Below are 115343 nucleotides of genomic sequence, written 5' to 3'. Positions count from 1 at the left end.
TGTTTTAAGAAAAAAGCACCTGAAATTAATTGATTGTTTTTATCGTAAATTGTTAGTAATTCTCCTACTTTATTTTGAATACAAACATTCATCAACTTATAAAGTTTCAAATAATCTTGATCTTTAATTTTCTGAACTCTCTTTCCTACATTCGACTGGAAAAGCTCTATTAATACTTTTGGTGAATCATCCCATTTTTCAATTAAATCTGCTTGCTTAGCTTTCTTTAATTCTCTTTTCCTATTTCTATTATAGTCCTTAAAAATTTTAGAATACTCTTTTGTAAAAGGAATTACTTGCAATTCTTTTTGAAGTCCATAATCTTGAAACATATTTAACGAGTTTTGCATATTCATACGAATACTCACATATTTAAACTCAGAAAATAACTCAATTAAAAATTCATTTTCATCTTCAATCTCTTTAGAAAAAATTCCTAATTGAATAGTCCAAAAAGGTTGATAAACATATTTAATAAATAATTTTCTTCGCCAAGGAATTGGCATTACAGCTTCATAGTCATTTAATACTAAAACACTCCATTTTTCAGCAACCTTATCTAAATACCATGAAAAACCAAAAACATTTGACTGTATAGAGTTTTCAATACAATCATTATACTTATCTACTTCTAGATTTTTTCTAGATATCAATTTGATCATGAATTCGCGATAATTTTTAACATCGATTCATAAACTCTTCCCCAGCCTTTCCAACGCATATAACCACTTAAACTTTCATTATGAAATAATGTAATAAAAGTTCCATTTACTTTTTTAACTTGCTTATTTAAATCATTTATTTTCCCCAGAGATTGCTTAGGTGTAAGCTTCATATAATCATTTAAGGTTGTATCCATTAATGCAAAAGGAAATACTCGTAATGGTGTTTGGATTTCAAAATCTAAATCATAAAAATAAAAAGGAGTACATGTACTTGCACGAAATCCGACATGACTTGCATATCCCATAGAATAATCTTCATGAATTTCTAAATCGATTAATTTTTGAAATGTATCTGGTAAAGCAAATCGTAAATAATGTTGTCTCGACCTAAAAATTGGCATATTAGTAATTCCTTCTAAACGCTCTTTTTCAGTTTTTAACTTTTCAAAATTGTTCATGGTATAAAAAGAAGGATGCAATCCAACCCTAGCATAATCTACCATGTCTTTAATTAATAGACGAAATTTATTTTTTGATGCAGAAATATTAGTATCGTATGTAGAATAATCTCCTATTAGAAAAAAGAAAATTGTTCTAACATTGTATTTTTTCTTTAGTGAAATAATTTGCTCGAAAGTATTATATGGATCTTTTCTTAAATTGAACCTAACAGCAATGCGATCGATAGCGTGTAAAAAATTCAGTTTATAAACATCTTTTATAAAACCTCCTATGGCACGAATTGAACTTTTGTATTTGTAAGCATAGGCATGATCAACATCGATAGTAGAAATGAATTGATACTCTCTTTCTTTATATTCGTAATCTGGAAATCGTTCTTTTAACTTGGTTAAAAGTTTATAAGCCCAAATATCGATAACCGGTTTTTCTAAAAAACCATTCTGAAAAGCTAAACTTTGATTTGCAGGAAATCGATCATATTTATCTTTAATATGCGGCAAATACTCTTCATATCTTGTAATGAGAAAAAAACTTGCCGAAAAAATATCGAATGGTATTGTTGATTTCTGACCCTGAAAAAAGAAACATGGCACATCTTCCCATTTAGACACATCAATTTCAACATCACTAACACCTTGTTCAAATAAAAGACTGGTACTTTTTATAAAAAACTCATTCCCTAAAGGTACTTTCGTGTATGAAATTTTTGGTCCAGCAAAAGCCACGAAATCTTCTACTTTAGAAGTAAAATCGATATCTATCTGCAAAATACGCGTAAAAATATGTTTAAATATATAGCGTACTCGTGGAGTAACTTTATGTGTATAAACTAGTATCAAGTTTCTATGTTCAATTATCGATAATCAGTAAACTTTACTCCTTAATAAGTTAATAATAATTTACTGATTACAGCATTCCTTCATCTGCAAAGCTAAAGTAATCTTTTTCAGTTATAATTAAATGATCGAGAACTTTTATATCTAATGCAACTCCAGCTTTTTTTATTTTCTCTGTAAGTTGGATATCTGAGGTACTCGGAGATAATTTTCCAGATGGATGATTATGAATTAAAATAATTCCTACAGCTGCTAGTTCTAACGCTTTTTTATAAATTAATCGAATATCTACTAAAGCACTTACCAATCCTCCTTTACTAATTTGATATTTATCTAACACTGTATTCGAGTTATTTAAATACACAACCCAAAATTCTTCATGTGGTAAATCACCTACAATAGATTGCATTAAATTAAAAACATTATTAGAGGATTTTATTTTAAACACATCTTTACCTTCTTCAAAATGACGTCGTTTACCTAATTCTAAGGCTGTAATAATACTTATAGCTTTTGCTTCTCCAATTCCTTTAAACCTCATCAACTCTTGAATTGAGAGTTTCGCTAAATCATTTAGATTATTATTTACAGAAGATAAAATTCGTTTCGATAATTCTACAGCACTTTCTGTACGATTTCCCGAACCTATGAGAATCGCAATTAACTCGGCATTAGTTACAATAGTTTTTCCATGATTCAACAATTTTTCTCTTGGCCTATCATCTATAGCCCAAGATTTTATACTTAACTTTTTCATTTCTTTTCTTTTTCACAAATATAATTAAAACATAGTGTAGCTAAATTTAATCTCATTTTTTGCTAAATCTTTTCATTTCAAAAATGTATCTTTGTACCCTATTCGTTAATTTTTAATATGAAAATTATAATAGCCGGAGCTGGTGATGTTGGATTTCATCTGGCTAAACTCCTATCATACGAATCTCAAGACACTTATATTGTCGATTTAGATGGCGATAAGCTGAATTATATTAATAATCACTTGGACGTTATTACTAAAAAAGGAGATGCTACTTCAATAAAACTTTTAAAAGAAATAGGAATTGGAAATGCCGATTTACTTTTAGCTGTTACAGAAAATCAAAATACAAATTTTACGATTGCTGTAATTGGAAAGGCTTTAGGAGTGAACAAAACAATTGCTAGAATAAAAAACCCTGAATTTTTAAGTAGTGAAGCAATAGACTTTAAAGATTTTGGTGTTGATTTTATGATTTCTCCTGAAGAATTAGCTGCTGAAGAGATCAAATTATTATTACATCAATCTTCTTTTAATGATACTGTAGCCTTTGAAAATGGTTTATTTAACGTAATGGGAACTACTTTAGGTTATAAATCACCTATTGTAAATCTTTCTGTTAAAGAAGCTAAGGACAAATTTAACATGGTAGATTTTATTACCATCGCTATAAAAAGAGAAGGAATTGCTCAAACAATTATCCCTAGAGGAGATACTGAGTATAAAATGAACGATCAAGTTTATTTCTCTGTTCCAAATTATAGTATTGAAAAATTATATCCAATTATCGGAAAAGAACATTTAGATATAAAAAATGTAATGATACTTGGTGGAAGTAGTATCGGTAAAAAAACTGCCAGAAATCTTTGTAAAGATAATTTCAAAGTAAAACTTATTGAAAAAAATAGAGATAAAGCATTAACTCTTGCTGAAGATTTAAGAACTACTTTAGTTATTAATGGAGATGGTAGAGAATTAGAACTGCTTGAAGAAGAAAACATTAGAGACATGGACGCTTTTATCGCTGTAACTGGTGATTCTGAAACGAACATCATGTCTTGTTTAGTAGCTAAATCTAAAGGCGTAAAAAAAACAGTAGCTTTAGTAGAGAATATGGATTATATCAATATTTCTCAAACTATCGGTATCGACACACTTATTAACAAAAAACTTATTGCTGCAAGTAATATTTTTAGGCATATTCGCAAAGGTGAAATTTTAGCACTTGCAAACTTACACAATATTGATGCTGAAGTTTTTGAATTTGAAGTACAGCATGGTGCTAAAGTAACTGAAAAACCTATTAGAGAGCTTCGTTTTCCTAGAGAAGCTGTATTTGGAGGAATTATTAGAAACGGAAAAGCATTAATGTCATTTGGTGATATGCAAATTCTTGCAGGAGATTATGTAATCGTATTCTGTCTTCCTGAAGCTATTTCAACAGTAGAAGATTTATTCAACTAATGGAAAATTTAAATCTTAAATTAATCTTTCGTTTTTTAGGAATTACTGCAATTCTTAATGGTTTTTTTATGTGGCTTGCTATCCCTTTTAGTTTGTATTATAAAGAAACTGATGTTCTCTTAGGAATTTTAAACTCTGGTATAATTACTATCTCTATAGGACTGCTTTTATTTTTTTTTAACAAACCAACAAATAAAAACCTCTTAAAAAAAGAAGGATATCTTATAGTTACTTTAGGGTGGGTAATTTTAACATTAACAGGAATGTTACCCTATTTATTAACTGGAAGTATACCTTCTATTCCAAATGCACTTTTTGAAACTATTTCAGGATATTCCACTACTGGTTCTTCTATTTTAACAGATATTGAAAGTATGCCTAAAGGAATACTTTTTTGGCGAAGTGCCACACATTGGATTGGCGGAATGGGAATAATTGTACTTACAATTGCTATTTTACCATTATTAGGAATTGGAGGAATGCAGTTATTTTTAGCAGAAGCTCCAGGACCTTCTGCTGATAAATTACATCCTAGAATTACTGACACTGCTAAACGGCTTTGGTTAATTTATGTAGGGTTAACTATTGTTGAGTTTCTTTTATTAAAAGTTGCAGGAATGACTTGGTATGACGCAATAAATCATGCTATGGCCACTGTTAGTACTGGAGGATTCTCTACTAAAAATGCCAGCGTAGCGCATTGGAACGGTATGCCTTTAATACAATATATTATTATTTTTTTCATGTTTGTTGCTGGAACAAATTTTGTATTAACTTATTTTGCTTTAAAAGGTAAACTAAGAAAAGTAATACAAAGTGAAGAGTTTAAATATTATGGATTAGGAATTTTCTTAGTAACTATTTTAGTTACACTCTCTATTGTTTTCTTCCAAGATGATTCTTTAAAAACTACTATAGAACACCCTATGGTTTTAGGCAAAGTTGAAAGTTCTTTTCGTCATTCCTTATTTTCTGTGATTTCTGTAGTTACTACTACAGGTTTTGTATCTGCCGATTTTACTATGTGGAGTCACTTTGTAACTGGTATTTTCTTTGCTTTATTTTTCGTGGGGGGATCTGCTGGATCTACTTCTGGCGGAGTTAAAATTGTACGTCACATTATCATGCTTAAAAATAGCTTTTTAGAATTTAAAAAATCTCTACATCCTAACGCTATTATTCCTGTTCGTTATGACGGAAAAGCTGTAAAACAAACTATTGTATTTAATATTCTTTCATTCTTCATTTTATACATGCTAATTTTTATCGTTGGTGCTGTTGTTTTAGCTTTAATGGGATTAGACATTAAATCTGCTCTTGGTGCTTGTGCTTCATCCTTAGGTAATATTGGCCCAGCAATTGGTAGTGTTAGTCCAGTAGATAATTTTTCACACCTATCGGTTAGCGCAAAGTTATTTTGCTCCTTTCTAATGTTAATAGGTCGCTTAGAGCTTTTCACTGTATTAATTTTATTCACACCTTTTTTCTGGAAAAAGAATTAGAAAATAACTTCACCTTTCTTTTTTCAAAAACCTCATTAAAAACCCTTTAACATTAATTAGTGTTAAAAAAAACATATATTTACAATGGGAAACATATATATCTATTTTAATTACACTTATTACTAAAAACTACACGCTCAATACTTTTTAGAGAATTCTAAGCATCGTTTGATGGTACATTTGTTTTGGATTAAAATAAGAACATATATAAATTTTTACTAACTAAAACTAAAACTATTATGAATTCAACGAAAAAAATTATCGGGTTACTATTTATAGTATTTTCTCTTTCTGGATCAATTAAAGCAGAAGCTCAAGAAGCTTATTTAGGAGAAATTAGAATGTTCGCAGGAAACTTCGCTCCTAGAGGCTGGGCTTTTTGTGACGGTCAGCTATTAGCTATTTCTTCAAATAATGCTTTATTTTCATTATTGGGAACTATGTATGGTGGTGATGGTAGAACAACTTTCGCTTTACCTGATTTACGAGGAAGGGTACCTATGAGTGCTGGATTACACCCTGGGTCTTCTTATAACTACAGAGTAGGACAAAGAGGAGGTATTGAATCTCCTACATTATCAACATTACAAATGCCTCAACATAATCACACAGCAAGTGTAAGCGGTGGCGGTGGAAATATATTATTAAGTACAGATTCTGCTCAAAGAAGTACTCCTCAAGCTGGAGATGTTCCTGCTTCAGCTCAATTCGGAAGTGGATTAAGTGCAACTCAAGTAAAAGCTTATGGACCACCTACAAATACTGTAAACGGACAAACAGTTTCTGGTGGTAATGTAACAATAGGCTTCACAGGAGCTTCTCAACCTTACGAAAATAGACAACCATACACAATTGTACGTTATATTATATGCTTACAAGGTGTTTATCCTTCAAGAAGCTAACAACATTTTTTACAAAAAAACTCTAGTATTAAAATATTAGAGTTTTTTTTCACGAATATAAACCTCTTGTAATCAGCAAACATTTTCCTTATATTTAGATCACTAACTAAAACTTAAAAAATGAAAAAAAACTACCTAAAACAGCCAATGCAAATTTTGTTCTGTTTTACACTATTACTGGGTTTTCAAAATTTATTTTCGCAAGCTCCCTCACCAGGTACAATGGAATTTGGAGGGACTTTAACTGTTTTATCTAATTCTACAAATCCATCAGTAGATTCTTCTTTCGATCCTTTATTAAATAACTTTGATGTTTCAGGTGTATCTAGTAACTCTCGTTTCATCGCTTTCGCTAATACTGGAAATGGAGGTGGTACCAGTGCCATTGGAGATGCTGGAGATCACGTTTTAGTTTGGACTGGTGATTCTTTAGGGACGTTCACATCTGGGACAATGAGTTCTAATGACGGATCTGAATTTGGTATTACAGCAATGGAATTTGCTTATGAATTTTCATCTACTCCTTCTTTATTAGATTTTACTATTCAAGGAAAAAAAGATAATAGTATTGTTGGTACAATTCTTCTATCTTCTCCTGCACATAATACAGAAATCAATATTGATTTTACCAATCCTACTACTGGTTCTTTTGCTGATATAGATGAGATTGTAATTTTACCTGCATCACCAATTGTTGGTGGTTTTTCAGTTGATGAAATGGTAATTGTTGCTGCTGTTTCTAATACAGATCCTACAATTTCTATTGATAACTCAATTTTGAGCTACATAGAAGGAAATACAGCTACACAAATAGACGCTTTAGGTACAATTAATGATGCTGATGGTGATGCAGACTGGAATGGTGGTACCTTAACAGCTCAAATAACAGCTAATGCTGAAGCTACAGATGAAATTAGTATTTCTGATACTGATGGCGACGGAACTGCTATTACAGTTAGCGGTACAAATATCTTAGCCAACGGAACAGATATTGGTGATTTAAGCACTAGTGGAGGAATAGTAACAAACGGGACTATTCTTACTATTACTTTCGACAGTGATGCTACCAATACTAACGTTCAAGAAGTATTACAATCTTTACGATACAGAACGACTTCAACTAGCCCTGGAACATCTAATAGAACAATAACTATTACAGCTAACGACACTAATGCTGGTACAGCTAATGACACAAGAACAGTTAGTGTTAGCACAGTTCCTAACACTACAAGTGTAAACGTTCCTTTTAACGGAACATATATTGCAAGTCAAAACTTAGATTTTACAATAAATTTTGATGAAAATATAATAGTAAACACAACAGGAGGTACTCCACAATTAGCATTAACAATTGGCTCTACTCTTCGTCAAGCTAATTATGTTGGAGGATCTGGTTCTTCAAATTTAGCATTCAGATATACAGTTCAATCTGGTGATGTTGATTCTGATGGTATTACAGTTGGAAGTTTATCAGCCAATGGAGGTACTTTACAAAATGGAATTGGCACAAACGCTAACTTAACATTAAACAGTATCGGCAATACTACAAGTATATTGGTAAATGCTCCTATTCAATTAACCATAACAGGTCTTACAGGAGGTAATAAAGAATATGATAACTCTACTGCTGCTAGTGCATCTGGAACTGCTACTTTGGTCGGTGTAGAAATTGGTGATGATGTGTCTTTAGGTGGTAGTCCAACGTTTACTTTTGCTTCTGTAAATGTGGGAACTGGTATTACAATTAATACTACCGGATATACTATTTCTGGGACTGATAGTGGTAAATATACCTTAACACAACCTACTTTATCTGGAAACATAACAACTAAAGAATTAACTATTACCGGACTTACAGGAGGCAATAAAACATATGATGACTCTACTGCTGCAAGCGCATCTGGAACTGCTACTTTAGTTGGTGTAGAAATTGGTGACGATGTATCTTTAGGTGGTAGTCCAACATTTACTTTTGCATCTGCAAATGCGGGAGCAGCTATCACTATTAACACTACTGGATACACTATTTCTGGAACTGATAGTGGAAATTATACGTTAACACAACCAACATTATCTGGAAATATTAATCAAGCAGAACTAACTGTAGTAGGACTTACTGGTGACAATAAAGTATATGACAACTCTACTGCTGCAAGCGCATCTGGAACTGCAGTACTAGCGGGGATTTTAGGACCTGATGTTGTAAATATTGGAGGTAGTCCTGTATTCACTTTTGCAAGTTCAAATGTAGGAACAGGAATTACAATCAACACTACTGGATATAATATTTCTGGAACTGATAGTGGAAATTATACATTAACACAACCAACCTTGTCTGCTGACATTACTACCAAGGAATTAACTATAACTGGACTTACTGGTGATAATAAAGTTTTTGATGGAACTACCATTGCTTCAGCTACCGGAACAGCAACCTTAGTAGGTGTTGAAACTGGTGACGACGTTACTTTAGGAGGTAGTCCTGTATTCACTTTTGCAAGTTCAAATGTAGGAACTGGAATAACAATTAACACATCTGGATATTCTATTTCGGGAACAGACAGTGGAAATTATTCGTTAACTCAACCTACTTTATCTGCTGACATCACTACTGCTTCAATTACTTGGACAGGAGCTACAAATAACGACTGGAACACTGCTTCCAATTGGAATACTAATAGTATCCCAGTAACTAGCTCTGAAGTAACTATACCTAATAGCTTAACAAATTACCCAACTATAACATCAGCAGTAACTGTAAACTCTATTAATATTGCTTCCGGAGCATCATTAATTGCAAATGCTTCAGTAACCGGTAGCACTACATACACAAGAAACTTACCAACAACAAATTGGTATTTAGTTTCTTCACCTGTTTCAGGTGAAACACAACAAGATGTTATAGCAAATCATACATTTGCTTCCGGATCTGGAAGTAATATTGGTATTGGAGCTTATACGAATAATGGTGCAGCACCATGGACTTATGCAACAACATCAACTACTGGCCCATTAGTTTCTGGAGCTGGGGTTTCAATGAAATTAGCTACAGCTGGTAATGTATCTATTACAGGTACTATTAACTCTTCAAATGTTAGTTTCCCTATTGCTACAGGAACCAGAAATAATTTTAATTTAATTGGTAATCCTTTTACTGCTTTTGTTAACTCTAGTAATTTCACAGCCGATAACACTGGATTATTAAGTGAAGAAACAGTTTGGTTATGGGATGGGTCTCAATATGTAACTTATAATGTTATAAGTCCTATTGAACTTGCTCCATCTCAAGCTTTCTTCGTAGAAGCTAATGGCTCTGGAAATATAACATTTTCAACAACAAATCAAAGTCATCAAACTTCAGACACTTTTATGAGACAAATTTCTCATCCTTCTTTTGAATTATTTGTAGAAAATGCTACAGATAAAAAATCAACTAAAGTATTTTATGTTGACAACAAAACTAAAGGATTTGACAATGGTTACGACTCTAAAATGTTTAGCGGTGTAAACGTAAACTTTGGTGTATTTACTGAATTATTAGAAAACAACCAAGGAAAAAAATTAGCTATTCAAACATTACCAAACTCTAATTATGACACCATGATTGTACCTGTTGGTGTTATTGCAAATGCTAATGAACAAATCACATTCTCTGTTAATGGTAAAAACTTACCAACAGGAATCGAAATTTATTTAGAAGACAAACTAAATAACAGTATTGTAAACCTAACTGAAGGAGATCATACTTTAACTTTAAAATCTTCTTCTAATAGTACTGGTAGATTTTACATTCACACGACAGCTAAAAGATTAAGCAATGAAGAAATCTTAAACAACTTTAGTAACATTAACATATATAAATCTGCTTCACAAGAACTTACAATAAACGGTTTACAAGGTAAAGCTTCTATTAAAGTATTCTCTATCCTAGGTAAAGAAGTGAATAAAACTGTTATTAATTCTAACGGAAATAGCAAAATTAATTTACCAGAATTACCATCAGGTGTGTATATAGTTAAACTAACATCTGATTTAGGTAAACTTACAAAAAAAATAATTTTAGAATAGTTTAATCCTCTAAACGAAGTAATCATGATTAATAAAGATAATAAGAAAGAGATCACTCGAAAAGAGGCTCTTAAGAAAATAGGTCATTATGGAAAATATACTGCTTTAACTGCACTAGGAACTTATTTAATTTTAAACCCTAAAAAAGCACAAGCAGCTTCTCCTGAACCACCAGGAAGTGGATTTTAAAGAATAAAAAAACACCTAAAAACCTCAAGGCAACCTTGAGGTTTTTTCATTCTTCTCGTTACTAAATTGTTATTTTTTAATAAAAAAAACAATTCAAATAGCTTCAAGTTCTGATTTTTAGTAATTTGCACGCCCTAAAAATTATAAAAATGAGAAAAAATTACTTTTTTATTTATCTAATACTTTTTATTACACCACTGATATCTAATAGTCAGACTACGGTAAAGTTCCAAAGTTTCGAAAGTGGATCTGATGACTGGAACTACACAATAACCCCTGCTACTTACAATATTTCCGGTGATGTATGGGCTTTAGTATCTTCTTTAGGAGGATCAGTAAACGGACCACAAGATGGCAGCATATTTTGGGGAATGAGAGATTTAGATAATACTAATGGTGGAGGTAGTTTTAATCACACCATAGCATTTGATAATGTAGACATATCATCTTCTACTGGAGTTAACATCTCTTTTTATTACATTACAGACGGCTTTGATTCAACAGATAATATTAGTGTTGAAATTTTCCATGATGATGTTTCTCAAGGAGTAACAGATTTAAATAAAAATACTGACACTTGGACTGAGTTTACAGCCTCTGTACCTGATACTGTTAATAATGTTAGAGTAACAATTATTGCTAGTCAAAATGGAGGAACTGATTATGCAGGAGTAGATAATTTTAGAATCACTGAAGCCTCAACTAATCCTTCAGTCTCTTTCGATAACAGTACTAGTAATATTAACGAAACTAACAGCACTGTAAACACGTTAATCCCAGTTACGTTTAACAACTACTCTTCTGACGTTACTGTTGGAATTACGGTTGACCCTTCTAGTAGTGCTCAAGCTGGTGATTATACACTTAACACAAATTCTTTATCATTTACTGGAAACGGAACTCAAAATATTTCCTTAGACATAAATAATGATGCAGATTTTATCAACGAAACAGTAATATTAAACTTAACTGTTAGTAGTGGTTCTGCAGACATCATAACATCTCAACATACTGTAACTATAAATGATGATGACATACCTTTAGTGATAAACGAAATACACGCAGATCCTGATGCTACAAATGGTGATGCAAATGGTGATGGAACTGTAAATACTTCTCAAGATGAGTTTATTGAAATTTATAATATTTCCGGTAGTGACTTAGATATTTCTGGGTGGGTTGTCGCAGACGCAGTTAATGACAGACATACTTTCCCATCTAATACTATAATACCGGCTAATGAATCTATTGTTGTATTTGGAGGAGGAACACCAGTAACAGTACCAGGTTTAGTTCAAACTTCAAGCAGTAGCACACTAGGGTTAAACAACGGAGGAGATTCAATAATAATTAAAAATGATACTGGAATCACAATAATTTCCGAATCTTATGGCAGTGAAGGTGGAAATAATCAATCAATTGCCAGAAATGATGACCTTGTAGGAACATTCATTCAACACTCAAATATTGTTAGCAACCCTGTATTATTTTCTCCAGGTAGAGACAATACAGATAACACACCTTTTTCTTCTTCTATTAAGTGGACAGGAGTTACAAACAATGACTGGAATACCGCTACGAATTGGTTAGGAGGAGTTGTTCCTTCTGGTAGCTCTGATGTTATTATACCTGCTGGGTTAACTAATTATCCGACTGCATCTAGTTTTATTTTTGTAAACAGTATTACATTCGAATCTGGAACATCTTTATTATTCAATTCTTTTGTAAATGGACAAATAACTTACAACAGAAATGTAACTTCTAACTGGCACTTAGTTGCTTCACCTATTGATAATGAAACTATTAATAACTTAATTAGTAATAACGATTTTTCAACAGGTACTAGCACCAATATTGGTATAGGTTTATATGATAATAATAACGCAACCACACCATGGCAATATCAAAATAATTCCTCTACAGGGGCATTAACTAGCGGTACAGGAATTTCTGTAAAGTTAAACACCTCTCCAATGGTTTTCAAAGGAAATATGTATACAGGCTCTGATTTAATTCCAATTACTACTGGTAGCAGAACTGATTTTAATTTAATTGGAAATAGATACACTGCCTATTTAGATTCTAATGCTTTTTTAACCAACATAACCAACACACCTGCACTTGCAGAGCAAACTATTTGGTTATGGGATGGAACACAATATGTAACAAAAAACTTGGCAGAGTCTATAAAAATTGCTCCAACTCAAGCTTTTTTTATTAGAGCAGCTATTAACACTAATGTAGCTTTAAATCCAGCTATGCTTTCTCATAACTCAACTGATACTTTTTTACGTCAAACTCCAAAATCTTCTTTTGAGTTATTTGTGAATAATGGTGAAACTGAAGGTTCAACTAAAGTATTTTACATAGATGGAAAAACCAAAGGTTTTGATAACGGTTATGACTCTAGAATATTCGAAGGTGTAAATCAAAAATTTGCAGTATTTACAGAATTACTAAATAATAATGATGGAAGAAAGCTTGCTATTCAAACTTTACCAAACAACAATCATGAAACAATGATTATTCCTGTTGGTTTAACTGCTGAAGCTGGAGAAGAAATTATATTCTCAATCAAAGAAAACAATTTACTTTCTGGTATAAATATTTATTTAGAAGATAGAGTAAATAATACTTTTGTAAATCTTTCAGAAAATAACCACAAAGTAACTTTAAAAGAAGCGTCTAACGGTACAGGACAATATTATATTCATGCTACTTCTTCTAGGTTAAGTAATGAAGAAATTACAAATAATTTCAATAATGTTAGTATTTATAAATCTGCTTCGCAAGAACTTACTGTAACAGGATTACAAGGTAAAGCTTCGGTTAAAGTATTTTCTATCTTAGGGAAAGAAATTAACAATACTATTATTAATTCTAATGGAAAAAGTAAAATTAACTTACCAAAGTTATCTTCAGGAGTTTATATAGTTAGACTTTCTTCTGATTTAGGTAAACTAACTAAGAAAATAATATTAGAATAATTTAATCCTCTAAACGAAGTAATCATGACTAACAACAAAGAAAATAAGCAAGAGATCACTCGAAAAGAGGCTCTTAAAAAAATAGGAAATTATGGTAAGTACACTGCTTTAACAGCATTAGGAACTTATTTAATTTTAAATCCAAAAAAAGCACAAGCTGCTTCTCCTGAAGATCCAGGAACTGGATTTTAAAATAAAATTATTACAAATAAAAAACCTCAAGATAAATCTTGAGGTTTTTTTTGAACTTAGTATTAAATAATTGACTATGCATCTATATTAGCATATTTCGCATTTCTTTCTATAAAATCTCTACGTGGAGGAACTTCATCTCCCATTAACATAGAGAAAATTCTATCAGCTTCTGCCATATTTTCAATTGTAACTTGACGTAATGTTCTGAACTCAGGATTCATTGTTGTATCCCATAATTGTTCAGCATTCATCTCTCCAAGACCTTTATAACGTTGAATAGAAGCTCCTCCTCCCATCTTTTGGTTAATTAAATCTCGTTGATTATCATCCCAAGCATACTCTCTCTTCTGTCCTTTTTTCACTAAATATAAAGGTGGTGTAGCAATATAAATATATCCTTGCTCAACCATTTCTCTCATGTAGCGGAAGAAGAATGTTAAAATTAATGTAGCAATATGCGAACCATCTACATCGGCATCACACATAATTACTACTTTATGATATCTTAATTTTGATAAGTTTAATGCTCTTGGATCTTCTTCAGTTCCAATTGTAATTCCTAAAGCTGTAAACATGTTTTTGATCTCTTCATTCTCAAAAACTTTATGTTGCATTGCTTTTTCTACATTAAGAATCTTACCACGTAATGGTAAAATTGCTTGGAAATTACGGTCACGACCTTGTTTTGCTGTTCCACCTGCCGAATCTCCCTCTACTAAGAATATCTCACAAACTGCTGGGTCAGTTTCAGAACAATCAGATAATTTACCAGGTAAACCTCCAATACTCATAACTGTTTTACGCTGTACCATTTCTCTTGCTTTACGAGCCGCATGGCGAGCTTGAGCTGCAAGGATTACTTTTTGTACAATCGTTTTAGCATCGTTAGGATTTTCTTCTAAATAATCAGTTAACATTTCTGAAACTGCCTGAGATACTGCTGAAGTAACCTCTCTATTTCCTAACTTTGTTTTAGTTTGCCCTTCGAATTGAGGTTCTGCTACTTTTACAGATACAATTGCTGTTAAACCCTCACGGAAATCATCTCCTGAAATTTCAAACTTAACATTCTTCAACAATCCAGAAGTATCTGCATATTTTTTTAAGGTTCCTGTTAAACCTCTTCTAAATCCAGATAAATGCGTTCCTCCTTCATGTGTATTAATATTATTTACATAGGAATGTAGATTTTCTGCATATGAATCGTTATAAATCATTGCTACTTCAACAGGAATTCCATTCTTTTCTCCTTCCATTGAAATTACATGCTGAATAACAGGTGTACGTGTACTATCTAAATACTTTACAAACTCAGATAAACCTTCATTACTATGAAAAGTTTCAACAATATCATTTCCTTCATCATCTTTATTACGCTTATCTGTTAAGGTAATTGTAATTCCTTTATTTAAATACGCTAACTCACGCATACGTGTTGCTAGAGTATCGTAGTTATATTCTGTAGTCTGCTGAAAAATACTTTTATCTGGTGAAAAGGTTACTTCTGTACCAGTTATATCAGTTTCTCCAACTGTTTTAACAGGATATAATGTTTTTCCTCGTTCATATTCTTGTTGCCAAATCTTACCTTCCCTATGAACTGTAGCTTTTAAATGATCAGAAAGTGCATTCACACAAGATACACCAACCCCATGTAAACCTCCAGAAACTTTATAAGAATCTTTATCAAACTTTCCTCCTGCTCCAATTTTAGTCATTACTACTTCTAAAGCAGAAACACCTTCTTTCTTATGTAAACCTACAGGAATACCTCTACCATTATCTCTAACAGTAATAGAATTATCTTCATTTATGTCAACAGAAATCACATCACAATGCCCAGCCAAAGCCTCATCAATAGAGTTATCTACTACTTCATATACTAAGTGATGTAAACCACGAACACCTACATCTCCGATATACATAGAAGGACGCATACGAACATGCTCCATTCCTTCTAGAGCCTGGATACTATCGGCAGAATAATTGTGCTTTTTTTCTTCGCTCATATTTTGAGTTTATTATATTTCTTAATTTTACATTTAGGAACATTAAAAACTTAATTAACTGCTAAAATTCAATTAATTATTAATTTTTATTGATTAGAAAAGTTCCCCTACACCATCGTACTAATTTCAAACGATAGCCTACAAATTTACATTTTTTAAAACTCAAAATCAATTTTTAAAGCATTTTTATCACTAACTTATCAACAATATAAAAAAAAGACAAAACCTCTTAAATCGGCTAAAAAATAGCTTAAAACTAAACCTGAGTTTTTTTTTCAACTTAACCACCAATTAAAACATCTATCTTGCTTTATATCGTCTCTATTTAAACTAAAAATATTTTTTTCAATTATTTAAATCCCTCTATTTTCTTTAAAGCTACATCTTGTTTTTCAATGAAAAATATCCAGCAGAGCATTGAATAACAAATAATCTGTTATTCCCAAACAACAATCTTTGTTTTTTTTCGATATTATCTTTAATTATAGACCAGATAAGTACCTTATGAATTACAATAAACTAAGATACTAGAAATGTGTATTCAGAAAATAATTATCTATTAGACTTTTAATTTAAACTCACACAAACAATCATATTTCTGTTAAAAAATCATAAAACAATGAATTTTATTTATTTTTTTAACAAAAAGAACTAATTTTAATAGTCATTTTATATATTTGAGGAAATTATTATTAACCTCAAAATTAAAAAAACATGAAATTCCCCCGAATTTTAATTAAGGCTGTTATTGCCTCTGCTCTATTAACTAATTGCAACAACTCTAATGATTTAAACCCCGAACCAGACACTTTAGGTTTTGAATCTTCCTCTTTAACAAAAAAAAGAGAAATAACTCTAGAGTTTATTGACTTGATGCAAAATCAAAACTTTAAAAACAAAACAATTAGCTTATTAAAAAATCAAGAACCAAGTGTTCTGCTGTCAAAAATTTTAAACGAAAATTCCGAATTTGTTAGTCAAAAAAAAACTTACAGTAATTTAGTTTCAGAAGCCACCAAATCGGAAACTTTTTCAGAAAACGAAATGCCTGAAAAAATTGAAGTTTTAGAAGTTTGGATGCATAATTCTAATGAAACCTCTGACTTTTCAAATGTTTTATTTTCATTTGCTCCGGATGGTGAAGAAAAAGATTGGTCTGTAATTGAAGCATATACTATAGATAAAAAAATAGTTCATTTAGATGCTAAAACCCCTCCTAACCAACCAGTAATAGTTATTGAAACTAATGGTTTCGAAACTTTAAAAAAAGAAGTTGAATTAATGAACAAACAATTAAGGTTAGAAGGTGTTCAAAATTCTAGATTTGATAAAATTGGAAATAACTTTAACTCATTGGCTAAAATGAGTAGAAATCAAGGATTGGAAACTACCAAGCTGAATAAAATCCGCTTAAACGATGACGAAGAACCATGGATTAGCGGGGCTGCTGAAATTTACGCAATTACTTCTGGTATAAAGGATAGTGATAATTCTCCAGAGATAAAAGTAATACCTATGTATTATCTAGATCATGATGACACCAATTACTACCCTAATCAAATTTTATTATTCTGGGACGATTACAAATATCAAGCTGCAAATATTCAGTTATTTGAAAAAGATGATAATATAAATTATAAAGAGTTAACGTCTACAATTGTCAACGGAGTATTTCAAATCATTGGAACAATCTCTACACAACCGTGGGTTAATGCTCTTGGTCAGGTAGCTGGTGCAATTATTCAGGCGATGCCTGATCAATGGTATACAAATAATGACGATTATGTAGATTCATTTTATACTATAGAAAAAAACAAAAGTTACACAGACTATTATGGTGCAAGAGGAAATGCAAAAGTAAATTTAGCCCCTTTCTTTGTCGCTTCTAATTAGCATAAATTTCATTTACATTGAATCATGTAAAAAATAAGAAGGAGTAATTACTAATAATTTCAGGTAATGGAACAAAAATGTATATTTGAAATTCATTAGTAATTAAGTCTTTTCAACATCATAGTAATTTAATTACTACTACTAAACAAAGGGGCTTTATGCCCCTTTTAAATATTTTAGAAAAATATTTCGAGGTATTTCTCTAGCCCCCAAACTTTCTAAATGACTGTTATGCACCTGACAATCTATAAGTTTATAGCCACATTCTTTAACCAAATAAATAAAAGCAACCTTACTCATATTACTTGCTTTACTAAACATACTTTCTCCACAGAAAATTCCATTTCCTAAATCTATTCCATACAAACCACCAACTAATATTTCGTCTTTCCATACCTCAATAGATTTTGCAAAACCAGCTTGAAAAAGATTCAAATAAGCTCTTTTCATATCATTTGTAATCCAAGTTCCATCTTGATCTTTTCTCGAAATATTTTTACAATTAGAAATAACAGCTTCAAAATTAGTATTTGTAGTAATTTTAAAGTCCTCTTTTCTTAATACTTGTCGCATCGATTTAGACACTTTCAACTCATTAGGAAACAACACCATTCTTTCTAAAGGTGAATACCAAACTATAGGTTCACCTTCATTAAACCAAGGAAAAATTCCATTACTATATGCGAAAATTAAACGCTCTACAGATAAATCTCCTCCTAAAGCCAAAACCCCTTCTTCTGAAGCAAATTCATGTGCAGGAAATTCTAACTCTTCTCCAATCCAATAATACATTATAATATAATTAAGCCTAAAATATAAATAACAGATCCAACCAACATGGCTATTAACGTATATGGTAAAATCTCTTTTGCTTTTAGTTTTGTTATTCCTAATAAAGGTAAAGCCCAAAATGGCTGTAACATATTGGTAATTTGATCACCATAAGCCAATGCCATAATCGCTTTGGGCAAAGGCACACCTAATTCTAAAGCACTTTGTAAAACTATTGGCCCTTGTACAATCCATTGTCCACCTCCACTTGGGACAAAGATATTTACTAATCCTGCGCTAAAAAAAGTAAATATTGGAAGGGTTGTTTCTGTAGATATAGAAACAAAAAAATCTGAAACTAAAGTAACCATCCCTGTACTATTCATAATTCCCATAATTCCAAAATACAAAGGAAACTGAATTAAAATTCCAGATACATCTGAAATAGCAACACCAATAGCTTTTATAAATTGTTTAAAATTACCATGTAGAATAATAGCCAAACCTAACATAAAAAGATTAATAAGATTGGGCGTTATTTTTAAACTCTTAATATCAGAAAAATATCTAAATCCGAAAGCTATTAGAATTATTACTCCAAATACAATACCTAAAAGCTTTGAATTATCTAACTTTTCTGCTTTTGTATTCACTTCGTCTTCCGTTTCTAATTGATAAATTTCTAAATTAAAAGTCGTTGGTTTAACCTTTTTCCCAATAAAATAAAAAACTGAAGCCACACTTAACATGACCACAAAAAACAACAATAAATTCCACCAGCTAAACACAGTTTGATTATAACTAATTACTTCTGGAATTTTAGTTAAGTGTAGATTTTCTGGACTTACCATACTTCTTAAATGTCCTTCTTCATTGATTTTTATTGGTGCTGAACCAGAAATTCCTCCGTGCCAAACCATTAACCCTACATAACCAGCCGCTCCTATTAAAGGGTAATTTAAATCCAAACCTTTTTGTTGAGCATCTTCCGCAACTCTTCTTGCTAATAAAGCACCAAATATTAATCCTAATCCCCAATTAAAAAAAGAAACTAACATTGTTGCAGTACTTACTATAAAAGCACTATTAGCTGTATTTGTACAATATTGTGTTAGTTTAGCTATTAAATTACTCATAGGTTTACTCAAAACCAATACATGCCCAAGTACTAAAATCAACATCATTTGGTAAGCAAATACCAAAAGATTATTACTCCATAATCCTTTTTCCCAAAAACTTAAAACATCAAAAAAATAAGCAACTGTATTTGTAGTTTCTGGTTTAGTAAACAACAATGCTAATATTAAAGTTAAAAAGGTGAGTAATACAGCAATAGTAAAAGGAGAAGGAATATACTTTTTGAAAATATTTTCAATAATTTTAGTAATCTTCATAATAGTTTAAATTGGAAGTTAAAAATAGGAAGATTTAACTTTTCTAGTCTGAAAAAGCTCACTATTTTTGCGCTCTTAAATGTTTGATGGAGACGCAAATGAAAAAAAAAGTCGGTAAAAAGAATAAAGATGCTCATGTAAAACGCTTACACAATTATTATCAGCGTACAGGTTTTTATATGTTTATTTGGGAAAGTTTAAAAAAAGCTTTTATTCCAATTGTTCTTGTTGTTATAGGTTTATTTGTTTTTAACAAATATGTATATAATATCAATGAAGGTTTACAATCCATGACAGAAACATTTTCTAGAACAAGCTTATTAGTTACTTTTTTTGTTTCTGAAACTATTTTAGGTTTAATTCCACCAGAAATCTTTATCGCTTGGTGTAAAAAAACTCCAACACCTGTAGTTAATTTAGCTTTACTAGCAACCCTTTCATATGCTGGAGGAATTGTTGCTTACTATTTAGGTAAAGCTTCTTTAAAAATAAATGCAGTAAAAGAATACTTAGAAGTAAAAATGGCTAAGCATTTAAAAAACACAAAAAAATGGGGAGGTTTTTTAATTCTAGTAGGAGCATTATTACCATTACCATTTGCAATAAGTTGTTTGACTGCTGGTATGATTAAATACCCTATAAAAAATGTAATTATATTTGGTTTATTCCGTTTTTTACGATTTGCAATTTATGGCTGGGCTATTTTTTCAGTAGTAAATTAATTCAACTTTCATTATAAAATTTCAGTTTTAAGAATTTAAAAACATACATTACAATATTATATAACTTAACCCTTTACTAAATGGCATTAACAAATAATGATATTTTTAAAAAATTGAGAGTAGCACACAAACTACGAGATACCGACATTATTGAAATATGTGCCTTAGTGGATTTCAAAGTCTCAAAAGGAGAATTAGGAGCGTTTTTCAGAAAAGAAGACCATCCAAAATATATGGAATGCGGAGATCAAATTCTTAGGAATTTTTTAAATGGATTGATTATACATTTAAGAGGTCCAATGCCTCCGAAAACCAAATAAAAAAGAGAACTAAATAATATTTAGTTCTCTTTTTTATATATACCATATTACTTTTTAAAAGATTAAAAAGGTAAATCGTCTGGCTCATTATCTGTTAAGTCTGGAGCTGGTTGAAACTGATCTACTGGCGGTACATTTTGTCCTGCAGCAGCTTGTTGTAAACTTTCAATTCTCCATCCTTGGATTGAATTAAAATACTTAGCTACACCTTCTGGATTAATCCATTCTCTACCTCTTAAGTTAATTGAAACTTTTACATCCTGTCCAACTTGAAAAGAGTTTAATAAATCACATTTATCTTGGATAAATTCAATAAGTATCATTTGCGGATACTGCTCGTCTGTAGTTACAACAAGTTCTCTCTTTCTGAATCCATTACTTCCAAAAGTTTGAGTCTCGTTAATAATTTTAATTTTACCTATAACTTCCATAATCTTACCTATTTATCAAAAGTACCTTCCAAGCACTTTCTACATCATTTTTGTCTAAATATTGTTGTGCAAATGTATGCTTTTTTTCTTCTGACAACCCCAAATATTCAGGATGTTCTTGAGCAAAGTTATCAACAACCTCAGCATTTGGCAAAGCTTCTACATTAGCTAAAACACCTAAATTATTCCCTGTTAAAACAGTACTATTTCGAATTGGATCAGGAATTTGATCTACACCAACCCCTAAAGTAGATAACGGTTTAGGTATTTCAAAGAAACCATCTCTTGCTCTAGAATAAAAGCTTCCTCCTGCTCTAGATACTAGATCTATTTTATACTGATCTATTAAACCTTCTTCATTTAAAACCTCTTCTTTAATATGAACTTTAACTACTTCACAAACGATTAAGTTTCCAGCGCCACCTTCATTTCCTGTATAAATAATATCGTTTACTTTACATTCAAATTGAACAGGAGACTCTGCAACTCTAAACGGTTTTACTTCTTCTGAAGGCAACATCGTTAATCCTGCTTTTACAAATTCGTTTACTCCTTTAGGATACATTGTACTACTTAACGACATTTGCTGAACAATATCGTAATTAACAATATTGATTACTACTTCTTTTATTTTCTCTACATTGTCTAACGTATGCTTAGTCGTATTATTTCTAACACTTCTTGCTGGAGAAAAAATCATAATTGGAGGATTAGCTCCAAAAACATTAAAAAAACTAAATGGAGAAAGATTTGGATTTCCTTCTTCGTCGATAGTACTAGCAAAAGCTATGGGTCTAGGCGCTACTGCACCTAATAAATATTGATGTAATTTTCCTGTAGATACTTCTTTAGGATTTATCGTTAACATGAATTTTTATTTTGAATACTGTCCTGTAAATATACTACGGATTAAGTTATAAAGTTATACTCTTAGAATAGTTTATATTTGACTAATGGGTTTTCTTAAAAATATCTTCTGGATAAAACGATTTATAATATTCATTTGTTTTGCTATTGTTTCTTTGATTTTATGGAACACATATTCTTTCTTTAAAAAGTTTAAAACAGATGAAAGAGTAAAAATGGAATTGTTCGCCATGTCTATTGAAAGATTTGGAAACACTGCTGATTTAGATGCTGACATGAGTTTAGAACTTAAAGCTTCTGACAACATGAATATTCCATGTATTTTAACAAGCTCTAATGGTACAATTAGAGAGCATCATAATTTAGATCCTAAAAGATCTTCTGATATTCTATATCTAACAGATCAGTTAAGAACTATGAAAAATCAGAATAAACCTATAGAAATTAATTACCTTGGAAGAAGAGAGTACATTTATTACAGAAACTCTGATTTACTTACTAAACTTACCTATTACCCTATTACTCTAATTTTAATTTTAGGCCTTTTTTTAGCTGTAATTTATTTGTTTTTTAACTCTAGTAAAATTGCTGAACAGAATAAATTATGGACAGGAATGGCTAAAGAAACTGCCCATCAAATAGGAACACCTTTGTCTTCTCTTTTAGGTTGGGTGACTATTCTTAGAGAAGAAAATATTGACCAAGATTATGTTGATGAAATTGAAAATGATGTTCAAAGATTAAGCACCATAGCCAATCGTTTTTCTAAAATTGGATCTCTTCCTAAACTTGAAACTGAAAATATAGTTAGTATAACTAAAAAAACTTTCGATTATTTAGAATCAAGAAGTCCGAAACAAACTTCTTTTACTTTTAATACTACTGATGAAAATATTCAAACAAATTTGAATAATGAATTGTATGGTTGGGTTATAGAGAATTTAATTAAAAATGCTATTGATGCAATGGAAGGAAAAGGAAGTATAGATCTAACGATTAAAAACACTGAAGATCATATTAAAATATTAATTTCAGATACTGGAAAAGGAATTCCTAAATCGAAATTTCATGTAGTATTTAAACCTGGTTTCACCTCTAAGAAAAGAGGTTGGGGATTAGGACTTTCTCTCTCGAAACGTATTATTGAAGATTACCACAAAGGGAAAATTTTTGTTCAAAAATCTGAATTAGGAAAAGGCACAACTTTTGAAATTCAACTCAACAAAGTAGCAACCAATTCCTAAATTAGATTTTAATTTTTATTCAAAATTATTAGCAATATTTTCTGCTAGTGAAATAAACTCTTCTTGAGATAACTTTTCTTTCTTTATAAATTGGATATCTTCCATTGCTTGTAAAGGCACTAAATGTACATGTACATGTGGTACTTCTAAACCAATTACACTCATCCCAATTCGCTCACATGATATTGTTTTTTCTAAAGCCTTAGCAACTCTATAACTAAAGTTCATTAAGTCTTTATATTCTTCTGGAGATAAATCAAAGATTTTATTCTCCTCTTTCTTAGGAATTACTAATGTGTGTCCTTTAGCATTGGGATTTATATCTAAAAAAGCAAAATGCTTTTCATCTTCTGCTATTTTATATGAAGGAATTTCTCCTTGAACTATTTTTGTAAATATTGAAGCCATTTTAATTTTAAATTGATCTGTTTGGTAAAAATAAAAAAATCGGATTTAGACCATATCTAAACCCGATAAATATTTTTTGTAGTTAAAAGTGGTTATCGAGAAATATCTAATATTTCAAACTTCATTAATCCGTTTGGAACCTGAATTTCAGCTATATCTCCAACTTTATTACCTAATAATCCTTTACCAATTGGCGAATTAACAGATAATTTACCATTACGAACATCACTTTCACTATCTGCTACTAAAGTATATGTAAACTCCATTCCGTTAGTAATATTTTTTAACTTTACTATAGAATGGATTAGAACTTTAGATGTATCTAATTGACTTTCATCTAAAATCCTTGCATTAGCAACTACATTCTTTAATTTAGCTATTTTAGTTTCTAGTAGCGATTGTTCTTCTTTAGCTGCATGATATTCTGCATTCTCACTTAAATCACCTTTATCACGTGCATCAGCAATTTCTTGAGAAACTCTTGGTCGCTCAACTTGCTCTAAATGCGCTAATTCATCCTTTAGCTTTTTTAAGCCTTCAGGACTATAATATGAAACTTCACTCATAACTCTAAAATTTAAAAAATCCCAGTCCGTTAGGAATGAGATCGTCTAACAAATGTACAAAATATTTGTAAATTAGCCACGTTAGCTTATAAACAAAGATATTCTTATGAAGAAAATTATTATTATCCTATTCGCTGTTCTTTTGTACAACTGTACTGATACTGATGATAATAACAATTGCTTTCTTGGTGTAGTTTTAAACGAAACGATAAATTTATCGAATCCTCAATTCATAAACATTCAAGTTCCGGGTGGCCACACAATTGCTAATATTGGTGGACGAAACTTAATTATTATTAGAAATAATACCAGCAGTTTTAAAGTTTTCGATTTACAATGCCCTGAAAGAGATTGCACTTCTCCAATGACTTTTGACGGTTTAAAATTAATCTGTCCATGTAGTGGTAAAGAATATAATTCTTTAAATGGTTCTCCTATAGACGGTGAAGGTTGTTTTGCTTTAGAGTATAATGTAATTCAAGTAAGTAATACTGCACTGCAAATAAGCAGATAAAAATAATTTTATCACCCAATTTAAGATTAGTATTTTTGTGGCAACAACACAAAAAAATAATCGTGCAAAACTATTTTTCTTCTCACTTTAAATTAGGTGTATTAGGAGGCGGACAGTTAGGTAGAATGTTATTATCTGAAACTCAAAAATTAGATATTCATACTGTTATCTTAGATAAATCTGCAGATGCTCCTTGCGCACAAATATGTAACGAATTTCATCAAGGTGATTTACTAGATTTTGATACTGTTTATAATTTCGGTAAAAAAGTAGACTTACTTACTATAGAAATTGAAAATGTAAATATCGATGCCTTAGATAAATTAGAGAGTGAAGGATTACCTATATATCCTAAACCAAGTAACTTAAGAATTATTCAAAACAAAGCGCAGCAAAAAAAGTTTTATAAGGAAAATCAAATTCCTACTGCTGATTTTAATCATTATGCTTTTGTTGACGAGTTAAAACATTCTTATGAAAATGGATTGGTGAAATTTCCTTTTGTTTGGAAATCTGCCCGATTTGGTTATGATGGAAATGGAGTAAAAGTAGTTAAAAACTATAGTGATTTAGAAACACTACCTGAAGGTGAATGTATCGCTGAACAAATGATTCCTTTTAAAAATGAATTAGCGGTTATAGTTGCCAGAAACCCGAAAGGTGATTTGGTAACCTATCCTGTAGTTGAAATGGAATTTCACCCAGAAGCAAACCAAGTAGAATATGTGATCTGCCCAGCAAGAATTGATGAAACTGTTGCTAAAAAAGCTAGAGAAGTAGCTTTAAAAGTAGCTGATGCTTTTGATTTTGTTGGTTTGTTAGCTGTTGAAATGTTTCAAACACAAGATGATGAAATTTTAGTAAATGAAGTTGCTCCAAGAACTCATAATTCTGGTCATTATAGTATTGAAGCAAGTTATACCAATCAATTTGAACAACATTTGCGTAGTATTCTAGATTTCCCTCTAGGAAATACCGATAGTAAATTAGCTGGAATTATGGTAAACTTAGTTGGAGCTGAAGGTCATACTGGTGAAGTTATTTATGAAAATATTCAAGAAATAATGAATATTGATGGAGTAACCCCTCATATATACGGTAAAAAAACGACAAAACCTTTCCGTAAAATGGGCCATGTTACTATTGTAAATCAAGATGTAAATAAAGCTAGAGAAGTAGCTCAAAAAGTAAAAGAAACTGTACGAGTTATTTCAAAATAAAAATTAGTAAACAAAACTTTAAAAGTTCTAAAAGAACTTGAACAACAACATAAAATTATGGTAGGAATTATAATGGGAAGTGATTCGGATCTTCCAATCATGCAAGATGCAATTGATGTATTAGAAAGTATGGATATTCAAATAGAGGTGGATATTGTTTCAGCTCACAGAACTCCAGAAAAACTATTCGATTACGCTACAAATGCTCACAAAAGAGGAGTACAAGTAATTATTGCTGGTGCTGGTGGAGCAGCTCACTTACCTGGAATGGTAGCAAGTATGAGTCCATTACCTGTTATTGGAGTTCCTGTAAAAAGTAGAAACTCAATTGATGGATGGGATTCTGTTTTGTCAATTTTACAAATGCCTGGAGGTGTTCCTGTTGCAACAGTTGCTTTAGATGGAGCAAAAAATGCAGGAATTTTAGCTGCACAAATTATAGGAGCATCAGATAAATGTGTTTTAGATAAAATAATCGCTTACAAAGAAGGCTTAAAACTAAAAGTTGAAAAGGCTTCTGAACGAGTAAAAAAATAAGTATCTTAGTACTATGAAAACATAAAACCTCACAGATTGTTTATTTGTGAGGTTTTTAAGTTTTAAAAACTAAATTGAAATGACTAAAAATCCATTATTACAAGAATTTGATACTCCTCCTTTTCAATCGATAAAAGAGGAACACTATAAATTAGCTTTAAAAGAAGCTATAGAGATTGCCAAAGAAGAAATTAATGCAATTGCCAATGCAACTTATACCCCAACTTTTGAGAATACTATTGTTGCTTTAGATAATACAGGAGAAAAATTAGATCGTATCACTTCTATATTTTTCAATTTAAACTCTGCTGAAACTAATGAGGAAATTCAACAAATTGCAAAAGAAATTTCTCCTTGGTTAAGTGAATTTAAAAATGACATGATTTTAAACGCCGATTTATTCAAAAGAGTAAAAACTGTTTACGATCAAAAAGACACATTAACACTTAGTCCAGAACAAAGTATGTTATTAGAAAAACAATACAAAGGTTTTTCTAGAAATGGAGCTAATTTAAATGATGAGCAGAAAAATGACTTACGAAAACTAGATACTGAATTATCTAAACTTTCGCTACAATTTGGAGAAAATGTACTAGCAGACACGAATGCTTTCGAAATGCTAATTACAGACGAAAAAGATTTAGCAGGCCTTCCTGATGGAGCCAAAGAAGCTGCTAAATTAATGGCACAACAAAAAGAGAAAGAAGGATGGCTATTTACATTAGATTATCCTAGTTATATTCCTTTTATGACATATGCAGACAATAGAGAACTTAGAAAAAAACTTTCTATTGCTATGGGTAAAAAAGGATTTCAAGACAATAAAAACAATAATGAAAAAATTGTTTTAGAAATTGTTGAACTTCGCCATAAAAGAGCACATTTATTAGGTTATGATTCTCATGCACATTTTGTTTTAGAAGAACGTATGGCTGAATCTCCTGAAAAAGTATTGTCTTTTTTAAATGACTTACTAGAAAAAGCGAAACCTGCTGCTGAACGTGAATTTAAAAACTTAGAGAATTATGCTAAGAAATTAGATAACATTGATCGTTTAGAAAAATGGGATGGTTCTTATTATTCAGAAAAATTAAAGAAAGAACTTTTCGATTTAGATCAAGAAGCTTTAAAACCTTATTTTAAATTAGAAAATGTAATTAACGGTGTTTTTGAAATTTCTAATCGATTATTTGATTTAAATTTTGAAGAAATTAATACTATCGATAAATATCACGAAGATGTAAAAACCTATAAAGTTACCAATTCGAAAGGTGATTTTATTTCTCATTTTTATGCAGATTTCCATCCGAGACCTGGAAAAAGAAATGGAGCTTGGATGACATCTTACAAATCACAGCAAATTAAAAATGATTTAAATGATAGACCTCAAGTTTCTATTGTTTGTAATTTCACAAAACCTACTGAAACCAAACCTTCTTTATTAACTTTTAACGAGGTTACAACTTTATTTCATGAATTTGGTCATGCTTTACATGGAATGTTAGCGAATACTACATATAAAAGCTTATCAGGAACTTCTGTTTCTTGGGATTTTGTAGAATTACCAAGTCAAGTTTTAGAAAACTGGTGTTACGAAAAAGAAGCTTTAGAGTTATTTGCAAAACATTACGAAACTGGAGAAACAATTCCTATGGAATTTGTTCTGAAAATTAAAGAATCTGCTGCTTTTCATGAAGGAATGCAAACTTTACGTCAATTAAGTTTTGGATTATTAGACATGAGCTGGCATTCTGGAAATACCGAAAACATTTCTTCCGTAAAAGATTTTGAATTAAAAGCTTTTGAAAACACCAAACTATACCCTGATGTTAATGAAAATTGTATGAGCACGGCTTTTTCTCATATTTTTCAAGGAGGATATTCTGCTGGATATTATTCGTACAAATGGGCTGAAGTTTTAGATGCAGATGCTTTTGAATACTTTAAAGAAGAAGGTATTTTTAATAAAGAAATCGCTACTAAATTCAAAGATCATGTTCTTTCCAAAGGAGGAACAGAAAAACCAATGGAACTATACAAACGTTTTAGAGGTCAAGAACCAAAACCTGAAGCTTTATTAAAAAGAGCTGGACTTTTAAACTAAAAAATAATACTAAGAACTACGATTTTTCGTAGTTCTTTTATTTGTTAAAAAATGCACGAAAAAATAGTTACTTTTTTTGAAACAGAATATCCTTTAAATCAACATGGAATTGATGAACTTTTATCATTATTCCAATTGAAAACTATAAAAAAGGGAACAGCTATTTTAAAAGCAAATCATTTAGAAAGAGAGTTACGTTTCTTAAATTGTGGAACTGTTCGTGAACTTTACGCAACAGCAGATAAAGAAACTAACATTAACTTTTATACCAAACCTCAGTTCATTTCTGATTTATTCTCTTTCAGCAAAGATTTAAAAACAAATAAAAATCAAGAAGCAATTTCTGATCTTGAGATATTATCTATTGAAAAACAACAATTTCGAGAACTTTTACAAAGATATGAATGTGGTAAATCATTTATTGAACTTTCATTTCAAAAACTTTTAAAACAAAAAGAACTATTAGAATTCAATAGAATTACTAAAACCCCAGAAGAGTTGTACCAAGAGTTGTTTATTTACAAACCTAATTGGTTAGAAAAAATTCCTCAATATCATATTGCTTCCTATTTAAATATTACACCAGAAACACTAAGCAGAATACGAAAACGTATTTCTTGATTTGAATCAATGCAATTCAGTTCCATTGGTTATTCCTTTGTCTAAAAAAGTAATATCAATGAAAATTCAACATTTAAGAAATGCATCTTTAATTATTGAAGCTGACGATAAAGTAATTTTAGTAGATCCAATGCTTGGTAAAGTAGGAACACTACCTCCTTTTTCTTTCTTTAGATTTAAAATGAAGAAAAACCCAACTGTTCCTTTACCTGAAAACTGTAAATCAACACTTAAAAAAGTTACTCATTGTTTGATCACTCACAATCACCCCGATCATATTGATAGCGCAGCTGAAAAGTTTCTTACTGAAAGAAACATACCTGTAATTTGTAGTGTGTTAGATGAAAAAACGTTTCGTAAAAAAGGCTTGAATGTAATTCAAACAATTAATTATTGGAAGAAATCACCTTTTTTAGGAGGAACTATTGAAGGAATTCCTGCGAAACATGGTTATGGTTTTGTAGCCAAACCTGCTGGTAATGTGATGGGTTTTTTTATTAAACTACCTAAAAAGCCTAGTATTTACATTAGTTCAGATACGATTTACACTGATGATGTTGATACTGTACTAAAAAAATACAATCCGGAAATTAGTATTGTAGCCGCTGGTTCTGCTCAATTTGATATTTTTAAACCTTTACTGATGACTATAGATGATATTGTAAAATTTATTAAAAATGCTCCTCATAAAGTCATAGCAAATCATATGGAAGCTGTTAATCATTGTCCTACAACAAGAGTTAAACTTAAATCGATTTTAACTCAAAAAGGGCTTTTACAAAAAACTTTCATTCCTAAAGATGGAGAAATCATTACTTTTAGTTAATCGATAATTTCTTCTTTAAAAAATTATTGCTTTTAAGTTTAAAATGTTAATCATATCTAAAAATCTCTTTCTAAGAAAGGGATTTTTTTATTTTTATAAATCTTATAAATTGTTCTAAATGAATCTGAAATTTACTTTTTTCTCCTTCTTTATTGTTTTGTATAGTTTTTCTCAGACTAATATCAATGGTATTATTACATCTAAAAATATTCCTTTAGAAGGTGCTTCTGTTTATTTAAACAATACTACTATTGGAACTATTACTGACGAAAAAGGAGCCTTTGAATTAAATTTTAAAGAAGGAAATTATACGCTTGTCGTTTCTTTTTTAGGTTATAAAACTTATCAAAAATCAATAAATACCATAAATCAAAAGAAGATTGAAATTACTATTTCTTTAGAAGAGGATAATGAGTTTTTAGATGAAGTTGAAATCAAAAAAATAGTATACGATGATGAATGGAAATATAATTTAGCTCGGTTTAAACAAGCTTTTCTTGGGAAAACTAAACTGGCTTCAACCTGTAAAATTTTAAATGAAAAAGATCTATTCTTCGATTTTAATTATAAAACAAATACTTTATCTGCAACTGCTAGAAAGCCCTTAAAAATAAAACACAACGGACTAGGTTATTTGATTGAATATGATTTAATTAATTTTGAACTTGGAAGCAAAACGTTATTCTTTAGTGGTTATGCTCAATATAAAAACCTAAGAAAATCTATCCGAAAAAAATGGAAGAAAAACAGAAATATAGCTTATAATGGTTCTCGAATGCATTTTCTAAGAAGTTTATTAAATAAAGAATTAAAAGAAGATGGTTTTGTTATTAATAAGTTCAGAAGAGTTGCCAACAAAGAAAGACCTTCCGAAGAAAAAATTCGATTTGCTAGAAAATATTTAAAACTGCATGGTAATCGTATTAATTATTCTAGAAAAATAGAAGAACCAAAAACTACTTTAGATAGCGCTATTGTAATAGCCAACAAAGCTCGGTTACCAAAATACCGTGATTATTTATACAAGAGAGATGTTCCTGTAAACGAAATGATTTCTTTTCAAAAAACTACTCCTTTTTTAGATTTTACTGATTATTTAATGATCATTTACACCAAAGAACCTGAAGAAGAAAATTATGTTCAAGGAATATTTGGTAAGAAAAGAAAACAAAGCGATGTTCAAACTTCTCATTTAGTTTTACTACAAGGAAAATCGGAGATTGATAAAATAGGAATTATGATTAATCCTAACGCTGTTTTTAATGAAGGTTATTGGAGTTTTGAATCTTTTGCTAATATGCTTCCTTTAAATTATCAACCTTCAAAAAAATAGTTTTAATAGGCTATTTAACAAAAACATAGTTCTCTATTTTCATCATTTTTTATTATATTTATTTGGTGAAAAATGAATTATGAAAACGAAATTAATCTTCTTATTATTTCTAGTTACGCTTATTTCATATGGTCAGGTAAATATCAGAGGAACTGTATTATCTAAAAACAATACTCCTTTAGAAGGTGCTGCCGTATATCTAAACAATACTACTATTGCTACTTTCACCGATTGGAAAGGAAAATTTAAACTTTATATTGAAGAAGGAAAACATACACTAATTGTTTCTTATTTGGGACACAAAACAATTCGAAAAGAAATAGTAATTGAAAATAAAAACATTGAACAAACTTTAGAGTTCCATTTAGAAGAACAAGACAATACTTTAAATGAAGTAGTCATCAATTCAACAGATGGAGAAAACAAATTAAAACTTATAGAATCTACAAGATCGAGATATTCTGATTTTCAAAAATTCCGAGAAGGTTTTTTAGGACGATCTACTTTTGCCAATAGATGCAAAATTGTAAACAGAGAAACTTTAAGTTATTATTACGTTCCTCAAACAGATCATTTTATTGTTACTGCTAAAGAACCAATTGTTGTTATTAATAAAGATTTAGGTTATAAAGTACATTACGACCTTATTAAATACGAACAAAAAGCTCTTGTTATTGGTTATGTTGGTTATTCTAGATATGAAGAATTAGAAGGAAGTAAAAGAAAACAAAAACGATGGAAGAGAAATCGATTAATAGCTTACAAAGGCTCAATAATGCATTTTCTAAGATCGTTAATTCGTGTAAACACAAAAGAAGAAGGATTTGACATGGATTTAATGATTAGAATTCCTAACATCAACTATCCTACTGAAAAAGAATTACGATTCTCTAAAAAATTATTTAGAGATTTAAATCGATATGATATTCCTGTGGATTACGCAAAAACGATAGTCGTTCCTGAAACTAGAATAGATAGTGCTATTTTAATCCATAGAAGAGAATTAAAGTATAAAAAAATTAGAGATACTATTATTCGAAAAGATATTAGATACAGTGATGTTACTTATCGATTAAGTGGTAAAGCTTTTATGGCGTTTAATGGTCTTTTAAAAGTGACTTACAATAACGAAAAAGAAGAATTTGAATATAAAAACGATTATAAAACTTGGTCGGGAAAACAAGTTTCTAAATTTATTTTACTTAATACTCCGCAAGAAATATTACCTATCGGACAATTAGCCGATCCAACAAATCACCTTGTTGAAGGTTATTGGTCTTATGAAAAATTTGCAGTAGCACTTCCTTTAAACTATCAACCTCCTGAAGAACCCAAAATAGCTTCAAATTAATTAAATCACATATCCAAACTAAAAAATGAAACTAAAACTAACAATTGCTTTGTCCTTTTTTCTATCCATTGCTTTTGGTCAGATTTATGTAAAAGGAAAAGTTACCTCAAAATCCAATCAACCTTTAGAAGGTGCTGCAGTGTTTTTTAACAGTACAACTATTGCTACCATTACAGATGCTAATGGAGAATATAAATTAAGTGTTCCTGAAGGAAAATATAAACTTGTTGCTTCCTATTTAGGGTATAAAACTGTAGAACGTGAAGTAGAAATTGATAAAAACACACCTTTAGATGATTTAAATTTTACGCTAGAAGAAGCTGACAATGTTTTAAATGAAGTTGTTATTGGAGGAAAAAAAAAGATAAAGTCTAAGAAACCTAAATATGAAGATTTTTTAGTGTTTCGTGAAGCTTTTTTAGGACGTACAGACTTTGCTGAAAAATGTAAAATAGATAATAAAAAAGCCTTAAAATATTACTTTGATGAAGCTACAAATACTTTTAGTGTAGAGGCTAAAGAACCTATTATTATTCTCAATAGAGACTTAGGTTATAAAATTTCTTATAATCTAGAAAAATTTCAAATTAAAGATCGAATTATTAGTTACTTCGGATACTCTAAATATGAAGAATTAGAAGGGAATAATCGAAAGCAAAAGAAGTGGAAAAAAAACAGACTTAAAGCTTACAATGGTTCTTTACGTCATTTCTTAAAAACCTTTATTACGGCAAGTACAAAAGAAGAAGGTTTTAAAATTGATATTATGAATCGTAAAAGAAACGAATTACACCCAACGGATAATGAATTAAATTTTTCTAGACGAATTTTTAATATTCAAGATCAAAAAGGTATTGCGATTAACTTTAATAAAATTATTCTAAAACCACAATCGAAATTAGATAGCGCAATTGTTATTCATCAAAAAGAATTAAAATACCCTAAAATTATAGATGTTCCTCATAAACGAAATGTTACATATAATGATGTAAGCTATAGAGTAGAAGGAAAAGTTTTTTTAAAATTCGATGGATTTTTAAAAGTAACTTATCAGAATGAAAAAGAAGAATTCAACTACAAGAAAGATGTTAAAAAAAGACTTGGAGTACAAGTATCTCATTTCTTATTATTTAAAAACAATGAAGAAATATTACCAATCGGGCAAATTGCAGATCAAAACAATCGTTTAGTTGAAGGCTATTGGTCTTACGAATTGTTTGCTAACGCACTTCCTTTAGATTATAAACCACCAACAGAATAATATTTATACGAGAGTTAGTTTTTTAAAATTAACTCTCTTTTTATGTCTATTAAATTTCCAGAACTTGTAATTCCTTTTATCGATAAAATTAAATCGGTAACTCCTTCGGGAATAGCAGCTTTAAAATTAGTCCAACTTTTAGTCGTAGAAAGTTTTACATGAGGTTCCCAATGTAGTATCGCATATTTTAAATATTCACTATCGCCTTCTTGATAAATATATTCTGGTTTTTTAAACTTCTTTTGAGGTTCATATCCATAAGAAATCTTAAATTCAAATAAGTTTTTATTTCTTTTCTTATCACTTGATTTTTGCTTTTTATAAACCGCTTTTTTATTTAAATAGATTCTTACATATCCAAAAGGATCTGTTCCTCCAGAATTAATCCCTGATTTATTTACACGAATACTTTTTACTTGTTCCATGGTAATTTCCTTGAGCATTTCAAAATCTTGTTCTCTCAACTTTTGAGTATTTACATAAACATTCATACTCGTACTTATATTACCTCCGTTTATAGTCCCAGAAATTATTGTTTGTCTGGCTGTTCGTTCTGACTTTATTTGTACATATCCATTTTTGTTATCTATTATTAAACCAGATTGCGCTATTAAATATTCTAAAACAGTTCTATATCGATTTACATTTTCTCCAGAAACAGCAAAAGTTTTCACAAAAGTTGAATTATCAATAGGGTTAATAAATTTCTCTTTTTTTTCTTTTTTAATTTTCCCTTTTATTTCAATTTCATCTAAAAGATTGCTATCATCATTAAAAAAAGGATTCACAATACTTTCTACAACAGCAGAACTGTTCTTTGAATTTACATTCGGATAATAAAACTCATCTTTATCAATTATTATATGATCACAAAACACAACATCTTTCTTTGATGGTAATACTGGCTGAATTTTTATAATCTCATCTTTATGAACCTCTAAATTTTTAATTTCAAAAAAACCTTTAGCATTTGTTTCTACATAACCAATTTCTTTCTTTGTAATATAATTTACTTTTAAATGAGCAGATTTTTCTCCACTAAGTTTTCCTTTTACTGTTATTCCTGATTCAAAAAAATGACTTACCTCTTTTTTCTTTTGTTTTAAAATAGAATCCCAGTTATAGATTTTACTTGTTTTAATAGGAAATAAATCTTTAGCTTTTTGAAAACGGTTTAGAAATTTCTTAGAATCTAATTGCTCATTATCTAAAAAAGTAACGTTATAAAATTTTTGAAATAAATCTAATTGGGATATATCTTCATTCTCTTTTGGCAAAATAGATATAGACATATCAATTACAGAATCTTTAGTATGTTTATAGATAGAAAACTCTACGGAATCTTTATTAATTCTTCTTACTGTTTGTGTAATTTCTTTTTCTAAATCATGTAATTTGTGTGCATTAAAAAAAGTTTGCTCTGCAATGAGTTCTTTATTTTTAAATAGAGAAATAGTATTAATTCCATTCAGTAAAGTAGATTTATCTATATATCTATAACTCTTATTGTTTTTATAATTTAAACGTGCTCCTTCAGCAATTTTCCCATTACGATGAATTAAATAAAAAACAACATCTTTTTCATTTAAGTAGTTTTTACTTATACTTGAACTTAAGTAAATTTCCTCCCCTTTATCTACTAAGTTTAATGTAATTCCTTCCTTGGTATGATTTGGTAATTCTTCTACTTTTTTTCCTTCTGAATTTATATATTCTAAATAATATCTTCTATCATGTTCAGGTTTTAAATAAAACTTCCCTAATCCACGATCATTAAATTTCACAAAAAAAATATCATCCCCTAAATCATCTTTTAATATTGCCTCTTTTATACCTATATCTTTTTTAGGTAGCTTTACTTCTACAGCATTTACAACATTTGAAAGTAAACTTTTTGTATTGTTATAGAATTTTACCTTTTGTACGTCCTTAGTAAATCTTTTTACTTCGCATCCTTTTATTTTAATAAAATTCTTTTTTTTCACTTCTTCTTTAAAATTTTTAGACCAATTTGTTATAATTCTATAATGAATAATACAGTCATTAAAATCTGAAGGTATTTTAAAAACTCCGCTGGCAGAACCTTCATTAAATTTAAGTGTAAGTTTACCTAGAAAATTTCCTTTATTATCATTAAAGTACAATTTAGCTGTTTTCGTTTGATGAAATAACTTTAGATTTTTATTATCTACCACAAAAACTTTAAACCAAATTTCTTCGCCAGGAAAATATGTAGATTTATTAAAATGGAAATAAAAATTTTCTTTTGAATATTTAAAATGATTCACATATGAATCTACAACTTCATCTACTACAGTATTTTGTTGAGCATAAAAATTACAGTAACAAAAAAGGAGGATAATAATTTTTCTTAGCATTTTATATCGTTTGGCTATTAAAACTAAGAAATTTTATTGATTAATTTTCAATTATTTTTTGTTCTTCTCTTCTATCCATTTACTCATATATTTTGTTGCTTGTAAAGTTTGGTGTTGTAGTAAACTTCCAAGGAAATTTGATGTTCGATGAGAATTTAAATCCTCTACAAGTTGAGATATTTTCTGTAAAAAAACACGACTCAAAACATTTTTATCATAAATGGAATTAATAATTTTTATCCCATTATTTTGAGCTTGAAGCCAAATTTTTTTTTCTGAGTAAAGTTTAACAGCTAAATCGGAAAACACGTTTAAATCGTCTTCAACAAAACCATTCCAGGGAAACTCATCACGCATTCCTTCTGCTCCTATTGAAGTTGTTACACTTGGTGTTCCACACACCATAGCTTCTGTTAACTTCCCTTTAATTCCTGCTCCGAATCTTAAAGGAGCCAAAACTATTCTGGCTTTACTTACTTTTTCAATAGCATCGGGAGTATAACCATGTAATAAAAATCCTTGATCTGGTTTGTGTAATTGCTGAATTTGCTGACTAACATAAGCTCCATAAATATGAATATTTACTTTGGGTAATTGGTCTCGAATACTTCTCCACATTCTTTTTAGTTCTAAAACAGCATCTACATTTGGTTTGTGAAAAAAATTACCAACAAATACAAAATCTTCTCTTTCTTCGAAAGGTAACCAGTTCTCTTGATCTGTTTCTTCAATTGTATCTAAAAGAAAAGGTAGATATAATAAAATACTATCGTCTATTTTAAATACTTCTTTTAATAATTTCATTTCATAAGAAGAAATAATCAGACTTAAATCACATCTCAAAATAGAGGCTATTTCTCTTTTTGTTTCATCTGATTGTAATAACGCTTGATTTGAAAATTCTTCTCCTTTTTTTAATTGCTCATATCTTACTTTTCTTAAAAAATGTAAATCTTCTGTATCTAAAATACGAACTGCATTAGGACAACATTTAGCTACTCTCCAACCGAACTGTTCTTCCATCATAAATCGATCGAAAACAACAATTTGAGGATTTAAGTCTTTAATAAAGGAATCGAACGAAGATGAATTTAACTCAATTACAATTTCTTCAACTCCATATTCAATTAGTTGTACTGCATTTTCTCCTTTTTGTGCCGGACTAGCAAAAGTTACATTATAATTTTCGCTTAAAAACAATTCTATTAATTGCATCATTCTACTTCCAGCAGCAGAAGAATTTGGTTCAACCCAAACATAACCTATAAATAAAACAGTAGTATTCAATTATCGTTGTTGTTGGTATTTATACTCCTTCTCTATCTCTTTTGCCCATGTCACAACTAAATTGATATCATCCTCACTTAATCGAGCATCACTATGAGTCCATGTATAAGAATCTAAAGGCATGTGTTTTTCCTCTACTTCTTCCCAAAGCTCTTCCATTTTATGTTCTTTTTTTCTTGAAGAATAAGTTGCCCATTTTGAAAAATTTAAATGTTCTTTACCTTCTTCTACATGATGGTTTATCCAGAAATTAACTGGTGCTATTGCATGATACCAAGGATATTCAGTTACATTACTATGACAATCGAAGCAAGCATTTTTTAAAATTGTTTGTACTTTAACTGAGGGATTTGTTTCGTTTAAAAAAACATCTAGAGATGAAAACTCTCCATTATTTTTTTTTGTGGGGATAAATTGAATTACTAGTAAAACTACAAGCGCAATCCAACCTATTTTTTTTAATATTTTCATACAAATACTTCTTATCTGTTTTAAAAATAGTAATAATAACTAATACTCTCTTTTAATTCGCAAATAATTGTAATTTTGTATTAAAATAAAACAACTCATGAAATACGATATCATCGTTATAGGTTCTGGACCTGGTGGATATATTGCTGCGGTTAGAGCTTCTCAATTAGGAAAAAAAGTAGCCATTATTGAAAAATATTCTACCCTTGGTGGTACATGTTTGAATGTTGGATGTATTCCTTCAAAAGCTTTATTAGATTCTTCTCATCATTATTACGATGCTGTTCATCATTTTGAGGAGCACGGAATTTCTGTTGAAAATCCAAAGTTTGATTTTTCAAAAATGATTGATCGTAAAGCTAAAGTTGTAGAGCAGACTACGGGAGGTATTAAGTTTTTAATGGATAAAAATAATATTGATGTTTATGAAGGTTTAGGATCTTTTGAAAATGCAACTCACGTTAAAATTACCAAAAACGATGGAAGTTCTGAAGTTATTGAAGGAACTAACATTATTATAGCTACAGGATCTAAACCATCTACTTTACCTTTCATTTCTATTGATAAAGAACGTATTATAACTTCTACTGAAGCTTTGAAGCTTAAAGAAGTACCTAAACACTTAATTGTAATTGGTGGAGGTGTTATCGGATTAGAATTAGGCTCTGTTTACAAACGTTTAGGAGCAGATGTTTCTGTAGTTGAATATGCGCCAACAATTACGCCAACAATGGATAAAGATGTTTCTAAAGAACTTACTAAAGTATTAAAGAAACAAGGAGTTAAGTTTAACGTTAGTCATGGTGTTACCGCTGTTGAAAGAAAAGGTGATGAAGTTGTTGTAACTGCTACAAATAAAAAAGGAGAAGAAGTAACTTTTACTGGTGATTACTGTTTAGTTGCGGTTGGACGTAGACCTTATACTGATGGTTTAGGTTTAGAAAATGCTGGTGTTAAAGTTACTGAAAGAGGACAAATAGATGTAAACGATCATTTGCAAACAAATGTTTCTAATATTTATGCTATTGGAGATGTAGTTCGTGGTGCAATGTTAGCTCATAAAGCTGAAGAAGAAGGTGTTGTAGTTGCTGAATATTTAGCTGGTGAAAAACCACATATTGATTATAATTTAATTCCTGGAATTATTTATACTTGGCCAGAAGTTGCTGCTGTAGGTAAAACTGAACAAGAATTAAAGGATTCAAATGTAGATTACAAGTCTGGTAAATTCTCTATGCGTGCACTAGGAAGATCTCGTGCTAGTGGAGACATCGATGGCTTTGTAAAAGTATTAGCTGACAAAAACACTGATGAAATTTTAGGAGTTCATATGGTTGGTGCTCGTGTTGCTGATTTAATCATGGAAATGGCTGTAGCAATGGAGTTTAGAGCATCTGCAGAAGATATTGCTCGTATTTGCCACGGACATCCAACATACTCTGAAGCCGTTAAAGAAGCTGCTAAAGCTGCTTGGGATGGAAAACCTTTGAATGCTTAATACAACATTTAAAAAAATATTTAAAAGCAATCTAATCATTTAGGTTGCTTTTTTATTTATCATTTCAAACACACAACAACTCAAAAATAAGGTTAATTCAGTTTTTATGTTAATTTTTTAACTATATTTAAAAACGTTAACAAATAAACCCTTATTTATGAAATCTAAAATTAAAGTGCTATTCTTAGCGCTACTCCTCCCGTTTTTTTTATTTTCTCAAAATTTTATCGAAAAACAACTCCCCTCTCCGAGTAAACTAAGTTCATTTTTTATTGGTCCATTAATAAAATCTACAATTCATTACGGAGAACGGCCAGCAAATTACAATGGTAAAGTTTTATTATTCAATCATGGTTATATAGATTTAAATCAATTATTTTTTACTAATAATACTTTTTATCAAAATGCTTATAACGAAGGTTATCAAGTAGTTTTTGTTGCTACAACTAGAGGTAAAGGCCTTTGGGAAAACGGAAAATTACTTGCTGAGTCAATAGATATTATAACTAATAAATATCAAGTGAATGATCTTATTATAATAGCTCATAGTAATGGTGGAAAAGCCGCAGAAGCCGCTATGTTTTCATACAATAAAAGAGACAAAGTAAAAAGAGTAATCGCTTTAGGAACTCCGTATTGGGGAACTTATTTAGCTGATATTTCTCAACAATGGTGGTTTAACTGGATTTGGAAAAATACTGGTTTAAACGAAGGTGCAGCTACATCAACTACTTATTATTGTAGAAATGTAGTTAGGCCACTTTTTGATAATGCTACTAATAATCAACCTGAAAAATTTATTATACTTGGAGCTTCGGGTTTTAAAAACGGGCATACACTTTTAGCTCCTTTAATGTTTACTAGCGGTGGAATCTTATATTTAGCTCAAGGCACAAATGATGGTGTAACTCCATATAGTAGTTCTTTGCGTCCAGGAGGAACCTATGTTTTCGACAAAGGAGAAGCTAAATTAGATCATGTAGATGTAGCTTTAGGTCAATATGTATGGAATACAATAAAACCATATTTAAACGATAATTTTAGTAACAAAAAAACTTTTGAATCAACTGAATTTAATTATAATGATATTGTAAGCGATTATCAGATTATTAACTCAGAAAACTACTATGATAAAATTATTTCTCCGAGTAATTCATCAACTGTAAACGTTGACATCTTTCACGAAAAACCAATTGAAGATTTTAAATTATACGGAAATTCTAAACAATTGTCTCCTGTCATTACAAATCAAAATCGTAAAAGCATCAACAGTTACAATAGTTCATATAAGATTAAATCTTCAGAACAATTAACTGCGAATTCTAAATTCGCTGCATTTGTTCATTTTCCAGAAGGGCCAAAAATGAGGTATATAAATGAACAAAAAAATGATAATCGTATTTCTATTCAATTTAATAATGTTTCAGTTCCATTAGAAAGCATAAAAGTTGATGCTGTTATTACAAAAACAAGTGATTTATATGGAAAAACGATACATGGAGATTCTTATGTTTATTCTTTTTCTTTAAATGGTAATGAATTCAACTTAGACACTTCAGGTTTTGAAGATGGAGTTTACAGTATTCATATTACTGGTAAACACTCTGATTTCATACGTTCAATTGCTTCAGGTTTTGTAAAAGGTAGGCTTTCTTCAGAAAATATTCAAGAAGATATCGTTGATAAAAACAAAAGTTTTAACATTAGTTTAAAATCAAATATAATTGTTGATTACGTTGAAATTATCTCTACAAAAAAAGATAATCAAAATATTAAAGTTTCAATATTTGATTTAAATGGTCAATTACAAATAATAGAAAAGTTTAATTCTAATGAGAATTACACCATAACTAAAAACATAAATTCCTTAGCTAAAGGTTTGTATATTCTTACTGTAGAGAAAAACAATTTAAAAAAGAGTTTTAAAATCTTAAAAAAGTAATTAATTATTGTTTTTCATCTGCTTAATTCTCAAATTAATGTAAGTGATTATACGAAACATAAAATACAGAGAAAAGATAATTAAGAAAAGGATTAAGAACTGAAGTACAAAAAGACCTAAACTAAAATCTGAAAAATTTGTTTTAGTAATCATAGCTATTTTAAATAAAAAAAGCCGAGTTTTTAATAACTCGGCTTTCTATTAATATATTTTTTATCTACCAACTCCGTAGTAAGTACTTCCAACTTCATTCTCTATATCAGATGCTTTTTTAACTGCCTGATACATATTGTAAGTTTGATTTTTTCTCTGATTAGCAATACGTTTTCTATAAGTATCATAATTAGGTAAATCTGTTGGTAAAACTCTAGCAGTAACAACAAAAGCATAAACTCCTCTATCACCTACTATATTTTTCTTTATTTCGTTTTCTTTAGCACTTAACATAGCTCCAACAACTTTTGGTTCATATCCAATACCTGTAATTGTTGGTGATTTTAAGTTTATATCACTAAATTTTCTTACAGATTGTTTAGTTGAAGTTGCTATATCAGTTAATGTAGTTCCTTGCAACTTTGCATTTAAGATTTCAGCCTTCTTTTCATTCGTTAAAATTGGACGAACTCTAGAAATAGCCTGATCAACAGGCATTAAGCCTTCTTCTGTAACTCCTGTTAAAGTAGCAACCACATAACCTCCATCTATATCAAAACGCTTAAAATCTCCCACTTTTAAATCTTTACCAAAAGCCCAAGAAACAATTTGTCTTTCATTTCCTAAAGCAGCAATATTTTCATCTAAGGCCTTTAAACCTACAGCAGGTGAAACTGTTAAGTTTTTATCTTTAGCTATTGCATCAATTTTTCCTCCGTTAGAAATTTCTTGAGCAAAAGATTCTGCATTTTGGTATACTTCATTTTCTGTAGCTTCAGAAGCTTCTATCTTACGAGCATAAGTAGCTAATTTTAATGCTTTTTGGAAGTTCTTTTGATCTTGTATTTCGATTACATGGAATCCGAAAACAGTTTTTACAACTCCAATATCACCTTTTTTATTATTAAAAGAATAATCTCTAAACTCAGGAACCATTCTTGTATATGAAAACCAATCTAAATCTCCACCTTTATCAGCATTAGATTTATCTGCTGAAAGTTCTTTAGCTAATTCAACAAATTTAGAACTGTTTTTCTTAACTAAAGTAGCAATACTATCTGCCTTTGCTTTTGCTTGCTCTTCTGTTTCTTTAGTTTCTGGTGTAGCAGAATTAGATCCAATAAATGGGATTAAAATGTGTCTTGCTTTTACAGAATCTGGAATCTCTAAAACTTCAGTAATTTTAGATAATTTGAAATAGTTTTGATCTTTATATGGTCCGTAAACATCTCCAACATTCCCTTTAAATAAAGTGTCAGCAATTACTTGTGGAACTTGAACTTTAAATTGAATGTTATCATTATATGGTAAATCAGATTTTGTAGCTTCTAAAAAGGCTAGATAATCAGTAGTATTTTTTAAACCAACACCAGAATCACTATCGTTAATTAATTTAGCTACATCAGCTTTAATATCATTCTCATCTTGAGCGCTAGCTTTAATATCGAACTTTACATAACTAATATCTCTTGATGCTTCTACTTCAAATTCAGAAGCATGATTTTCGATATACTTTTTTACATCTCCTTTGGTAATTTGAACTAAAGAATCTGAAACACTAGTATATGGTAAATACACTAATTCTCCACTAATTTTAGTGTTTTCGTTATAGTATTCAGTTTTCCCTTCTTCTAAAGAAGCTCCTAAACCAGCAGCTACTAAATTATCATAAGTAGTTTTTTGTAAAGCGCTTTTTACATTACTCATGTATTCTCTCCATGCTTTCCACTGATCTCCGTTTTCTTCTCTAATAGTTGCTAAAAATTCTTTAAACTTTTCTTTATCGAAAACTCCTGAAGTTTGGTATTTTGGATCGTTTTTAATGAAATCTTTCTCATAAAGATCATTTAAAATATCCGCTTCTCCAACAGTAATTCCAGCTTCAGCTAATTGGCTATCGTAAATTTTTTGACGCACTAAGTTTTCCCAAACATTCTTTGCTGCTTGCATTTCAGAAACTCTATTTCCTGTTTGAGCTCTATAGTTATCTAAAGCTTGTGCAAATTCTTGACGAGAAATTGACTCTCCATTAACTTGTCCTACCTCATTAATCTTCTGAGAATTGAAAAAATCCTTTAATGTTGAAGGATCTAATACAAAAGCAAATAATGCTAAACCTATTACAAGAATCAAGAACAATGAGCGTTCTCTAATTTTCGATAAAATTGCCATTTTAATTTTATTTTATATACAGTTTGCGAAAATACAATTTCGCATTTAATAATGCAATGTTTTTAATGCTTTTAGCTATAGAATTTTAAGGAATTATTTTAAGAACTACGACTTTCTTTATCTAGTAGTTTAAAGTAAATTGTATCAATCTTTGCTGAACTCACTTTTGTAATGATAATTTTATAGTTCTCTATAAACAATTCTTGATCTTGTTCTGGTATCGTTTCTGTATGATTAATTATAAATCCTCCTAAAGTTTCATAAGCCTCTTCTTTAGGAATTTCTAAATTATATTCATCATTTAAATAATCAACTTCTAATCGTGCTGAAAAATGAAATTCATTATCATTAATCTTATCTTCTAACAATTCTTGATTATCATGTTCGTCTTCAATTTCTCCAAACAACTCTTCTACAACATCTTCTACAGTTATTATCCCTGATGTTCCTCCATATTCATCAACAACAACAGCTATACTTTTTCTCTTTTTTATTAACGCATTTAAAACATCATTAATAATCATAGATTCTGGAACAAATTCAACTGGTAATAATATCGATTTTATGGTTCTAGGTTTTTTAAACAATTCAAAAGCGTTCACATAACCTATTATGTCGTCTAAAGAATTCTTATAAACTAATATTTTAGAGAATCCTGTTCCAATAAATGTATTTTTTAAATTCGTAACGGATTCATGAAGATCTACAGCTATAATTTCTGTTCTAGGCACCATAATTTCTCTCGCCTTTACTTTATGAAATTCTAGAGCATTTTGAAATATTTGAATTTCAGAATCTACTTCTTCATTTTCTTTATTTGTTTCTAACTGTTCAGAAATATAGTTCCCTAGCTCTTCTTTACTAAACTCCGTTTGAACTTCATCTTTCTCTGCTTTGAAAAACACACGTAAAAAGAAATCGGAAATTCTAGAAATCAATCCAGCTAAAAAATAGAACAGTATGTAAAAAAAATACGCTGGTAAAGCAAATAATTTTAATGCTTCATTTGCGTATACTCTAAAAAGTGCTTTTGGAAGAAACTCAGCAGTTACAAGAATTATTAATGTAGAAATTACTGTCTGTGTTAATAATTCTAATTCTTTAAATAATGTATTTATAATTATAAAATCTGATGGTAAAAAATTTTGAAACCACCGCATTAATAATTCTCCCATAAAGTAACTGTAAATTACTAATGCTATGTTATTTCCTACTAGCATAGAAGTAATAAAACGAGAAGAATTACTGGTGATTTTAGACAATATTTTTGACAATATACCATCTCCCTTTTTTTCTAATTCTATATGAAGTTTATTTGCTGATACAAAAGCAATCTCCATACCTGAAAAAAAGGCTGAAAAAACTATAGAACCTAGTATGATTAAGATTTCATAATTCATTTTTGTTGCTTATTCCTCTGCTCAACTTTCTTTCTAAAATTCCTTTTGAAAAAGAAAATAATTGTGATAAATATAGCAAATCCAAACATTAAAAAAGCTTGTGCTCTATCCGAATTCCATTTTAAAACACCTTCTATTAAGAATATTATTCCTACTACTAAATAACCGTACTGTGTGTACTTCCAAATTGTATTCATTTATAATCCTTCTTTTTGAACTTCAACTTCACCTGTAATATCTTTCAATAACCATTTTGATAAATCTTGTTTAGATTCAAAACCAAAACCATTAATGGTATCTTTTATACTGGTTACTCTAAAACCATCTTCTGTAAAAAAATATTCTTCTCTTTGATCCCAAAATAATTGATTTGTTTCTAATCTTCTCTGATTGGTATGATTAAAAACGATTACATTTCCTTTAATTTCTGAAACTCTAGTTGATGTGTAAGACAATGCATAATTACCTGTTATAGTAGTTGAATCTCTTCCATCATTATCGTAGGTGACAATTTTAATTCCTTTTGGAAATTCGTTATATGGATGTCCTTTGTTTGTAAAATCTTTTAAAATCGGAGCAATAAGTTTAGATGTAACCTTTCCTGAATCTTTATATACATGAAAAACATGCTTTCCGGTTGCAATAGGTAAGTTTTTATCTGCTAAAAAATCTCTAACTTTTTTAGTATCGTTTGTACATGAAAAAAACATTGCCACCATGAAAATGGCAGCAATGTTTAGAAATATTTTTTTTTGTGATGCTCTCATTAGTTTGGTACACGAACTGATTCACCAATCCAACACTTAACTCTAAAAGAACTTCCTGGTGCTATACCTTTATTGAATATATCTTTCTTTGAAGGCACATTCTTTTTGTAACTCTGAATATATCTACCAGCTCCAGAACCTGGATCTACTCTTTGTGCTTTCATTGCCTTATTTAATGCCGCAACATAAGTCATTTTCTTTTCAAAAACATCACTACCACAAGTGTTTGCACTCTTAGCATATAAACTTGCTATAAATAAATATGCTTTCCCCATATTAGGATTGTATTTTAGTGCTTCATACGCTAATGCTCTTGCTCTAGACTTATTAGATGTACCTTGAGCTTCTCTTAATTTTAACCTAGCTTTCTTTAAAGGATCTGTTTCTAAGTCGAAAGCTTTTTTTCTCATTTCAGCAGCTCCTTTTGTATCTCCATTTTTCTCTAAAACACCAGCAGCAAAATTAATTGCATCTGCAGATTGAGTTACCTCCGCATAAGAAGTTACTAACTTTTCAAATAATGGATCTTCTTGACATTCTTTATTATACATTCTAGACACTGCTCTTTTTAACCAAACTCCATTAGTTTTGTTAGCTTCGTAATCTCTAGAATAAATTGGAATTAATCTTTCACATGTAGCTATTTGAGATAAAATAGCATCTAACCCTCCTTCTACTTGACCTAAAGCTTTAGAGTTTGTAGAATAAATTTTCAAGTTTTTTTTCTCTTTTTTATCTAAAGTTCCTGAAGAATCTTTTTCTAATAAAGGACTTAATTTTTTATTGTAATCATCTAATTTTTCTTCAACTGACTCCATTACATCATCATAAGTATCGAAAACTTTTTGAGGATTAACATCTTTAAATCTAGAAACAATACCTTTAAAATATCTAAAAATATTTTTTACTCCCATATCTTTAGGAGAAATCTTATATGCTTTTTCTAAAATACCAAAGATTTCATCATCAGAACCTAAATTATTTTTAATTAAAAAAGATGCATAATCACTATGAGCTTTAGCTACATTTTTATTTGGGAAATTAGCTAACCTACCTTCATAAACTCTTTTTGCTAAAACAGCATCTTTAGTTTTGTCTGCTACTTTTGCTCCATACTTATAAATATTAACAGAAAGTGTAGGACAATTTTCCATTAACCAATTTAAATCTGGCTTTGCCTCTGCATATTTCTTAGTTGTAACATTTCCTTTAAACAAGTTGTATTTGATATTACACTCTTGTCCTCCCTGTGCTTTAAGTCCTATTGTTAATAGGAATAATACTGTGAATAAATACGTAATTTTTTTCATAATTATCGTTAAATTAATCTATTTGTCTCTTCTTTAACCAATTTCTTCCATTTAGTGAAAGGCTTAATCTTACATTAAAATAACTTTCTTTTATCAAGTTATTAGCTGTTGAACCTTTCTGTCCGTATTCTAATCCTATATTAAGATTAGAAACTTGCTTTGGTAATGGTAAACCAAAACCAACATTTATGCCAAAATCGGATATTGAAGTAAAATTATTTCCTGTTCCTGTTCCATCTACTAATAAACCAGTATCTTCAAACCTTAAACCAGCTCTATATGTTATTCTATCCCAGTAACTTGAAATAGAGTTTATTTTTGGTATATAGTAACCACCTATAGACAATCTATTTGAAGAATCAAATCTATATGTAGACCCTTGAATTAGGTTCCCTTCATTTTCGAAAGCGGCCTGAGTTTCATAATCTACTCCAGCATACCACTTATTTTCTTTCCCTACACCAATACCTAAAATAGTTTTTAAAGGCACTGATAATTTCCCAGACACTCTTCTATCATACAAAGTATCTCTAGGAATTTCTCTTCCATTGGATGCAAAAGAAAAAGAATAAATACGTTCTCTACCTGACAAGGTAAAATCGTTTTCTAATTGTAAAGCAGCACCAGCAATAACATCTAATCCTTTGTATTTCTGTTTATATTGAGCACCTAATTTAAATTGACCTCCCCTTACGATGGCATTTCTTTGGTATTTAGTCGCTAAAGCCACGTTAGCCTGTTGATTAATCGTATTGTTATCAATATTTCCAAAAACAAAACCTGCTTCAATACCTAAAGCAAGTCCTTTGTAAACATTAATTCCAAAAGCACCAAACAATCTGTTTGTTCCGCCATTTCCTGTGAATCTTGTAGCTTCAGTTACATTATCATCTCCATCGAAAGTATTTGTTAACAAAGCATAACCCACATTAGAAACTGGTTGCAAACCAGCCATAAAACCAGCCTTTTCACCAATTGGCAAACCTAATGCTATGTATCTTAAACTTGTTGTATTATTAGATTCACTTCCAGTATTACTACTTACATTTAAAAGAGAAAGCTCTCCTCCAATACCATAAGTAGCAAGTCTTAAATCTGCATTTGCTGCAGGGTTAATAAAGTTAAGATGGTAAATATCTTTAAGCGCAACACCTATTCCCCCCATCGAGGCTTGTTCTACCGTTGTTCTACTCACTTCTTCTCCTATACCGAAAAAAGAATAAGGTGAAGAACTATTTCTTTGCCCCGTTATCTTTATTGAAATTAGTACTAATACTACAATAAAAAATCTCTTAATCATCCGCTCTGTTATAAGTCAATATTTGATATAATCCCTCCAAAACCAAATTTGGATTGGCAAATATGTAATTTTTTAATTGTTTGGCCAAAAAATTTGTATCTCCTCCTGTTAAAAGTACTGTTAAATCTTCAAATTTATTTTTATATTGTGTAATTACACCATCAATTTCTCTACTTATTCCGTTAACTACACCTGAATGAATTGATTCTTGAGTATTTTTTCCTATAAAATTATTTGGTTCTTTTGATTTTAACAATGGAAGTTTAGATGTATAATTATTTAACGATTGATATCTCATTTTTAATCCAGGGGATATTGCTCCGCCTAAATATTCAGCATTTTCATTAACAAAATCAAACGTTATACATGTACCTGCATCTATAACTAAAACATTTTTATTTGGATAATTACTTACTGCATAAGCCGCTAAAGCAATTCTATCGACTCCTAAAGTTTTTGGGGTTTCATAATTATTTTTAAAAGGAACTTTTGTTTCACTATTAAGCTCTATTAGATTTAAAAACTTGTGTAATTTTTCAAATTCTTGAGTTGTAAGTTTAGATACAGCAGAAATAATTGCTCCTTGAATTGAATACTTTTTTGAAATTTTTTTTATTTCTGTGATAATTCCTTCTTTATTAAAAACAAACAACTCCTTCAACTTATCTTTTTCAAAAACAGCAACTTTCGCTCTTGTATTACCAACATCTATGATTAAATCCATGCTTTAATTTTATAGTGGCAACAAATTTATAATAGATTTTTCATATTTTTATTTGGCTCAATTAAAAAAACTATTATATATTTGCATCCGCTAGCAAGCTGGTACCTTAGCTCAGTTGGTAGAGCAAAGGACTGAAAATCCTTGTGTCCCTGGTTCGATTCCTGGAGGTACCACTTACAAAGCCCTGATTTTTTCAGGGCTTTTTTATTTTTATACTTTTAAGACTATATTATTTTGTTTTTATAAAAGTCTTGCTCTACTAAAACAAGATACCACATGCTTAATTAAGTTTAATTTTTAATTTAGAAAACATCAAATAATCTATTTTAACTTTCTAGCTCTTTATCAAAAGATTAAGTATTATAAATATTTTTCTAAGCAAAAAATAAAAATAAACTACAAAATTTAGCACAGATATTAAATTTTAAATTATATATTCGCACCCGCTTATGAGCTGGTACCTTAGCTCAGTTGGTAGAGCAAAGGACTGAAAATCCTTGTGTCCCTGGTTCGATTCCTGGAGGTACCACAAAAAAACCCTGAATATTTCAGGGTTTTTTGTTTTTATAATTATTAGTTTTTCAAACAAATTGAGAAAAAAAAGACTGTCTTTTTCAGACAGCCTCTTTAATTAAAATTAGTTAATTACTAATTTATTTCATTATTAACTTACGTTGCAATCTTTGCCCACTTGTTCTTAATTCATAAATATACACACCTTTCTCTAATTGACTTCCACGTACTAAACCGTTCCATCTTATTTTGTGTTTTGTTTTTCCTTTTACTTCTTTATGAATTAAAGTATGAATTTTTTGACCTATAGTATTATATATACTAATATCTACTAACGCATCTTCAGGAATACTAAAACTTATCTCTGTATGATTCTCCATTGGGTTTGGAACATTTTGAGATAATGATAATAACTCTCCAGAATCTAATGAGTTTTTCTTTAGAGTAAAACGATAAGGATTACTCAAACTACCCATTGTTTTGTATGCTGAAAATGTTTCAACATTTTCTAAATCTACAAGATCAACACCGTCATAAAGTTTAAATTGAACTTCTTCAATTTCATTACTACCTATACCAATATAATAATGATATTCTCCGTTAATAAATTCAACTTTAGAAACTCCTCTTAATTCTTCACCCACAAAAGCTAAGATTGTATTTGCTTTAAACTCTAGATCTTGATTATTAACAATACCATTTATATACATAAAATTAATATACTTATTAACATTAATTGTTAAGTCTAGATCTTTGTAAGAAGGTGTTTCTTCTAATTCAGTAGAATTAGCATCATAGAAATTAGAATCAGAATTTCGTGAAAGTAATCTATTAGATGTAGCACTTACAATACCAGAATAGTTAATAGCTCCTGATTTAGTAGATTTAAATATATAACCTAAACCTGGTGTTAAATGTGTTAAGCTACCTCTCCATCCTTCAGACGCTGAGTATTCTGCAAACAAACCTCTTCTTTCAATTCTATCACCATCACTAACATTTGTAGAAGTAAATGATCGTAATGCATAATTTGTACGCTCTAAATTATTAGGATAGAATGGAATTGCATTTACTACTTTACCTCCTAAAACAGAAAGGTTGGTATTTAAGTCTACGGGTAATCCTACAATCTCAATAAACTTAACATCATCTGTTGTTACATTAACTAGATAAGATTTTTTAACATCAATTTCAGTTAACGTCCCTGTAAAATTACCATCTACTCCTACAAGTGCACTTATTGTTGGATTAGCTATTTCAAATATCTGAGAATTATATGGCAGTCCTTTTATAGCTGATAACGATAAACTGTTAGATGTTTTAGTGTCTTTTAAATTAAAACTCAACTCTTGAAAACCTCTAGTAACAGGAATTCTTCTTTTTACTTTTTGCCCCACTGTGAAAGTAACTGGCATTTGGTTTGTTCCCTGAGAAGTAGTAGAAAGGAAATTATAATTTTCTAATATACCTTCGAACTCTGTACATTCAGAAGCGTCCCAAATTTTAAAGTTTAAAGCACGTGTTTCTCCTATATTACCAAATACTGTTAAATTAACTATTCCGTTACTTGTTACTTTCGCATAACCTCTTGGGATATCTCCAATAAAAGCAGTTATAGAATCATCTACATCTAATGATTTTTGGTTATTTATTATTAAATTCCCTTTAAAATCCATAGTAAAAGGGTAATCATTTTTAAAACTCTGAGAAACTACTGGCTCTGGACAAGTTACAGTAACCTCAACTCTAAAACTTTCTACCCCTAATTTAACACCTGTATTTTTATTACTTGTTTTGATATAAATATTTGCACTATGTACACCAGGATTCAAAAAGCTTTTTACCTCAAACACTAAATCACTATTGGTTTCTCTAGCTCTAATAGTATTTGTTGCTCCTTCTGCAGCGCTAGCGCCTGATTTAACCTCAAACCATACAGGCAAGTTTTCAAAAGTATAATCAACATCTACACCTCCATCTTGATTAATTAAATCAATATTTTCAATAGTAGTAGATTCTCCTTGATTTTGAGCTATAGAAATATTATTCTGACTCCATTTCAATTTGCTTCGATCTACTATAAAACTCCATGATGCCTTATCAACTTTATTACCCAATGGATCCTCTAACTTCTTATCTTTTACAAACACTGTTAATTGCGCTCCTTCAACAAACTCTAAATCTTCAATTTTCATATTAAAGTTGATGATTGTATTATTCTCAGACATTGTAGTTGTAAACTGAATATCCTCTACAGTTTTTGTTATATCTAAAGGAGCGGCTTCTTCATTAGTAACGAAATCAATTCCTGTTGCTGTAGTACCTTGAGCATTTCCTGTAAAATCTTGGATTGCTTCATCTGGTTCTCCATTAATACCTTGTTTAGCCAAAGTATTATTATTAAACACAAAATATGCTTCTAAAGTATCTTCATTACCAAGCAATTGATTTTTCATATGACTAACAATTTCTGCTGGTGTTCGTTGTGATCTCCATAAACGAATTTCATCTAAAGAACCAACAAAAGCATCACTATTAACTACAGGAGCAATTAAGATTGGATTTTCATTAGTTTTTAAAACTGTTGAAATTCTTCCTGAACCTACAGGATTTCCATTGAAATAAATAGTAGCATTTCCATTTACTTTATCTGCAACTACAGCTACATGAGTCCATGTAAAAGGTTGTAATCCTACAGAAGACATAACACCGTCTCCTACTTCTATTTTTCCATTTGAAGTTAGAAGAACACCAAAATTATTACCTTTATGTATTATAGGCACACTACCAGTAGCAGGGAATTTTGCAGGGTTTACCCACATTTCAATTGTTGCTTCTTGATCAAAATTAAATCTGCTATTATGTGGAATACTAATTACATCATTAATATTATCTAATTTAACAGCTGTTAATGGCTTAGGAATTCCTCCTAAAATACCACGCATTGCCAATGAATTCAAGTTTACTGTTGCAGGATTAATTGGCGCCGAAAATTTAGCTGAAATTGTTCCTGTTGTATGAATTCCTCCATTGTCTGGTGTTGTTAACACTAATTTAGGAGCATTTCGTGCTATTTTACCTTTTACAAAAGCTGTTGGATTTTTCCTATTATTAGGATTATCGGATCCTCCATCACCACAAACAGGAACAATTCTAAAACTATACTCACCATCTGTTAAGCCAGAAACATCTGCACTATACGTTACTTGATCTGTATTAGCATCTAGATTTGCTTTTAGAGTTTTTAAATCTAATTTTTTTAATATTCTAGGAGTATTATTTCCTTGAATAGTGTATTCCAAATCAACCGAAAAATCATCTGTATCTGGCTTATCTTTTAATTCTGGAATTCTGAACTTAAAATCTAATTTTTTCTTATCAGATCCATTAACTATCCAATCATTTTGAGGAGCATCTGCCGTAATTTCTTCAATACATGCACCTGTAAAATGAGCTGTTACTAAAATTTCAGATAAAGGCTTAACACCAACCTCATTATATTCATCAACTCCATATGAACGATAGCGATCTCCACTCTGCTCACATTCTGAATACATTTGAATTTTAATATTTTCATAAGAAATTACTGAAGGAGCATCGGTTCCTCTAGCTATACGCAATTGTGCTTTTATTTCTTGCTGAACCCCAGTTGGAGAACTTGGATCTAAACCAAAAACAAATTTAGATGAAGTTGTTGGTTCAAAAATAGGTGATTCATTTAAATTCACAACTGCTCCTAAAGAATTTGATGCTCCATCCATCCCTACAATATATGTTTTCCTAGTTGCATCTTTCGCTATTTGAGTATTTCTTAAAGTAAGGTTAAACAATATCGATTCATCTCCTGTTCCATAGCCTACTACTTTATCTACAATTAATTCCACTCCTTCTCTAGGCACTGTTCCTGATTCAAAAGGACAAGAGCTTCGACCCGCATTGGTTAAAAACATTGGTGTATCATACTGAGGATCTCTCCTTATAGAAACATCAAACTGATCTCCCGCATCATCATCATTTAAAGTAAAGCTATCTACTCTACTATTATCATTTGTATTAGATGTAGTACTACTGAAAACTCCTGAAATACTAGTTGTTATATTGGTTGTAAGCCCAATACCAAATGCCTTAAAACTTAAATCTTTAGAAAAACCTGTAGAAAAACCTCCTCCGTTAGTAGATCCTGAATCTGAATTATTACTCCTAGATAAACTATAACTTATTTCCGTTAAAGCATCAAAAGTAATTCGCCTATCTAAAACTGAAGGATTTAACCCTGGACCAGATCCTAAATCTACATCTCCAGATTGAACTTGAGTAAGTTTTTCTGTTGTACTACTAAAATCAAGTCCTTTACTAAAATTCTCTTTTTTTAGTTTGTCACTATTAGTTTTTATAATATCCTCCCAAACAGACACTTGATGCACATAATTTGCTATATCTTTATCTTGAGCATCTTTAGGTGAAGCTTTTAATAATTCGGACACTGTTTTTTCTAAATCTAAATGATCTCTATCTTTTGGAGGTGTTACTATATTATTATTCGCATCATATTTAGTTATAATTTGTCTTCTTAAATTTGGAATTACAACATCAATTAAACTTTGTTTTGTATACGCAAAAGGAATAAGATCCTTAGAAAGCAAGGTTTCATTCTTACTCTCAACAACTGGTACACAATTAGTTACTTTTACTTCTCTACCTGTTCCAATAGAAAGCACATTAGAAACCCCTACAAAAACATCTGCATCCTCTCCTACATAAGTTGGATCTGAAGGAGTTGAAATACTTTTTTCTAAAGTAACCGAGTAACCTGAACCACTAATTGTTCTATGAGAATAATCTCCTCCTATTTGCCCCGCTAATGTAGAAGTGCTTTGAGCTACAGGTGTTCCAAAACCAACAGCAGCTCCAACACCCATTGGTGCTGAAATATTTAAAGCAATACTTGTAACTTCTGTACTAACTGTAGCACCTGTATTTGTTGCAATTGAAATATCTGTTCCATTTTCAGAAGAAGAACTAAAAGAAAAAGTAGACCCTTTAGCTAAGGTAGAAAAACTATTATCACCTGGAGGATCATGCAAAACAAAACCAACTTGAGGATTTAATAATGTAAAATCTGAATTACTTTGAGTTGTTCCTTCCATTATTGCTTTTTTATCAAACTGAAACACCCTTCCTTCATGATTAACAGATATTAAAAATTTCCTTGATAAATCCCCAACAAAATTTGGACCTGATACCTGTGTTATAAAATTTGAACGACCTAAATTATTTGATTTTCTTTTTAAACCATTAGCTACAATTATAGCATCACCTCCAAGAGAAACTTCTGCATTGTTTATATAGCATTTGTTTGTTCCATATTCTTCAAAAACAGCTACAGACATAACAATTCCTTGCCCTCCTTTTAACACAAGTAAATCACTACACGAAGAGTTAATCTCATCTCCTACATATTTATTTGCCTGTTTTAAATTCCCGATACCTTCTAGATTAAAATTACGAATCTCAACTATTTCAGCTTTAAGAGGATTTCTGTACTCAAAATCATACACTACATTACCAGCTCGTAAATCTATTATCGGTGTTTCTTCTGTTTTACCAGAACTAGTATTCGTGATTTCTACACGATACCTACCTGGTAACAAATCGTTAACTGTAAAAATAGTATTATCAATATTAAAATTTTCTGCTTTAATTATTTTCTCAAACTTAGGATGTTCAATATCTGTACGCACTATTTTACCTGTCCATGCTCCTACATTATAATTACAAGGAACTGCTATATTTCCTACAAAACTATATCTAGTTATGTTCTCAAAATTTATATTCTGTAGCGGCTCTTCAATTACCAATTCATAATTTTCTCCTTTAGGATTAAATTTTGGATTAGTTGCCTTGTAAGAATATTCAACTTCTCTTAAATATTGTTTTCGTACCGTATTATCAAAACTACAACCTTCAGTAATTTCTAAATAATTATTTTCATTATGAGTTAAATTCGCTAAATTGATTACTTTAGTTCCATATTTTTGATCAAACGAATAAGACAATACTAATTTAGATCTTTCTGGAGTAATATATTTTCCTTCCCTTAATTTGGTAATATCTGTCTCAACAAGAGCCGTTGTTCTGTATTCTAATATATCTAAATGTGATTTAGAGTAATTAGTAAACTTATTGTTTATCTTTTCACTACCTACAATTAACTTATCATTTATAGCCAAGGTACTTACTGCTGTATTCTTTTTTCTATTGTTAATATAAAGGGTCATAATACCACTCTCTTTATTATAACTTATTCCAAAGAATACGAATTGATTCTGTTCAGTTGTAGAAATAGCTTCAGACAATTTTTCTTCAGTTCCTGAAAAGACTTTAAATGTTGTGTTATTAATTAATTTTAACGAAATATCTCCCCATTGTAAAATTGTTTGGGTAGTTGGCACAACATCTGTATCTTTCTTTTTTAAATAAGGCTTAACAAAACCTGACCAAGTAAAACTTCCTCCTTCATTATCAACAACTTGATTTGACTCCGCATACCCTGTTGTCCCATCGAAACGTAAACTCGCTTCATTTAAACGCTCTAAGTTTGTTAAGTTTGGTCTCGTATTAGGTGTAATAATATGTTTTCCTGGAGCTGCCTTAATTGCATAACTTCCTGTATTATCTGTAGTAACTTTAGCATCTTCTACACTTTGAATTACAGTTCCGTCTACTTTTAAAGATGTTCCTTTAAGTACTGGGAATAAATCATTTCCAACTCTATAAGTAATTACACCTGTTATTGGTAAACTTGATACATCTGTAAAATCCACATCAACCACCTCTGTTCCATTCAATTTTCTTGGAACACCAACTACTTTTGTCTTAGGTAAAAACTCAAATCGAGGCTTCGATGGTAGAATAGTAAATTCTAACTTAGTGTCATTATTAGTTACTCCTTGAATTCCTGTATTTAATGTCGTAAACTCATAATTCCCTACTTCATCTGTATATGTAGCATAAGTAATTTGTGGTTGTTCTGCTGCTGGTAAATGTTTTAATTCTTCTTCACTTTCAGCTAAATACTGACCTCTTCTTGTTGAAGAAAAATTAAATAACTTATGTGAATGATTAAAATCAAAACGATAATACGCAAATAAATCATCTACCTTTCCTCCAATGATATGATTTGCATATTGTCTGATTTGTTCAGGTGTTCTCTCTACATTCCAAAAACGTACTTCATCTAAATAAAATGATAAACTTGTTGTATTAGCTATACTAAAATAACTACTCCCTAAAAGATTTACCCTAAATAAATTCTTAGTAGCTCCATTTTCCATAACCTCTCCATCTTCATATAATTGCCCGCCATTTGCACCGAAAGTAAATGCATATTGATGCCATGATGTATCTGAGGTTCTTGTAGCTTCTAAATAAGTATTTCCATCTAATGTTACTTTAATCGTATTTTTTTTGACAATTAATTCTGCATTACCTACTATTAGAATTTTATTCTCTCCATCACCTACAACAGGAGTTTTATACCAAAACTCTAATGATGCTCCTCCTTCTGTTTTCCTAAATCCTTCAACATTTTTCACGAAAATAGGTTTTGCTCCTTGCTCTATATGTAAAGCTCCACCTGGATTAGTACCTACAACAGCTTCTACTTTAGCATTCTTAGTTGGTACACTAGAAGATGTTTGTATAGTTCCACTAACTTTACCATTAGGTAACACAAAGCCAATATCTTTTCCTACTTTTGTTGGTGCACCAGCCTTTTTAGCTTGTATCGTATACTCATATAACTCATTTGGTAAAACCCCTCTATCTTCATACGTTAACTCTTCTGAAACTTTTTTATCAGCAACATTACGCTCTGTATGTATCACTCGACTTATAGTTCCTGAACGGATATTTCTTCTTAACACCTCATATTCATCGGTTTCTTTTGCATGTAACCAACTTATAACTATTCCATTTGTTCCAGATAATAATGCATGATTTACTCCATCTCCATCGCTTGCTTTTACTATAATTTTATCTAAACCTAAAATAGGATGATTAATATCTGTACTTATTTTAGCTATTGCAGTATTTTTATATGAAGTTACAAACTCTGCTTTTTCTACTAAATTATCATTAGGAAAAAAACTATACATCAAATTTTTCCACGATGAACTCACAAATGCATTACTTCCAAAATTCTCGTAACTACTAATATTATTGGTCGTATAAACAATCTCTAAACCAGTACCTTTTAATTCGGTTAATTTATTTTGTGTTTCCTTATAAAAACTTTGAAATTTTTGAAATTCAATTTCCTCTTTAGTTTTGGCAGTAGACCACGCTCTATATTCTGCTAAAAATAAATCTGTTTTAGTATCACTTACTAGATATAAATCTTGAATATCAAAATTAGGTGCATTTATAAAAATTTTTTCTTGCCCATTAATATAAACACGTAATTCTTGAGCATTTTTATCGATTGTAATAGCAAAATGATACCAGGTATCTTTAAATAATTGATCTCCTAATAACAGATTTGCGTTTAATTTTTGATTTGCTACTTGTAACTCTACCTTATTTGTATTTACATCTAACGAAAAAGACTTAGTATTATTCTCAAAGTTAGTTAAATACCAATGTACAGGATCACTAGCTAAACTACCTTCAGTATTATGCATTGCCCAAAACTCTATTGTAGCCGCATTATTACCTCCTTTGTCTACTAGTTTTTTTAAATTAGTTTGTGGCGTAAACACTCTATTATATTTTCCTTTACTTTTTATATGCATTACAGCCAAATCATTGGTTTGCGCATGTAATAAAGTAAATGAACTCCATAAAACTACTAGTGAAAAAGCAAGAAGTAGTTTACACTTTATTTTTATTGTATTTATTTGCATTTTCTAATAAATTAAATTGAGTTTTTTAGTTTTTGAATAATGATAACTTGTTTATCCGCTATTCTTTCTCCCTTAGGCACACCACTTCCATCTGTTGGAGTTTTTATCCCTTTTGTATCTTCTATCCTTTGTAATTTAAAAACACCATTATCAAATGTTAACGCTCCACTTGTAGTATTATCTAGAGGGCCTTGAAAATAAACTTCATTATTTCCTCCTGCATAATTTAAATGCCATCTATAGAAATAATCTTTGGCCCTATGTGTATCAGTAAAATAATTCCCTAGCTCAAGTTTTGATGCTGAATAATCTAATTTTAAAAAACTTTTTTTATCTCTTGCTGAAACAATTAAAACCTCTCCTTTTTTCAAATTTGGATGCGGCATTACTATAAATGCATCTAAGTAGCCTGTTTTTAAATTAAAATCTTCATTCGTTATTTCTTTTGCCAATAAATGCCCATTTTTTATTTCAGGCGTTAACACATAAATTTTCCCGTTTTCTTGCTTTTTACTTAAAAACCTAAATAAAGTTATATCTTCTTGTGCTTTTACGACTAATCCCAGTAGTAAAAACAGTATGGCTATACTTACTTTTTTCATTGGTGATTATTTTTTAAGTGTGGTTAATTTTGCTTGTAAATTTTCAATTAATTTTTGTTGTTGAATAGTATACAAGGTTAACTCCTCTACTTTTTCCACTAATTTTAAAGTCAACTCTTTCAACTCCATCCCTTCTTTTACTACTTCTTTTTCCGATTTCATATTAGGTAAATGCTTATACTTTCTAATAAAACTATCTACTTCATTTAAAGGCATTAATTCATAGTCGTTTGCAAAAACATAATCTGGAAAAGAGCCAACTCTTAAGGTAACTTTATTAGCTACAATATCTTCTGCAGCAATATTTTTTGTTGAAATATCATTTTTTGTTACAAGTTTGGTACTAATAATAACATCTTCTTTTCCTGCAGACAGCACTTCCTTTTTTTCACTACCGTATAACACCTTAAATTTATCTACTTGAGAATTATTGTTAACATCAACATTTACAGTAAAACTTCCATCATTTGTAGATTCAAACTCCCTTGAAGCTAATTGAGTTTTACCAATACCTACATCTAATATTTTGGTTGCATTTGTCCCGTATAAAACTTTAAATGTATCTACATTTGGATCGTTACTATTTTTATCTATATGAGCAATGAATGAAGCTGAACTTTTTGAAGAAAAAGTACCTATATTAAAATCTACAGATCCCGAAGTTACTTTGTATCCGTTTCTGAAGTCTACTAATTGACCAAATTTAGCTTCTTTGTTAAAATATGGAATTCCATTAAAGTGTGTAGTACTATTAAAATGTGCAGAACTTTGAAAATTACTTCTAGCTTCAAAAAAAGTTCGTACTCTATGGGTTATGTTATCAGGTGTAAACCAAGCTAGTGTTGAATTTCTAGCCAATAAACTTATACCTTCATTTCCTCCTGCGCTATCTGTGTCTGAACTTATATTAATAGATCTTTGACTATCTATAACATACTGAGCGCTTACTGTAGTAAAACTACTAACTAAAACTGCACCTAATAAAAAAATTGTTTTTTTCATGATCTTTATTTAATTTTTATAATTAATTCAGCAGCAAATTTGATGTTAGTTTTTTTACTTTTTTTAGCATGAATCACTATTTCACATAGGTCATTATTTAACATAGATCACAATTTCATAAACATCACATTTTCACTGTTAATTAATTATTTTCATAAAAAAGGTAGGTTTTCCTTGTTTTTATCTGTTTTATATTAACAATCATGAATTTTATTAAATATTTTAACCTAAAAAACAGACATTAAACAATTATGATTTTACCCCCGATGTTAGATACCTTAAATGAAAATATATGTGAATTAATATTTTCTCAAGCAATAGAAAAAAAATACAATACTGGAGATCTTATTGTTTTGAAAGATGCTCCATTTCATAGAACAGCTCTTCTTACTAAAGGAGTATTAAAAGCCCATTTAGATGAAGACGATAATAATTCTTTACTGTATTATATTTCACCTTCCGAAAATCCATTCATTTGTCCTTTGGTGATAACTCAAACATCTATTTCTCCTATTTCAATAACAGCTATTGAAGATTGTTCTTTATTATGGATTAATAATGACAAACTAGAAGAATGGGAAAAGGAATATAGTTTTCTAAGAAATAGTAAAATAAAAAGTACTTTATATAACATTAGTAAAATTACATCGAGAATAAGTAATCGTACTACTCTTACTTTAGAAGATCGTTTATATAACTATTTATATGAAAAACATCATATTTACAGTACTAAAAAACTTCAAATTTCAAGAACTGAAATATCGTTAGATTTAAAAGTTCCATTACCTTCTATCTCTAGAGCATTAAAAAAACTAGAGTATAGAAAAAAGCTAATTAACAGAACTCGCTCTATACAATTAGTGTAAATTATTTTTTTTGTAAATTGTAAACTGTAAATGGTAAAAAATACTGCAACAAGTTATTTAAAATACTTGTTGTCTAATCTCTAAAATCTCTTTTATAATTATCTCTAAAATTAGTAACGTTTATTCATAAACTTGAATGAATTGTATTTGTTTATTTTTAAATTAACCTTTCAAAACATGCTACAAAACTTACCTTTTCCAAGAGATTTAATTGATTTAATTCAAAAAAAAACTACTATTCAAACTTTTAAAAAAGGGGATTTAATACTAGGAGATAGTCATAGTCTTATTGATACTTCCGTAATATTACTTTCTGGAGCTTGTAAAACAGCTACAGTCTTAAACAATAAAAAAACCCATTTATATTGTGTTGAAGCTAATCCTGAGTCTCCCAAATTATTATTTTGTTCTGATTTAAATAAAATTACTGATATAAACTTTTCAATCACTTCCTTAATAAATTGTGACGTTATTTTTATTCCTCATAACTTTATTATTGAATGGGCTATAAGATTTACTGAATTTGATTTTCTCATTAAAGAAGGCCTTAGATATATATTTCTAAATATTCTTAATGAAATGAAGAACATAAGTAGTTTTTCTTTAGAAGATCGATTGATAAAATACCTTAAGTATAAAACTTCTTTTTATGATGATAATGAAATTAAAATTCCATTATCTGAAATTTCAGAAGATTTAAATTTTTCAAGAGAAGCAATATCTAGAAGCCTTAGAAAATTAGAAGAAAAAAATCTAATAATAAAAAAACCTAGATCTATAATAGTTTTTTAATTTTTTTGAGAAAAGTTAGATTATATTGAGTTTCAAAATTGATTTTATAAAAAAAACCACATTTGAGTCTTAATTATAAAACACCTAATCTTATACACAACAAAAAACCTTTGAAGTTAACTTCAAAGGTTTAAATAAATTTTTATAAATCTGTCAACCTATTTTAGGACGACTCAAAATTAAATAAAATTAATGTTTAATTGGATTTTGCACTTTTCCCTTAAGGTGTTTTGCATAGAATCCCATCATTGATTTATATAATGCTATTCTATTTTCTTCTTTTCCGAAACCATGTCCTTCATCATATCTTACCATGTAAGGAACATCTACACCTTTAGCTCTAAGTCCTTCTACAATTTGATCTGACTCATCTATATTTACTCTAGGATCGTTTGCTCCTTGAACTACAAATAAAGGTTTCTTAATTTTATCAATATGGAAAACTGGTGAAACTTCGTTCATAATTGCTTTTTCAGCTGCCACATCTTCGTCGTACCAAATTTCTTTGATAATTTTTAAATAAGGTTTCCAATAAGGAGGAATAGTTTTCATAAATGTGAATAAGTTAGATACGCCAACATAATCTACACCACAAGCATATAAATCTGGAGTTTTAGTTAAACCTCTTAATACAGCATAACCACCATGACTTCCTCCATAAATTGCAGCTTTTTTTGCATCTACCCAACCTTTTTCGGTAACATATTTTAATCCATCTTCTACATCATCCATTGCTTTTCTACCAATTTCTTTAAATCCTGATTCTAAGAATTTCCTTCCATATCCACCAGAAATTCTAAAGTTAACTTGTAACGTAGCATAACCTCTACTTGCAAATAATTGTGATTCTGGATTGAATCCCCAAGAATCTCTAATTCCTTGTGGACCTCCGTGTGGATTTACAATAACAGGAACTTTTTCTCCATTTAAAGCTGCTTTAGGTAAAGTGATATATCCATGAATTGTTAAACCATCTCTACTTTTAAATGTAATTGGACGCATCTCAGCCATGTCTTCTGGATTTAACTGAGGCATTGTATTATAAATCTCTTTTAATTCATTTTTCTCTAAATCGTAGATGTAATAAATACCATATACTTTATCACTAGTGATGTATAACATAAATTTAGTTTCATCATCAGTTTTTCCTGTAACATAATATTGCATTCCAGGAAGCTTCTTCTTTACGGCTTTATCTAATTTCTTGTAGGTTTTACTTACAGGAATTAAAATATTCTTTTCTCCTTCGTACGATAAATAATCGATAGCGTAGTTGTTCTTTTTAGATAATCCTAAACCTCTAACATCGTACTTTTCGTTTGAGAAAATTTTCTTAATTGTTTTTTTCTTCTTTAAATCATATAATAAAATTTCGGCTTTATCTGTTTCTAGATTACTTAATACATAAGCATCGTGTGGATACTCTGTAGCATAGTTGAATGAAATAATACCGAAACTATCTTTCCAATTTAATTGTTTCCATAATTCATATCCTCCTTTTCCGTCTTCATAATACACCTCCATATTTACACCATCTTTCAACTTAGTGTAACCTCTTAAATTTCCGTCTTTATCGAACTGATATCCTGCAATTGGATTACTAGCGTCTTTATTCACAAATAATTGCTTGATATCACCTGTTATTACGTTCAGTTTATAAGGCTCAAAAATTTGTGGATTGTTTTTGTTTAATTGAACAATGATATGATCTTTATCTTCTCTTAATAAAGATTCGAAATTAGCTCTAACACCTTCGAAAGGAGTTAAATCTTTATTATTGCTTCCGTCTAAATTTACAGCGTAAATATGATAATTTTCATTTCCTCCTTTATCCATAGTATAAAAAAGGCGATTAGAATTTAACCATCCGTATCCTCTGATTAATTCTTCTTTTTGTTCAATAACTCTTCTAGCTTTTCCTGTTTGAGTATTTTTCACATATACATGTTGCTTTCCATTAGCATCACTTTCTTTGTATGATAAATATTTTCCATCAGGTGAAAAACGAAATGCACTACCTTTTGGATTCGCAAAATAATCTTCAACAGAATATTTATACGTTCCTTTTTCTAAAGCTGAAAGCTTATTTAAATCTTGCTCTGAAGAAACTAATGTTGGATTTCCCGGAACCGTTTTTTCTGTTTTTTTCAATGATAATGGAATTTCCATACCTCCTTGTTTAAAAGTTCCTTTGAACTCTTTTTCTTCTAATTTTGCTGAATAATTAATTCCTGCTTTTTTAAATACAATTGTTAATGTATTATCTGTAAACGTAGTTGTGTCCATTGGAATTCCTGTCGCTCCTTGAGATGGACTATCCATTGTTGAAGAAAATGCTCCATCCTTTTCAGAAATATTAAAAACTAAAGGCATTTCCATACCTTGAACTTTTAATGTTCCTTTCCAAGAACCTGTAATTTTTTGAGCACTTCCTACAGTAACACTAACTATAAAAAGTAAAAGTGTTAATAGATGGCTGTTTTTTTTCATTTGAATTTGTTTTAGGTTTTTAATCTGACTTTATAGTAGTTAGTAGACTCACCTCACAAATTGTTACAAACAGTTTCTATTTTTAAAAAACTTCTTTAGCTATTTTCTTGATATTATCTGATTTTCCCATTGAATAATAATGCAATACAGGAACACCTGCTTTAATTAATTCTTTACTTTGTTGAATTGCCCATTTAATACCAACTTCACGTATTTGTTTATTGTCTTTACAAGCTTCTATTTGTTCAACAAGGTCTTGAGGTAAATCTAAACGAAACACTTGAGGTAAAATATGCAGATGTCGTTTTACTGCAATTGGTTTTATTCCTGGAATAATAGGCACATTAATTCCTGCTTCTCTAGCTTTTTTAACGAAATTGAAATATTTCTGATTATCGAAAAACATTTGAGTAACTACATAATCTGCACCCGAATCTACCTTTTCTTTTAATCGTTTTAAATCTGATTCGATACTTGGCGCTTCTAAATGCTTTTCAGGATAACCAGCAACTCCTACACAGAAATCTGACTTATAAGGTGTTTCAATGATTTCATGCAAATACTTTCCTTTATTTAAATCACTAATTTGTTTTACTAAATCTGAAGCGTATTTATTTCCTCCATTAGAAGCTTTAAAATATTGCTGATCTTTTCTTGCATCACCACGTAGTGCCATTATATTATCTATTCCTAAATAGTGACAATCAACTAAAACATACTCTGTTTCTTCTTTGGTGAATCCTCCGCATAATACATGTGGAATAGCATCAACATCATATTTATATTTTAATGAAGCACAAATACCAACCGTTCCTGGTCGCATTCTTGTTATTTTCTTCTCTAAGAGCCCATTATCTTTTTCAATATAAATATATTCCTCTCTAGATGTTGTAACATCTATAAATGGAGGTTTAAATTCCATCAATGGATCAATATTATTATATAATTCTTGTATGTTTTGTCCTTTTTGAGGAGGAACAATTTCAAATGAAAATAATGTTTTCCCCTTTGCCTTTTTAATATGTTCTGTAACCTTCATCCTTAATTTCTATCTATTAAAGCAACTGTTCTTGAATTTCATTAATATCTCCTTCATATTCCCAATAAATCCATCTTCCATGGGCATAATCTGTAAGAATAAACTTTTCACTAACGGATTTTATCCTATCTAAATTGACTAACTTTTTATTAAAGCCATCGACAGTTACTTCTTCAATTATTTCTTTATTTTGATCATCGAAACCATGAACAATTTGATGACTTCCTAACTTTAATTCTATAAATCTTTTACTCATTTTATTTTAATTGAATGTCTGTGTTCTAACGTCATTCCGAATTCATTTCTGAATCTAATTATATCATTAAACAATTCGTTATGAGAAACTGAAACAAGTTCAGGTTCATGTGAACTTATCATTATACATTCCTAATATTTTTTAATCTGCAAGTACTGGGTTCAACCATTTTTTTGCATGTTCTAAAGAATTTCCTCTTCGGTTTACATAATCTTTTAACTGATCTTCTTTTATTTTCCCTAAACCAAAATATTTAGATTCTGGGTTTCCAAAATAATAACCAGACACACTTGCTGCTGGCCACATTGCTAAACTTTCGGTAAGTTTAACTCCTATTTTTTCTTCAACTTTTAAAACATCCCAAATGATATTCTTTTCTAAATGATCTGGGCAAGCTGGATATCCTGGAGCTGGACGAATTCCTTTATAGCTTTCTTTAATTAATTCTTCGTTAGATAAGTTTTCTTGATTCGCATATCCCCAATGTTTCGTTCGTACTTCTTTATGTAAGTATTCTGCAAAAGCTTCTGCCAAACGATCTGCGATAGCTTTAATCATAATTGAATTATAATCGTCGTTATCTTTTTCGAATGCTGCTGCTAATTCTTGAGTTCCGAAACCTGCTGATACACAAAAACAACCTATATAATCTTTCTTTCCAGTTGTTTTTGGCGCCACAAAATCTGCTAAAGCAATATTGGGCACGCCTGATTTTTTCTTTAATTGCTGACGAAGTGTTACGAAAGTAGCCTGAGTTTCTCCCTTTTCATTATATACTTCAATATCATCTTCATTTACTGTATTCGATGGGAATAGACCAAAAACTGCTTTCGCTTTTAGTAATTGTTCATCTATTACTTTTTGTAATAAAACTTGTGCATCTTTATATAATTCCGTGGCTTGCTCTCCTACAATTTCATCAGTTAAAATATTTGGAAACTTTCCATGTAAATCCCACGATCTGAAAAACGGACTCCAATCGATATAATCTAACAACACTTTTAAATCTAGGTTTTCAATAACTTGAATTCCTAAAAAATTAGGTTCTTTAATTTCTGAATTTTCCCAATCTATTTTGAATTTATTTTCTCTTGCTTCAGCTAATGAGATGTAATTCTTCTGCTTTGTTCTATTTAAAAACTGATCTCGAAATTTATCGTATTCTTCACGTATCTGTTCTTTATAAATTTTATTGTTTTCTTGTAACAAATCACCTACAACGGTAACTGCTCTAGATGCATCGTTAACATGCACAACTGCATTTGCATATTTTGGAGCAATTTTTACAGCTGTATGTGCTTTAGATGTTGTCGCTCCTCCGATTAATAATGGAATATTCATTTGTTCTTTCTCCATTTCGTTGGCCAAATACACCATTTCATCTAAGGACGGTGTAATTAATCCGCTTAAACCAATAACATCTACTTGCTCTTTTTTAGCTGCTTCAATTATTTTTTCTGGCGGAACCATTACGCCTAGATCAACAATTTCATAATTATTACAACCTAAAACTACACTCACTATATTTTTACCAATATCGTGTACATCTCCTTTTACAGTTGCCATTAAGATTTTTCCAGCAGAAGATGTGCTACTATCTTTAGATTCTTCGATAAAAGGTTGTAAATATGCTACAGCTCTTTTCATTACACGAGCCGATTTTACTACTTGGGGTAAGAACATTTTTCCACTTCCGAATAAATCTCCAACTACATTCATTCCGGCCATTAAATGACCTTCGATAACTTCAATAGGTCTCTTAACACTTTGACGAGCTTCTTCTACATCTTCTTCAATAAAAGCATCAACTCCTTTTACCAGACTATGTGTAATTCGATCTTGTAAATCTTTTTCTCGCCAAGCTTGCTGTTTTGCTGGATCTTCTTTTTTAATTCCTTTTACAGTCTCTGCAAACTCTAATAAACGTTCAGTTGCATCGTCTCTACGATCTAAAAGTACATCTTCAACATGCTCTAACAAATCTTTAGGGATATCATCGTACACTTCCAACATGGTAGGATTTACAATTCCCATGTTCATTCCATGTTGAATCGCATGATACAAGAAAGCTGAATGCATTGCTTCACGAACCGTATTATTTCCGCGGAAAGAAAAAGACACATTACTTACTCCACCAGAAACACTTGCATAAGGCAAGTTTGTTCGAATCCATTTTGTAGCTTCAAAAAAATCTACTGCATTTTTTCGATGCTCTTCCATTCCAGTTGCTACCGGAAAAATATTTGGATCGAAAATAATGTCTTCTGGAGCAAACTTTACTTTATCAACTAAAATTCGATAGGAACGTTCACAAATTTCAATTCTTCTTTCGTAATTATCGGCTTGACCTTTTTCATCAAAAGCCATAACAATTGTAGCTGCTCCGTATCTTTTAATCAGTTTTGCTTGACGAATAAAATTCTCTTCTCCTTCTTTTAAAGAAATAGAATTCACTACACATTTCCCTTGTGCTACTTGCAATCCAGCCTCTATGATTTCCCATTTAGAACTATCGATCATAATTGGAATTCGAGCAATATCTGGTTCAGAAGCAATCAAGTTTAAAAATGTTACCATGGCATGTACACCATCTAACATTCCTTCATCCATATTGACATCAAGAATTTGAGCACCACCTTCTACTTGATCTCTTGCAACTGCTAGTGCTTCTTGATATTTTTCTTCTTTAATTAACCGTAAAAATCGTCGAGAACCTGTAACATTTGTTCGTTCACCAACATTAATAAAGTTACTTTCTGGAGTAACAATTAACGGTTCTAATCCTGATAATTTTAAATATCTACTACTCATTCTCTGCTACCAAAACTTTTCTTGGTTTATAATTTTTAGCCACATCTGCAATTGCTTTAATGTGCTCTGGAGAAGTTCCACAACAACCTCCAATAATATTAATTAATCCATCTTTTAAAAAGTTCTCAATTAGATCTCTCATTTCTTCTGGAGTTTGATCATATTCGCCAAAAGCATTGGGTAATCCAGCATTGGGATGTGCCGAAGTAAAAAACTCTGTATTATGAGACAATCGTTTTAAATAAGGCTCTAGTTGCTCTGCACCTAGAGCACAATTAAACCCTACACTTAATAAAGGAATATGAGATATAGAAATTAAGAAAGCCTCAACTGTTTGTCCTGATAATGTTCTTCCACTTGCATCTGTAATCGTTCCTGAAATCATTACTGGAATATCGATTCCCCGTTCTTCTTTTACTTCCTCAATTGCGAAAATTGCCGCTTTTGCATTTAATGTATCAAATATTGTTTCTACCAACAACACATCTGAACCACCATCCATTAAAGCTTCTACTTGCTGTTTGTAAGCTACACGTAAATCATCGAAAGTAACAGCTCTATATTCCGGTCTATTTACATCTGGAGATAAACTTGCAGTTCTGTTTGTAGGTCCAATAGAGCCAGCTACAAAACGTGGTTGATCTGGATTTTTGGCTGTAAATTCGTTAGCTACTTCTTTAGCAATTTTTGCAGACTGAAAATTTAGTTCGTATACCAAATCTTCCATATCATAATCTGCCATAGCTATTGTTGTTCCAGAAAAAGTATTGGTTTCAATAATATCTGCTCCAGCCTCTAAATATTTTCTATGTACTGATTTTACAGCTTCTGGCTGTGTGATTGATAATAAATCATTATTTCCTTTTAAAGGAATATGATGTGAAGTAAATCTTTCTCCACAAAAATCTTCTTCAGTGAATTTAAATTCTTGAAGCATAGTTCCCATTGCACCATCGAGTACAAGGATTCTTTTTTGTATTTCTGTAAAAATGTTATGTGACATTCCTGATGTTAAATTTTGTATGCTATCAGGAAAAGAAGAAGTATTCTTTGGGTTATCTCTCCACAATATTTAAAATATTGAAGTAGAATTTAGCACCTTCTTTGTTTACACAAAGGGTTGCTAAGGTTTCAAAGGGTCTATTCCCTCCACCTTTCTTGATAACTATAAAATGTTTATGAACTGAATTGCAAAGTTATTGGTTTATTTTTTATTACACAATAATAGATTGTTTTTATATTTAGAATTATTATTTATAACCTCCAAAATGGATATTGAAAAAGTTAAACAGAAAATTCAATCTTATAAAGATGAAGTTAAAGATCTACATCCTTTTTTAAAAAACTTCTTTACTCACCTACCTTATATTAAACATATAGAATACACTCATGGAAACAGAGAATACGGTTCTAATTTTGTCTTAATACAAGAAGATCAAACATTGCTCAAAGAAAAATATACAGGTGTAGTTGTCAAAAGTCAAAAAATTCACAGTCAGACATTGAAAATATTGAACGTCAAATAAATGAATCTTTTAGAATGCCTAAAACTATTTTTAATGGACAAAAAAGAATTTCATTAGATAATGTATGGTTTATAACTAACAATAAAATTACTATTAATGCTCAAGATAAAATCAAAGAATACTTCAGTGATAAAAACCTAACCATTATAGATATAGACCAACTGACTAATCTAGTTTTAGATCATTATAAAGAATTTCAAAATATTTTACAGTAGAAAATAATCACATAAAAGGTAATGGTAAATTTCCGAAAATTGATATGGAAGGAAAATATTTAGGTTATTATGAAAATAACTATATAGAACAATTTATCTTCATTGGTGATCAAAAAAATCAAACTGCCACGATATACGGAGGTGATTTAGGTTGGGAAACAGAAATTAAATTATCAATGGAAATGGATAAAACAGATTATATTTTCAGTAAAAATGAAATACTATGGATATCAATTTGTTTTTCAAATATGTCTTCAAAAGATGTAACAGAAACTAACTCTTTTTTTACAGAAAAATTAAGCTACACTTTATAATTAAAAAGCCTTTTCAAAAATGAAAAGGCTTTTTAATTATAAATTTTCGACGACAATCGAACTAAAATTCTCTATACAAAAATATCTGAAGATAAATAACGATCTCCTCGATCACAGATAATTGCAACAATAATGCCTTCGTCTAGTGTTTCCGCTAATTTTAAAGCTGAAGCTACTGCTCCACCACTACTCATTCCTGAGAAAATTCCTTCTTCACGAGCTAAACGAATGGTCATTGCTTTTGCTTCTTCTTGATTTACCTCTAAAACTTTATCAATTTTTTCTCTTTTAAAAATTGCTGGTAAATATTCTTCTGGCCATTTACGAATTCCTGGAATGCGAGCTCCTTCTTTTGGCTGAACACCAACAATAGTAATATCTTTATTTTGCTCTTTTAAATAATCTGAAACTCCTGTAATTGTTCCTGTAGTTCCCATAGCAGAAACGAAATGAGTTACTTTTCCTTCAGTATCTCTCCAAATTTCTGGTCCGGTTGTACTATAATGTGCTTTTGGATTATCTAAATTATCGAACTGATTTAATCTAAAATATCCCTTTTTGTATTTTAATTCTAAAGCATGATCAATAGCTCCTTCCATACCAACTTCAGAAGGTGTTAAGATTACTTCTGCTCCGTAAGCTCGCATTGTTTTTACACGTTCTATAGTGGCATGTTCTGGCATTACCAATACCATATTTAATCCTAAAACTTTTGCCATTAATGCAAGTGCAATTCCTGTATTTCCACTTGTTGCTTCTACTAAAGTATCTCCTTTTTTAATGTTATTCTTTTTCAAAGCTTCAGAAATCATGTAATACGCTGCTCTATCTTTTACACTTCCTCCTGGATTATGTCCTTCTAACTTTAAAAACAGACGAACATTTTCTTTATTTATAATATTTGTAGCTTCTACTAAAGGCGTATTTCCTACAAAATCTGTAATATTTTTTGCGTTCATATACTAGTTATAAATACTATTTTGTGATTTATAAATCACAGTTGAATTTGGCTCTATAGACTTTGTTATGCAAACATTTGCTCCGATAACTGTATTTGCTCCAACCACAATATTTCCTAAAATTGTAGCATTTGCATAAATGGTTACATTACTTTCTATCGTTGGATGTCTTTTAACTTCAGCTAATTCTTTTTTTACTTGAATTCCACCTAAAGTTACTCCTTGATAAATACTAACATTATTTTCGATAATTGTAGTTTCACCTATTACGACACCTGTTGCATGATCGATAAAGAAAGCTTCTCCAATTGTTGCTCCTGGATGAATATCTACACCGGTTAAACTATGTGCATATTCACTCATCATTCGCGGTAAAATTGGGACATTAATTTTATACAATTCATGACTTAAACGATATATCGCAATGGCGTGAAAACCTGGATACGCTAAATATACCTCACCTAAACTTTTACAAGCTGGATCTTTATTTTCAAAAGCTTTTGCATCTAAATCTAATTTCTTTCGGATATCGCAGAATGATGTTTGATAATACATCCAAATTTCTTCGTGTTTTTCTACAGATAATCCTTTTAAGATTTTTACAAACTTACTTTTTAAATGATTGGCTTTTTCCTGACAAACATCTTCAAACAATGCATAAAATAGTTGTTTTGTAAAATATTCTACATCGTCTTTTAGTGATAAGTTGTAATTACTGAATTGCATTTTATTTTTTTATATAAATATAATTAACTTTCTGGAGCTAACTCTACTTCTAAACCTTCTAATTCTGGAGTCATTCGAATTTGACACCCCAATCTACTATTATCTTCTACATCGAAAGCTTCTGCTAACATCGCATCTTCATCATCTGACATTTCTGGAAGCTCGTGGCTAGATGTAACATAACATTGACAAGAAGCACACATGGCCATTCCTCCACAGATTCCTATGGTTCCTTCTGGAGCTAATTCGTAAGAACGAACAACTTCCATTAAATTCATTGCCATATCTGTCGGAGCAACTACATCATGAATTACACCTTCTCTATCTTTTATTTTTATATTAATATCCATTTCTTTCAGTATTAAGAAATTAGTATTAAGTCCTGAGTACTTTGACCTTCAGACTTAATACTTAACGCTAATTGATAGCTTTTACTACTGCTTTTGGTGCCTCTTTTTTAGTTCCGTCAAAACCTTCTACTCCTCCTACAGTTGTATATTTCATTACATACTTTTTGTCTGGAAAAATTCTCTTATATGCACTCTGACACATTAAAGTAGCTTCATGGAAACCACATAAAATTAATTTTAATTTACCTGGATATGTATTAACATCTCCAATAGCATAAATTCCTGGAATATTTGTTTGATAATCTAAAGAATTGTCAACTTTAATAGCATTCTTTTCAATTTCTAATCCCCAATTTCCAATCGGACCAAGTTTTGGGGCTAATCCGAATAAAGGAATGAAATGATCTGTATCGATTATAAAAGGCTCTTTATCTTTTTGTTCTACAACAACACCTGTGACTTTATCGTCTCCAAGAATTCCTTTTACTTCAGCAGGAGTAATTAAATTAATCTTGCCTAAGTTCTTTAATTCTTGAACTTTTTCTACTGAGTCTAAAGCTCCTCTAAATTCATTTCTTCTATGAATTAATGTTACTGATTTTGCAACATCTGTTAAGAAGATTGACCAGTCTAAAGCAGAATCTCCACCACCTGCAATAACCACATCTTTATCACGATATAATTCTGGTTCTTTAATCATGTATTCAACTCCGTTATCTTCGAATTTAGCTAAATTATCAATCTTAGGTTTTCTTGGCTCAAAACTTCCTAAACCTCCAGCAATTGCCACTACTGGTGCTTTATGTTTTGTTCCTTTATTTGTTGTAACGATAAATGTTCCATCGTCTTGTTTATCGATTGTTTCTGCACGTTCTCCTAAAGTAAAACCTGGCTGAAACTGCTTTCCTTGCTCTAATAACTTCTCCGTTAAATCACCTGCTAAAATCTCAGGATAAGCTGGTATATCGTAAATTGGTTTTTTCGGATAAATCTCTGAACATTGTCCACCTGGTTGTGCTAATGCATCTATTAAATGACAACGTAATTTTAATAATCCTGCTTCAAAAACTGTAAATAACCCTGTTGGTCCTGCTCCTATTATTAATATATCTGTTTCTATCATTTTTCTATCTTTTCTACTAAACCTTTAGTAAACTCGTTTAATGTTTCTACTTTTTGTTCAAAATTTCCTTTAATTGTTTTTCTATACTCGTTTAAATTCTGCACGAGGTCATCTATTTTATCTGGAATTACTTCTTCAAAAAATTGTCGTAATCTTTTTGCTGTTGTAGGTGATTTTCCATTGGTAGAAATTGCAATTTTCACATTTCCTTTCGTTACAATTCCTCCCATATAGAAATCGCAATACGGTGGATTATCTGCTACATTTACCAACTTACTTTGCGCTCTACAATCTTTGTAAACCTCAACATTTATTTCTGGAATATCTGTGGTTGCAATCACAATATGTTTTCCATCTAAATACGAAGTTTTGTATACATCGTTAATTAGTGTAACGTCGTATTTTTCTGCTAAAGCTTTTGTTCCTGTTCTAAACATTGGTGACACAATAGTAACTTTTGCATCTGGACTCGATTTCAACAAAAACGTAAGTTTTTCTTCTGCAACAAAACCACCACCGACAATTAATACCTGTAGATTTTTCACTTTAAGAAAAACAGGATATAAATTATTTCTTTCTTCATTCATTACCTACCATTTCTAAACTTGTTTCATTAACTATTCCTTGAAGAGTTTCTCTATGTTTTACTACTTCTCCAATTACGATAATTGCAGGATTACTTAATTGTTGTTCTTTAACAATATTTTCAATAGAAGCAATAGTACCAATTCCAACTTTTTCTCTTGGAGTAGTTCCTTCTTGAATAATTGCCACAGGTAAATCATGTTTTCCTTCTAATCGAAATAATGTAGTTATTTGCGAAAGTTTCCCCATTCCCATTAATATCACAACTGTTGCTTTTGATTTTGCTGCTAACGCAACATCTTCAGAAAGTTTATGTTGTTTTGTTGTTCCTGTAATTACCCAGAAACTTTCTGCACTACCTCTTTTTGTTAATGGTACATTTTGATATGCTGGAACTGCTATTGATGATGAAATTCCGGGTACCATCGCTACTTGTAATCCATATTTAGCAGCATATTCCATTTCTTCAGCTCCTCTTCCGAAAATAAAAGGATCTCCTCCTTTTAAACGCACTACATGTCCATGAGAATATCCTCTAGATACAATAAGTTCGTTAATTTGTTGCTGTTGATAACGATAACATCCTCGTCTTTTTCCAACAAAAATTAATTCAGCATTTGGATTCACATAATCTAATAATTCAGCATTTACCAGAGCATCGTATAAAATAACATCTGCATTTTTTAACGCTTTAATAGCTTTTACCGTAATTAGTTCTGGATCACCAGGACCAGCACCTACAACTGTTAATTTAGGAATTGCATTCATCATCTTTATTTTACTTCAACTTCTAACTTTCTGTATGCATCTACTTTATGATAAAAACTCTTTGCTTTTTTTACATAATTTTTAGCAAATTCTTCTGATGGTTCATTTTTATTTATTGCATAAACAAAATCTGCAAAAGAACTTTCTAAAACTATTCGATTAGTCTTTACAAAAACCTCTTCAAAATTTGCTACTATAGAAGCTTGAGTGTTTGTTTTAGCTCCTTCAACTGTTAATAATGCTTTTGCCGTGTTTATAATAGATGCATAAGAATGATAAATACTATCTGCCCACTTTTCTTCTTGAATAGATAATTCGGCATTTTCTATTTTCTCTTCGCTTTCAAATAATAATGTAGCTACTAAATCGATCACAACTCCTGCACATTCTCCTACACCAATAGCTTTAACATATTTTCTATCATGCCCCCAATCCACAAAATCATCTTCTGTTAAATTATCAGTACTTGATAAGTGCTTTAATAAATCATAGAAATATGTTTTTCCTTGTTTATCGTAATAATCTAAAAAACTTTCATTTTTAGTTTGATTATTTTTAAAATCATTTAATAAAACACGTAATGATTCTGGTCCTCTTTTACTAGGTATTTTAATTACTTTATCTGCAAATCTTCCTTTTCCATCTCCTAAAACACCTCCTCCTAATAAAATCTGCAATGCTGGTGCAACTAAATTTCCTGTTTTTATTGACATTCCTTGGAAACCAATATGAGCCATATTATGTTGACCACAAGCATTCATACAACCACTAATTTTGATTGTAATATCTTTATTATTTACATATTGTGGATACTCACTTTTTAAAACACGCTCTAGTTCAGCAGAAATACCTGTACTACTAGAAATACCTAAATTACATGTATCTGTTCCAGGACAAGCTGTGATATCAAATACACTATTATATCCTGCTTCAGTAAAACCAAGTTTATTTAATTCTGTATAGAAAAATGGTAAAAAAGCTTCTCTTACATGACGAATTAAAATATTCTGACGTAATGTAAATCGTAACTCGTTTGCTCCGTATTTCTTGATTAAATCGGCTAACTTTCTAGCTTTATCGGTATAAAAATCACCTAAATGTACTTTTATTCCAATAGCAAATAAGTCATCTTGTTTTTGTGGAATTACATTTGTAGATTTCCATAAATCATATGCTTCTTGATCTTCAATAGTTACTGAAGGAACTTCTGATGTTTCAAAAACAATTTCATTCTCAAAATCAGTCGTATCAATAGGATAAGATTGATATGCTAAAGCTCTTTTCTCTTTATCTACTAAATTTAAAAATCCATCTAAACCTAAATCTTTAACTAAGAATTTTAAACGCGCTTTTGCTCTTTTAGTTCTTTCTCCGTAACGATCGAAAACTCTTAAAACACCTTCAATAGTTGGAATTAATAAATCTGTAGCTAAGAAATCATACATTACATCTGCATGTCTTGGTTGAGAACCTAATCCACCTGCAAGTACAACTTTAAATCCATGAATTTCTTGATCTCCGATCTTTTTAGTTTTAGCAATAAAACCTAAATCGTGAATAAAACTTAATGCAGTATCATCATCTGTCGCAGAAAAAGACATTTTAAATTTTCTCCCCATTTCTTGACAAACAGGATTTCTTAGAAAGAATTGAAATGTTGCATGTGCGTATGGTGTTACATCAAACGGTTCTTTAGGATCTATTCCTGCGGTTTCTGATGCTGTTACATTTCTTACTGCATTTCCACAAGCTTCCCTTAAAGTTATATCATCTTTTTCTAATTGTGCCCAAAGTTCAGGGGTTCTATCTAAACTCACATAATGAATTTGAATATCTTGTCGTGTTGTAATATGTAATCTTCCTCTAGAATATTCATCAGATACATCAGAAATACGATGTAATTGCTCACTTGTTACTTTTCCGTAAGGAAGTTTTATTCGTATCATTTGAACTCCTAGCTGTCTTTGCCCATATACACCACGAGCTAAACGCAGACTTCTAAAACGTTCTTCATCTATTTTTCCTTCTTTAAAAAGTCTAATTTTTCTTTCTAATTCCAATATGTCTTTTTCAACAACTGGATTTTCTATTTCGCTTCTAAAACTTTGCATGGTAATAGGGTTTAATTATGCAAAAATTGCTGCTTGTTTAATAATTCTTCTTCGGTTTCTACATGATTCTCATCAGGAACACAACAATCTACAGGACAAACTGCTGCACATTGTGGCTCTTCGTGAAACCCTTTACATTCTGTACATTTATCTGGTACAATGAAATAGTATTCATCAGATATTGCTTCTTGATCATCTTCAGCATTCAGCTTAATTCCATTCAACAATTCAATATCTCCTTCTAAAGAAGTTCCTTGACCGTAATTCCAATCTTCAGCTCCTTCATAAATTGCTGTATTCGGGCACTCTGGCTCACAGGCACCACAATTGATACATTCGTCTGTTATAATAATTGCCATTTCCTGTTTTTTTAATTGATGAAACCTACACCCGAAGTATTATTTGTTTTCGGATTAATTAAGATAAAAGCTCCATTCGCTTTATTTTTTTTATAACTATCCACAAACAATGGTTTACTTACTTTCAGGCTAACTTTCCCTATTTCATTCAGGGAAAGTTTTGAAGGGTTTTCATGTTCGCCCGAAAAGTCAGTGTTAATAATTGTATTTAGACTGGTAATTTTAGCTTGCGCATCATTTACTCCGTGCTTGATATAATATTTTTCTGAAGCTCGTAATGGCGTACTATCCATCCAACAAATCGTAGCTTCTAATTGTTTTACAATTTTAGGTTCTTGACCAGTTTTCACTAACATATCACCTCTACTTACATTCACATTGTCTTCTAATGTTATGCTTACAGAACTTCCACTTTTAGCTTGTTCGAATTCTTGATCGAAAAACTGGATACTCTTTACTTTAGATTTTGTTTCAGAAGGCAATACTGTAACTTCATCACCAACTGCTAAATCTCCTCCATATAATTTACCAGCATAACCTCGATAATCATGATATTCATCTGTTTTAGGACGAATTACGGTTTGAACAGGAAAACGAACCTTAGATTCTACATTCAATTCACTTTTAACATTCAAACCTTCTAGATGGTCTAATAAACTTTTACCTGTATACCAAGGAATATTATTAGAAGTTGAAACTACATTATCTCCATGTAAAGCTGATATTGGCACAAATGTTAAATTTTGATCTTGATAATCACTTTTTTGAGACAAATATTCTATTTCACCTTTAATCTGATTGAATTTCTCTTCAGAATAATCTACCAAGTCCATTTTATTTACTGCGATAACAACTTCTTTCACTCTGAGTAGATTATTGATAAAGAAATGACGATATGTTTGCTCTACCACTCCATTTCTAGCATCTACTAAAATTATAGACGCTTGAGAATTTGACGCTCCAGTAACCATATTTCTGGTATATTCGATATGCCCAGGACTATCGGCTACAATAAAACTAGTTCTTGGTGTAGAAAAATAAATATGTGCTACATCGATTGTAATTCCTTGTTCTCTTTCTGCTACTAAACCATCAGTAGCTAATGAAAAATCTAGATAATCAAATCCACGCTGTTTACTTTTATCTTCAATTGCTTGAAGTTTATCTTCAGTCAATGAATTTGTATCGTATAAAATTCGTCCTATTAACGTGCTCTTTCCGTCATCTACACTTCCTGCTGTTGCTATTTTTAGTACGTTCATTTTTTTTTATTGATAGAGAGCTTTAGACTGTAAGAATTTTATAAATAATCCCCAAAACAATAATCACTTACAGTCTTTCACCCCATAAATTTTGTAATCTTTTAAAAATATCCTTGTTGTTTTCTTTTTTCCATTGCAGCTTCAGATCGTTTATCATCAATTCTAGCACCACGTTCTGAAATTTTAGAATCTCTAATCTCTGCAACTACAGATGCGATATCTACAGCATCAGATAAAACTGCGGCAGTACAACTCATATCTCCAACTGTTCTAAAGCGAACCATTCTTTGCTCTACTTTTTCATCTTCATCTCGATATACAACTCCATCATTTGCAGACCAAATAAGTCCGTCTCTTAAAAAAGTTTCACGCTGATGCGCAAAGTATATAGAAGGAATTTCAATGGCTTCCTTTTGGATATATGACCACACATCTAACTCTGTCCAATTTGAAATAGGAAACACACGAACATTCTGACCTAAATCTATTCTTCCATTTAACATATCGAATAATTCTGGTCTTTGATTTTTTTCATCCCACTGACCGAAATCATCACGAACTGAGAAAATTCTTTCTTTTGCTCTTGCTTTTTCTTCATCTCTTCTTGCACCACCGATACATGCATCGAATCCGAATTCTTCAATTGCATCTAATAGAGTTTCTGTCTGTAAAATATTTCGACTAGCATACTTACCAGTCTCTTCTTTTACTTTACCAGCATCTATATTATCTTGAACATTACGAACAATTAACTCAACTCCTAATTCTTCAACTAATCGATCTCGAAACTCAATAGTTTCAGGAAAATTATGGCCTGTATCGATATGCATTAAAGGGAATGGAATTTTTGCTGGGTAAAAAGCTTTTTGAGCTAATCTTACCAAGGTAATACTATCTTTTCCTCCAGAAAACAATAGTACAGGTTTTTCAAACTGAGCTGCTACTTCTCTTATGATATAAATTGCTTCGCTCTCTAATGCTCCTACTCTAATTACATTCGTATTCATAATCATGTTTTTTAAATATGTAAACCACATTCTCTATTACTCTCTACTTTAGTTGGATCGAAATATTTAAACTCGTTAGGTAAATCGAACTCAGCCAAATATTGATCTAACTCTTCGTCAGAAAAATTATAAAAAGGACTTACTTTTAGTACTCCATCTTTACTGACAGAAACAGTATCAATACTATCTCTAAAAGCAGTTTGTCCTTTCCTTAAATTAGTAAACCATACATCTGGTTGATGTTCGTTCATTGCTCTCTTAAAAGGCTCTAACTTAACTTGTTCTGTAAAAACAGCATGATTAGGATCATCTACACTAGGTAATCCTAAGACGATATTTCTGTGTGCAACTGTTTGCTTTGGCACGTATAACTTTACATTTAAACTTAACTTTTCTATAAGTTCTTCTGCGTGCTTATAAGTTTGAGGTGTATTATAACCTGTATCACACCATACAACAGGAATATCTTTTTGCTCGGTCACCACTAAATGTAAAATTGCACTTTCGTATGGTCTAAAATTAGTTGTTACTACTGGCCTTTTAGCTACTGACAACGCCCAATTCACAATCTCTTGAGGAGATTTCCCTTTTAATTCTTTGTTTATGTTTTCTATATTCATTTTCTACCCCATTTTATACTATTCCAAACTCTTTCATGAAAAAAATACAATAGCATTTTAGTTACTAATTCAATTCCTCCAATTGATAATGCTGTATCTATTTCTCCTGTAATTAACCATGAAATAACTATTGTATCTATCGTCCCTACCGCCCTCCAACTAAATGATTTAACAACACTTCTTAATGGTTTCTCAGAGTATCTATCTTCCTTAAAATTTGATTTATCTTCTATTATTTGTTCAAATATCATTTTAAAACACATTTACCCTATCGGGATGGTAGGTTTATGAGGCAAATATACATATGATTCACTAATATCAAAGTAAAAATCAAAAAATTAACACTTTAGTAATATTTGTTTAACTAAACTAAATCAGCAAGTGTAGTGTTTCTTAATACATGTAATGTATTATCACGCACTTGAATCATTAATTTATGTACAGCGCATGCCTCTTCATCTGGACAATCATCGCATTTTTCATAAAAATTCAAGCTTACACATGGTACCATTGCAATTGGACCTTCAAGAGTTCGGATTACTTCTGTCATTTTAACTTCAGAAGGGTCTTTTATCATATAATATCCTCCACCTTTTCCTTTTTTGGCCCCAAGCACACCTGCTTTTCTTAAGGTAAGTAATATACTTTCTAAAAATTTATGAGATATATTTTCACTTTCAGAAATTGTTGCAATCTGAACCTTTTCTCCTTTTTCTTGCTTCGCTATAAAAGTTAAAGCTTTAATCCCATATTTTGTTTTCTTAGAAAGCATATTACAAATATATACTTTTTATAAATTTTTATCCATCTAAAGCTTGTTTTAGATCTTCTATAACATCATCTACAAATTCTAAACCAATAGAACTGCGTACCAATCCATCTGTAATTCCAACTTCTAGTCGATCTTTTTCGCTTAATTTACTGTGAGTTGTAGAAGCAGGATGTGTTACAATTGTTCTTGAATCTCCTAAATTTGCAGATAAAGAACATAGTTTAATTTTATTTAAAAACTTTCTTCCAGCTTCGATTCCTCCTTTAATTTCAAAAGCTACAATATTACCTCCTAATCTCATCTGCTTTTTAGCTACTTCATATTGAGGATGTGATGGTAAAAAAGGATATTTCACAAAATTTACTGCTGGATGCGCTTCTAAAAATTGAGCAACTTTTAATGCATTTTCACAATGTTTATCTACTCGAACAGCTAAAGTTTCTAGACTTTTAGATAAAACCCAAGCGTTAAATGGTGACATAGCAGGACCAGTATTTCTAGCAAATAAATAAATTTCTTTAATCAGTTCTGCTTTTCCTACTGTAACTCCACCTAAAACTCTACCTTGTCCGTCAATTAATTTTGTCGCTGAATGAATTACCAAATCTGCTCCGAATTTTATCGGGTTTTGTAAATATGGTGTTGCAAAACAATTATCTATCACCAATAACAAATTATGCTTTTTAGCAATTTGAGATAAAGCCTCTAAATCCAAAACATCTACTGCTGGATTTGTAGGTGATTCTGCATATAATATTTTAGTATTCGGTTGAATTAAACTTTCAACTTTATCTAATTCATTTACTTTAAAATAACTAGTCTCTATATTCCATTTTGGTAAATACTTCGTAAATAAACTATGTGTAGAACCAAAAACAGAACGAGAAGAAACAATATGATCTCCAGCATTTAATAATGCTGCGAATGTTGAAAACACAGCTCCCATTCCTGTAGCAAATGCATAACCTGCCTCTGCTCTTTCCATTGCAACAATTTTATCTACAAACTCTGTAGTATTCGGGTTAGAAAATCTACTGTATAGATTTCGCTGCTTCTCTTCTGCAAAAGAAGCTCGCATATCTTCTGCATCATCAAAAACAAAACTCGATGTTAAATATAATGGTGTAGAATGTTCTGAAAACTGTGAACGTTCTGTTTGAATTCTTACTGCTTGTGTTTCAAAATTCTTACTCATATCTCTTCGTTATTCAAAATAATTTTATAATTTATTTTAGCTGTTTTTTCTATAATTTTAGCTACAGAACAGTATTTTTCTACAGCCAAACTTGTTGCTTTTTTTACTTTTGCACTACTCACTGTTCCGTTAAAATTATATGTAATTGTGATATCTTGAAAAATTGCTGGTATTTCATCTTCTTTACGAGTAGCATCTATTGAAACATTATAATCGAAATCGTAAACCTTTTGTTTGTTTAGAATCTTTACGACATCTATGCTACTGCAACTTGCCAGACTTACCAACATTAATTCCATAGGACGAATAGCGTTTACTGAAGTTTCATCTTGAGTTTGTCCTACTAATAATGAATAACCCGTTTGATTTTTTGCTTCAAATAATAGGTGTTTGTTATAATTTTTTAGTTGAATGTTCATTTGTTTTATTTTTTTGTTAATCGTAAAATATCTCCGAATACACCACGTGCTGTAACTTCTGCTCCAGCTCCAGCTCCTTGAATAACCAACGGTTGATCTCCATAAGATTCTGTATAAATTTCAAATATAGCATCAGATCCTTTTAAGCTTCCAAGTGGCGTATCTTTAGCTACAGAAACTAATTTCACATCTAATTTTCCTTTATTTTGTTGTAAGTCTCCATGTAAATCTCCGATGTATCTTAACACATGATTTTCTTTTTGATCTAACTTTTCTTCAGTGTAATACGGATCTAACTTTGTAGTATTTGATAAGAAATCTTCAACACTTCCAGATCTTAGTTCTTCTGGAATTAAATTCTGAATTTGAATATCTTCAAACTCATTTTCTAAATCTAATTCTCTAGCTAGAATTAAAAGCTTTCGGGCTACATCATTACCACATAAATCTTCTCTAGGATCTGGCTCAGTATATCCATTTTTAATAGCTTCGGATAATACTTCTGAAAATGTAGTTTCTTCTTCAGAAAATGTATTAAAAATAAAACTTAATGACCCTGAGAAAACTCCTCTAATTCTCGTTATATTTTCTCCTGAATCGTGTAATAATTTTATTGTATCAATTAATGGCAACCCTGCTCCTACATTTGTTTCGTAGAGATATGTTTTTTTGTTTTCTTCTAAAACATCTCGTAATTCTTTATAGAAAGAATGTGCAACTGTATTTGCTATTTTGTTGGATGAAACCAAATCGAAACCTGCTTTTACTAGAGGAATATAATTGTGTACAAAATCTTTACTGGCCGTATTATCAACAGCGATTAAGTTTTCTAAATGATGTGCTTTTGCAAAGTTTATTACTTCTTCTATATTGTTACTTGTATCGCTATTATCCAGATTATCTTTCCAGTTTTTATCTACTCCATTTTTACTTAACAATACATTTTTAGAATTGGCTACAGCAAAAATATTTAACTGAACTTTTCTTCTTTCTAAGATGTTTTTTGCGCTTGCTAAAATTTGTTCAATTAAGGTTCCACCAACTAAACCTTTTCCAAAAATTGCAATATTTATTTTCTTTGCTACTCCGAAAACTTGACCGTGAATTACATTAACAGCTTTGTGCAATTCTTCCTTTTTTACTACCAAACTCACATTCTTCCCAGAGATTGTATTATTGAATAATAATGGAACAATTTGATTCTGAATTAAAGCATTGTATGGTAAATGGAATTCACTAAGATCTTGACCAATAATTGAAATAACAGCAACATTATTCACTATTGTGATTTGATTAACATCTTTAGTAATTAAGTCTTGTGCAAATTCTTGTTCTAAAGCTTTAACTGCTAATTCTGATTTTTCTTTATCAACCACCAATCCAATTCCTCTTTCGGAAGAACCTTGAGAAATAATACTAACGCTTATTCCATGATTTCCTAAAGATTTAAAAATACGTGCATCAACTCCGATTTTACCTAACAAACCTCTTCCTTCAAAATTTATTAAAGCTACATTTTCTAATACTGAAATTGACTTTATTCCTTTAGTCTTACTCTTTGAAGTAATTAAAGTCCCATCATCCTTAGGATTAAACGTATTTAAAATTCTAAGATTTATATTCTTTTCTATTAACGGAATAATTGTTTTTGCATGCAGAATATTCGCTCCGAAATTTGCTAACTCATTAGCTTCAGAAAATGAAAGTTCTTCAATCTTTTTAGCTTCACTAACCAAATCTGGATTTGCCGTAAAAATTCCATCAACATGAGTATAATTCTGTAACTCTTCTGCATCTAAATAATTTGCCAATAAAGACGCTGTATAATTACTTCCATTTCTACCTAAAGTAGTAGTTTCATTCTTTAAGTTTGACGCGATAAAACCAGAAACAATATTTACTGTACTTCCATTATGTTCTTTGAAATGATTTACAACATTCTCTTTAGAAAGTGTATCTATAGGTTGTGCATTTCCGAAACTTTCATCAGTTTTTAGTAAAATTCTAGCATCTGTTGCATGAGCTGGAATTCCTCTTTGCTGTAATAATTCTGTTACTGTTTTTATAGAAATTAACTCACCTTGTGCTAAAACCTCGTCTTTTGTTTTGTTACTGTAATCACCTAATAAGCTTACACCTTCAAACAATTTTTCTAATTTTTGAAACTCGTTAGAAAAATCTAATAATGGTGTAATTTTAGTTTGTTCGTATTTAAAAGCTTCTAATTGCTCTTGATAGGTTTCACTTTTTGAGGCACTTTCAAGAATTGATTCTAACTCATTTGTAGCATTTCCTCTAGCAGAAACAACAACAGCGATATGCTCTCCTTTATTTATTTTATTTTCTATAATATTGATGACATTATCAATTCCTTGATTTGATAATGATTTCCCTCCAAATTTTAAAACTTTCATCTTTTTAGCTTTAGAACTTTCTTTAAAAATTGATCCGAATATTTTTTCTAGCTGTTCATATTCAATTAAAAACGCATCGTGTCCGTGTACTGAATTAATTTCATTGTACGTTACATTAGGATGTTTTTGTGCTAACTTTTTATGCGTTTCTCTATTTTCTTCCGCAGTAAAAAACAAATCAGAATCCACTCCAATAATGTGAATATTAGCTTTAATGTTTTCTAAAATATCTTCTGTGTTTTTACCTTGAGTTACATCAATCGTTTTTAACAACTGATTCATTAATTTATATGAAGCCAATTGATAACGCTCTTGTAATTTTTTCCCATGATGTAACAACCAACTTTCTACATTAAAAATTTGTAAACTCTCGTTTTTACTTCTTTGAAATCGTTGTTTAAACGAGGCTGGTGTTCGATAACATAACATCGCATGAATTCTAGCATCGTGAACTGGGTTTTTAGAATTGGTTAAAAACAATTCTTGAATTTGACAATTGGCAATTAACCAATCTGTAGATTTCCAATCTGTTGCTATAGGAATTAAATGTTCTGTTATTTCTGGTTGTAAAACTGCCATTTCCCAAGCAATTCCACCTCCTAAAGACCCCCCAATTAGAGCAAAAAGTTTTTCTATATTCAACTCTTTTAAACCTTGAATAAAGATTTGAGCGACATCTCTTGCTATAAAACTTTTATACTCATCAATTAAAAAATCGTCATAGCCATTACCTGGAATATTGAAACATAAAATGGTATACTTATTTGTATCAATAATTTTATGCTCACCAATTATGTCTTTCCACCAACCGTCTTCTCCAGCAACATTACTATTTCCTGTTAACGCATGATTTACTAAAATCACTGGTGCTTCATGAAGTGATTGTCCAAAAAGCTGGTAAGACAAACGAATTGGTATTGTCTTACCACTTTCTGTGATATAACTAGGTAAATTAATATGGCCTAATGTGTGCATTGTACTATGAACTTAGAAACAAATTATTCTTGAACTACTAACTGATTTACAGCTTTAAAAGCTTCTTTTAAATCAGATTTTAAATCTTCTACATTTTCTAATCCTACTGAAAGTCGAATTAAATCTTGTGTTACTCCTGTTGCTTCTTGTTCATCATCATTCAACTGCTGATGTGTTGTACTTGCTGGATGAATTATTAAAGACTTTGTATCTCCAATATTTGCTAATAATGAGAATAACTTCGTGTTATCTGCTATAGTCTTTGCAGCTTCGTATCCTTTTTTAGCTCCGAATGTTACAATTCCACTTTGACCTTTTGGCAAATATTTATCAGCTAAAGCTTTGTATTTATTTCCTTCTAGACCTGGATAATTTACCCAAGCTACTTCATCTTGTTCTTGTAACCATTTTGCTAATTCTAATGCATTTTCACTATGCTTTTGAATTCTTACAGGTAAAGTTTCTAAACCTTGAATAATTTGAAATGCATTGGTTGGACTTAAAGCTCCTCCAAAATCACGTAATCCTTCTAAAATTAATTTGAATGTAAATGATGCAGCTCCTAAAGTCTCGTAATACTTTAATCCGTGATAACCTGCTGAAGGCTCTGTAAATTCTGGAAACTTACCATTATCCCAATCAAAATTTCCTGCATCAACAATTACTCCACCAAGAGAATTTCCTTGTCCGCCAATGTATTTTGTTAAAGAATGAATAACAATGTTTGCACCGTATTCAATTGGATTCAGTAAAGATGGTGTAGCTACAGTATTATCAACAATAAAAGGAACTTTTGCCTTTTTAGCTTCAGAAGCAATATTTTCTAGATCTAATACATCTAACTTCGGATTTCCTAACGATTCAGCAAAAAATGCTCTTGTATTTTCTTGTACTGCTTTTCCAAAATTTTCAGGATCTGACGGATCTACAAAAGTGGTTGTAATTCCTAATCTTGGTAAAGTTACTTTCAGTAAATTATAGGTTCCTCCATACAAACTACTTGAAGCTACAATATGATCTCCAGCTCTTAATAACGTTAATAATCCTGTTGAGATTGCTGCTGTCCCCGAAGCAAAAACAACTGCACCTACTCCGCCTTCTAAAGCTGCTAAACGTTCTTGTAAAATTTGATTAGTTGGATTATTTAACCGTGTATAAATAAACCCTAATTCTTTTAATGAAAATAAATTAGCTGCATGATCTGCATTATTAAACACATATGAAGTGGTTTGATAAATAGGAACTGCTCTTGTTCCTCCTGTTTGTGTTACATCATGCCCGGCATGTAATGCATTTGTTTCGAATTGTAATGTACTCATTTTTCCTACTTTTTTGAGTTAATAAAAAATTAATCTAAAAAGTCAAACCACATCGTTTTACGATGCCGCATATAGAAAAATGTTATTAAGAAAAAATAAGAAGTTTCATTAAGTTAGTAGAAACTCTATTTTTGTTATCTATCCCGATATTTTTGGGTAGAATTTAGCACCTTCTTTGATTGAACAAAGGGTTGCTAAGGTTTCACAGGGTCTATTCCCTCCACCTTTCTTGATAACATTATCGATAAGTGTTTGAACTTTACGTTTGCAAATATTCAATCATAAAAACTTAAAATCCAAATTTTTTAATACTTTTTTACAAAAAAACTATTTTAGTTTAAATTTCATAAGCAACGGCAGGTGATCTGAAACTTGTCCGAATTCCTTTAAAACTCTAGCTTCTAAAGGAATTATATTTTTTGAAGTATAAAAAATATAATCTAATCTTTTGGTTGGTTTATCACTATCAAAAGTAAATTCATAATTTTCATCAGAAAAAGCTGCATTTCCTATATTAGGTATATTTAAAATATCATTTATAGCTGCATCTTTAAAACTTGGATCACTATTGAAATCTCCAAGTAAAATTGTTGGATAATTCTCAGCGTATTTTTTAAATAATTCTACAACTTTTTTCATATGATTAACACGTGTGTCTTTATCAAAAGCTTCTAGATGAACATTTAAAATGACAACTTCTTTTCCTTTAATTTCTGCAGTTACTACTTGTACAAGCCTATCTAAATAAAAAGCATCTCTATAAAATGGGTTATTAGGTACTCTTTCCAAAACAATTCTTGAGTAGTTTTTCAATTTATTTTTACTTAAAATTGATTGACCAGACAATACTTTCCCGAAATTTACACTTGGTAAACCATAAGGAAAAGGAACGTAATTTTTATCCCAATTTATAGCTCTTGCAATGTATTTGTATCCTAATTTAGCTATCTCTTCTTCTTGATTTACTCTAAAAGAACGACCTGAATTATAATCAATTTCTTGAAAAGCTATAATATCTGGATTCAAATTTTTAAACTCTTGTACTGCTTTATTTAAATTTTGAGTAAAAAAATCCTTTGTTTTTGCTATTGGTTTGTTATTAGTCATTCCACTTAAATAACCAATATTATATGTAATTATACTGTGTATTGAATCATTTTCAAATTTGGTTTCATAAGTATTTGTCAGTAGCTTCTCATAATCTTCTTTGTTTAAAGAAGCACTAGAACCCCAGAAGTAAAAAACTACAAATAATATTAACAATACCGTTAATATTTTTACTAATACTGAAATTACTCTTTTATAAATTGGTTTACTCATCTTGTTTCTTATAAAGGACGACTAATATACATATAAAGTTTTTTTACTCTAGGATTAAACCTTTTTAAAAAAGGTTAGTCATAAAAGTATTAATAATTTTCTTAAAAAGATATGAAGAAAGCAATAACACTAGCACTAGTTTTTGGTTTAATATTAACTAGTTATGCTCAAAAGAAAAAAAGAAGAGGTGATGATTTTTCTGTTGAACAAAAAACAGAATTAGCCCTAAAAGAGATGACTTTACGACTGGATTTATCTGAACGTCAACAAAATAAAATCCGACCAATTTTAGCTAAGAAGATTTCTAAACGTATGGAGTTTAAAAAACAACATAAAAAAAGAAGAAAAGAAGCTACAAAACTAAGCAAAGAAGAACGTTATGAAAGAAAAATGGCTCATTTAGATAGTAAAATTGCTTTTAAAAATTCAATGAAAGAAATCTTAAACAGTAAACAATATGAGCGATTTGAAAAGATGAATGGTAGACGAGCTCATAAAATGAAGAGAAAAATGAAGATGAAAAAAAGAAAAAGGCATGAAAAGCAAATGAATGCTCCTGAAAGAGCATAGTAGTTTGATAATTGGTTTTTAGTAAAACCCCAATTCATTACTGAATTGGGGTTTGTTTTTTAACTTTCTCCATTTAAGACTTTCCATTCACCATTTTCTCGATATGTATTTACTTTATCTAAGGTTCTTCTACCATCAGGGAAAGTACAATACTCAGTTACTAAACAGTGATCGTCTGATTTAAATTCTCTTCTAAATGCTCTTTTAACATTATTAAAATCTGGCATTCCGTTTTCTTGCATATGCTGTACAAAAGACAATTCTATAACTTCAGCTGTTTTATCTAAAATTTCGTCATCCATTGGAAGATTTGTCATATTACCTAACATAAACTCAGCTTCTTTTCTAAAGTTCTTACAAGTTAAAGCTTTAGATAAATTATTTTCATTATAAGCTTCTTCAATAGATAAAATCGCCCCTTCAGGAGTATTAAAATCTACTGGAAAATGATCTTCGCCTTCATCTATAATCATTCCTAAACTTTGATCAAAATCAGGAAGCTCCTCTTCTGAAAGTCCATCACGAATTGCTCTAATTGTATAACCTCCAATTAAACGAGCATTCTCAATAATCATCCAATCTGAAACTTCATTTTCAGCAACTCCAATTTTTTGCCCTAAAGAAACATTAGAAATATCTGCAGGTTCATTTCCTACAACACCGTAAATATTTCCATCATCATCATAACTAGGTTCACCTAACCAAATATGTTCGATAATACCATTCTCTTCGATCTTAGCTTTTACTGAAAAATATAATTGATCTTCTCTTGGTTCAGTTATAGAAGATTTAAAATAATGAAGTGTTAATCTTGCTTTTTCCATTGCCCAATTCATTCTATCATCTTCATCTGCTATGTAATGAACATCTGGTTGATCTTCTCTTTCTAGAACTACTTTTTCTTTTTCGTTTTTCTTTCCGAATAGCTTTTTAAAAATCCCCATTGCTGTTATTTAATTGTTTACTGATTATTTTCTGTAAGATAAGAAAAAGTACAATGCAGAATTTATTATTTTCTATTCTTTGAACCAACTTGCATATTTCACATAATTGTTAGCAATTCTATCTACTTCATCCGAAGTTAATTCCGGAGAAATATCTTTTACTTTTTTCGCAGGAACTCCAGCGTAAATACTTCCGCTTTTTACGTGGGTGTTTTTAGTAACTACTGCACCGGCTGCAATAATAGTATTACTTTCTATTACACAGTCATCCATAATAATACTTCCCATACCTACTAAAACATTATCATGAATTGTACAACCATGTACAATTGCATTATGTCCTATAGATACATTATTTCCAATTGTTGTTGGAGATTTTTCATATGTTGCGTGAATTACTGCTCCGTCTTGAACATTCACTTTATTTCCCATTTTTATAAAGTGAACATCTCCTCTAATTACGGCATTAAACCAAACACTACATTGTTCTCCCATTGTTACTTCTCCTACAATAGTTGCATTTTCTGCTACAAAACAATCTTTTGGTATTTGAGGCTCTTTACCTCTTACGGATTTTATTATTGGCATTTTATAATCTTAAGCTTATTATTATTCCATTCAACTATTTTAAACTTTTTCTTCTCTCTGACAACTTTATTCTCTCTCCATGGCCATTTAGTGATTTCAAAATCAATTGTTATTAAATTTCTTTCTAATTTATAACTATGAACTCTTTTTTTAGGTTCACCAACAGGACAGAATACGTTATTTGTATATAAAACTATACCATTCTTTTTAAACCTTATTTTTTCTCCAAATAAATTCTTTTTCTTCTTTTTTAAAATTTTAGATTCACTTAACCCTTCGTAATTAATATCCGGCTTTTCCTTAGGCAAAAAATAAATTGAATCATTTTCAAACCAATGAGAGATTTTCCAGTCTTTTCCTGTTAAAACTTTTAATGAATCTAGCTCTTGAGATTCACAGAAAAAAACCGTTAATAAAATAAATAGTGTACTTATTTTAATCATTTAAAATACGCTAATAAATTTCCTTTCTTAGAAGCAGAAACTAACACTTCCTTTCCGTTAATTAACTCTACACTTCCTCCTTTTCCTTTTTTATACTTTGTGATATGATTTATGTTTACCATATAAGATTTATGAATTCTAGCGAAAGGATATTCTTTTAAAACTTCTTCGAAATGTTTTAAAGTTTTACTAACTATTTTCTTAGAGTTTGAAAAATGAATTTCTGTGTAGTTATCATCTGCTTTACAAAAAATAATATCTTCTACATTAATTACTTCAAAACCATCTTGAAGTGGAATGGTAATTTTTCCTTTTATTGTTGTAGTTGGAGTTAAAATTTTATTCTGTAATTGATTTTCTTTTTCTTTTATTTCTAATACTAAATTCACAGATTTAATTAACTCATCAATAGAAATTGGTTTTAGTAAATAATATGTTGCTTGATTATTTAATGCTTCAATTGCATAATGGTCGTAAGCAGTTACAAAAATAGTTTCGAAAGTTTTATCTTCTACCTTCTCTAACAAATCAAAACCATTACCAAAAGGCATTTCAACGTCTAAAAAAACAAGATCTAATTCATGTTGTTGAATCAATTCATAGGCTTCTTCAATATTACTCGCCTCTCCCATTAACTCGATACTTGGGCAATATTTTTTTACATAATTCTTAAGAATTTCTCTACTGATTTGCTCATCTTCAACAATAATAGTTTTTAATTTCATAACTTATTTTTTTAGGGTTAGTTCTACTTTAGTTCCACTTCCGTCTTCTAAAAGATCTGTTATAATTACATCTACTTTATCTTGGTACATATCATTTAAAATAGCTATTCTATTTTTAATTGTACTCATTCCTTTAGATTTTTGTTTTAATTGATTTTTCGTCTTCATTTCTAAGGATCTTTTCCTTCCTATTCCATCATCTTCAATAACAATAGTAACTGAATTATAATCTTTCTTTTTAATTGCTATAGTTAAATTTCCTTTCTCTTTTTTATAACGTAAACCATGCCATATTGCATTTTCTATGTAAGGTTGTAATAACATTGGTGGTATTTGAAATTCTTCTAAATTTATTGCTTTATCAACATTTATTGTATAATCGAATTTATCTCTAAATCGATTGTGTTCTAATTTTACATAAAGCTCTAATAATTCTATTTCCTTTGTAAAAGGGATAAAATCTTCATCTGAATTCTCTAATACGGAACGCATTAAAGCTGAAAATTCTGACAAATATCTGTTCGCATTTCTCTCATCATTTACTGCTATAAAACTATTTACAGAATTTAATGCATTAAATATAAAATGTGGATTCATTTGTGAACGCATGGATTTTAAAGCCAATAAGTTATTTGCTAACTGTTGTTTTTGATTTGCTCTATGCTTATAAAAAGTTAATAAAGTCATTAAAATTAAACTTCCCACTAAGGAATAAATTACAATTAACTGTGTTTTACTTTTGGCTTTAGTTAATTGTTCCTCTTTTATTGCTAAACTTACTTTATTATCTGAAAGCTCATTATTTCTTTCTAGCACTGTTATTCTACTTTGATAATCAGAAATTTTTTTAGTTAATCTTTTTGCCTGATAAATTTCTTGCTCTTTTCTAATATATAATGAATCTACAATATCAACATAATTTCTATAGGTTTGAATTGCTTTTACATGTTGACCAACTGTAGCGTATACTTCTGACAACTTTCTAGTTGCATGTTTTTGAACTTCTAGGTCTTCTTTTTTACCAGCTTCTTCAACACTCTTTTCTAAATATTCAATAGCTTCTGTATAATTTTCTTTTTGAACATAAGCATTACCTATTTTATAATTCAGTTTTTGAGAAGTTAGTGAATCTGTATTCTCTTCGTTTTTTTCATCTCCTTTAGGTATAGAAAATGATAAACTACCTAAATCATCTGCTCTACCTTTAAAATTAGCTTTATCTACACTTTTTAACAATTCTTTTCTTAACTTAATTTCATTGTCATACTGCCTAGTTTCATTATAAAAATCTGCAACTTCTTGCTGTATTTTTAACGCAGGTTCTTTAGGAAGGTCTGATGCTTCTCTAAGCGTATTTAATGTTATTGTATTAGCTTCTCTTAAATTCCCTTCTTTAGCGTAAATATTTGCCAATTTAGTATTCAAATCTAACGTTTCATTATCTATAGATTTATTTTTAGCTAATTCTAAAGCTCTTTCATAATACTTCTTTGCCTCTTTATCTTTATTCTGTTGAGCTAATGCATCTCCCAATCCTTCTAAAACCTGAATTTTATCGTAATTACTTAAGTTTTCATTTTCTAGTAATTTATATGATGTTTCACTATCTTCATACTTTTTAGCTAAAAACTGAGTTTTTGCTAATTGCAACCTTGTTTCGAGTTTATCAAAAATTTGTAATGATATTTTGTAATTACTTATTGCAATATCGTACTGTTTCCAAAAAAAATAAATATCTCCTAAAACTTTATACGTGTTTGCATTTCTCTTTTTAGATTCATTTGCTTCTAAAGCCTCTTCAATAAAAGAAATACTTCTATCTAAGTTTTTCTCTTTATAATACAGCGCAGAATCCATGATTTGTTTGTAATCTTTTGATATCGCTTTTCTTTTTAAAAATTTTCGCGAACTATATTTCGTTTTCTCTCTTTTAGAATAACGAGGATTATCTCTAACCTCTATAGTAATATCATCTTTTACATCTATAGTTTTTCGAACTGTTTCAAAATCTGGATGCCTTACAACTAGTTCATCTTTAATTCTAGCTTTTAAACGGTAATACCCATTGATGTCGCTTATAGAAGTCGTAAATGCATTTATACTAACTTGAGCATTTCTTATGTATTCATTATTTTCAGTATCGAAAATTCTTACTCTTAATTCAAACCCGCCTCCTTTATCCAATACTGGTCCCTGAGATTTTACTTTCAAGGCACTTAGCGTTAATATGATAAATGCTATATAATATTTTAATTTCACTTTCAATTCCTCTTAATAAATAGTATGTAAACTTATCACCAAAAAATCAATAAAAAAAATGGACTAAGTTGCATTTTACACTTAAAACAACCTAAAAAGTAAGCTTTACTCAATTTATGAAACCATTCACTAAACAAAAACGACATTTTACTCATATTCATTTTTTTTCGAAAAATGTTGCTTCTAATTTTGGCTACAGAATTTAATGAGTTATGAAAAGAGTATTATTTATTGTTTTAATTTTTGTTTCTTCTATTAGTTTTTCTCAATCCAATAATGAAGTTAAACCTTTTATTGAAGTTACTGGAGTTGCTGAAAAAGAAGTAATTCCTAATGAAATTTATTTAGATGTGCCAGTTGAAGAACGCATTGAGAAAGGAAAGAAAATCACTATTCAAGAAATTGAGACTGAATTAAAAAAAGGATTACAATCTTGTGGAATTCCAGAGGAAAATTTATCGATTTCCAATTTAAACTCAAAACTTGTAAAAACAGGATGGTGGAATAAAGAAATATTAGCTACCGCTGATTATGAGTTGAAAATTAATGACGCTAATATACTAAAAGATCTTTTTGAAATATTCGAGCGTTTAAAAATAAAAAACGCAAGAATAACTAAAGCTTCTCATGATAAAATTGAAAAGATCAGAAAAGAAGTTCGGATTTCGGCTATAAAGGCAGCTAAAGAAAAAGCCGATTATTTATTAAATGCTATTGGTGAAAACACTGGAAAGTCTTTAATTGTAAGAGATGTAGGAAATCAACAAATTAATAATTTTTCATTCGCGAATGTGGCATATAAACAAAACAAGTTAATGTCTAGAGACGTAAAAATGAAACAAGGAAATATTCAATTTCAAAATATTAAGATTTCATCTAGCATATATGTAAAATTTGAAATCAAATAAATGAGGGGAAAAAGTGACGTATAAAGAGTAGCAATTGTTACTCTTTTTTTTATTTCTTTAAAATTAATTCTTGTCCAATACTTAATGAATTCCCTTTTAAGCCGTTTAATTCTTTTAAAGACTTTACAGATGTTTTAAACTTTCTAGCAATAGAATATAAAGTATCTCCTTTTATCACTTTATAAAAAAATCGAGTATTGGTATCATCTTGAACTATTGTAGTTGTATCCACCTTATTTTCAATCGGTTTAATAGGTTTATACGTCTCTCTATCGTATTTTGTTAGATCGTACTTTTTAATTAATGCAATTAATTTCTGAGGATACTTTTTATCCGTTGCATAACCTGCTCTTTTCAATCCGTAAGCCCAACCTTTGTAATCTGTAGTTCTTAATTTGAATAATTTTGAATATCGTTTTCTTGATGTTAAAAATTTAGAATGATCCTCATAAGATTTTTCCGGATGTACATATTTTCTAAAACATTCTGCTATTCTATCATCATCGTGAGTTACACTTTTTCCTTTCCAACCACGGTGACATTTAATTCCAAAATGATTATTAGAACGTATTGCTAAATTACTTCTTCCACTACCAGATTCTAGAATTCCTTGAGCTAGAGTTATACTTGCAGGAATTTTATATTTGTGCATTTCTCTTACTGCTATTGGAGCAAATTTTGCTACATAATCTTTAGTCGTTTTAACAATACTTTCGTAAGATTTTTTTTTCTCTTTGTTTGGCGTTACCGTAGGTATACCTGTACGATTATTTATCTCATGATCTTCTACTACAACAGGCTTTTGTGGAGTTCTATTTATAACTTGTTTTTTCGACCCACAACTAGACAACATGAATATTGTTATACACAGTAAAAAAAATCTCAACTTCATTTACACCTTTATTAAATCTATATTTTTCTTTTGTAGTTTCTTATTAAATCCATCAATCCCTTGTAAACCTCCTGTATGAATTACTAAAATTTTACTTCCTTTTTCAAATTTATTTTTTGTAATCATATCAACAATTCCGTAAAGCATTTTTCCTGTATAAATAGGATCTAAAGGAATTTCGGTTTCTAATTTAAATCGATTTATAAAGTTTATTAATTCTTTATTGAATTTACCATATCCACCAAAATGATAATCAGTATTTAAACTCCAACAGTTACTTTTTGTAAACTTAACAATTTCGTTTTTCAAAAAATCACCTTTTAAAGCCGGAAATCCTATTATCTTTTGATTTTTATTTGCTGCATTTATCAAACCTGCAATTGTTCCTCCTGTACCAACAGCTGTACAAATATAGTCGATTTTTTGATCTTCAGTTGACAATATTTCTTCACAACCTTTCACTGCCAAACTGTTAGTTCCTCCTTCAGGAACTAAATAAAAATCACCATACTTTTCTTTTAAATTATCTATAAAACTTGCATCGTTTTTATTTCTGTAAGCTTCTCTAGTAATAAACTCGAATTGCATTCTGTTAGTATAAGCTACATGTAAGGTTTTATTCTCTTTTAATACTTTATTGAGATTATCAGCTAACTCTTGCCCTCTAATAATCCCAATAGTTTTAATATTACTTAAATTACCTGCAACTGCTGTAGCTACAATATGATTAGAATAAGCGCCTCCAAAAGTTACAATAGTTTTCTTTTGCAAACGCTTAGCTTCTAAAATGTTATATTTTAATTTTCTGAATTTATTTCCTGATACATATTGATGAATTTTATCTTCTCTTTTCATCCATAATTCAACATCAGTATTTTTTAATTCTTCAAGAAATACTTGCTGATTTTCAGTAATAAACTCTTTATCGAACATATTATTCAAACTCTTTTTCTAACCATTCTATAAATGATTTCATTTTTTCCTCGTTATTATCTAACCAAATTTTAGATTTCGTATCTAATTGAGTAATAAACTTACAATAAGTTTCTATATGCTCACTATTACCAATCTTACTAAACATAGGAACATAAAAATTCCACCAAACACTTTCTTTATTCTTCTTGTCGGCAAACTCACCTAACATTTTAAATAAACTTTCGGTATTTTCTACAAATAACTCGCTTTCACTTTTACTTTTGTTTTCTTCTAAATTTTTAGAAGCTTCCATCATAGAAATCATTAACTCAATAGCACTAAATTCTGAATTTAAATTCGGATTTAAGTTAATTGTTACATCTTTTCCGTTATCACTTTTTTTAACACCACTCTTTAAATTTTCTTTTAAAATATCGTAAATCTCACTAGCTCTTATTGTTTCTGGTTCAACTAATAAAAAATAATAACTAGCTAATAACGTTGGAATTCTTTTTTGATTGAAGTGGTTAATTTTTGCTAAATAAAAATGGCTTGAACCATGAAAAGGGTTATTCTGCACAGCTTCTTTAAAATGTACTTCTGCCTTATCAGTTTCATTCATTTTTAAATGGTTAATAGCTAAATTGAAATGTAATAAATAATGATCTCCTAGTTTTTCTATTGCTTCTTCAAAAACCTTTATCGATTTTTTACTTTTACCCATCATATCTAAAGCATTTCCTTTATTAATGTAAGCTGGTAAAAGATGTTTCTTTCCTTTCTTTAAAATTTTATTACAATACTTTACAGTGTTTTTATAATCTTTTAAACTAAAATATGAAAGTGAAATCTCATAAAGCGCTAATTCAGATTTGGGTTGAAGTTCCAATGCTTTTTCATAAAACTCAATGGCTTCTTTATATTTTCCTTTATCGTGATTAGCAATTCCAACTTCCATTAATTTTTTAAAATCATCTCCTTCCTGTGCACTAACAGCAAATGTGCATAACAATAAAATTAAAATAATCTTTCTCATAGTTCTATTTATTTAATTTAGTTTAAAAATCAGATATCTTCTCTTCAACTTCTTCCCATTCTATCATTAAATCATCTAGTTTATTTTTCTTTGCTTTATATTCTTCAAAGAAATTTGGTCTTGCAGAAACTTCATCGTAATTCTGTGCTAACTCTAAATCTATTGCTTCAATTTCAGCTTCTAAATCAGCTATTAAATTTTCTACTTTAGATGATCTATTTTTTAATTTTCTCAGTTCTTTCTCTTCTTCTTTAGATAATTTATACGCTTCTTTTTTACTTGTCGATTTCTCTTCTTTTACAACTGTTTTCTTTTCAGCTTCACGTAAGCTTTCCATTTTATGTTGTTCTAAGAAATAATCAATTCCTCCTAAATATTTTTTAATTTCTTTATCCTTGAAACCATAAACATTCGTTGCTAAACCTTGAAGAAAATCACGATCGTGCGATACTAAAATTAAGGTTCCTTTAAAATTCTTCAGAGCTTTCTTAAGAACATTTTTAGAAGCAATATCTAGGTGGTTTGTTGGCTCATCCATTATTAAAACATTAAAAGGTGTCATTAACAACCTACATAATGCTAATCGGTTTCTTTCTCCTCCAGATAGCACCTTTGCTTTTTTATCTACCGCTTCTCCTCCGAATAGAAAAGCTCCTAGCATATCTCTAACTTTTATTCTGTTGGTATCGTTAGCTGCTTCTTCAACAATTTCTAAAACTGTTTTTTCTGGAGGTAAATATTCAGATTGATTCTGAGCAAAATATCCAACTTCAACATTATGTCCTAACTTCAAACTTCCTTCAAAAGGAATTTCACCAACAATCATTTTTGCTAAAGTTGATTTCCCTTGTCCGTTTTGTCCTACAAAAGCAACTTTTGCATTTCTTTCAATCATTAAATTTACATCAGAGAGTACATGCTTGTCGCCATAACTTTTACTAACACCTTCAGCTTCTACAACAATTTTACCTGGCTCTTTAGAAACTTCAAAACGAACATTCATTACTGCATTTTCATCTTGATCTACTTCTATACGCTCAACTTTATCTAATTTTTTTATCAAAGATTGCGCCATAGATGCTTTACTAGCTTTTGCTCTAAATTTTTCTATGAGTTGCTCTGTTCTCTTGATTTCTTTCTCTTGATTTTTCTGAGCTTGTAATTGTTTTTCTTTAATATCTGCTCTTTGTTCTAAATATTTAGAATATGCTTTTTTGTAATCGTAAATCTGTCCTAAAGAAATTTCAATAGTTCTGTTTGTAACATTATCTAAAAACATTTTATCGTGAGATACAGTTACTATTGCTCCTGCATAACTTTTCAAGAAATCTTCTAGCCAAATGATCGATTCTATATCTAAATGGTTTGTTGGCTCATCTAACAATAAAATATCATTATTCTGCAATAATAACTTTGCTAACTCAATACGCATTCTCCAACCTCCAGAAAATGTATCCGTAAGTTTATCAAAATCTTCTCTTTGAAATCCTAAACCTTGAAGAATTTTTTCTGTATCTCCTTGATAATTATACCCTCCAATAAGTTCGTAACGTTCAGTGAGTTCATTTAAATCAATAATTAATTGATTATAACTTTCACTTTCGTAATCTGTACGCTCTGCTAATTGTTCATTAATTCTTTCTAATTTACCTTCTATTTCCTTAATTTCTTCAAAAGCTTGATATGCTTCTTCTAAAATTGTTCTTCCTTGAACAAAATCAATATCTTGACGTAGAAAACCAATACTAATATCTTTATCAAAAGCTAAAGTTCCTCCACTACTTTCAATATCTTTAGCAAGTACTTTTAATAATGTTGATTTTCCTGCTCCATTTTTACCAATGAGTCCTACTCTATCTCCTTTTATCAATTTAAAAGTAATACCTGAGAACAGATCTGTTCCCATAAAAGAAACGGTTAAATTATGTACGTTTAGCATTTATATTAGTAATTATAATTTCTTAATAAGTATATTTTATATGAATAACTATTAAGTCCTATTTATTTTTCGGAAATTTGTACAAACTTACAAAACTGTATTCGTACAACATCCCAAAATTACTACAATATGCTAGGCAAAGGTTCTAAATTAAATAGCATTTTAAACAATAAATGTCCAAGATGTCAAAAAGGTGATTTTTTTAAACACAAAGCATCGTTTAATATTAATAAAGTAACAACAATACATGAAAACTGTTCGAATTGTAATTTAAAATACATGATGGAGCCTTCTTTCTTTTTTGGCGCCATGTATGTAAATTACGCTTTAGCTGTAGCTTTATTTGTTGCTATTTTTATTATTTCGAAAGTATTTTTACAACAAACCATTTTAACAAGCTTTATTGCTGTTGTTATTATCTCTTTATTACTGACTCCTTTTACACTAAGGTTATCAAGAATAATTTGGATTAATTTATTCGTACATTACGACAAGAAATATTAATGATTACTCCTTCTTTTATTGTACTATAGTTATTTATAAAATCTATTATTAATTTATTTTTATTAAATTATACATTGAATAATATTGATAGATAATTTTAATGAATTCTTTAAATTATTCTTTAGTTTTTATTTTTTTCTTTTTTTTATTAGGCAACTCTCAAAAAAAAGAGCTTGAACCTCTAAATAAGCTTGATAGTTTAATAAAGGTTTTTAAATCACCACCTAATGACTCACTTTTTTTGTATACTGAAAAGTATATAAATGTTGCTGTAAAAAACAAAAAATATGTAGAAGCTTTTCAACAAACTTTAGGTGTAATTCATGATATAAATCAGACATTAGGAGAAAGGGAAAAAGCTCTTTCTCTATTAAAAAAATTAGAGTTTTTAATTGATCAAATTAATGACTCTAGTTTAATTGGTCGGTTTTATTTAAAACAAGGAGGTGTATTTTTTAATGGTAAAGATTATTCAAAAGCCATAGATTCTTATACAAAGTCTATTACTAATTTTACAGAGAAAGACTCAATATTTAAAGCTGATTCTTATTTTTTTAGAGGACAAGTTTATTTTTCTACTAATAACTTTTTTAAAGCTTTAAAAGATTTTGAAATAGCTTTAGAGTTTTACACTAAACTGAAAGATTGGACTTACGTTTTTTATACAAGATCTGATATCATTAACATTTATGGAGCTAATGATTTTGTTGAAAAATCTATAAAAGAACGTAAGCAACTTATTGCAGATAAAATAAAATCAGACATAACAGTAGGTTTATCTTCTGACTACTCGAACTTAGCTCAGGATTTAAAAAAAAAGAAACAATATAAAGAACAAGAAAATGCTCTTTTTCTTGCCATAAAAAGAGCGAAAGAAGAAAATAATGCTTTAAATAATATTTCTTTGATTTATGCTAATTTATGTAGATACTATTTAGAACATAATAATTTAAACGAAGCAGACAAATACTATCAACTAGCTAAAGAATCTGTAAGTGGTTCAGAAAACTACAATTCTTTTTATTTCAACCATTTAAAAGGATATTATCTATTTAAAAATCAAAAATTAAACGAAGCATTTCCCGTTTTATTTAACACATTAAAAAAGGCTGAGGAGCAAAATTCAACACAGTTTATTATAGATATTAATAAACTAATATCTGACATCTATGAAATAAAGGGAAATTATTCTAAAGCTAATAATCACAATAAAATTTACAATCGATTAAAAGATTCTATATTTAATATTAAAAAGTTAAATATACTTTCTTATTATCAATCTTTACACGAAGCTACTTTAAAAGAGAGAAAAATAACACAACAACAAGTAAACATTGATATTTTAATTAGAGATCAAAAAAACAAACGTCTTTTATTAATAATCCTTCTTACATCTTCATTTTTTTTAATAATTCTCATTTACCTTTTATTAAATCGTTTCTATTTAAAAAGGAAGAAAAAATTACAGACCATTTATTCTCAAAATTTATTGTTAAATATTGATGAAGAAAGAAAAAGAATCGCTAAAGATATACATGATAGTCTTGGTCATAAATTATTACTGATAAAACATTATGATATAGCCAATAAAAATGATTTAATTGATGAAGCTATAGATGAAATTAGAATCATATCAAAAAACCTACAACCTGTTCAAATACAACAAATTGGAATTACAAAATCCATAAAAAATCTAATCCATAATTTAAATCAATCTTCAACCAATATTTTACTCTTTGGAGATATTCGAAATATTGATAAATTATTATCTTATAATGACGAAGTTAATTTGTATAGAATTATTCAAGAATGTTTAAATAATATTTTAAAACACTCCAAAGCAGATTCATCTAAAGTTAGTATTTATTATAAAAACAACCATATTATTCTTACTATAGTAGATAATGGAATTGGTTTTAACTTTCAAGAAAAATATAAAAATGTAAAAAGTATTGGTTTAAAAAATTTGAAAACCAGAGTTCAGCTAATAAAGGGTATTTTAAAAATATCATCTCTAAAAAACCAAGGCACAACTATTAATATAAAAATCCCTCAAAATGAAATCTAGTATATACATAGCAGATGATCATCCTATTTTAGTTAAAGGTTTGGAAGAATTTTTAAAAGAGAAAAAATTCAATGTCATAGGAACTGGATATGACGGCACAACTGCTCTAAATTTCATTTTAAAAAATACTCCTGAAATTGCTATACTAGATATAGATATGCCTAAATTATCTGGCATAGAAATAGCAAAAAAGTGTTTAAAAGAAAAAGTAGGTACTAAAATTATTCTTATTACTCTTCATAAAGAAATAGAATTATACCTACAAGCTAAAAAATTGAATATTTATGGCTACTTATTAAAAGAATTTGCCATAGAAGAAATACAATGTTGTATTGAATCTGTTCTTAACAACACTCCTTTTTTTAGCTCTAAGATTAGAGAAGTTTTAAATTTTTCTGAAGAAGATTGTAAAATTTTAAATCAATTTTCTATGGCTGAAAGAAGAATATTAATGTTAGTTTCTCAGCACAAAACTAATAAAGAAATTGGAAGACTTTTATTCCTTTCACCTAGAACAATTGAAAAACATAGAAGTAAAATTATTTTAAAATTAGATTTACCTCCAAAAACAGGCGCTTTACTTCAGTGGACTCAAAAAAACAAACATATATTTACTAAAAGTAATATTGGGTATTAATACCCAATATTAGATTTCAAATTAAACTTTAATTTGCAGATAGATAATTATAATTTGTAGAGATAATTATAATTTAGGGATTTTAAATTTTTAACATTTACAGCAAGCAGTCTAATTCTTTAAGAACAGACTGCTTTTTCTTTTTAAGAATATTTAATTTTGGGTATTAACACCTATTATCAGCTTCTTAATTTTACTTTAATTTGAAATAATATAAAGAAACAAATGGGGGAATTTGTAATTTCGAGTATTTATGGAGGTTGTTTTTCTAAAAAACAACCTCTTTTTATATAAAATGAATAATTTATTTTTTCAAGAATCTATTAATATTGATTTCGGGATCTAATTCCTCTCCTCTTTCTAAATGATTAAATAAATTTTTAGCAACAGTTGGAGCAATCATTACACCTCTAGTTCCTAAACCATTTAAAACAGCCATATTTGAATGTTCTCTGTTTACCCCAACTAAAGGCCTTCGATCTTTAACTGTAGGGCGAATTCCTGCAGTTTGATCTATAATTTCATATGGAACAGAAATTGTTTTTTCTAATTTGTCTACTAATTCTTTCTTTCCTTCTTCTGTAGGATCTAAAGTTTTATCTGTCCAATTAAACGTTGCTCCTACTTTATAGAGGTCATTTCCTAAAGGCAATACAAAAACAGAAGACTTTAAAAGAAAATCTATATTTAATTCTGGAGCGTGAATTGTTATGATTTCTCCTTTTGTTCCATTTAAAGGTAAATGATTAAAATAAGGGTTCTTTTTTAATCCAAAACCTTCACAAAAAACAATCTTAGAAGCTTCTAGTTCATGGTAAAAAACTTTTTCATCTCCTATAATTAACTCATCGTAATTAAAAGAAACAGCTTGTAATTTATTGGCTCTTTTTAGGTAACCTCTGTAATTAACCAGTAAATTTTTGGTTGCAATTCTTCCAGTTCCTAACAATTCACCAAAGCCAAAATTTCCAATAACTCCTTCTATTTTATCTTTAGATATTTCTGGCTTCATATATTGAGCTAACATTGGTTTATCTGAAGCAATAAACCAATTATTTTCATCTCCTATGGAATTGAATACTTTTTTGGTGGCAAATTTTGTATCAAATTCTTTTCCTAATTTTTCTGAAACTCTTTGATAAAAAGGAAGCGCTAATTTTAGTTGTTGATGCCCATTCCAAACTGGAGTGAAACGTTTTAAAATTACAGGATTATAAGTACCACTTGCTACACTTGATGAATTTTGAGAATTATCTTCAAAAACCATGAAGCTTTTATTTGCCTGAATTAATTCTTCGCAAAAGGCTAAACCTGCTAATCCTAAACCAACAACGATATAATCAACTTTCATAAAGTAAAAGTATAAAGATTGATTTTTACTACAATATAAAAATGAAATTTCTTTATTTTTGATAGTAAATAAAAATTGCCTTTTTCCATGTATATCTCTCCAATTGACATTTTAGACATCTCCTTAGAGGATTTAGAACAAATTGACAAGAAAAATATTATTCGTTTGGAGAAACGCTTAAAAGTATTAAGACTTCAAAATCAAGATGAGTTTTACAACCTTGATGAAATGCACTTGCTTATAGAACAGTTGAAAGATTCAGAAAAACGTAAGTCGATTATTTTCATTGAAAAACACCCTAAATTTAAAGAATTTATAAGTTCTGGAAATGATGATGGACCAAGCACTTTTTTTTTCGAAGAAGAATTCATTAAAAACTTATCTCAATATTCTGATTTTCTAGCTCCGTATTTAGACACCTATTTTTTTCCTCTTTTAAAAAGAGATTATCAAGCTAAAAAATACGACACTATCATTGAAGCTTTAAATTATGAAGAAATTTTCAGTAGTGATCTTTTATTACGCTGTTACAAATATTTAGAGCAACAAACCATTATTTTAATAGAGACAATTAAAATTACAAAAGCTAAAACACTCTATGAAAAATGCCCACAAGTAACTTATGATACTCATACCGATTTATTAAATTTATTACCCTATGGAATTTCAGATGATCTAAAATTAGATTATGTAAATGCTTTGGTTGATTATTATAATAAATCTAGAATCAACAATAAAGAATATAATAAGATTAAAAAAGCCTATCGTTTATTTGCAAAACTATCAACAAGTGATTCTTTTGTTGAAGATCAATTTAAAGATTTAGCCTCTTTAGGATATCAAGATAATGGACTTCAAGGAAGTGGAAGTAATAACTTCGAAGCATTTAGAGTTTTTGCTTTTTTAATAGCTGTATTTGTTGGAATTGCCAGATTTGCTAGTAATAATAGTTCTTCTAACTATACTTTTGATACAACTAAGATTTATAATAATTCTGAAATAAGTGAAAATCTTACCCATATTTATAAAAAAACACAAAAAGATTTTATTTGGAATTTATATTTTCGAGCGAAAGATTCTTCTTTAAAAGCTTCTAAAAGTTTTAGAAAAATAAGTTTAAAAACAGGAGACAAAGCTTTTAAAACTAGGTTTGATTTTTATTATACTTCAAATTTTAAAAAAAGTTTTAAAGTCACACATCTGTTAGATTCTATTACAATAAAAAACAAAAGCGATAAGTCATTGGTATTGTTTACTAAATACAAAGGTGAAAAATTAATGAGTACCGTTTTTATAAATAGTAAAGATTCATTAAAAATTGCTTATCAAAACTATTTAAGGTTAATCTATTATTTAGGGGAAAATTTTTCTGAAGCAAAAATTAGGAATAAAACTGAAAAACTTTTTTCTAAAATAGATCCTAAAGACACTGAAAATCTTTTAAAAATAAATAAAATCTATAACAAAAAAGATAGTACTAGCCATATTCTAATAACCAACGATAGTATTATTTATCACAAATTAGAAGTAAAAACTTCTGAAAATCCAGATTATATTTATAAAAGAAAATACGATACTTCAACTGAAATAACTGCTCCTGAAAAAGAAATCGCATACGATGATTACAAAAGAACATCCACAAATTGGAATAAGTCTAAAAAATTATTTTTTAAAAGATTAATAAAAGATATAGCCAACAAAAAGAAACAAATAATTCCAGATACTTTTGTAACCGGACAAAATCTTTATCCAGATTTCTTTAGAAATTATTCTCATGTTGATGTTAGTGGATATCCTGTATCTATAAAAAACCACACTGATAAACATTTAGTTATTTTTAATAGAAATTTAGCATCAAAAAGAGATTTTACAACTTATATAAAACCTCATGAAGAATTAAAAGTTTTTTTATACGATACTGGTGATTCTTTATATTTCTACAAAGGAAAATATTTTTACACTTATAAAGGCACACCTATTTTAAAACGAGATTTATCAGATATTCAATTATTTAGCAAACCTGTTATCATCAAATCTGTTAAAGGTGAAAATCCTTTTATTGAGGTAAATGAGAAAATAACTAAAATTGTTGGATTACAATACTAAACTATTGTAATCCTGTTTTATTTTTATTATCCATTTGTTGCTTTTTATCTCTCATTTCAGGTGGTAATAAGTTATATAAATTAATCACAATAAACTTTAGAGCTTTATAGTCTTGTTTTTCCATGGCTTTGTCTCCTTCTTTAAACAATTTTTCAGCTTTTCTGGTATTAGTAAAAACTTCTGGATTAAATTTATAATTCATGAAAGCATAAACGTAATTTTCATCTTTTGCATTAAAGATTACATTCTGCAAGGTTTCTAATTCCTTTATCTTTGATTTTAAAAGGTATTTATTTCCAGAATTTAGAAGCTTTTTCTCGTCTTTAATGATAGTATTTAGTCGATCTGTAAACTGAGGTAATTCATCTGTTTCTATATCATATTTAATATCATCGACAATTCTCTTGTAATTACTTATCTCTTCATCTAAAATAACATGTCGTGTTAACAAATCATATTGATTGATAAGTTCTCGTTTTTTATTATCGATACTGAACTTTTTATCTGTAGTATCATTATCTGATAATAAAGTTAACTCAATTTGTAATTCAATTAAATTATCACGAATCGATTTAAATTTAGCTAACAATTCATAATCGTCTCCGTGATTTTGCAACTCTTTATCTAAATTTTCTATTACTAAATATAAATCTTTATCAATTTTAGCTCTGCTAATATAACGCTCTGTAGGTGTAAATGTATTTTTGAATTCTTGTTCTGTTAATGATAAAAAGACATTCACATGAATATCTCTAGATTCAGACATTTTAATTTCTATTTCTATATCTGTTCCTTTAATTAAATCTTCGGTTAAATCTTTACCAGAAACTTCTATAAAACCAATTGTTAACCCTGAACTTGGTAGTCCATTATCATCTCCTTCTACAATGTTTATTTGCAATAAATCATCACTTCCCTTTACAATTGTTTTAGAAGCTGTTTTGTAGATTACTTTCTTTAAAGGAAGAATACTATTTTTAGTAAAAATAGCTTCTAATCTAGTTTCTCCAAATTCTATATCATCAATTTCTAAGCAAATCGCTTGAGGTAATAATTGTCCTTTTACATTATATTTTCCTTGAGAAATTTTAATATCTCGAGTACTAAAAACCTCGGTTTGATTTTCATCAAATATTCTAAATTCAAAACTATTTACTGTGCCTTTTAATAAATCTACATAACAGAATATATCTTTATCAAAAGCTATAGTTCCTGTATCGAAACCTCCATCTAATCGTGTAATTCGATAATAACCTGAAGCTTTTAAAACATTCTTTACATTAATAAGTTCTTCATCGTCATTAGAACTTTTTTCATAGAAAATTTGAAATTGATCTCCTATATTTTGATCTACTTTATTATCTATAGTTTCTTTTTCTTCTGAGCTAGTGATTGTTTTAGGTTTAGATCCAGCATAAAAAGCAGCTCCAATTCCTACAGCGGCTGTTGGATCTACATTTGTATCTACAGTAATTTGTGTTTCTGTTCTTACTTTTTCTCTAACGTATGGTATTAGTGTTGTTCCACCAACCATTATAATTCGTTCGATATCTGAACTATGTAAATTATTATTAGTTAAAACCTGCTTAGAAAAAGCTATTGTTCTATTTAATAATGGACTGATTAAAGCATTAAATTGATTTCTTGAAATTTCTACAGTCTCATAAATATCTTTTTCAGGGTAATCTATTTCTATCTCTACATTTTCAAAAATTGTAAGTTCTTTCTTAGCTTCTTCTGCTTTAAATAACAATTCATAATATAATTTTTGATATGCATTGCCAGTTTCTTTAAATTGCTGCCAAAGGTTTTCTTCGTTTATTTCTTTCTCAAGAAAAGGGACAATAATTTTTTCAATAATTAAATTATCGATATCTAATCCTCCTAAGAAATTATCCCCTTCATTGTCTATAACATTAATCTCTCTATCATCAATCTCAATTAAAGCAACATCAAAAGTTCCTCCTCCAAAATCGTAGATTAACCATTTTTTCTTTTCTTCTATATTTAATTTACCTTGATTAGCAAATGCTAAACTGGCTGCAATAGGTTCTTGTAAAAGGTACACTTTGTTAAAACCTGCTTTTTCTCCAGCAATTTTAGTAGCATTAGACTGAATTGTATCAAAAGAAGATGGAATAGTAATTACAATTTCATCTACAGTTTCTCCTGTATGAATAAAGTTCTTCAGTTCTTGTAATACTAATGTTGATAATTCAACAGGTGTAACCTTCTTATTTAAATTAGGTACAAAATAAGATTCTGAAGTTCCCATTTTTCTTTTAAAGCAAGTAAATACATTCATAGCATCACGTTCTAATAACTCTCTTGCTTTGTCTCCAACAATAATTTTATTTTTTCTGTATGCTACTGCAGAAGATAATGTTTGTTTTAATCCTAACGGATTTTTAAACACTTCTAACGTTCCGTTTTCATATTTAGATATCAAACTATTTGTAGTTCCTAAATCTATACCAAAATTTACTGTTTTCATTACTGTATTTACTCAACTATTACTACTCCTCTTTGCACTAAAGTCATATGTCCGTTTTCTGACTTATAAATAATAGGTTTTAACACCTTTGTTATTTTCATTTTACTATGAAAATCATTCATTAAAGTTGCTTCTATATCTGTTCTCTCTAATGAATATTTTTCTCCTAAAGGGTTTTTAATTTCAAAACCTAAACCCTCAATTTCATGATATAAACGTCTGATATTTCTATCGAAAACATGTAATTCATTTTTCTCTGACTTTTGTTCTATATCAAAAATTTGATTTAAAATTTCTTTCATAATAAGAAGTATTGATTCGGACTTTAGCTTTTTTTATGTAATAATACGAAAAAAAAGCGCCCTGATTACTCAGAGCGCTTTCAAATTATATCTTCAAAAGAATTAATAATTCCACATGTCCATTTCACGGTCACGTATTCCTTCTTTAATTCTATTAGCTTCTAACAACTGGAATAAAGAATTTCCACGGATATAGTCACTAATTTGACGGTCACCATATAAGTTTTCTTCTTTAATTACTGTTGAATTAAAACGACGAGCATTTAAAAGGTTATCATAAGAAATAGGATGAGCAGAATTCTTAGGATTAAATACTTTAGACTCATGCAACACTTCACGTGCATCTGGAAAGAATACCCAGAAAAGCTCATAAATTTCATCATCTTCAACATCTTCAACTCCCATTACCTGAACATCTGGCCCCATAGGTGCAATTGCTAACATTCTGTATTTTAATTCACCTTGACGCTTATCAAAATACCAAATCCCCTTAATTCGATACCCTTTAATATCTTGAGATTTAACATAATAAGGATCTGAATAACCTCCATTTTCTTCACCTCCATCAACTTCTCTCAAATTATAGGTTTTTTCATCTATCTCCTTCATTCCTATCTTAGAAGTAAAATAAGAATCGTTATACACCTCTTTAATTTTACCTTCTTTAATACCTTTCATTAAAGTATCGAACAACGAACGTCTATTATTAGAGGTACTTGCTGTATCAATTGGGTAATAGTAAGGTAAGTTGATCTTTTGGTTTAAGTCTATAAACTCCCACACTACTTTAGACCATAATACGTCTCGATCGCTTATGTAACCATACGGTAGCGGTTTATCATCATCAGAATCAATTTGTTCTTGACTCTTCACTCCAATCTCCTCTACTTTTTTAGCATTTAATAGATTGGCCTGTGCAAAAGTTACACTGGTTATAGACAATGCTATAATCACCAAATTAAAACGCTTCCAATTCATACTTTCTTTATTTTAATTATTAATTCGAAACTTTGATATTAACACCACCAACTCTCTTAACTGGAACACCAGAACCAGCAACAGTAGCTTTAATATCAAAAATTGCTATAATTTCACCTCTTCTGGCTTTAGCTATAGCTTGTTTAGCTCTTCCGCTCATTTTAGTACCTGTAACTGGTACAGCAGGCTGCCCTGGTACTTTTACTTTAAAGCTTTGAACTTTTAATGTTAAATCAAATAAGAAATCAGGTAAACCTGCTCCTATTGTAGTTCTTCCAATACTTGCTTTAGGCATAGAAACTGTTCCGTATTGACCTCTTACCATACCTAACGCTGGAGGTATGTCTTTTATTCTAAATTTCTTATTAGAACTTACTTTTTTTCCATCTGGTAATGTTCCAGTAACACGAATTGTTACTTCATTTCCTTTACCAGGTCTCATGTTATAACTATCTCCTTTAGTTCTTTTTAAACCTGGAGCGTTAGCGATAACTTTATTAGAAGGTACACCTGGCATAGAAATCGTCATTGGATTTACTAATCCGCGGTATACAGCATTCATTTTATCAGCAGAAATAACAGCTTCATTTGGTCTTGGAATTACTGAATAACCACCATTAATTGGAATTTCAACTAAAGAGTCATTCTCTTTGAAAGTAAATGTTCCCTTAATTGATCTGTCTCCAACAGAACCAGCAGGTCCATCTAAAATAACCTGACCAGCTTTAATTTTATCTTCTGGCCAATCTTTACCATTGATAGTTACTTTCTCTGCTGTTAAATTTGGATCGTTTTTACCTAATACAATTTTTCCAGATAACTTTTCACCAGGATAGTATGCATTCTTTTCGAATACAACCATTGCTTCATAATTCTTCAAAGAAACTGCACTTTCTAATTCACCTTGTAATAAAGTAGACAATGCATCAGATTCAGTTGCTTTAATATCTGCCTGAATTTGAGTTAATTTTGTTAAAGAAGCAATTAAAGGGAAACCTTCATAATGATAGTTTAACCAATTTAATTGTTTGCCATCTTTATTTTTTACAGGATCTGTACTAAAACGACTAGATACAACTCCAGATAATTCTGTTTCTCCTAAAACCTCTAATGAAGCTTTTTTAAACTCATCCATTTTAGACACGAATTCTTTTCCTGCAGGTGTGATTGTTCCACTTACAAAAAACAATTCATCTAAAAACTTAGATTTATCCATTGTTTCGTAATCCTTTTTATCTTTAAGATCAGAAGTCATTTTTCCTTTTAAATCTTCTAAATATGCATAAAAAGAATCTGCTTGAGCTTTAAGAGCATCTGTTTTTTCTTTAGCCTTCTCAAATTGTAAAGGTTGCTCTACAGCTTTTGTTGCTAAATTTGCGTAAGCTCTATTATTTGAATCAGTTGCTCTAACATTAGCATCTGATAATTTTTCGTTCATCAATCCAAAAGCTGATAATACCTCTTTACTCATATTCATTGCTAACATTGCAATGAAGATAAGATACATAAGGTTAATCATCTTCTGTCTTGGAGATTGTTTTCCGCCTGCCATAATTTAAAATTAGTTTGCTTAGTTAATATTAAATTATTTTGTACTCATAGCAGTTAACATACCACCATATACTCCGTTTAATGAAGATAAGTTAGTTGCTAAAGATTGCATTTGCTCTTGTAAACGTTGGCTATTTTCTACCATTGCTGAGTTTAACTCAGTTTGTCTTGAAGCATTTTCTACTTGAGTTTGGTATAAGCTATTTAAAGAAGCCATTTGAGAAGCTGCTTTAGAAACTTGCTCGTTATAGCTATTTGTAGCAGAAATAGCTTGAGAAGCTTGTGCTAATGGCTCAACAGCACCTTGAAACCCTTTGATGCTATCACCTAATCTAGATACTAATTGAGCATCTAATTTAGCTTCTTTTAAAATGTTATCTAATTTCTGAGATAATAATGATTGAGCTTCTTCTGGAGTAGCTTCTTTTTCTTTCTTTTTTCTACCCGAACCACTTGCATCAGCTAATTCTGGGTAAACTTTAGTCCAATCTAATTCGTCTTCTACTGGTTCAAACGCAGATAAAGCGAAAACGATAGCTTCTACAGCCATACCAATCGTTAACATAACTCCACCGGTTAATGGCCCAATCTTAAAGTGCATAATTTTGAATAATGCTCCTAAGATTACTACCGCAGCTCCTAAACCGTAAGCCATGTTAAACATCTTTTTTGTTGATTTTGATTGTGCCATAATTCTTGATTTTTATTAATTAGGGATATTATTTATTATGTTTATTTATTTACTGTTTTTTTGTACCAAGATAATCTTGAACTGTTCTAAAACCAATGTAACTTCTTGCAGTATCAGCATATTCCCAGTCACGAGAACCTACTTCTAAGAAATAAGCTACATCTTTCCAAGAACCTCCACGTACAATTTTACGTTCATTTTCTCTGTTTTCAACATTTGGGTTCATTGTAGACCCCATATAATAAGACATTTGGTTGTAAGCTGTATTAGTCCATTCAGAAACATTTCCAGCCATGTTGTATAATCCGAACCCATTTGGGTTGTACGAAATAGCTTCAACAGTATATAAAGCACCATCAGCAGCATAATCTCCACGAACTGGTTTGAAGTTTGCTAAGAAACACCCTCTATCACTTGTAGTACTTGGTCCTCCCCAAGGGTATTTAGCAAAATCTAAACCTCCACGTGCTGCATATTCCCACTCTGCTTCTGTTGGTAATCTGAAAGCAGGAACTAAACCTAAGTTCTTCTTAGACCTTTGATAAGAATTTTTGTTTTTTGTTCTCCAATGACAGAAAGCTCTAGCTTGATGCCAACTAATTCCAACTACAGGATAGTCTTCAAATGCTTTATGAGCAAAATACTCTTGGTGCATTGGATCATTATATGAATAGTTGAAATCTTTAATCCATACTGTGGTATCAGGATAAATATTTAAAGTTTCATCTTTTAAGAAATCTTTTCTGTTTTTTCCAGTTCTTGCAGCTTCTTCGTTATCAAACCAGAAGTATCTGTAGTTTAACAACTTTGTATTAAATGTACGAATTCCATTTAAAGCTTCATCTTTCTTAAGATATAAAGAATCCATAACCTCTACATAATCTTCATCTGGATAATCTTCTTTATTCCAAATCAATTCTTCTTCCCAATTTAATGGTTTAATAGAGTCTATACCTTCACCAACTTCGTAATAATTTTCTCTCATATATTTTTGATATGGAGATTCGTTGGCCGTATCTTTTGAAGCAAAAGCATACAATTGAATCCCTTGCGGTTTATTTTTACCATCTGAAAGCTCATCACCTCCAGAAGCAAATTCTGCTTGGTAAGCTAATTTAGTTCTTACAACAGAATCTCGTACCCAATTAACGAACTGCTTATACTCACTATTTGTAATTTCAGATTCATCCATATAAAACGGTTGTACGGTAACCGTTCTTGTTGGGGCATTCATAGCGCCTAACGGGTCTTCATCTTGCTTACCCATAGTAAACGAACCACCTTTAATAAAAACCATTCCGTATGGTTTTTCCGCGAACCATTTTCTCTTCGATTTAACACCAGTAAGCTCTCCTCTATCGTTGTTAGATCCACAACTGTAAACAAGTGCTATAATTAGGGTAAACAGTGCTACTTTCTTCATATTTTTCTTATTAAAGAGTTTGTAACTTTTTTATAATTTTATTCAACATTTTCTATCAAGGAACGCAAATATAACTTTTTTATGTAAGTTTTTGCTGTGCTTTGTACCATCTTTCAGGAATTTTTTGTTCTATAGCCTTCAAATAATCTTCGTATGCACATGGTATTAACGCGTGTCTTCTATATTTATTATCTGTAATCAGATTAATCTCCATCCACCAACGACCACTTTTATCGCTTTTATAAAAATTTATTGGATCATCGTCTTCTAAAATTACACTAAATTTTTGATAACTTTCTTTACTTGAAAACGGATAATCCTTAGCTCTAAAGTTAACTCCTTCTACAAAATACCATAACGCTTGTGCTATTAAGTTAGATGTTTGTTTATTACCATCTAACATACTGTTATATTCATAGACACCAAAAGAAGTTACTTTGTCACTTATTCCTGCGTATCTAGCTATTGAACATAACTGATCTCCAAAGAAACCATTAGGGTTCGCATTATTATTTGCTGGTGCATCACTTTGTTTAACACTTCCTATATCTATACTTACTATATCTGCATCTCTTAAAATAGGTT

The 115343-nt window shown here is 29.9% G+C and carries 96 protein-coding genes, 2 tRNA genes and 2 riboswitches (2 of these 100 only partly in view); of the genes, 35 read left to right on the top strand and 63 right to left on the bottom strand.

Annotated features, from left to right (window positions below; genetic code table 11):
• The 3 genes from AC2TEO_RS14175 to radC form a co-directional block, all read right to left on the bottom strand.
• Nucleotides 1–662, bottom strand: the 5' portion of a protein-coding gene (locus AC2TEO_RS14175; RefSeq protein ID WP_442265460.1) for a hypothetical protein. Its footprint begins 244 nt before the window's first position; only the first 662 of its 906 coding nucleotides appear in the window; it begins with the start codon at nucleotides 660–662; its stop codon lies off the left edge, out of view.
• Nucleotides 659–1966, bottom strand: a complete 1308-nt coding sequence (locus AC2TEO_RS14170) for a polysaccharide deacetylase family protein (RefSeq protein WP_484730863.1) — start codon at nucleotides 1964–1966, stop codon at nucleotides 659–661. Before AC2TEO_RS14170 ends, AC2TEO_RS14175 begins: the two co-directional genes overlap by 4 nt.
• A 67-nt stretch (nucleotides 1967–2033) precedes the next feature.
• Nucleotides 2034–2720, bottom strand: a complete 687-nt coding sequence (gene radC, locus AC2TEO_RS14165) for a RadC family protein (RefSeq protein WP_442265458.1) — start codon at nucleotides 2718–2720, stop codon at nucleotides 2034–2036.
• A gap of 117 nt (nucleotides 2721–2837) precedes the next feature.
• Between radC and trkA the strand changes: the two genes are divergently transcribed.
• The 7 genes from trkA (at nucleotide 2838) to AC2TEO_RS14130 (ending at nucleotide 14024) form a co-directional block, all read left to right on the top strand.
• A complete protein-coding gene (gene trkA / locus AC2TEO_RS14160) occupies nucleotides 2838–4184 on the top strand; it encodes a Trk system potassium transporter TrkA (protein ID WP_442265457.1) in 1347 nt (448 codons plus the stop codon).
• Nucleotides 4184–5686 (top strand): TrkH family potassium uptake protein, encoded by a 1503-nt coding sequence (locus AC2TEO_RS14155; protein WP_442265456.1) that lies wholly within the window; start codon nucleotides 4184–4186, stop codon nucleotides 5684–5686. The genes trkA and AC2TEO_RS14155 overlap by 1 nt, the downstream gene beginning before the upstream one ends.
• A gap of 239 nt (nucleotides 5687–5925) precedes the next feature.
• Nucleotides 5926–6588 carry a phage tail protein gene (locus tag AC2TEO_RS14150; protein WP_442265455.1) on the top strand — a complete coding sequence of 221 codons (663 nt, stop codon included), beginning with the start codon at nucleotides 5926–5928 and terminating at the stop codon, nucleotides 6586–6588.
• A gap of 120 nt (nucleotides 6589–6708) precedes the next feature.
• Nucleotides 6709–10656, top strand: a complete 3948-nt coding sequence (locus AC2TEO_RS14145) for a YDG domain-containing protein (RefSeq protein WP_442265454.1) — start codon at nucleotides 6709–6711, stop codon at nucleotides 10654–10656.
• A gap of 24 nt (nucleotides 10657–10680) precedes the next feature.
• Nucleotides 10681–10845, top strand: a complete 165-nt coding sequence (locus AC2TEO_RS14140; protein ID WP_442265453.1) for a hypothetical protein — start codon at nucleotides 10681–10683, stop codon at nucleotides 10843–10845.
• Nucleotides 10846–10994: 149 nt separating this feature from the next.
• Nucleotides 10995–13832 (top strand): lamin tail domain-containing protein, encoded by a 2838-nt coding sequence (locus AC2TEO_RS14135; RefSeq protein ID WP_442265452.1) that lies wholly within the window; start codon nucleotides 10995–10997, stop codon nucleotides 13830–13832.
• Between the two features lie 24 nt (nucleotides 13833–13856).
• The gene (locus AC2TEO_RS14130; protein ID WP_299673837.1) at nucleotides 13857–14024 is read left to right on the top strand and encodes a hypothetical protein; all 168 of its coding nucleotides are present in this window, start codon (nucleotides 13857–13859) and stop codon (nucleotides 14022–14024) included.
• A 74-nt stretch (nucleotides 14025–14098) separates the two neighbouring features.
• Here AC2TEO_RS14130 and gyrB read toward each other — a convergent pair whose 3' ends face one another.
• Complete coding sequence (gyrB, locus tag AC2TEO_RS14125; RefSeq protein WP_442265451.1) at nucleotides 14099–16036, bottom strand: DNA topoisomerase (ATP-hydrolyzing) subunit B; 1938 nt, start codon at nucleotides 16034–16036, stop codon at nucleotides 14099–14101.
• 714 nt (nucleotides 16037–16750) lie between these two features.
• Here gyrB and AC2TEO_RS14120 point away from each other — a divergent pair.
• The gene (locus AC2TEO_RS14120; RefSeq protein WP_442265450.1) at nucleotides 16751–17929 is read left to right on the top strand and encodes a DUF3103 family protein; all 1179 of its coding nucleotides are present in this window, start codon (nucleotides 16751–16753) and stop codon (nucleotides 17927–17929) included.
• A gap of 156 nt (nucleotides 17930–18085) precedes the next feature.
• Here AC2TEO_RS14120 and aat read toward each other — a convergent pair whose 3' ends face one another.
• Nucleotides 18086–18721, bottom strand: coding sequence for a leucyl/phenylalanyl-tRNA--protein transferase (gene aat / locus AC2TEO_RS14115; RefSeq protein ID WP_442265449.1), 636 nt, complete (start codon nucleotides 18719–18721; stop codon nucleotides 18086–18088).
• Nucleotides 18721–20094 (bottom strand): short-chain fatty acid transporter, encoded by a 1374-nt coding sequence (locus AC2TEO_RS14110; RefSeq protein WP_442265448.1) that lies wholly within the window; start codon nucleotides 20092–20094, stop codon nucleotides 18721–18723. Before AC2TEO_RS14110 ends, aat begins: the two co-directional genes overlap by 1 nt.
• Nucleotides 20095–20192: 98 nt before the next feature.
• On the opposite strand from AC2TEO_RS14110, the gene AC2TEO_RS14105 reads away from it, so the two are divergent.
• Together AC2TEO_RS14105 and AC2TEO_RS14100 are read left to right on the top strand one after the other, a co-directional pair.
• Nucleotides 20193–20816, top strand: coding sequence for a YqaA family protein (locus AC2TEO_RS14105; protein ID WP_442265447.1), 624 nt, complete (start codon nucleotides 20193–20195; stop codon nucleotides 20814–20816).
• A gap of 80 nt (nucleotides 20817–20896) precedes the next feature.
• Nucleotides 20897–21136, top strand: a complete 240-nt coding sequence (locus tag AC2TEO_RS14100) for a DUF1456 family protein (protein ID WP_442265446.1) — start codon at nucleotides 20897–20899, stop codon at nucleotides 21134–21136.
• A gap of 62 nt (nucleotides 21137–21198) precedes the next feature.
• Here the strand turns inward: AC2TEO_RS14100 and AC2TEO_RS14095 are convergent, their stop codons facing one another.
• Complete coding sequence (locus AC2TEO_RS14095) at nucleotides 21199–21567, bottom strand: DUF3127 domain-containing protein (protein WP_095074117.1); 369 nt, start codon at nucleotides 21565–21567, stop codon at nucleotides 21199–21201.
• A 4-nt stretch (nucleotides 21568–21571) separates the two neighbouring features.
• The gene (locus AC2TEO_RS14090) at nucleotides 21572–22435 is read right to left on the bottom strand and encodes a flavin reductase family protein (RefSeq protein WP_442265445.1); all 864 of its coding nucleotides are present in this window, start codon (nucleotides 22433–22435) and stop codon (nucleotides 21572–21574) included.
• Between the two features lie 85 nt (nucleotides 22436–22520).
• Between AC2TEO_RS14090 and AC2TEO_RS14085 the strand changes: the two genes are divergently transcribed.
• Entirely contained in the window at nucleotides 22521–23678 is a 1158-nt protein-coding gene (locus AC2TEO_RS14085) for a sensor histidine kinase (protein WP_442265444.1), read from the top strand.
• Nucleotides 23679–23693: 15 nt separating this feature from the next.
• On the opposite strand, the gene AC2TEO_RS14080 is transcribed toward AC2TEO_RS14085, so the two are convergent.
• Together AC2TEO_RS14080 and greA are read right to left on the bottom strand one after the other, a co-directional pair.
• Complete coding sequence (locus AC2TEO_RS14080; RefSeq protein WP_442265443.1) at nucleotides 23694–24086, bottom strand: HIT family protein; 393 nt, start codon at nucleotides 24084–24086, stop codon at nucleotides 23694–23696.
• A gap of 92 nt (nucleotides 24087–24178) precedes the next feature.
• Nucleotides 24179–24652 (bottom strand): transcription elongation factor GreA, encoded by a 474-nt coding sequence (gene greA, locus AC2TEO_RS14075; protein WP_442265442.1) that lies wholly within the window; start codon nucleotides 24650–24652, stop codon nucleotides 24179–24181.
• 106 nt (nucleotides 24653–24758) lie between these two features.
• Here greA and AC2TEO_RS14070 point away from each other — a divergent pair, with 106 nt between their 5' ends.
• The 9 genes from AC2TEO_RS14070 (at nucleotide 24759) to AC2TEO_RS14030 (ending at nucleotide 34419) form a co-directional block, all read left to right on the top strand.
• Nucleotides 24759–25166 carry a Rieske (2Fe-2S) protein gene (locus AC2TEO_RS14070; RefSeq protein WP_442265441.1) on the top strand — a complete coding sequence of 136 codons (408 nt, stop codon included), beginning with the start codon at nucleotides 24759–24761 and terminating at the stop codon, nucleotides 25164–25166.
• 62 nt (nucleotides 25167–25228) lie between these two features.
• Complete coding sequence (locus AC2TEO_RS14065; protein WP_442265440.1) at nucleotides 25229–26386, top strand: 5-(carboxyamino)imidazole ribonucleotide synthase; 1158 nt, start codon at nucleotides 25229–25231, stop codon at nucleotides 26384–26386.
• 57 nt (nucleotides 26387–26443) lie between these two features.
• Nucleotides 26444–26923 (top strand): 5-(carboxyamino)imidazole ribonucleotide mutase, encoded by a 480-nt coding sequence (purE, locus tag AC2TEO_RS14060; RefSeq protein WP_299617229.1) that lies wholly within the window; start codon nucleotides 26444–26446, stop codon nucleotides 26921–26923.
• 79 nt (nucleotides 26924–27002) lie between these two features.
• Nucleotides 27003–29027 carry a M3 family metallopeptidase gene (locus AC2TEO_RS14055; protein WP_442265439.1) on the top strand — a complete coding sequence of 675 codons (2025 nt, stop codon included), beginning with the start codon at nucleotides 27003–27005 and terminating at the stop codon, nucleotides 29025–29027.
• Between the two features lie 51 nt (nucleotides 29028–29078).
• Nucleotides 29079–29648 carry a Crp/Fnr family transcriptional regulator gene (locus AC2TEO_RS14050; protein WP_442265438.1) on the top strand — a complete coding sequence of 190 codons (570 nt, stop codon included), beginning with the start codon at nucleotides 29079–29081 and terminating at the stop codon, nucleotides 29646–29648.
• A gap of 58 nt (nucleotides 29649–29706) precedes the next feature.
• Complete coding sequence (locus tag AC2TEO_RS14045; RefSeq protein ID WP_442265437.1) at nucleotides 29707–30474, top strand: MBL fold metallo-hydrolase; 768 nt, start codon at nucleotides 29707–29709, stop codon at nucleotides 30472–30474.
• Between the two features lie 118 nt (nucleotides 30475–30592).
• On the top strand, nucleotides 30593–31807 hold the full coding sequence (locus AC2TEO_RS14040; protein WP_442265436.1) for a carboxypeptidase-like regulatory domain-containing protein: 1215 nt from the start codon (nucleotides 30593–30595) through the stop codon (nucleotides 31805–31807).
• A gap of 79 nt (nucleotides 31808–31886) precedes the next feature.
• Nucleotides 31887–33158 (top strand): carboxypeptidase-like regulatory domain-containing protein, encoded by a 1272-nt coding sequence (locus AC2TEO_RS14035; protein WP_442265435.1) that lies wholly within the window; start codon nucleotides 31887–31889, stop codon nucleotides 33156–33158.
• A gap of 25 nt (nucleotides 33159–33183) precedes the next feature.
• A complete protein-coding gene (locus AC2TEO_RS14030; protein WP_442265434.1) occupies nucleotides 33184–34419 on the top strand; it encodes a carboxypeptidase-like regulatory domain-containing protein in 1236 nt (411 codons plus the stop codon).
• Between the two features lie 14 nt (nucleotides 34420–34433).
• Here the strand turns inward: AC2TEO_RS14030 and AC2TEO_RS14025 are convergent, their stop codons facing one another.
• Genes AC2TEO_RS14025 through AC2TEO_RS14015 form a run of 3 tightly spaced genes read right to left on the bottom strand, consistent with a single transcriptional unit; the run spans nucleotide 34434 to nucleotide 38555 of the window.
• Nucleotides 34434–36797 carry a hypothetical protein gene (locus tag AC2TEO_RS14025; protein ID WP_442265433.1) on the bottom strand — a complete coding sequence of 788 codons (2364 nt, stop codon included), beginning with the start codon at nucleotides 36795–36797 and terminating at the stop codon, nucleotides 34434–34436.
• A 51-nt stretch (nucleotides 36798–36848) separates the two neighbouring features.
• Entirely contained in the window at nucleotides 36849–38084 is a 1236-nt protein-coding gene (locus tag AC2TEO_RS14020) for a glycosyltransferase (RefSeq protein ID WP_442265432.1), read from the bottom strand.
• A complete protein-coding gene (locus AC2TEO_RS14015) occupies nucleotides 38085–38555 on the bottom strand; it encodes a heme-binding domain-containing protein (RefSeq protein ID WP_442265431.1) in 471 nt (156 codons plus the stop codon).
• A gap of 97 nt (nucleotides 38556–38652) precedes the next feature.
• Here AC2TEO_RS14015 and lpdA point away from each other — a divergent pair, with 97 nt between their 5' ends.
• The gene (lpdA, locus tag AC2TEO_RS14010) at nucleotides 38653–40053 is read left to right on the top strand and encodes a dihydrolipoyl dehydrogenase (protein ID WP_442265430.1); all 1401 of its coding nucleotides are present in this window, start codon (nucleotides 38653–38655) and stop codon (nucleotides 40051–40053) included.
• A 157-nt stretch (nucleotides 40054–40210) separates the two neighbouring features.
• Nucleotides 40211–41995: a T9SS type A sorting domain-containing protein gene (locus tag AC2TEO_RS14005; RefSeq protein WP_442265429.1), complete on the top strand. Its 1785-nt coding sequence runs from the start codon at nucleotides 40211–40213 to the stop codon at nucleotides 41993–41995.
• Nucleotides 41996–42208: 213 nt separating this feature from the next.
• Here AC2TEO_RS14005 and AC2TEO_RS14000 read toward each other — a convergent pair whose 3' ends face one another.
• From AC2TEO_RS14000 to AC2TEO_RS13970, 7 genes are all read right to left on the bottom strand, one after another.
• Nucleotides 42209–44320 (bottom strand): peptidylprolyl isomerase, encoded by a 2112-nt coding sequence (locus AC2TEO_RS14000; protein ID WP_442265428.1) that lies wholly within the window; start codon nucleotides 44318–44320, stop codon nucleotides 42209–42211.
• A gap of 98 nt (nucleotides 44321–44418) precedes the next feature.
• Nucleotides 44419–45720 carry a hemolysin family protein gene (locus tag AC2TEO_RS13995; protein ID WP_442265427.1) on the bottom strand — a complete coding sequence of 434 codons (1302 nt, stop codon included), beginning with the start codon at nucleotides 45718–45720 and terminating at the stop codon, nucleotides 44419–44421.
• A complete protein-coding gene (locus tag AC2TEO_RS13990; RefSeq protein ID WP_442265426.1) occupies nucleotides 45717–45917 on the bottom strand; it encodes a hypothetical protein in 201 nt (66 codons plus the stop codon). Before AC2TEO_RS13990 ends, AC2TEO_RS13995 begins: the two co-directional genes overlap by 4 nt.
• Entirely contained in the window at nucleotides 45918–46487 is a 570-nt protein-coding gene (gene lptC / locus AC2TEO_RS13985) for an LPS export ABC transporter periplasmic protein LptC (RefSeq protein ID WP_442265425.1), read from the bottom strand.
• On the bottom strand, nucleotides 46487–47797 hold the full coding sequence (locus AC2TEO_RS13980; RefSeq protein ID WP_442265424.1) for a tetratricopeptide repeat protein: 1311 nt from the start codon (nucleotides 47795–47797) through the stop codon (nucleotides 46487–46489). The genes lptC and AC2TEO_RS13980 overlap by 1 nt, the downstream gene beginning before the upstream one ends.
• A gap of 13 nt (nucleotides 47798–47810) precedes the next feature.
• The gene (gene bamG, locus AC2TEO_RS13975; protein ID WP_442265423.1) at nucleotides 47811–49097 is read right to left on the bottom strand and encodes a beta-barrel assembly machine protein BamG; all 1287 of its coding nucleotides are present in this window, start codon (nucleotides 49095–49097) and stop codon (nucleotides 47811–47813) included.
• Entirely contained in the window at nucleotides 49090–49821 is a 732-nt protein-coding gene (locus AC2TEO_RS13970; protein WP_442265422.1) for a type III pantothenate kinase, read from the bottom strand. Before AC2TEO_RS13970 ends, bamG begins: the two co-directional genes overlap by 8 nt.
• 100 nt (nucleotides 49822–49921) lie before the next feature.
• On the opposite strand from AC2TEO_RS13970, the gene AC2TEO_RS13965 reads away from it, so the two are divergent.
• Together AC2TEO_RS13965 and AC2TEO_RS13960 are read left to right on the top strand one after the other, a co-directional pair.
• Nucleotides 49922–49994, top strand: a tRNA-Phe gene (locus tag AC2TEO_RS13965).
• Between the two features lie 283 nt (nucleotides 49995–50277).
• A tRNA-Phe gene (locus AC2TEO_RS13960) sits at nucleotides 50278–50350 on the top strand.
• Nucleotides 50351–50474: 124 nt separating this feature from the next.
• On the opposite strand, the gene AC2TEO_RS13955 is transcribed toward AC2TEO_RS13960, so the two are convergent.
• From AC2TEO_RS13955 to AC2TEO_RS13945, 3 genes are read right to left on the bottom strand one after another with little or no spacing between them, the layout of a single operon-like run.
• A complete protein-coding gene (locus AC2TEO_RS13955; protein ID WP_442265421.1) occupies nucleotides 50475–59237 on the bottom strand; it encodes a LamG-like jellyroll fold domain-containing protein in 8763 nt (2920 codons plus the stop codon).
• 11 nt (nucleotides 59238–59248) lie between these two features.
• Complete coding sequence (locus tag AC2TEO_RS13950; protein WP_442265420.1) at nucleotides 59249–59839, bottom strand: hypothetical protein; 591 nt, start codon at nucleotides 59837–59839, stop codon at nucleotides 59249–59251.
• A 6-nt stretch (nucleotides 59840–59845) separates the two neighbouring features.
• Nucleotides 59846–60841: a hypothetical protein gene (locus AC2TEO_RS13945; RefSeq protein WP_442265419.1), complete on the bottom strand. Its 996-nt coding sequence runs from the start codon at nucleotides 60839–60841 to the stop codon at nucleotides 59846–59848.
• Between the two features lie 251 nt (nucleotides 60842–61092).
• Here AC2TEO_RS13945 and AC2TEO_RS13940 point away from each other — a divergent pair, with 251 nt between their 5' ends.
• Nucleotides 61093–61707, top strand: a complete 615-nt coding sequence (locus AC2TEO_RS13940) for a Crp/Fnr family transcriptional regulator (RefSeq protein ID WP_442265418.1) — start codon at nucleotides 61093–61095, stop codon at nucleotides 61705–61707.
• A gap of 177 nt (nucleotides 61708–61884) precedes the next feature.
• Complete coding sequence (locus AC2TEO_RS13935; protein ID WP_442265417.1) at nucleotides 61885–62499, top strand: Crp/Fnr family transcriptional regulator; 615 nt, start codon at nucleotides 61885–61887, stop codon at nucleotides 62497–62499.
• Between the two features lie 189 nt (nucleotides 62500–62688).
• On the opposite strand, the gene AC2TEO_RS13930 is transcribed toward AC2TEO_RS13935, so the two are convergent.
• From AC2TEO_RS13930 to AC2TEO_RS13910, 5 genes are all read right to left on the bottom strand, one after another.
• Nucleotides 62689–64989: a S9 family peptidase gene (locus AC2TEO_RS13930; protein ID WP_442265416.1), complete on the bottom strand. Its 2301-nt coding sequence runs from the start codon at nucleotides 64987–64989 to the stop codon at nucleotides 62689–62691.
• An 82-nt stretch (nucleotides 64990–65071) separates the two neighbouring features.
• The gene (gene metF, locus AC2TEO_RS13925; RefSeq protein WP_442265415.1) at nucleotides 65072–66028 is read right to left on the bottom strand and encodes a methylenetetrahydrofolate reductase [NAD(P)H]; all 957 of its coding nucleotides are present in this window, start codon (nucleotides 66026–66028) and stop codon (nucleotides 65072–65074) included.
• 16 nt (nucleotides 66029–66044) lie between these two features.
• On the bottom strand, nucleotides 66045–66284 hold the full coding sequence (locus AC2TEO_RS13920) for a hypothetical protein (RefSeq protein WP_442265414.1): 240 nt from the start codon (nucleotides 66282–66284) through the stop codon (nucleotides 66045–66047).
• Nucleotides 66285–66425: 141 nt separating this feature from the next.
• A complete protein-coding gene (gene metH / locus AC2TEO_RS13915; RefSeq protein ID WP_442265413.1) occupies nucleotides 66426–69095 on the bottom strand; it encodes a methionine synthase in 2670 nt (889 codons plus the stop codon).
• On the bottom strand, nucleotides 69088–70098 hold the full coding sequence (locus tag AC2TEO_RS13910; RefSeq protein ID WP_442265412.1) for a homocysteine S-methyltransferase family protein: 1011 nt from the start codon (nucleotides 70096–70098) through the stop codon (nucleotides 69088–69090). Before AC2TEO_RS13910 ends, metH begins: the two co-directional genes overlap by 8 nt.
• 49 nt (nucleotides 70099–70147) lie before the next feature.
• Nucleotides 70148–70263: riboswitch (SAM riboswitch) on the bottom strand.
• Between the two features lie 100 nt (nucleotides 70264–70363).
• On the opposite strand from AC2TEO_RS13910, the gene AC2TEO_RS13905 reads away from it, so the two are divergent.
• The 3 genes from AC2TEO_RS13905 to AC2TEO_RS13895 are packed head-to-tail and all read left to right on the top strand — an operon-like array spanning nucleotide 70364 to nucleotide 71150.
• A complete protein-coding gene (locus tag AC2TEO_RS13905; protein WP_442265411.1) occupies nucleotides 70364–70621 on the top strand; it encodes a hypothetical protein in 258 nt (85 codons plus the stop codon).
• Nucleotides 70622–70635: 14 nt separating this feature from the next.
• The gene (locus AC2TEO_RS13900) at nucleotides 70636–70836 is read left to right on the top strand and encodes a hypothetical protein (protein WP_442265410.1); all 201 of its coding nucleotides are present in this window, start codon (nucleotides 70636–70638) and stop codon (nucleotides 70834–70836) included.
• A gap of 44 nt (nucleotides 70837–70880) precedes the next feature.
• Nucleotides 70881–71150: a hypothetical protein gene (locus AC2TEO_RS13895; RefSeq protein WP_442265409.1), complete on the top strand. Its 270-nt coding sequence runs from the start codon at nucleotides 70881–70883 to the stop codon at nucleotides 71148–71150.
• A 71-nt stretch (nucleotides 71151–71221) separates the two neighbouring features.
• Here the strand turns inward: AC2TEO_RS13895 and cysM are convergent, their stop codons facing one another.
• The 18 genes from cysM to AC2TEO_RS13805 form a co-directional block, all read right to left on the bottom strand.
• Nucleotides 71222–72109: a cysteine synthase CysM gene (gene cysM / locus AC2TEO_RS13890; protein WP_442265408.1), complete on the bottom strand. Its 888-nt coding sequence runs from the start codon at nucleotides 72107–72109 to the stop codon at nucleotides 71222–71224.
• Nucleotides 72110–72112: 3 nt separating this feature from the next.
• Complete coding sequence (gene epsC / locus AC2TEO_RS13885; RefSeq protein WP_442265407.1) at nucleotides 72113–72835, bottom strand: serine O-acetyltransferase EpsC; 723 nt, start codon at nucleotides 72833–72835, stop codon at nucleotides 72113–72115.
• A gap of 23 nt (nucleotides 72836–72858) precedes the next feature.
• Nucleotides 72859–73185, bottom strand: coding sequence for a 2Fe-2S iron-sulfur cluster-binding protein (locus AC2TEO_RS13880; protein WP_442265406.1), 327 nt, complete (start codon nucleotides 73183–73185; stop codon nucleotides 72859–72861).
• Nucleotides 73186–73252: 67 nt separating this feature from the next.
• Entirely contained in the window at nucleotides 73253–74308 is a 1056-nt protein-coding gene (locus AC2TEO_RS13875; RefSeq protein WP_442265405.1) for an NAD(P)/FAD-dependent oxidoreductase, read from the bottom strand.
• Nucleotides 74305–74895 (bottom strand): precorrin-2 dehydrogenase/sirohydrochlorin ferrochelatase family protein, encoded by a 591-nt coding sequence (locus tag AC2TEO_RS13870; RefSeq protein ID WP_442265404.1) that lies wholly within the window; start codon nucleotides 74893–74895, stop codon nucleotides 74305–74307. The genes AC2TEO_RS13875 and AC2TEO_RS13870 overlap by 4 nt, the downstream gene beginning before the upstream one ends.
• The gene (gene cobA / locus AC2TEO_RS13865) at nucleotides 74888–75664 is read right to left on the bottom strand and encodes a uroporphyrinogen-III C-methyltransferase (protein WP_442265403.1); all 777 of its coding nucleotides are present in this window, start codon (nucleotides 75662–75664) and stop codon (nucleotides 74888–74890) included. The genes AC2TEO_RS13870 and cobA overlap by 8 nt, the downstream gene beginning before the upstream one ends.
• Before the next feature lie 2 nt (nucleotides 75665–75666).
• Nucleotides 75667–77772 carry a ferredoxin-like domain-containing protein gene (locus AC2TEO_RS13860; RefSeq protein WP_442265402.1) on the bottom strand — a complete coding sequence of 702 codons (2106 nt, stop codon included), beginning with the start codon at nucleotides 77770–77772 and terminating at the stop codon, nucleotides 75667–75669.
• A gap of 11 nt (nucleotides 77773–77783) precedes the next feature.
• Complete coding sequence (locus tag AC2TEO_RS13855) at nucleotides 77784–78131, bottom strand: 4Fe-4S dicluster domain-containing protein (protein ID WP_095074191.1); 348 nt, start codon at nucleotides 78129–78131, stop codon at nucleotides 77784–77786.
• Nucleotides 78132–78142: 11 nt separating this feature from the next.
• On the bottom strand, nucleotides 78143–79393 hold the full coding sequence (gene cysN, locus AC2TEO_RS13850; RefSeq protein ID WP_442265401.1) for a sulfate adenylyltransferase subunit CysN: 1251 nt from the start codon (nucleotides 79391–79393) through the stop codon (nucleotides 78143–78145).
• Nucleotides 79394–79494: 101 nt separating this feature from the next.
• Nucleotides 79495–80400 (bottom strand): sulfate adenylyltransferase subunit CysD, encoded by a 906-nt coding sequence (gene cysD, locus AC2TEO_RS13845; RefSeq protein WP_527252140.1) that lies wholly within the window; start codon nucleotides 80398–80400, stop codon nucleotides 79495–79497.
• Between the two features lie 11 nt (nucleotides 80401–80411).
• Entirely contained in the window at nucleotides 80412–81020 is a 609-nt protein-coding gene (locus AC2TEO_RS13840; protein ID WP_442265399.1) for a phosphoadenosine phosphosulfate reductase domain-containing protein, read from the bottom strand.
• The gene (locus AC2TEO_RS13835) at nucleotides 81017–81271 is read right to left on the bottom strand and encodes a DUF2061 domain-containing protein (RefSeq protein WP_442265398.1); all 255 of its coding nucleotides are present in this window, start codon (nucleotides 81269–81271) and stop codon (nucleotides 81017–81019) included. Before AC2TEO_RS13835 ends, AC2TEO_RS13840 begins: the two co-directional genes overlap by 4 nt.
• Nucleotides 81272–81384: 113 nt before the next feature.
• Nucleotides 81385–81792, bottom strand: coding sequence for an RrF2 family transcriptional regulator (locus tag AC2TEO_RS13830; protein WP_442265397.1), 408 nt, complete (start codon nucleotides 81790–81792; stop codon nucleotides 81385–81387).
• Between the two features lie 28 nt (nucleotides 81793–81820).
• A complete protein-coding gene (locus tag AC2TEO_RS13825; protein ID WP_442265396.1) occupies nucleotides 81821–82987 on the bottom strand; it encodes a trans-sulfuration enzyme family protein in 1167 nt (388 codons plus the stop codon).
• A complete protein-coding gene (locus AC2TEO_RS13820) occupies nucleotides 82984–83406 on the bottom strand; it encodes an OsmC family protein (RefSeq protein WP_442265395.1) in 423 nt (140 codons plus the stop codon). The genes AC2TEO_RS13825 and AC2TEO_RS13820 overlap by 4 nt, the downstream gene beginning before the upstream one ends.
• Nucleotides 83407–83411: 5 nt before the next feature.
• The gene (gene thrA, locus AC2TEO_RS13815; RefSeq protein WP_442265394.1) at nucleotides 83412–86795 is read right to left on the bottom strand and encodes a bifunctional aspartate kinase/homoserine dehydrogenase I; all 3384 of its coding nucleotides are present in this window, start codon (nucleotides 86793–86795) and stop codon (nucleotides 83412–83414) included.
• Between the two features lie 23 nt (nucleotides 86796–86818).
• Nucleotides 86819–88114: an O-acetylhomoserine aminocarboxypropyltransferase/cysteine synthase family protein gene (locus tag AC2TEO_RS13810; protein WP_442265393.1), complete on the bottom strand. Its 1296-nt coding sequence runs from the start codon at nucleotides 88112–88114 to the stop codon at nucleotides 86819–86821.
• 131 nt (nucleotides 88115–88245) lie between these two features.
• Nucleotides 88246–88353, bottom strand: a riboswitch (SAM riboswitch).
• Nucleotides 88354–88441: 88 nt separating this feature from the next.
• On the bottom strand, nucleotides 88442–89434 hold the full coding sequence (locus AC2TEO_RS13805; RefSeq protein ID WP_442265392.1) for an endonuclease/exonuclease/phosphatase family protein: 993 nt from the start codon (nucleotides 89432–89434) through the stop codon (nucleotides 88442–88444).
• A gap of 111 nt (nucleotides 89435–89545) precedes the next feature.
• Between AC2TEO_RS13805 and AC2TEO_RS13800 the strand changes: the two genes are divergently transcribed.
• A complete protein-coding gene (locus AC2TEO_RS13800) occupies nucleotides 89546–90004 on the top strand; it encodes a DUF4890 domain-containing protein (protein ID WP_442265391.1) in 459 nt (152 codons plus the stop codon).
• 59 nt (nucleotides 90005–90063) lie between these two features.
• On the opposite strand, the gene AC2TEO_RS13795 is transcribed toward AC2TEO_RS13800, so the two are convergent.
• From AC2TEO_RS13795 to AC2TEO_RS13775, 5 genes are all read right to left on the bottom strand, one after another.
• On the bottom strand, nucleotides 90064–90948 hold the full coding sequence (locus AC2TEO_RS13795) for a YegJ family protein (protein WP_442265390.1): 885 nt from the start codon (nucleotides 90946–90948) through the stop codon (nucleotides 90064–90066).
• Nucleotides 90949–91020: 72 nt separating this feature from the next.
• Complete coding sequence (locus AC2TEO_RS13790; RefSeq protein WP_442265389.1) at nucleotides 91021–91536, bottom strand: gamma carbonic anhydrase family protein; 516 nt, start codon at nucleotides 91534–91536, stop codon at nucleotides 91021–91023.
• Entirely contained in the window at nucleotides 91527–91979 is a 453-nt protein-coding gene (locus AC2TEO_RS13785; protein WP_442265388.1) for a hypothetical protein, read from the bottom strand. Before AC2TEO_RS13785 ends, AC2TEO_RS13790 begins: the two co-directional genes overlap by 10 nt.
• Entirely contained in the window at nucleotides 91976–92704 is a 729-nt protein-coding gene (locus AC2TEO_RS13780; protein ID WP_442265387.1) for a LytR/AlgR family response regulator transcription factor, read from the bottom strand. Before AC2TEO_RS13780 ends, AC2TEO_RS13785 begins: the two co-directional genes overlap by 4 nt.
• A 3-nt stretch (nucleotides 92705–92707) precedes the next feature.
• Nucleotides 92708–94915 carry a histidine kinase gene (locus tag AC2TEO_RS13775; protein WP_442265386.1) on the bottom strand — a complete coding sequence of 736 codons (2208 nt, stop codon included), beginning with the start codon at nucleotides 94913–94915 and terminating at the stop codon, nucleotides 92708–92710.
• A 260-nt stretch (nucleotides 94916–95175) separates the two neighbouring features.
• On the opposite strand from AC2TEO_RS13775, the gene AC2TEO_RS13770 reads away from it, so the two are divergent.
• Nucleotides 95176–95871, top strand: a complete 696-nt coding sequence (locus tag AC2TEO_RS13770) for an SIMPL domain-containing protein (RefSeq protein ID WP_442265385.1) — start codon at nucleotides 95176–95178, stop codon at nucleotides 95869–95871.
• 49 nt (nucleotides 95872–95920) lie between these two features.
• Here AC2TEO_RS13770 and AC2TEO_RS13765 read toward each other — a convergent pair whose 3' ends face one another.
• Genes AC2TEO_RS13765 through AC2TEO_RS13750 form a run of 4 tightly spaced genes read right to left on the bottom strand, consistent with a single transcriptional unit; the run spans nucleotide 95921 to nucleotide 100653 of the window.
• Nucleotides 95921–96763 (bottom strand): glucosaminidase domain-containing protein, encoded by an 843-nt coding sequence (locus tag AC2TEO_RS13765; RefSeq protein WP_484730862.1) that lies wholly within the window; start codon nucleotides 96761–96763, stop codon nucleotides 95921–95923.
• Nucleotides 96764–97696, bottom strand: a complete 933-nt coding sequence (locus AC2TEO_RS13760) for a 1-aminocyclopropane-1-carboxylate deaminase/D-cysteine desulfhydrase (protein ID WP_442265383.1) — start codon at nucleotides 97694–97696, stop codon at nucleotides 96764–96766. It lies immediately after the preceding gene.
• A gap of 1 nt (nucleotide 97697) precedes the next feature.
• On the bottom strand, nucleotides 97698–98714 hold the full coding sequence (locus AC2TEO_RS13755) for a tetratricopeptide repeat protein (protein WP_442265382.1): 1017 nt from the start codon (nucleotides 98712–98714) through the stop codon (nucleotides 97698–97700).
• A 22-nt stretch (nucleotides 98715–98736) separates the two neighbouring features.
• On the bottom strand, nucleotides 98737–100653 hold the full coding sequence (locus tag AC2TEO_RS13750) for an ABC-F family ATP-binding cassette domain-containing protein (RefSeq protein WP_442265381.1): 1917 nt from the start codon (nucleotides 100651–100653) through the stop codon (nucleotides 98737–98739).
• 129 nt (nucleotides 100654–100782) lie between these two features.
• On the opposite strand from AC2TEO_RS13750, the gene AC2TEO_RS13745 reads away from it, so the two are divergent.
• The 3 genes from AC2TEO_RS13745 to AC2TEO_RS13735 all read left to right on the top strand — a co-directional run bounded on the left by AC2TEO_RS13745 (nucleotide 100783) and on the right by AC2TEO_RS13735 (nucleotide 103862).
• Nucleotides 100783–101157: a DUF983 domain-containing protein gene (locus tag AC2TEO_RS13745; RefSeq protein WP_442265380.1), complete on the top strand. Its 375-nt coding sequence runs from the start codon at nucleotides 100783–100785 to the stop codon at nucleotides 101155–101157.
• Between the two features lie 241 nt (nucleotides 101158–101398).
• Nucleotides 101399–103225 carry an ATP-binding protein gene (locus AC2TEO_RS13740; RefSeq protein ID WP_442265379.1) on the top strand — a complete coding sequence of 609 codons (1827 nt, stop codon included), beginning with the start codon at nucleotides 101399–101401 and terminating at the stop codon, nucleotides 103223–103225.
• The gene (locus AC2TEO_RS13735) at nucleotides 103215–103862 is read left to right on the top strand and encodes a response regulator (RefSeq protein ID WP_442265378.1); all 648 of its coding nucleotides are present in this window, start codon (nucleotides 103215–103217) and stop codon (nucleotides 103860–103862) included. The genes AC2TEO_RS13740 and AC2TEO_RS13735 overlap by 11 nt, the downstream gene beginning before the upstream one ends.
• A gap of 304 nt (nucleotides 103863–104166) precedes the next feature.
• Here the strand turns inward: AC2TEO_RS13735 and AC2TEO_RS13730 are convergent, their stop codons facing one another.
• Nucleotides 104167–105213, bottom strand: a complete 1047-nt coding sequence (locus tag AC2TEO_RS13730; RefSeq protein ID WP_442265377.1) for an NAD(P)/FAD-dependent oxidoreductase — start codon at nucleotides 105211–105213, stop codon at nucleotides 104167–104169.
• A gap of 87 nt (nucleotides 105214–105300) precedes the next feature.
• Here AC2TEO_RS13730 and AC2TEO_RS13725 point away from each other — a divergent pair, with 87 nt between their 5' ends.
• Nucleotides 105301–107319 (top strand): hypothetical protein, encoded by a 2019-nt coding sequence (locus AC2TEO_RS13725; protein WP_442265376.1) that lies wholly within the window; start codon nucleotides 105301–105303, stop codon nucleotides 107317–107319.
• A 1-nt stretch (nucleotide 107320) separates the two neighbouring features.
• Here the strand turns inward: AC2TEO_RS13725 and AC2TEO_RS13720 are convergent, their stop codons facing one another.
• The 7 genes from AC2TEO_RS13720 to AC2TEO_RS13690 all read right to left on the bottom strand — a co-directional run.
• On the bottom strand, nucleotides 107321–109813 hold the full coding sequence (locus AC2TEO_RS13720; RefSeq protein ID WP_442265375.1) for an Hsp70 family protein: 2493 nt from the start codon (nucleotides 109811–109813) through the stop codon (nucleotides 107321–107323).
• A gap of 8 nt (nucleotides 109814–109821) precedes the next feature.
• Nucleotides 109822–110115, bottom strand: coding sequence for a hypothetical protein (locus AC2TEO_RS13715; protein ID WP_442265374.1), 294 nt, complete (start codon nucleotides 110113–110115; stop codon nucleotides 109822–109824).
• A gap of 102 nt (nucleotides 110116–110217) precedes the next feature.
• Nucleotides 110218–111093 (bottom strand): type IX secretion system ring subunit PorN/GldN, encoded by an 876-nt coding sequence (gene porN / locus AC2TEO_RS13710; RefSeq protein ID WP_442265373.1) that lies wholly within the window; start codon nucleotides 111091–111093, stop codon nucleotides 110218–110220.
• Nucleotides 111094–111112: 19 nt separating this feature from the next.
• A complete protein-coding gene (porM, locus tag AC2TEO_RS13705) occupies nucleotides 111113–112645 on the bottom strand; it encodes a type IX secretion system motor protein PorM/GldM (RefSeq protein ID WP_442265372.1) in 1533 nt (510 codons plus the stop codon).
• A 33-nt stretch (nucleotides 112646–112678) separates the two neighbouring features.
• Nucleotides 112679–113335 carry a type IX secretion system motor protein PorL/GldL gene (gene porL, locus AC2TEO_RS13700; protein ID WP_442265371.1) on the bottom strand — a complete coding sequence of 219 codons (657 nt, stop codon included), beginning with the start codon at nucleotides 113333–113335 and terminating at the stop codon, nucleotides 112679–112681.
• 49 nt (nucleotides 113336–113384) lie between these two features.
• Complete coding sequence (porK, locus tag AC2TEO_RS13695) at nucleotides 113385–114758, bottom strand: T9SS ring complex lipoprotein PorK/GldK (RefSeq protein ID WP_442265370.1); 1374 nt, start codon at nucleotides 114756–114758, stop codon at nucleotides 113385–113387.
• A gap of 79 nt (nucleotides 114759–114837) precedes the next feature.
• A protein-coding gene (locus tag AC2TEO_RS13690) for a formimidoylglutamase (RefSeq protein WP_442265369.1) crosses the window boundary here: on the bottom strand, nucleotides 114838–115343 show its final stretch. It continues 658 nt past the right edge of the window; 506 of the gene's 1164 nt are visible here — the last part of the coding sequence; its start codon lies beyond the right edge, outside the window — the gene reads right to left on this strand; the stop codon is at nucleotides 114838–114840.

The sequence above is a fragment of the Tenacibaculum aquaeponti genome (assembly GCF_057221555.1).
The sequence above is the reverse complement of the archived record's forward strand: the minus strand, read 5'-3'. Positions and strand labels throughout refer to the sequence as shown.

Coding starts and splice junctions, on each gene's coding strand:
- radC (WP_442265458.1), bottom strand. CDS start 2,720: ATGAAAAAGTTAAGTATAAAATCTTGGGCTATAGATGATAGGCCAAGA.
- trkA (WP_442265457.1), top strand. CDS start 2,838: ATGAAAATTATAATAGCCGGAGCTGGTGATGTTGGATTTCATCTGGCT.
- AC2TEO_RS14155 (WP_442265456.1), top strand. CDS start 4,184: ATGGAAAATTTAAATCTTAAATTAATCTTTCGTTTTTTAGGAATTACT.
- AC2TEO_RS14150 (WP_442265455.1), top strand. CDS start 5,926: ATGAATTCAACGAAAAAAATTATCGGGTTACTATTTATAGTATTTTCT.
- AC2TEO_RS14145 (WP_442265454.1), top strand. CDS start 6,709: ATGAAAAAAAACTACCTAAAACAGCCAATGCAAATTTTGTTCTGTTTT.
- AC2TEO_RS14140 (WP_442265453.1), top strand. CDS start 10,681: ATGATTAATAAAGATAATAAGAAAGAGATCACTCGAAAAGAGGCTCTT.
- AC2TEO_RS14135 (WP_442265452.1), top strand. CDS start 10,995: ATGAGAAAAAATTACTTTTTTATTTATCTAATACTTTTTATTACACCA.
- AC2TEO_RS14130 (WP_299673837.1), top strand. CDS start 13,857: ATGACTAACAACAAAGAAAATAAGCAAGAGATCACTCGAAAAGAGGCT.
- gyrB (WP_442265451.1), bottom strand. CDS start 16,036: ATGAGCGAAGAAAAAAAGCACAATTATTCTGCCGATAGTATCCAGGCT.
- AC2TEO_RS14120 (WP_442265450.1), top strand. CDS start 16,751: ATGAAATTCCCCCGAATTTTAATTAAGGCTGTTATTGCCTCTGCTCTA.
- aat (WP_442265449.1), bottom strand. CDS start 18,721: ATGTATTATTGGATTGGAGAAGAGTTAGAATTTCCTGCACATGAATTT.
- AC2TEO_RS14110 (WP_442265448.1), bottom strand. CDS start 20,094: ATGAAGATTACTAAAATTATTGAAAATATTTTCAAAAAGTATATTCCT.
- AC2TEO_RS14105 (WP_442265447.1), top strand. CDS start 20,193: ATGAAAAAAAAAGTCGGTAAAAAGAATAAAGATGCTCATGTAAAACGC.
- AC2TEO_RS14100 (WP_442265446.1), top strand. CDS start 20,897: ATGGCATTAACAAATAATGATATTTTTAAAAAATTGAGAGTAGCACAC.
- AC2TEO_RS14095 (WP_095074117.1), bottom strand. CDS start 21,567: ATGGAAGTTATAGGTAAAATTAAAATTATTAACGAGACTCAAACTTTT.
- AC2TEO_RS14090 (WP_442265445.1), bottom strand. CDS start 22,435: ATGTTAACGATAAATCCTAAAGAAGTATCTACAGGAAAATTACATCAA.
- AC2TEO_RS14085 (WP_442265444.1), top strand. CDS start 22,521: ATGGGTTTTCTTAAAAATATCTTCTGGATAAAACGATTTATAATATTC.
- AC2TEO_RS14080 (WP_442265443.1), bottom strand. CDS start 24,086: ATGGCTTCAATATTTACAAAAATAGTTCAAGGAGAAATTCCTTCATAT.
- greA (WP_442265442.1), bottom strand. CDS start 24,652: ATGAGTGAAGTTTCATATTATAGTCCTGAAGGCTTAAAAAAGCTAAAG.
- AC2TEO_RS14070 (WP_442265441.1), top strand. CDS start 24,759: ATGAAGAAAATTATTATTATCCTATTCGCTGTTCTTTTGTACAACTGT.
- purE (WP_299617229.1), top strand. CDS start 26,444: ATGGTAGGAATTATAATGGGAAGTGATTCGGATCTTCCAATCATGCAA.
- AC2TEO_RS14055 (WP_442265439.1), top strand. CDS start 27,003: ATGACTAAAAATCCATTATTACAAGAATTTGATACTCCTCCTTTTCAA.
- AC2TEO_RS14050 (WP_442265438.1), top strand. CDS start 29,079: ATGCACGAAAAAATAGTTACTTTTTTTGAAACAGAATATCCTTTAAAT.
- AC2TEO_RS14045 (WP_442265437.1), top strand. CDS start 29,707: ATGAAAATTCAACATTTAAGAAATGCATCTTTAATTATTGAAGCTGAC.
- AC2TEO_RS14040 (WP_442265436.1), top strand. CDS start 30,593: ATGAATCTGAAATTTACTTTTTTCTCCTTCTTTATTGTTTTGTATAGT.
- AC2TEO_RS14035 (WP_442265435.1), top strand. CDS start 31,887: ATGAAAACGAAATTAATCTTCTTATTATTTCTAGTTACGCTTATTTCA.
- AC2TEO_RS14030 (WP_442265434.1), top strand. CDS start 33,184: ATGAAACTAAAACTAACAATTGCTTTGTCCTTTTTTCTATCCATTGCT.
- AC2TEO_RS14025 (WP_442265433.1), bottom strand. CDS start 36,797: ATGCTAAGAAAAATTATTATCCTCCTTTTTTGTTACTGTAATTTTTAT.
- AC2TEO_RS14015 (WP_442265431.1), bottom strand. CDS start 38,555: ATGAAAATATTAAAAAAAATAGGTTGGATTGCGCTTGTAGTTTTACTA.
- lpdA (WP_442265430.1), top strand. CDS start 38,653: ATGAAATACGATATCATCGTTATAGGTTCTGGACCTGGTGGATATATT.
- AC2TEO_RS14005 (WP_442265429.1), top strand. CDS start 40,211: ATGAAATCTAAAATTAAAGTGCTATTCTTAGCGCTACTCCTCCCGTTT.
- AC2TEO_RS14000 (WP_442265428.1), bottom strand. CDS start 44,320: ATGGCAATTTTATCGAAAATTAGAGAACGCTCATTGTTCTTGATTCTT.
- AC2TEO_RS13995 (WP_442265427.1), bottom strand. CDS start 45,720: ATGAATTATGAAATCTTAATCATACTAGGTTCTATAGTTTTTTCAGCC.
- AC2TEO_RS13990 (WP_442265426.1), bottom strand. CDS start 45,917: ATGAATACAATTTGGAAGTACACACAGTACGGTTATTTAGTAGTAGGA.
- lptC (WP_442265425.1), bottom strand. CDS start 46,487: ATGAGAGCATCACAAAAAAAAATATTTCTAAACATTGCTGCCATTTTC.
- AC2TEO_RS13980 (WP_442265424.1), bottom strand. CDS start 47,797: ATGAAAAAAATTACGTATTTATTCACAGTATTATTCCTATTAACAATA.
- bamG (WP_442265423.1), bottom strand. CDS start 49,097: ATGATTAAGAGATTTTTTATTGTAGTATTAGTACTAATTTCAATAAAG.
- AC2TEO_RS13970 (WP_442265422.1), bottom strand. CDS start 49,821: ATGGATTTAATCATAGATGTTGGTAATACAAGAGCGAAAGTTGCTGTT.
- AC2TEO_RS13955 (WP_442265421.1), bottom strand. CDS start 59,237: ATGCAAATAAATACAATAAAAATAAAGTGTAAACTACTTCTTGCTTTT.
- AC2TEO_RS13950 (WP_442265420.1), bottom strand. CDS start 59,839: ATGAAAAAAGTAAGTATAGCCATACTGTTTTTACTACTGGGATTAGTC.
- AC2TEO_RS13945 (WP_442265419.1), bottom strand. CDS start 60,841: ATGAAAAAAACAATTTTTTTATTAGGTGCAGTTTTAGTTAGTAGTTTT.
- AC2TEO_RS13940 (WP_442265418.1), top strand. CDS start 61,093: ATGATTTTACCCCCGATGTTAGATACCTTAAATGAAAATATATGTGAA.
- AC2TEO_RS13935 (WP_442265417.1), top strand. CDS start 61,885: ATGCTACAAAACTTACCTTTTCCAAGAGATTTAATTGATTTAATTCAA.
- AC2TEO_RS13930 (WP_442265416.1), bottom strand. CDS start 64,989: ATGAAAAAAAACAGCCATCTATTAACACTTTTACTTTTTATAGTTAGT.
- metF (WP_442265415.1), bottom strand. CDS start 66,028: ATGAAGGTTACAGAACATATTAAAAAGGCAAAGGGGAAAACATTATTT.
- AC2TEO_RS13920 (WP_442265414.1), bottom strand. CDS start 66,284: ATGAGTAAAAGATTTATAGAATTAAAGTTAGGAAGTCATCAAATTGTT.
- metH (WP_442265413.1), bottom strand. CDS start 69,095: ATGAGTAGTAGATATTTAAAATTATCAGGATTAGAACCGTTAATTGTT.
- AC2TEO_RS13910 (WP_442265412.1), bottom strand. CDS start 70,098: ATGTCACATAACATTTTTACAGAAATACAAAAAAGAATCCTTGTACTC.
- AC2TEO_RS13905 (WP_442265411.1), top strand. CDS start 70,364: ATGGATATTGAAAAAGTTAAACAGAAAATTCAATCTTATAAAGATGAA.
- AC2TEO_RS13900 (WP_442265410.1), top strand. CDS start 70,636: ATGCCTAAAACTATTTTTAATGGACAAAAAAGAATTTCATTAGATAAT.
- AC2TEO_RS13895 (WP_442265409.1), top strand. CDS start 70,881: ATGGAAGGAAAATATTTAGGTTATTATGAAAATAACTATATAGAACAA.
- cysM (WP_442265408.1), bottom strand. CDS start 72,109: ATGAACGCAAAAAATATTACAGATTTTGTAGGAAATACGCCTTTAGTA.
- epsC (WP_442265407.1), bottom strand. CDS start 72,835: ATGCAATTCAGTAATTACAACTTATCACTAAAAGACGATGTAGAATAT.
- AC2TEO_RS13880 (WP_442265406.1), bottom strand. CDS start 73,185: ATGGATATTAATATAAAAATAAAAGATAGAGAAGGTGTAATTCATGAT.
- AC2TEO_RS13875 (WP_442265405.1), bottom strand. CDS start 74,308: ATGATAGAAACAGATATATTAATAATAGGAGCAGGACCAACAGGGTTA.
- AC2TEO_RS13870 (WP_442265404.1), bottom strand. CDS start 74,895: ATGAATGAAGAAAGAAATAATTTATATCCTGTTTTTCTTAAAGTGAAA.
- cobA (WP_442265403.1), bottom strand. CDS start 75,664: ATGATGAATGCAATTCCTAAATTAACAGTTGTAGGTGCTGGTCCTGGT.
- AC2TEO_RS13860 (WP_442265402.1), bottom strand. CDS start 77,772: ATGCAAAGTTTTAGAAGCGAAATAGAAAATCCAGTTGTTGAAAAAGAC.
- AC2TEO_RS13855 (WP_095074191.1), bottom strand. CDS start 78,131: ATGGCAATTATTATAACAGACGAATGTATCAATTGTGGTGCCTGTGAG.
- cysN (WP_442265401.1), bottom strand. CDS start 79,393: ATGAACGTACTAAAAATAGCAACAGCAGGAAGTGTAGATGACGGAAAG.
- cysD (WP_527252140.1), bottom strand. CDS start 80,400: ATGAATACGAATGTAATTAGAGTAGGAGCATTAGAGAGCGAAGCAATT.
- AC2TEO_RS13840 (WP_442265399.1), bottom strand. CDS start 81,020: ATGAATATAGAAAACATAAACAAAGAATTAAAAGGGAAATCTCCTCAA.
- AC2TEO_RS13835 (WP_442265398.1), bottom strand. CDS start 81,271: ATGATATTTGAACAAATAATAGAAGATAAATCAAATTTTAAGGAAGAT.
- AC2TEO_RS13830 (WP_442265397.1), bottom strand. CDS start 81,792: ATGCTTTCTAAGAAAACAAAATATGGGATTAAAGCTTTAACTTTTATA.
- AC2TEO_RS13825 (WP_442265396.1), bottom strand. CDS start 82,987: ATGAGTAAGAATTTTGAAACACAAGCAGTAAGAATTCAAACAGAACGT.
- AC2TEO_RS13820 (WP_442265395.1), bottom strand. CDS start 83,406: ATGAACATTCAACTAAAAAATTATAACAAACACCTATTATTTGAAGCA.
- thrA (WP_442265394.1), bottom strand. CDS start 86,795: ATGCACACATTAGGCCATATTAATTTACCTAGTTATATCACAGAAAGT.
- AC2TEO_RS13810 (WP_442265393.1), bottom strand. CDS start 88,114: ATGAGTACATTACAATTCGAAACAAATGCATTACATGCCGGGCATGAT.
- AC2TEO_RS13805 (WP_442265392.1), bottom strand. CDS start 89,434: ATGAGTAAACCAATTTATAAAAGAGTAATTTCAGTATTAGTAAAAATA.
- AC2TEO_RS13800 (WP_442265391.1), top strand. CDS start 89,546: ATGAAGAAAGCAATAACACTAGCACTAGTTTTTGGTTTAATATTAACT.
- AC2TEO_RS13795 (WP_442265390.1), bottom strand. CDS start 90,948: ATGGGGATTTTTAAAAAGCTATTCGGAAAGAAAAACGAAAAAGAAAAA.
- AC2TEO_RS13790 (WP_442265389.1), bottom strand. CDS start 91,536: ATGCCAATAATAAAATCCGTAAGAGGTAAAGAGCCTCAAATACCAAAA.
- AC2TEO_RS13785 (WP_442265388.1), bottom strand. CDS start 91,979: ATGATTAAAATAAGTACACTATTTATTTTATTAACGGTTTTTTTCTGT.
- AC2TEO_RS13780 (WP_442265387.1), bottom strand. CDS start 92,704: ATGAAATTAAAAACTATTATTGTTGAAGATGAGCAAATCAGTAGAGAA.
- AC2TEO_RS13770 (WP_442265385.1), top strand. CDS start 95,176: ATGAAAAGAGTATTATTTATTGTTTTAATTTTTGTTTCTTCTATTAGT.
- AC2TEO_RS13765 (WP_484730862.1), bottom strand. CDS start 96,763: ATGAAGTTGAGATTTTTTTTACTGTGTATAACAATATTCATGTTGTCT.
- AC2TEO_RS13760 (WP_442265383.1), bottom strand. CDS start 97,696: ATGTTCGATAAAGAGTTTATTACTGAAAATCAGCAAGTATTTCTTGAA.
- AC2TEO_RS13755 (WP_442265382.1), bottom strand. CDS start 98,714: ATGAGAAAGATTATTTTAATTTTATTGTTATGCACATTTGCTGTTAGT.
- AC2TEO_RS13750 (WP_442265381.1), bottom strand. CDS start 100,653: ATGCTAAACGTACATAATTTAACCGTTTCTTTTATGGGAACAGATCTG.
- AC2TEO_RS13745 (WP_442265380.1), top strand. CDS start 100,783: ATGCTAGGCAAAGGTTCTAAATTAAATAGCATTTTAAACAATAAATGT.
- AC2TEO_RS13735 (WP_442265378.1), top strand. CDS start 103,215: ATGAAATCTAGTATATACATAGCAGATGATCATCCTATTTTAGTTAAA.
- AC2TEO_RS13730 (WP_442265377.1), bottom strand. CDS start 105,213: ATGAAAGTTGATTATATCGTTGTTGGTTTAGGATTAGCAGGTTTAGCC.
- AC2TEO_RS13725 (WP_442265376.1), top strand. CDS start 105,301: ATGTATATCTCTCCAATTGACATTTTAGACATCTCCTTAGAGGATTTA.
- AC2TEO_RS13720 (WP_442265375.1), bottom strand. CDS start 109,813: ATGAAAACAGTAAATTTTGGTATAGATTTAGGAACTACAAATAGTTTG.
- AC2TEO_RS13715 (WP_442265374.1), bottom strand. CDS start 110,115: ATGAAAGAAATTTTAAATCAAATTTTTGATATAGAACAAAAGTCAGAG.
- porN (WP_442265373.1), bottom strand. CDS start 111,093: ATGAATTGGAAGCGTTTTAATTTGGTGATTATAGCATTGTCTATAACC.
- porM (WP_442265372.1), bottom strand. CDS start 112,645: ATGGCAGGCGGAAAACAATCTCCAAGACAGAAGATGATTAACCTTATG.
- porL (WP_442265371.1), bottom strand. CDS start 113,335: ATGGCACAATCAAAATCAACAAAAAAGATGTTTAACATGGCTTACGGT.
- porK (WP_442265370.1), bottom strand. CDS start 114,758: ATGAAGAAAGTAGCACTGTTTACCCTAATTATAGCACTTGTTTACAGT.